Below are 94235 nucleotides of genomic sequence, written 5' to 3'. Positions count from 1 at the left end.
CTCGAAAAAGAAGGACTCTCCACCCACGTTGAAGAATTCACCGTCAACAAAGATGGGAAGACGGCACTGAGAGCTGTCGTCCTCAACAACAAACTCGACGGGCTGTTGAATGGCGAAAAGGCTAAGGTGGAATTGCCTCCACCAACAAATAATTCGCCCGTTAAAAATCCAACTTTGCTTCCGTCGAACGAGGAATTTGCGCTCCAATTTGATGGTCTAAACGACTATGTGAATGCCGATTCCGTGCGTACTGTTCCTGGTCAAGCTTTCAACTTTGAATTGTGGATGCGGTGCGAAGGACAATTCAAAGATATTGCGTCTGATGGACTCATTCATCAGTTCCCGGCATCAGTCGGGAGTGCCTTACTCACGCGACGCTGCGGGAAGGACAATTTAAATCAGCTCTATGTCACTGTTAAAGCGGCTGATCGGCAGGATCGGCAAGATCAATCGCTTTTTGCCACGTATTATTCCCTGCAATCTCCAGTGCACGAATGGATTCATGTCTACATTCAGATCGATGAACAATCTGTTGGCCATCTGTATGTCAACGGAAAACAATCTAACGAGAGCAGAATTTATTACCACGGCGTGAAGAATCAGGATGAACTCACACAAGTACTTCATGATTTATGGCAAGAGGATTTTGGCCTGACCCTCGGAGCGCGAGAGTTTCCGGATCAGGGAAATCAGTTCCGCAATGAATTCCAAGGCAGTATCCGTGAATTCCGTATGTCTTCCGGCGTGCGTTACAGCCAAGACTTCACTCCCGAGCAACACTTCAGCAAAGACGAAAATACACAGGTTCTCTACCACTTCAACGAAGGAGCTGGTGACACCCTTCAAGACTCCTCCGGCAACGGGCACGATGGCAAAATCATCGGAGCAAAGTGGGTGAAGACGACTTCGCCAACGACGAGTTCTCCGCCACCTGCAATTGCCCCGTTTGACGCAGCCGCGGCCAAGGCCCATCAGAAAGCGTGGGCGGATTACCTCGGTTTGCCAGTTGAGAAGGAAGTCGAACTACCGGGGGGCGAAAAGATGGTTTTTATGCTCATTCCACCGGGGGAATTCCTGATGGGGTCCACCAAAGACGATCAAGCGATATTCCAGAAAGAAAGTAAATCGTTAGAACTCAACTCATATTATACGCGAATTTTCGCTGAGAATCCGCAGCACCTCACACGGATTACACAACCGTTCTATCTGGGTAAATTTGAAGTCACGCAGATTCAATGGCAATCGGTGATGGAGAATAACCCTGGACGTTACTGGCAGGACGAGTCAGATCCAGTCCATTCGGTCAGCTGGGATGATGTCCAGGAATTTCTGACCAAGGTGAGTGCAGGAACTGCCAATGAAACGTACCAGTTTGTTTTGCCGACAGAAGCCCAGTGGGAGCTGGCCTGTCGAGCCGGGACGACATCGTATTGGCATAGCGGCAACCGCGAATCGGATCTACATGGTACTGCTTGGAGTCAAGAAAACAGTGAACGCAAAACACATCCAGTAGGCCAGCTCGCGCCCAACCCGTTCGGGCTATACGACATTCATGGTAATGTTTTTGAGTGGTGTTCCGACTGGTATGCAGAAGAGACCTACAGTAACTCTCCAGTAGATGATCCGTCGGGGTCCCATACGGGTGAGGAACGGGTTTGCCGTGGGGGAAGTTGGTTGAATCCCGCCATGGCGATTCGGTCGGCGTATCGCGGGAAAAAACCACCTTCAGAGAGACTGAATTTCATCGGTTTCCGCGCGGCCATGTCGATCGACGTGACGAAATTAGAAACGTCGCAGATACCGCCAGCTGGGTTACACGGCAGCGGAGACACCCTCAAAGACTCCTCCGGCAACGGGCAGGCGACCAGCATGGCCACAGGTCCTGCGATTCCGCTTCAATCTGCTCTTGAATTCAACGGAAAAAGTCGCGTAACGCTCCCGAAGACCACTTGGTATGAAAACGATGAATACACTTTCGAGGCTTTTGTGCGAGCGGACGCGGTTTACAACGAAGGTGACGCATCTCAATACATTGTCAATCAACACTATACATCTGCCCTCTCTCTCGCCCGTGGACTTTGGGTATTCTCAGTGCATCGAGGAGAAGATAACAGCGTTAAGAAGTTATCGCGTACGGATCAGTTGGCAGACATAGGAAGCTGGGTTCATTTGGCTGGAGTTTCTCGAAATGGCACAATTCAACTTTTTGTGGACGGGGAGCCCATGGAAGCAGAGCAATTTCCAGAGAATGTGAAATCTGGAATGGGCGAAGGAATTAGCTTGGGGGACAGTTTTGTTGGCGCGATTCGCCAGGTCAAAATCTCGAAGACGGCCCAGTACGACGAACGCTTTGACCCACCTCAGCAATTTTCGATCGATGCCAACACCGTAGCTCTTTACAAGTTCGACGAAGGGACCGGCAACACTCTCAAAGACTCCTCCGGGAACGGGCATCATGGAAAAATCATCGGGGCGAAGTGGGTCGATATCGCTCCAAAATCGACGACATCAACAACGCCTGCCTCAGAACGGTTCCGCATTATGGCAGATCAAGATGCCGTGCATGGAATTGCAATCAGCCCCGACAATAAATTGATTGCATCGGCAGGCGCGTCAGGGACAGTCAAAATTTGGGATGTGGCGACGCAGAAAAATTTGCACGTACTGACTGGCCATCAAGGACCGGTTCGCAGTGTTGCATTCAGCCCTGATGGATCCACTCTCGCATCGGGAAGCGACGACCTGCATGTGAAAATCTGGGATGTGGCGACAGGCAAGGAATTACTGAGCATCAAAGACGGATGGTGCTTTTCAGTGGAATTCAGTCCGGACGGAGAGACTCTCGTTGCCTCTTATTGTGAAGGGAACACGAAACTATTAAACGCCAAGACCGGAGAGAGGATCTAAACGTTCAATCACGACGGATGCAACGAAGATTTGGCGTTGAGTCAAGACGGGGCGCGACTCGCCACAGGCAGCGGAAACACCATTAAAATCTGGAACGTTCAGTCCGAAACGGTTCTGCAATCGTGGAGTGTTCCTGGGGATCAGATTAACGAATTGTCCTTAAATCCTTCGTCGTCAATGTTAGCTGTTTCAACATGGCATACAGCATTGAACGTCTGGAATGTTCGTACCGGAGAAAAATTGTTCGAACGAAAATGCGTTCCGAGTTCAGTTCAGTTCAGCCCCGACGGAACCATCCTTGCCTGCGGATTGCTGGATCGATTGGAGTTACTCGACACAAAAACTTGGGAGACAATTCAAACAATCCCGTCAGTTGCGAATTCGCCTGCGCTCGATATCGCCTTCAGTAAAGATGGCGAGATCATGGTCATCGGCAAAGATCCAGCGAACACGAAAAGTGAAATTGAACTCTTCGATGTTCAATTACCTGGGCGCGCGTCAGGCTCATCCAGAGCACAACCTCCGACTAGCGAACGGACCTCAACTGAAACCGCCCTCTACTTCTCTCATCTCGAAGATGAAGTCCTCATTCCGACGCTCAAAGACGACACCGATGCGTTGACCATTGAAGTCTGGCTGCAACGAGATTCGACTCACCTGGAAGCACACTCACAGATTCTCGGTTCTGAGGCGTATGCTTCGATTTACAGTAACGCCTACAGTGCTCTCGATTTTCAAATGCCTGATACCGGCGGGGAAGATGGTCCGAGGAAGGGCCAACATGATTTGGTCGGAGTTGGCCAACCTGTTCATATCGCTGGTGTTCGTGATCCTGCTAATGGGGAACTCCGACTCTACTACGACGGGAAATTGATCCAAACCAGCAAGGGACAGATTAAAAGAGGTAAAGGAACATTCCAGATATGCAGCTACGAGTATCAGTGGAAGGGAGGCACTGGAAATAGTAGCTTCTCTGGCTGGATTGACGAGGTCCGCATTTCAAAATCAGTACGTTATCAAAGCGACTTTACTCCGCAGCGACGATTCGAGCAGGACGACCAAACCACTGCGTTGTATCACTTTGACGCGGGCAATGGCGACACCCTCAAAGACTCCTCCGGCAACGGGCACGATGGAAAAATCATCGGGGCGAAGTGGGTGAAAGCGGATGACCAGCCAAAGATCTCTCACGCAGAGTTGTCCAAATTATTCGAACTTGAATTTTCCCAAAATGCCTATGTCGAAGTCCCGACATTGAAGCTGAATCGTGAGGGACCGATCACAATCGAAGCGTTTGTCACCTGGGAAGGCTCACCGAGCGAGTCATTGTTGGTAGGGGTTGATGGCGGCTTTAGTCTCAGAGTGCATAGCAAAGATCACGCGTTTGTTCGTTGGGATGCAGATGCGAAGCACCTCGCCATGCTGAAGGTGCTTCAGTTAGGGGAGCGACACCATTTTACAGGGGTCTATACAGGGGAGAAAATCCTGGTTTTTGTTGATGGGAAACTTGTCAATACGATCAATAACTCAAGCGTCCGAATGAGCGATGCCAGCTTCAAGATGGGAGAGAACTTTATTGGAAAATTGGGACCAGTGCGTGTGTCGTCAGTTGCTCGATACGAAACAGACTTTACTCCAGCGCAACGTATGCAACCGGACAAAGACACACTTGCATTATACCACTTCGACCAAGGCACCGGCGACACCCTCAAAGACTCCTCTGGCAACGGGTACGACGGAAAGATTGTCGGTGCGAAATGGGTGAAGCAAGAAGCTGGACAAAGCTTGCCAAATGAGCCAAAGCTGGAGTTTCCAGGCGGTCTGGAGTTTGACGGGGATGATGTCGTCAATATTGATTCACTGGAGTTTGATCCCACAAAACCATTCACACTCGAAGCAGCTTTTAGCTGGGAATACAAACAGGGGGTTACGAACCAAGCTGTTTTTGCAGGCCGTGATGTCAATCCCCGCGCTTCAAATGCAGGAATAAAGTTTGCCCCCTTCAGCTACAATCATACCGGTCTTCGTATTGGGGAGGTCTCAATTGATGCTGGAAAAATTCCCGAGAAACACGAGCGTGTTCACCTGGCGCTTGTTCACACCGGTCAGGAACTCCTGGCATTTCGAGATGGAAAACTGGTAGGACGAAAACCAACAACAGGAAAAAATCTTGGTCCCGGCACCGGTCGCTTCCTGATCGGCAAGAGCATGATCGGACGTTACGAGATGCTTCGATTCTCAACGAAGGCACGCTACGAAAAAGACTTCGACCCCAAAACTCGCTTCGCCACTGACAAAGATACACTTGCCCTCTACCACTTCGATGAAGGTACCGGCGACATCCTCAAAGACTCTTCCGGCAACGGGCATGATGGCAAGATCATCGGAGCGAAGTGGGTGCCGGTTGGCGGCGTGACGAAGGTCTCGGACCGAAGCGTCACTGAAAGTGACTCTAAGAAGCGAAAATTTGAAAGCGGTGAATGGATCGATGTCATCCCCTTAATTGATCCCGAGCAAGATCGATGGGCTGTCCCGGGGCTGACTGGAGCGAATGGCTGGCGGATCGAGAAGGATGAACTCTTCGTCAAGATTGAAGATGGCAAACCTTGCAAGCTGGTGTTTCCTGTCGATATTGAATCCAAGTCGATTGAGTGGGACGTTGAGTTCACCCGCACCAACGGCAAGCAGGGTTTCAATCTCGACATTCCGCACACAAAAGGTCCATGCCCGGTGATGTTTGATTACGTGTATCCTGGACAAGCAGCGATTACAGCAGTTCCTCCCTTAACAGGTGCTTGTACTTTTCAAACGTCGCAGCGGTCAACGATTCGCTTGCTAGTGCGTCACTCTGATGGAGCTGACGAAATCGAAGCATGGTTCAACAAAAAATCGCTGGGGACATGGTCGGGTAAACGATCGGAGATCGGGAGGGTGGCAGAGGAAGGTTACCCCATCGGCCGTAGGAGTGGGCTTTGGGTTCCAGGCGGAGATTTCGTTTTTCACAGGATCCGTCTCAAAATGCTCAACGGTGGAACAGCAACAGCACTTCGAGCGACTCCCTAAAAATGTCGCATTCGCCGCCACCAGCCGTCGCTCCGTTCGACGCGTCCGAGGCGAAGACCCATCAGAATGCATGGGCGGAATACCTCGGTCTGCCAGTTGAGAAGGAAGTCGAACTACCGGGGGCGGGGAAGATGGTTTTCATGCTCATTCCACCTGGGGAATTCATGATGGGTTCCACCGAAGAGGAGCAGGCGAAATTCCTTAAAGAAAGTGAATCGTTAGATAACGTCACATATCATAAGCGAATTCTCGCTGAGGATCCGCAGCACTTCACACGGATTACACAACCATTCTATCTAGAGCATCTTTCGAATTGGTTTGCAGGTTCTGCCTCGTGGCGAACAGCATTTTTACTGGAGAAATACGTTCTTCACGGGCACACGGTAGAGCAAACTGCTCTAGGCAAATTTGAGGTCACGCAGATTCAATGGCAATCGATGATGGAGAATAACCCTGCGGAGCACTCGAAAGACGAGACAGGTCCAGTCGATTCCGTCAGTTGGAATGATGTCCAGGAATTTCTGACAAAGATGAACACTGGAGTTCCCAATAAAACCTACCAGTTTGTTTTGCCGACAGAAGCCCAATGGGAGCTGGCCTGTCGAGCCGGGACGACATCGTATTGGCATAGCGGCAACCGCGAACCGGAATTACATGATTCTGGTTGGAGTCATGTAAACAGTCGGGGTAAAACACATCCGGTAGGCCAGCTCGCGGCCAATCCGTTTGGGCTATACGACATTCATGGCAATGTTTTCGAGTGGTGTTCCGACTGGTATGTGGAAGAGACCTACAGCACGTCTCCAGTAGATGATCCGACAGGCCCCCCAAACGGGTGAGGAACGAGTTTGCCGTGGGGGAAGTTGGTTTGACCCCGACCTGGCTCATCGGTCGGCATATCGCGGGAAAAAGCCACCTTCAGATCGGATGAAATTTATTGGTTTCCGCGTGGCGATGCCAATCGACACGGCCAGCTTGAAAGTAAGTCAAACATCTGGAGATGAAAGCTGGAATCCCCCCCGCCTTACAGCAATGAGTCGCGACGACACAAAAGCTATCGGCCGACCAGCAGAGCGAAGCAATTAGAGCAGTTTGCTCTACCGTTTGCCCGTGAAGAACGCATTTCTCTAGGAAAAATGCTGTTCGCCACGAGGCAGAACCTGCAAACCAATTCGAAAGATGCTCTAGCAAGAAGCTGAAGGAACTCAACACCGCTTTTAATGGGAAGTTGGCCGGCTGTCGTAGGGATGTTTTTCGGAAAGAAAGTGATCATCTGGGCGCTTCGCTTTTATTCCGGAAATCATCCCCCCGACAGGCGCTACATTTTCTAACCGGTGTCTACAAGCATACCAAGCGACTCAAAATGTGTGCGTCAACAGTGTAGTATCGGGTGGAAACGGTAGAATCAGGGAGTTTGAGAGTGGTGTTCCTGAGAATGCTGGTGAATCGAAAATCAAGGACATTGAATCTCGGGGCATCTCCTGCAAAAATACCGCCCCGCGTTTCAACGAATCAACTCAACCTGATGGAATCAGAAAATGCCCCTTAAAGAAGCAACATTGCAACGTCAACTCGAAGTCGCTCAAAAAGAACGAGCAGCTGTCGAATCTCAGTTCGAAGGGTTAGAGCCCAAAAAGCAACCGATGTGGCGTAAGGCAAACGCTACTGTCAAAAACATTGAGCTGAGACTTTCTAAAGCAAAAAGCCGAAGTTCAAGTACCTCAGAGGATGATTCTGAAGCTGCTGCTGACGAGTCGTAAGTGATTTTTGTCATCAGGAGTTAACGATCCGTTAGGCGGGACAGTTGTCCCGTCTGGATCGCTAGAGGCTGCGGTTTCGAGCGGCGATGATGTCGATCGCTCATTTTCTGGTCCTCCTGTTTCTGCTGTTCGCCTGAATGTTGAGAATTCATTGACCGGTTTTCTCTCGTGGTTGAGAGATTGCCGAAGCAGTGACAAGTTTCATCGTGGAGATGAACAGGCATTCATGAGGCTGCATCAGCGGTTGAAATTTCGGTGAATCATACCGATTCTAGAAGACTGGCCCGCATCTCGAAGAGACTCCAGGGAATTCACGGAGAAGCTTTGATGAAGTTATGTTCCTTCGCCAGTCTCGTTGTATTCTGGAATATTGGGATTACACAAACGTTATCTGCCACATTACCAGATCCCAAAAATGACTGGGCATGGTGGCGCGGGCCAAACTTCAACGGCGTGGCAGCTGAAAACCAGTCGCCGCCGACTCAGTTCGATGAACAGAAGAATGTCGTTTGGCGAACTGCTGTCCCTGGTCGCGGTCATGCGTCACCGGTGGTTGTGGGCGACCAAATTTTTCTCGCAACTGCGGATGAGCAAAGCGAGATGCAAGGCGTGGTTTGCTTTAACCGCACGACCGGTCAGCAGGAGTGGATCACTCCCGTGCACCAAGGGAATCTTCCAGCGGGTGTTCACAAGAAGAATACCCATGCCTCCGGCACAGTCGCCTGTAACGGCAAACATCTTTACGTTGTCTTTTATAACGAAGATCAAATTAAAGTGAGCTGCCTGACTGTTGGCGGAGAGCTTGTCTGGAGCGAATCGGCTGGTCCTTTCGATCCGGAAAAATACAAATTTGGCTATGGTTCATCGCCTCTACTTTATGATGAAAGTGTCATCGTGATTGGAGAAGCTGACAGCGGGAGTTTTCTCGTTGCTTTCTCTCAGCTTGATGGCTCGAAATTGTGGACCACACAGAGAGTCGCACATGCCAGCTACTCATCTCCGATCGTTGGAAACATTGCTGGGAAAGAGCAACTTTTGCTGAGTGGTCACTCCGAAGTCATCAGCTACGATCCGAAATCAGGCGAGGAATTCTGGTCAGCTCCCGGCGCGACAATGGCGACCTGTGGGACGATGGTTTGGGATGGAGATCTTGTCTTTGCAAGTGGAGGTTTTCCAAACTCTGAAACGGTTGCCGTCAAGGCGGACGGCTCAGGCACGGTTGTCTGGAAGAACAAACAAAAATGTTATGAGCAATCAATGCTCGCCTACGATGGTTATCTGTATGCTCATACGGATGCGGGAGTCGGTTTTTGCTGGAGATGTTCTGACGGAAAGGAAATGTGGAAAACCAGGCTGGGAGGTCCAGTCAGTTCTTCCATCACCATGGCTGGAGGACACCTCTATACAGCGACCGAATCGGGGGAAATTATTGTTTACAAACTCAATCCGGAGAAGTACGAAGAAGTTGCTCGTACGAGTTTGGGAACAGAACTCTTCGCGACACCAACCGTTGCAGGCAACCGGATCTTCTATCGTGTCGCTGAGAATGGACCTGAGGGACGTCAAGAATATCTTTACTGCATTGGTGAAAATTAAGCTGTAAAGCATGCCCTGAGCGGAGTGACTGGATATTTGAGCAGTCCGAACTCCGGATGACGCAAGGGATTCTTTTCGGCACCTAAGGTCGCGATAACTTGTCGACGATTGGTATGACAGTTTAGAGCAGTTTGCTCTACCGTGTGCCAGTGTAGAACGCATTTCTCTTGTATAGATACAGTTCGTTACGAGGCAGAACCTGCGAACCAATTCGAAGGATGCTCTAATCAACTGAAAGATATCAATTGTCTCGAGACGAATGAAAAAGCCGCGTTCTCAAATTTTGAGAACGCGGCTCGTTTAGTGGATTCTTCAAGTTGATCGACTCGAAGATTACTTCGGTAAGCGTCCGTGTTCAACCTTCGGGAACGATCCAGTGAGTGCCTCCATGAAGGCAACGAGATCTTTCTTTTCTTGATCTTTCAGGTTGAGTTTTACAATTTTGTCGCTAAGGTTTTTGTTTGGATTTCCACCTTTGTTGTAATGCTCGACAACTTCCATCAATGTTTTTTGGCTGCCATCATGCATGTATGGTGGAGAGAGAGCGACGTTTCGAACGGTGGGGGTTTTGAAGGCTCCCCAATCTTTCTCGTCTTTTGTCACGACGTACCGACCGAGGTCAGGCTCTTCCGCATCGATCCCAACGCCGAGGTTGTGATACTTTTCGTCAGTCAGATTTGCCCCAACGTGACAGGCGGCACAGTTCACACGTTCGCTGAAGAAGAGCTTTTGCCCGCGTAGTGCGCTCTCGCTCATAGGGAGGGCTTCAGTTCCCTTTTTGATTGTCTCGTACTGAGCAGCGATCGTTTCGTCATCTTCAAGCAAATCTTTCAGGTCGTCCTGGTCAATTTTTTGATATTGAGCCATCGCTTCGCTGAAGTCGTATGCAGAAGGGCCGGTGACAATGGCTCGCTCGAATGTCGCGAGTGCTTTAGCAACGTTGTCGATGTTGAGACCGTCCTTGCCGAAGACTGCAGCGAATTGAATCTTGTAGCCAGGAATCTCCTGCAAGGTTGCAACGCAGGCGTCGTGGTTGTTTCCCATTTCAACGGGATTTGCAATCGGGCCGACTGCCTGCTCTTCGAGTGTCAGGGCGCGACCATCCCAGAATTGTAGATCGGAAAGGATACGATTGTAGCTGATCGGAGAGTTTCGGTTTCCTTCTTGCCCCTGAACACCGACCCCAAACCGAGTGGTGTGGGAGTATCCCTGGTCAGGGTGGTGGCAGGAGGCGCAACTAATCGTTGAATCAGAAGAGAGGCGTGGGTCAAAATAGAGTTGTCGACCGAGCTCGATCTTTGCTTGAGTCATTGGGGTTTCATCAATCCCTTTGATCTGCGAAGCACCTGCAGCAAGTCCAAGAGGGAGAATTGGACGAATCACTCGATGTACTTCGGGATTCTTCAGCCAATCCCGGATTTCCTTGGGAGTCAGGTCGCCTTCTCCAGGGATTCCTTTCAGAAGATCTCCTTCGCCAAGCAGGACTTCCTTGGGGCCGAGTTCTTCAGCCTTCTTCTTAGCGTCCCGGATTGTTTCTTGACCAAACGATGGTGTCGCAACCATCGAGCTGATCAGCAATCCATAAAGTGTGGGGATTAAAAATGTTTTCTTCATCAGTGAAAATCCTCAAAGCTTAGAACTGATCCGGAAACCAAGATTTGGTTTCTCAAACACTGAGACACCTTCGTCAGAAAGGTTTCGGAGAGATACTTAAATATGATTCAGACTCTCTACCGCTCCGCATCAGCGGACGGGACACAAACAGAATTTCAGATAAATCTACCAAATTGATTATATCGATGTCAGTCAATCCTTCCACACTACTGCTCTTTCGAGCCTTGAATGTGATTCTGCAAACAGCGAATGTCATTTCGCTGTCGCTGCGCAGGTATTGATTTGGCTGATACTTTGCGATGAGCAAGCATCTGAAGTTCGCGACTCTTTCAGGTGAAAGATGTCCATTTAACAAAAAAGCCGGAGTACAAGACTCCGGCTTTTAAGTTTCAGATTGAACGCACTTTACTATTCTGCTTGCATCTTTTTGCAGATCGCGTCCGCCATTTCTTGAGTTCCAACAGCTGTTGGATCGGTGCGATTAGGCTTCATGTCGTAAGTGACGTCTTTGCCTTCTGCAATGACTGCCGCGATGGCACGATCCAGTTTCGCTGCAGCTTCTCGCTCACCAAGATGATCAAGCAACATTTTTCCGGAGAGGATCAACGCAACCGGGTTCACTTTGTTTTGACCTTTGTACTTCGGAGCACTTCCGTGGGTTGCTTCGAAGATGGCTGCTTCGGTTCCGATGTTTGCTCCGGGAGCAACACCGAGTCCGCCGACGAGCCCGGCACACAGATCGCTGAGGATATCGCCATAGAGATTCTGGGTGACCATGACGTCGTATTGTTCAGGTTTTTGAACGAGTTGCATACACATGTTGTCAATGAGACGTTCCATGTAAGTTATGTTGGAAGCGTCTCCGACTTTGCCAACAAGTTCGGCATCTGGGGAGACCCCTTCGGCGAGATCTTCCCATTCAAACTTCGCTCCGTATGCCAGGGCGACCGCACGTGTTTCGTCGTACCACAGGCCATCAGTATACTTCATGATGTTGGCTTTGCAGATTGACGTCACTGACTTGCGTTCCTGTTTGACAGCATAGTCAAATGCAAAGTCTGCAATCCGTCGAGTTCCTTCATAGGAAATCGGCTTAATACTTACGCCAGTTGTTTGAGGCGTCGTATTGATTTTCCGCCCGGCTGAGAACTCATTGATTGTTTTGATCAGTTCAGCGGTTTGCTCCGCTCCCGCTTGGAATTCCACACCGGCGTAGAGATCTTCGGTGTTTTCTCGGATGAGAACCATGTCGAGATCGACATGTTCGTAGTAAGTTCTGACACCCTTATAGGTTTTGCAGGGGCGGACACAGGCGTACAAACCAAGTTCCTGTCGCAGAAAGACGTTCACACTTCGAAAACCTTTTCCGATTGGTGTCGTGATCGGGGCTTTCAATGCGATTCCATTTTTGCGGATGGAGTCCATCACGTGATCCGGCACGGAGCCTTCTTTTTCAATGACCTCGATCCCGCACTCCTGGAGGTCCCAGTCGATTTTGACTCCGGTGGCGTCGATACACTTTTTTGTGGCTTCGGTGATTTCTGGACCAACGCCATCACCAGGGATTAAGGTCACGTTGTACATGGGTTTGTTCTTCTCTCAGCAAGTTCTGAAAAGGTCGTTGATTCGCAGTTCAATGCGTTCAATCTTCAATTCGCCTGCCGCTTTCAGTACTGCTTTCAAAGAAGAAAGGCTATTGCTGACAGGCTGACAGACTGAATCCAGTGTGGACGGTATCAGAACAAGTTGGGTGATTCAAGCACTGCAAAACCTGTTCATTTTCAGATAGAAGAGTCCCAACTCTGGCAATTTCACTGAGAGCGAATTAAGACGCATCAGTCGATGTTGATGCTGTTGGGTTGTTTCTTAAATCCAACATCTGACATACGACTGAGATGCACTTGAGTCCGGGGCGAATACGCCAAATTGCTTTACGTGAGTGCAGGCATTGAAACTTCGACACGGCTCGGCGTATCCTTCAATCTGGAGAATTCTGAATTTAGAACGCACTGCTGATTGGAAACTGAAATGTCTGACGGGAATGAATCGGAGAAACCGCAAATCGAAGTCGTTGGTGATGACGATTGGAAAGATCGAGTGAAAGCAGAAGATGCCAAGCGTGACGCAGAGATGCAGCAAGAACCTGCAGCATCTGAGGCTGCTGCATCCGATGATGAACCGAAACTGGATCTTAACAATTTGCCTCCGGCGACTTTCTCGATGCTCGTGCAGATGTTTTCAACTCAGGCCATGGTGGCGCTTGGGGTGATTCCAGATCCCACTGGGAATCAAAAACAACAACTTCCCCTGGCGAAGCACTTCATTGATCTGCTTGGCGTGCTGGAAGAGAAGTGCAAAGGCAATTTAACAGACGACGAAGCAGAGTTGCTCAAGCAGTCTGCTCATGAATTGCGAATGGCCTATATGCAGCTGTCGTCGAATATCGCTTAACGCTGATGAACAGTCAGCCGTTTTCGCCAAGGATGATCCGAGTATTGCCATGGATTCTGCTCCGGAACATTGGTCAACATTAGTTGGTCCTTCAAACTGGTTCCATCTTCATCACCCACCTCAGTGGGAAACTGAAGAGCGTCAGGGGACCATTGCGTTGCATCCTCCAGAGACTGAAGCGCTCGTGGCGATTAATACTGTTTGGATCGGCGATGACAAAGAAGGAAAACTCCCTCGCCTGGAAGATATTGTCGAGCAGTTTCCAGAATCCCGAAACGTCACGATTTCCGAAGATGAGCAAATTGGCGCAGACGAGACCGTCAAGGGCGATGCAATCCTTGATCCCTCACGAAAATGGTGGGCCAAACTCCTTGCTCCCGGTGAATGGCGAAGTTGGACGATCTGGTCGTTCCGTCGAGATCGATTGCTGGTAGTCATCACTCTTTTGCACACTTCGGAACGCGACCCGGAACTGGAATCGATCGTTCGAATGATCCTCATGAGCATGGAACTGTGTGAAGAACCGGCAGATCCCCCAGAAGTTTTCGCTCAGAATGCTCTGGAGCTGGCACGCTCTAAATTTCCTTTGTTGACGGTGAATCTGGCAGGGGAGTTTCAGATTCAAATTGAGACTTCCCGGCTCAACCTCGGAAATTTTTACCGCGCGTACATTCGCGAACCGGATCAGTTTGAAAAGATTCTGCTGCCAGCGTTTTCAACAGCTGTTCAGGTTCAGGGCTGGGGAGAAAACGAAACCTCACCGCCACTCGAAATTGTGCGGGACCGGCTAATGCCGATGCTCTATCCAGAGGAACTGTGGAAAGAGAAGTTTCCTAATATCGTTGGGACTCCCTGGGTCGGCGGGTTAGTGATTTTGTATGTAGTCGACGAAGCGAACGCCTACTGGTACATCCGCGATGAACTCCTTGGGCACTGGTCTTTGACGCAAGATGAATTGCACCAAATGGCCATTGAGAACTTGAGAAGTTACTTCGAAAAAGAGCCGATGGAAATGGCTGTGGCGACCTCAGAAGAGGGAGACCCGCGAATGATGATGCCCAATCAGCCAGACACCTATAATTCTGCTCGACTTCTCTGCGATTCCTTTCGAGAACGGATGCGCGAGGCTGTCCAGAGCGATTTGGTCGTCGGAGCACCCGGCCGCGACTTCTTTATTGCAATTTCGATTAAGGCCCCTGAAATGCTTCCTGAGATTCGACAACAGGTCGAGCGAGATTTTGACAACACTGATCACCCACTCACAAAGCGTCTTCTATTGCTGACGGCTGATGGTGTTTCGGAACTGGTGGAGGAGGTCGATTGAGTGCCGATGAATCTCCCCGGATGACGCTTCTCGGAACCGCGACCAGTATGGGGGTTCCGATGATTGGTTGTCACTGTCCGGTTTGCACATCCAATAATCCGAAAGACAAGCGGATGCGCACGAGTGTTGCGGTCCAAAACGGTGATTCCACTTTTCTGATTGATACCGGTCCGGAGCTCAGACTGCAATTGATTCGTGAGTCAATTGAGATGATTGAAGCCGTCGTTTACACGCATGGTCATGCCGACCACATTCTCGGCCTGGACGATCTGCGTATCTTCGGATTCAAGAAAAAACAACCTGTTCCGGTCTATTGCGAAGATGCTGTCGAAGAAACGATTCGCCGCACGTTCTCTTACGCCTTTGATGAGACAGTCAAGAAGTCGTTGCACTCAAGACCGATGCTCACCTTCCGTGAGATCGGGCTGAGGCCGTTCGAACTGTGCGGGTTGACCCTCCAGCCGATTCGATTAATCCACGGCCGTCTTCCAGTGCTGGGGTATCGCATTAACGATGTCGCTTTCTGCACAGACGTTAGCCAGATTCCAGAAGAAAGTTGGCCGCTTCTCGAGGGATTGCGGGTCCTCGTTCTTGGGGCAATCCATTTTGAACCACACCCGACTCATTTCAACATTGAAGGAGCGCTCGAAGTGGTCGAGCGGCTTCAACCTCAGCAAACTTTTTTGACTCACGTTTCCCATCGCTTAGGGTACGAAGAAACGAACCTTCAGCTGCCGGATGGCGTCGAACTCTCTTACGATCAACAAGTGATCATGCTGTAAGCTGGCGCTTCGCGGAGAGTCATTTGCTCGCAGAGATAATACCGGTCTCCGGGCTGGAAGCTGTCGCGTAAAGTTTTCTTGGAATCCGACCGGCATGAGCAGCCATTCGACCGGCTCGGCAAGCGTCTCGCATTGCACTTGCCATCAGTAGTGGGTTTCCAGCTGAGGCGATCCCGGTGTTCAGCAAGACTCCGTCACATCCCAGTTCCATCGCAATGGCGACATCGCTGGCGGTGCCGACACCGGCATCAACGATGACAGGATAGTCCGGATCATTCTCTTTGAGGTATTCGAGACAGATTCGAATGTTGTTCTGATTCAGCAAGCCTTGCCCACTGCCGATAGGACTTCCAGCTGGCATGACCGAAGTCGCTCCCGCTTCCTTCAGGCGTTTAGCGGTGATCGGATCATCGGTTGTGTAGCAAAGAACCTGGAAACCGTCAGCGACTAATTTTTCGGTCGCTTGAAGTGTGGCAACAGGATCGGGAAGCAAAGTTTTCGTGTCTCCCAAGACTTCCAGTTTCACCCAGTCAGCTCCAGGGTTTTCGAGGCCTTCGAGAATCTCTCTGCCTAATCGAGCAACACGAACTGCATCCTCTGCGTTAAAACAGCCAGCTGTGTTCGGAAGGATGGTGTACCGATCCAGGTCGATGAAATCCAGAATGTTACGACCATCAGCGTCGATCAGCCTTTCGCGCCGAACTGCTACGGTAATCACTTCTGCTTCGCTTTCTGCCAGGCACTCCTGCATCAATTCGTATGTCGAATACTTCCCCGTACCTAGGATCAGCCGGGAGCGAAATTCGTGAGAGCCAACAACTAATGTCTGGTTGAGTAATTTCGTGGCGGGAGTTGTCATGGCAGAACTGAATGTTTGAGAAAAGTGGCTTCAAATTATTCGCAAGTAGTTCGCAAGCAGAATGACCTCAGTTTAACGATTCGCCCTGCAGCCCAAAACAGTTAAGTGATCGCAGTAAACGAATTCTCAATGAGAAGGATACATTCACCTCAGTGAATGGGTGACAGGTTTCGAGAATTTCTGAATCGACTTAAGCTCACCACTAGAGCAGTTGCTCTACCGTGTGCCCGTGAAGAACGCATTTCTCTAGAACCAGTCCGAAAACCTCTGGAATAGATGCTTTCCTCAACGTTTGAGAGAGCAATTTCAAGTTTCAGGATCAGTTCTAATGAAAATGCTGTTCGCCACGAGGCAGAACCTGCAAACCAATTCGAAAGATGCTCTAGGCTGGCATAAAAGTCGTTGAAAAAGTGAGTCTTGGAAAACATGGAGAAATGCTATGGTTCCGTTAAAGATGAGCGATTGCAGAACAAACGCAAACGGAAGAATTCAGACATGTCGACGGGAGCATTCTTGACTCTCTCTTTCAGGGTTCTGGGACAGAAGACTTTCTTCGTCGCCAACTCCGTGAAAAAACGCACGACCCGTTCTATCTCTCTTCCTGACAGTTGTCCTTCAATCACAAAAGGAATACACAAATTAGGAATTGCACCCATAAACAGCCTTGAAAGAAAGTTGATCATTGATCAAAGGGATCGAATCGATATATAATGAACTAATGTTTTACTGAGCTGAGACCCTTTCCTGAAATCGCCGTGATGAATGTTTTGGGATCAGTTCTTAGAGCACCCACCATTTTCAGAGCACACATGACGTCGCACGGTTTGAGAACCGTATTTCCATGTACCTTTTTGAAGTGCATATGGTAAGTACGACAATCACTCAGGGTGACCTAATAAGTGTGACAATTAATATGCCTCGCCGGTAACATGCCTCACTGGTGGTCAAGATTTACTACCAAATTTGGTCACAAGCCCCGGCAACCACCCCCCACTGGCTCCCCAATTGTATTGGAAGGTTCCTCACCTTGATGCCTGCAAAAAGAATATTCGAATCTCTACTCCTCCTGCCTGTTGTTTTGTTGGGACTGAGCTTGTCTGTGGAAGCGGACGACCAAACCCGACTTGCGCCCGAAGAAATCGACTTCGATCGGGACATTCAACCGGTGCTGACACGTTTCGGCTGCAATTCCGGAGCCTGTCACGGAAAACAGCGTGGCCAGAACGGTTTCCAGCTCTCTTTGCTTGGTTTCGATTCTGATTTTGATCACAACGCGTTGGCAAAACAAACTCGTGGCCGTCGTATCTCATTAACTCGTCCAGAGTCCAGTTTGTTGCTAAGAAAGCCTCTGGGAGAAGCTCCACATGGAGGAGGGGTCAGGTTGAAGGCTGATAGCGATGGCTATCAGTTGTTGTTGGACTGGATTCGCGCCGGCGCTCCTCGGTCAGTCCCGAATACGCCCACACTGAAAAATGTCACTGTCACACCGACAGAGAAAATTCTTCCTCACCACGGCAAGCAACAACTCACGGTGATTGCACACTATTCCGATGGGACCACTCGAGATGTCACTGACATGTCGATTTACCAATCGAATGAAGCGCCGATTGTCGCTGTCGATGAAGACGGTGTAGTGACTGCCGGAAACATTACAGGAGAGGCGGCCATTATGGCCCGCTATTCCGGCCACTTTGCAATCTTCACTGGTTCGGTCCCATCACCAGGTACAGCACCCCCACCAGTTTCGTTGGCGAGCGATCACCCTATCGACAAAATGGTCGCTAAAACGTTGACTCGCTTAGGTCTCGACTCTTCAGAACCAGCTCCCGAGCATCGGTTCTTACGACGGGCCTACATCGACATTATTGGTCGTCTTCCAACCGCTGAGGAAGCTCGAACATATCTGAGTAACGAGTCCGCCGAAAAACGGACGGCACTTGTTGATGAGTTACTGAACAAGCCGGAATATGCAGAGCACTGGGCGAACAAGTGGGCCGACCTTTTGCGTCCGAACCCTTATCGCGTCGGTATCAAAGCTGTGATGAATTACGACGCCTGGATTCGTGGGGCTTTCCGAAAAAATCAGCCATACGATGAGTTTGTTAAAGAACTCATCACAGCACAGGGGAGTACGTTCCGAGAAGGCAATGTCACCTTGTATCGCGACCGCCGCACCCCTGACGAATTGACGACCATTGTGAGTCAATTGTTTCTTGGCATTCGACTGGAATGTGCGAAGTGTCATCACCATCCATTTGAAGTTTACGGACAAGAAGACTTTTACAGCTTCGCTGCCTATTTCGCGAAGATCGGTCACAAGGGAACTGGGTTATCGCCACCGATTTCTGGATCAGAAGAGTTTGTTTACAACAGAGGTCGAGGTGATGTTCGCCACCCACTTACAGACGAAGTGCTGGCTCCAAAACCTTTGTACGGGGAATCCACCGAAATTCCTGAGGGGACAGATCCGCGGATTGCGCTCGCAGACTGGATGGCCTCTGCCGACAATGATTACTTCTGCCAGACAATTTCAAACCGTGTCTGGACGGACTTGATGACTATGGGGCTCGTGACACCCGTGGACGATTTACGAGCGACGAACCCGGCAGTGAATCCAGAGTTGCTGAAGTATCTGGGTGACTATCTTGCCGAAAATGATTTCGACTTGAAGAAATTGATTCGCCACATCGTGCTGTCCAATACCTACGCGTTAAGTTCGGTTCCGACAGAGCGGAATGCGGTCGATACACGTTATTTCTCTCGACACTTCCGTGAGCGGTTACGAGCTGAAGTGTTGCTTGATTCGGTTGTTCAGATCACGGGGATTCCCGAATCGTTTTCAGGAATGGCACCCAACACAAAAGCGAAGGAACTTTGGACACATCGAATCAGTTCATTGTTTCTGGATGCGTACGGTCGCCCCGATCCAAACCAGGATCCGCCGTGTGAGCGAACATCAGATCCTACAGTCGTACAAACGTTACATCTGATGAATTCGGAAAACCTTTTCAATAAAGTGACTTCCGATAAAGGTTGGGCTGTCGAACTCGCCAAGAGCGAACTTCCGCCTGAAGAAATCGTTAAAAACCTCTACCTTGCGATCTACTCTCGATACCCAAATGAGAAAGAGTTGGACATCGCCGTCAATTTATACGACAATAAAGAGAGTGAGGCTGATGCACTCACACAGCGTCGACAGAGTACTGAAGACTTAATGTGGGCGTTGATGAATACTCCCGAGTTTGTCTTTAAAGACTAACCGGCAAAAAAAGACATCTACGACCATCCCTCCAATTTCCCTCCCATCCCCTTTTGAGGATGACTCCATGCCTACCTTGAAGAAAACGATCAATCGTAACTGCAACGGAATCAGTCGCCGAAACTGCCTTCAGTTCGGCCTCACCGCTGCATTGGGAACTGGCTTTGCCGATCTACTTTCCCTTCGTGCCAACGCCGGCGAACAAGCAGGCCATCCGACAGCTAAAGCCAAGAGCTGTATTCTTGTCTGGCTGGATGGTGGTCCAACCCACTATGAAACATTCGATCCTAAGCCACTTGCTCCGAGTGAGATTCGTGGGGAGTTCTTCCCCATCGAAACCAAAATTCCGGGTGTACATTTTTCCGAGCACATGACGAAGTTAGCGGGGATCGCGGACAAGCTGTCGATTATTCGCTCGATCCGACACAATCAGGGAAACCACGGAGCCGGTAACCACTACATGATGACCGGTGCCCCACCCCGGATTCCAGTTGGTTGCGGAGCTTTCGTAAGTTTCCATCCAAGCCTTGGGTCAGTTACCGCACACGATCGCGGACACCAGAATGGACTTCCGGCGTACTTCTCGATTCCGAGCATGTCCCGCTCTGGGGGACCGAACTTCCTTGGTGCACAATACGCACCATTTGTCGTTCCCGATAACCCTAACAGCAGCAACTTCCGTGTGCGAGACGTTGCTCTCCCACGTGGTCTGAAAGAAGAGCGTTTCGTTAGTCGCAAAGACCTGCGGTCGGTTGTCGATCAGCTTCCTCGATTCGAAAATCGAGCCAGTGGCGATCCGGCAAAAGCACTCGATGAATACTACACGCAAAGCTACGACCTGATGTCTTCTCCAAGTGCACAGAAGGCGTTCGACATTAACCAGGAAGATGCAGAACTTCGGGACCGATACGGTAGAGATCCATTCGGTCAACGAGCGCTTCTTGGTCGACGTCTCGTCGAAGCTGGTGTCCCTTTTGTAACTCTCTATGAGGGTGGCTGGGACCATCATCGTGGTTTATTCCCGAGTTGTCGAAAACGCCTTCCTGGTGTCGACAACACAATTGCAACTCTCATCTCTGATCTGGAAGAACGTGGTCTCCTCGACGAAACTCTCGTCGTTGTACTGGGAGAATTCGGCCGAACGCCTCAGATCAATAAGGATGGTGGACGTGACCACTGGTCAAATGCAATGTCCGTGCTGATGGCCGGAGCGGGAACTCCTGGCGGAACGATCGTTGGAGCAACGGATCGACAAGGGTACTCAGCTGTTGATCGAGTCCTCTCTCCTGAGAACTTCGCGTCGACGGTTTATCGCAAGCTCGGAATTGATCCCGATCAAATGCTGTATACGCCGCTTGGACGTCCAACTCACCTTGTCAGCGACCCGACCCCCATCACCGAACTCATGGGCTAGAAGCAGTCTCAGAACCTCTGGAATCGCGACCTTTCTCTGTACCAGAGAAGTGAACAGAAAGTTTTGAGACCCGTTCTAGAATGTTTTCGTGTGACTTTGTGTTCGCGAAGAGCGTTTTGCTCGATTGTGCATTCATGGCTTGTTAGCGTGGGAGGAGCCTTGATTGGTGACTCCTCACTGCTTCGTTCGCGTCAACTCACAAGGCGTTGAGATGAAATTCTGCTCTCTTCCTGTTCAGCTGCGGTTGAACAGTAAAGTTGTAACGTTCTGCCGTCCGTTGCTCGGTTTACTTGCAATGGCGTTTTTTGCAGCTCCTGAGGTTGCTGCTGAAGCGCCTGCAATAACATCGATCTTTCCTCCCGGTCTGCAGCGAGGTTCAACTGCTGAGTTCAAACTGACTGGGAAACCGGGGACTCAGCCAGTTTCAGTTGTGGCGTCGAGCGATGCACTCGGTGAGTTCAAGCTCTCTGAAAAGGGAGATCAGTTAACACTCACCGCTTCTGCGGATGCTCAACCGGGCTTGCATTGGTTGCGTTTCCATAATGCCGAAGGAGCAACTTCTCAACTTCCTATCCTGGTTGGAGTTCTCCCAGAGATAACTGAGAAAGAACCGAACAACTCAGCGACGGAAGCTGAAAAGATCGAGTCGCTTCCCATCCTGATAAACGGTGTTCTACACAGGGGAGGGGAAGTCGACACTTTCGCCGTGACGTTAGCCGATGGAGAAACTCTGGTTGCTTCTGTTGATGCCCATGCAGCATTTGAATCACCTATGGATTCCGTGTTGCAAATTTTGGACGCAGATGGATATGTCATTGAACAGAACGATGACGATCATGGAAATGATTCGTTGATCGCTTTTCAAGCTCCTCATCAGGGAACGTTTCTGGTTCGGATTTTCTGCTTTCCCGCGACTCCAAACAGTACAATCAATTTTGCTGGTGGTGCCACTTATCACTATCGTCTGACTCTCACCTCCGGACCGTTTATCACAGCGCGGACTGTCACGTCAGGTAAGCCTCTTGGGTGGAATCTGGACAAAGCAGATCCGAAGCAGCTTGAATCTGGAACGGCTTCAGAGTTTCATCAAATTCATCAGCGTATCGCAAAACAGAATCCTTCTACTGAAGCGGATGCAGTCAAAGCTGTGCAAACCATTCCTTTTGCGGTGAGTGGCGTGATCGAGAAACCAGAAGAACTCGATGTCTTTCGTTTCACTGGTAAGAAGGGGGATTCGCTTCAACTTCGAGTTCAGGCTCGCGCGATTGGTTCTCATCTCGACCCAGTATTAAAAATTCGAGACAGCCAAGGCAAAGTGCTCAAAGAATTTGACGATGTCAGCCGGAGTGATCAGGACATTAACGATAATTGGAAAGTTCCAGCCGATGGAGAGTTTCAGCTTGAAGTCAGCGACAGATTCAATCACGCAGGATTTCGCTACGTCTATTTGCTGACGGCCGAACTCAATACTCCAGGAGCCGATTTGACTGTCACTGTCGATCATTTTGAAGCCAAACGTGACAAGCCGATTGAAATTCCAGTGGCGATCAATCGCTTACACGGATTCGACAAGGAGCTCCTTGTTTCGGTCAAGAATCTCCCGGAAGGTGCGACCGCTGAGGCCGTGAAGTCCGAAGCAAAAGGGGATTCAGCCAAGAAAGTGACTTTGAAAATCGATGTGACAAACGCAGCTGGCTTTCAAGGTCCGATTGAAATCGTTGGCAACTTTGGTGATGAAAAAACCGAGGTCATTGCGACGAGCCCACTTCAAGTGACACCGCTCACGACCTCGGATCTCTGGCTGACGATTCCTGCGAAACCGGAAGAGAAACCGGCCGAAAAAGATAAATAATTACTTGAGTATCACCGAATTCAGTAGTCGAATCTCCGCTGACAGACGACGGAAACTTGAGTGGTGAAATCTTCTTGGTGACCCATTTATGCGATTGAGTTCGAAGATCAGCTCGGGGTGGTGACCCCGAGCCTCAGAACTTCTCATTACATGCCTGGATTACTTCTTTGGTAGGAAAGGGAACAGTTCCAGAATCTCTTCATGGCTGGGCTGTCGGCCGTATTCGCAAATTTCGAACGCTTCCGCGTATTTGACTGCCTTGCCGGCCTCTTCACCGTACCATTCAATCAGTGCGTCACGATAAGTATTGGCTTCTCCCCCTGCACGGCGCTGCCAGTGTCCCTTGAGCCATTCTCGACGTAGTTCAGGCTCGGATGCCGGAGGAATATCGCGGACTTTTTCTTCGTTGCCGAGTGCTCCTCCTTCAAAAACCTGCGACTCCAGTGCAGTGAGGGCATCGACTTTCTTTTCAAACACAGGGTCGATTGAAACTGCGATATCTGCTTTGAATGGGTATGGTCTTTTGAATCGATCGCTGGAGTACAAGAAGAGCGGGTTTTTCTTCAGCGGCGGAGTATCAGGACAAAAATATGGGACGGTGACCATGAATGCGGCATCTTGGACCAGAACCCCGGTGTAACGGTGATCGGGATGATAATCCCAAGGTCGATGAGCTATGACGATGTCTGCGTTCCAGTCACGGATCAGGCGAACAATTGTACGACGGTTTTCCAAAGTTGGCATGAGCTCGCCATCGTGGATATCCAACACTTCGGACGCCACACCAAGTCGTTTGGCGACAAGTGCGGACTCTGCAGTGCGTCGCTTTGCGAGTGTCCCGCCTGCCATTTGCCAATGGCCGATATCTCCATTCGTTACCGAGACGAGTTTCACATGATGCCCCAACTCTGCCCATAAAGCTGCGGCTCCGCCACTTTTGTACTCAGCATCATCGGGATGTGCCCCAAAACAAATGATGCGAAGTTTTCCGTCATCTTTGTTTTGGGCGTCTTGTGCCAGTAGTACATTTGAGGTCACAATCAGCAAGAAGGCTGTCGATAAAATCTGACGAACAATCATTGTTTTTCCACTTTTCTTGAGTGATGAATGTTTAAAGCAAATTGAATCTTGAACTTAAAGTGCTGCCTCGTGATGAGCAGTCTATGATTTCGTGAAACCAAATTTTGTGGGCGCATCAGTCAATGGATCAGTCATTGGAAATTCTTGATGACCGGTCAATCAAATTTTGGAGACTGGTGAATCTCTTTCAAATTCTCAGGTGTCCCGAACCAATCGTGCATTTCTTTTACAAATGGATGAACGACTTCTATCGGTTCTAGAATTCTCCCACGATCATTGGTTTCAATCATCCACGTATCGAGGGCAGCTCTCATCCGTTGCAAAATTTCGGACGAAGATGGGTTCCCCGCGATGTCGTTGATTTCATCTGGATCATTGAGCAGGTCAAAGAGCATTTCTTGAGGAAACGGCTCCATGAGTTTAGCAGGCGGTCCCACCAGTTTCCCTGACGCATTGAGCTCTCGCATCAATGGTTTGATGGGAAAGCATTTTTCTTTGTAGCGATTCAACGTCGCAAAGCCTGCTCCGGGAGTGAAGTTTCGAATGTAGTGATAGCGACCATCATGCACGGATCGCTGTCGGATCACTGTCTCATCGATACGATCGCGAGCTGCAAAAACGTACTTACGTGCAGGAGCCCGGTTCGGGCCGATGAAGACTTGGCTTTGCATTCCAATAGGGCGTTCAATTCCTGCCATCGCCAAGGTTGTCGCGGTGATATCAAGAAGGCTGATCGGCTGATCGTTCACGCTGCCCGGCTTGAAATCTTTCGGAGGAGCGAGTGTTTCTGGCCAGTAAATGATCATTGGGACATGTAAGCCGGAATCGAAACACCAGTGTATTCCACGTGGCTCCAAACGTCCGTTGTCTCCAAAGAAAATAACGATTGTGTTCTTATCGACCCCATCCTTTTTGAGCCGGTCTAAAATCCAGCCGACGCGAACATCCATTCCGGAAACGGAGTTCAGGTAGCGAGCCCATTCTTTTCTGACGAGGGGGTGGTCAGGATAGTACGGTGGAGGGGTGACGTTCTTTTCCGTGGCGATCTGGGGATGCCATTCTTCGCCGACCCATTTCACGCGCGGCTTTTCCGCAGACATTCGATCGTAAATATCGTATTCCGCTTCCGGCGTATTGATTTGAGCAAAGAATGGTTGATTGTTTTTGAGTTCTTCCCAGTCTTCCGTCTGATAGATCGGGCCTTCGTTTGCGAAATTCAGATCGAGCTTGCCTGTTCCAACCGTTTTCTCACCGATTGTGGTGATATTCGCAGTTCGATACCCAGCATCCTGCAAACGGTGCGTCAGCGGACGGACTCCTTCCGGGAGTCGGAAGTCATCGTCGCGATGCGAACGCATATTATGGGTATCGGTCGTCGTCTGATACATCCCGACCATGAATGCCGAACGACTTGGAGCGCAAACCGGCGAAGTTGAGAAGACGTTTGTGTATCTCACTCCTCGTTTTGCGAGACCGTCCAGATTCGGAGTTTCGACGTTCTTCTGTCCGTAACACCCCAGGTCGAGGGCAAAATTTTCGCCGACAATCCAAAGAATATTCGGTTTCGGTTCTTCTGCTGAGAGAGTCTCTGCAAAGAGTCCCGCAAAAAGCGAGAGACTTAAAATGATTCGAAGCATTTCAATTTCCTGTAATGAGAACCAGTCCGAACACCATTGGGATAGCCGCTTTTCTCAACGTTTGAGAGAGCAAATTCAAGTTTGAAGACCAGTTCTGAACAAAACAATTCCATTGACATTCACTTCATTCAGGGCGTTGGCCCTGAACGTAGAAAAGAAATGATGTCTGCAATGTCTTGTGGCTTGAGGTCCTTCTCTAAGCCTTCGGGCATGAATGACCGCCCTGTATTGACCATTTCTTCGATTTCTGAACGAAGAATCGTTTCTGATTTGCCATCAGGTCGAATCAACTTCAGACTCGTCGCAGTCTCTTCAAGAATCAGCCCGCTATAAACTTTTCCATTATGGGTCACAATGGAGTATCCACGATACTTGGATTCAGCTGCGGCGTTGGGATCGATGATTGATGTCAGGATATACTCATCAGATTTCTTGAGGAGTGAAGACAACTTGGGACCAAAGTCGTTTCCAATTTCGTTGTGCCGGTGGCAGGTGCTACACGTTTTAGTGAACTGCTTCTTCCCATTCTCAATGTCGCCTTTTAACGAAAGCGCACTGTTATAAGCTGTCACCAGTTCCAACCGCGTCGATGTCATTCCATGAGAAGCGGTCAGCTTGGCGAAGCGGTCTTGCACCTCTTTGTTACGATGGTTTTTCAATGCGTCCGCTGTCGCGGCGTTCATGTCGTTCGTTAAGATGACATTCTGTTCAAGAGCTTCAAGCAGTTGGTTGGTTGTTGTCGGGCTGGTGAGCAAAATGGCCTGGATTTCAGATTGAACGGCTGGTGTTTGCTTTTTCATTTGCTGAAGAAGCTTCAGGCTTTCATTCAAATTCACAATCGATTCGATCACTGCGGTATTTACTTCGGGCGATTGAGTCGCACTGAGGTATGCCAGCAGATCTTCACCCGAGAGTGGACTGTTGGAGTAAGCTGCCAGACGAATGGCCCCCGGAATCTCTTCCTGAGGAAGACTTTGGGACTTCAGCGCAGCGACCGAGTCATTGAGGATTTGCGAAAAAATTCGATTCGTCCGCTCTTCAAAGCTTTTACTCAATTCTTCAAATGAGACTTTGTTTCTCTCAAGATAACTGATTGCAGTCAGTAGTAACTGTCGTCTTAATTGAGGATCTTTGATGGAGGTCATTGACTCGCCCAGTTGCTCCATGCCTTTGATGGATGAGCTTCCCAGTAGTGTCGTCAGTAACCCATTGAGTAGGTCTGGGCTGGTGATTTTGTCTTCAATGGCACCAATCAGCAGGCGGTCTGCAACTCCATTTGCAGAGGACAAGATGGCTGTTCGTATCCAGGGATTGTCGGAACTGCTTTGAATCACTTTTCGCAGGACTATCGCACGGACATCATCCTTGGCGTTTCCTGCAGCGAGTGCTAGCTCAAAGCGAATTCGTTCGTTGGGGTGGTCGGAGAGTGTCGACGGTTGCCACTTTTCATTCGAGTTCGTTTCCACGCCCCAGAGTCGAATCGCGCTGATCACGACGTCGACATCTTCGGACTGGTAATTCTTCAGGATTGCCGGGTTTGTCTTCGAGAGCAGGGCATAAGTGTAAGCTGCCTGAATGAGAGTCCTGCTGTCCTGGCTTTCATTGATGAGTTGCAGCAACGATTTTGTGAGAGTGTCGACTTCGGAGATGTCACGCTCAAGAATAAGTTGCTGGGCTCGATCGCGCATCCAGCCGTTTGAACTTTTTAATAGTCCGACCAATTCCGGTGTTTTCAGTTTGGACAGATCCTCGATTCGAGTGGGGGGAGAGTCTTTGTGATAGACGCGATAAATGCGGCCTCGGTTGTAGCCGGCGTATAAATCGAGTTTGGCTTGCCAGGCTTCCGGAATCCATTCTGGGTGCTCGATCACCTGGCGATACATGTCGCAGACCCACAGCGTATTGTCGGGAGCTGTCATTAGTCGGGTCGGACGAAACCAGTTGTCTGAGGAGGCTAGGAATTCCGATTTCTGTTCAGACTTTGCACGTTGCCCGGAGAACTTGATTGTTGAATGGTCAACGACGACTCGGCTGACGAGATTGTGAACAGGCTCACAGATGAGGACTGTCCCATCGATGTCTGAGCCTAAGCTGTCGTTTCTGAACACTGTTGGGCTACAAGCAGACGTGAAGCGGTCCAGTGCAAACAGATCGTTAAAACGATCGAGTGTTCGACTCGTTGGATAAACTTGCGGAGCGAAGCGAGGATTCGTGAGGTGATGTTTTGGCGATGGTGATGGAAGATGCGGGTTTCGGCTCAAATCTCGGTCTTCAATTACGAACTGGAACAATGGCTCGCTATTCGAATTCCCAAACCAGTTCCCGAAATCATCCCGGCTGCGGCCGTATTGACTGCTCCCACTGATTGCTTCAAGCTTCCCTGAGACAGGATCGAAGCGGCAGTCGCGTCCGGAGACGTTGACCGTCTCACCCGTTCGTAAACATTGAATCTCTTTGTTGTTTGTGCCGGCGGACAGATACAGCCAGCCGTCGAGTCCATATTCGAACCCGCCGATGCGGTGTTGAGGGTTTGCTTTTTCGAATCCTGTGAAGAAGACTTCCTGTTCGTCGCTTTTCAGGTCGCCATCAGTATCTCTAGCAAAAATGATGTTTGGTGCTCCGCTGATGAAGACACCATCTTTCCAGGGAAAGACCCCGGTGGGGAAGGAGAGCCCATCGAGGAAGATTTTTGCTTCGTCGTATTGACCGTCCTGATTGCTGTCGATTAAGACTTTGATTCGACCCGCTGGCGGACCATCCCAAGGTTCATGCCGTTCGATTTTCGAGAGGTCTTCGGCGGGATTACCTCGCGGATAGTCTCCCATTTCAACAACCCATAATCGCCCCCGCGCATCGACCGCAAAATTGATAGGGTCACGAATGAGAGGTTCAGATGCGACCTCTTCAATGACATAACCGTTTGGAAGAGTGAATGTTTTCAACGCATCCGAGACAGGTGTTGGTACGTCAAGGCTTTTCGAGTTGAACAGTTCTTTTACACGCCGCAGGATGACATCCTCTGTTCCCGCCGACCAGCGACCTGGTTGCAGGTAGTAGATCATTGAAAAATCGACTTCGTACCCACCTTCAGAACGCATTCTCTCCGGGGTGACATACCCAAAGACGTCGTTTGCGTAAGCAGTGACCCAAACGTTGTCAGGCGTCAGCCCCTCAACAAGAGTCGGCAGTTCTTTCTTGATGCGTGTCGTATACTCAACGCAAACTTCTCCTCCAAGGAATACCATCGCGAACTCATTTCCGAATCGCCACACTTGAATCGGCATCGGATAAGTTTCGGGAAGACGTCCCATTCGTTTTTTTGTGTCGATCATCACTTCGGCATGCCGCCGAACCTGAGGACGTGAATTTTTGAGATTCTCTTTCAGTTGGGCGTCACTCGGGCGGTCAATCGGAAGACCAGCAAAGCCGAACGATGAAGTTGGCGTCGCGTTGACCTCTGTGAAACCAGTCTTCTCTTTTACCAGTCGGGAAACCTCGTCGGAGATTTCTTCTCCTTGCCGCTGAGCAATTTCGAAAGCATGCTCGGGATTGCGTTCGGGATTCGCATCGGCTCCGCAGCCAATTGTACAAAGTGCGATTGCACCATCGTTCGCTGCTTCCAGAGACTTGGTCGCGTATCCGGCCCAGTCACCATTGACGCGGTTGTAGTCGCCGCCGAATGTGGTGCAATGACAGGCGTAATTGAAGATCAGTCCGCGTGTTTTGTTTCCCTCGATATCTGTGATGCGGAGCACAGGAAGTGAGTGATCAACTGGTCCATTTGGATTTTCGCCAAACCCGGTCCAGGTTCCATCTTTAATGACACGTCGATTTCTTGCGAAAGTGGCAGTGCCGGTGTCGATTGAAATTTTGCCCGGGCTTAAAGCTTGAATCGCCTGGTCAACAGCTTTGACTACTTGATCACGCACGTACGATGTGTACGCTTGTGTCGCTGCCGATTCGAGTTCGGTAAGCGGAGTCGTGAAGAGATTCGTGAGCCCATGCCCGATGTGAGGAGCGGTATGAGAGTGAGTGCAGCAGATCACGAAGCGGCTACGAGGGATGTTGTGCTTCGATTTGACGGCAGCATGAATCTCCTTGGTCAACTCACCAGGAAAGCCGATCGTGTCGACGGAGACCAGAATGTGCAGCCCCTCTTTGCCATTGGCAGTCATCGCCATGCCGCGAGCGAAGAGTGGCTCGTCGATTCCGTCGTACGGCTTGTCTCGATTTCCGTACCCAGAAAGTCGAACCGGTGTTGAAGGTGTCACTTCGACCTTCGAAAACCCAAATACAAAGTCAGCTGCTGAGGATGTCTGTGAGAAAAAAATAGCACAAAGTGATAACGCAGTGATCGTAACAATTCGCATGAATTCAACTCCTTATTAATTCTAACACATCGTGTCGAATCAATATGGAATCGTCCAGTCAGCAACGAAAGTAAATTTCCTCCAAAGACCGGCGACGGGAAAGCGATTTCAACAAACGGAGTACTCTGTCATCAATCCGTTTAGAATTTCGCGCCATGCTGATTTCAGCCGGAGAGTCGGGCTACTGGAGAGTTAAAATGCTTGAAGTGCAATTCTAACGGAGAGGCTAGGAGTTGTTTTAATGGCTGTTGATCAGCAAGCAGTTTTCCGCATGAACTCCGTTAGAGCAGTTTGCTCTACCGTGCGCCCGTGAAGAACGCATTTCCCTGGTAAAAATGCTGTTCGCCACGAGGCAGAACCTGCAAATCAATTCGAAAGATGCTCTAGTATGGCTTCATAGCCTGTCCGCCACGAGGGAGAACATCGAGACCGATATTCGATTTGCGATAGAAGGTTCGTCGTAGTAATGCTTAAGAGCTGTCTCATCGAATGACTTTTTACCGACACTAGGTAGAGCATCTTTCAACCAAGAACGTCAGTGACATTGCCATCGTTGTCTTTGATTTCGGTCGGTTCGATGACAAGCGTGAATCCTGGCGGGTCCTCGAGCTTCCATGTTCCGGAGTTAGACTGCATTTGTTTCGAAATTACTTCGACCTGTGAATTCGTGAACTCAAATTCTGAGACATGGTCCTGCATTGTCAGTTGATACTGATCGGCAGGTCGAAACAGGATGGAATCTTCTTCGCCGACCAGTTGAAACTCTCGTCCAAATGGAAGGCGACCGCGCAACCTTTTTCCCAGAGACGGAGCGACGATGGCTCCTAAAACCAATGTGACATCCGACGTTTCAGGATCACGAAGGACACGAAACTCATTCGCACACATGATCGCCGCTGATGCCCCCTCTTTCGCGGTCAACTCGCTGACAGTCGATTTGAATTTTGGTTGTTCCAAGTAGCTGTCGCGATCCACATCGGTAATCAACAGCGGATTAAATTCCTGAACCAGTTCAGCGAAGCTGAGGGCGTTCCAGCATTGTGTTGCGTCGAGTTCATTTTCAGTCAGCCCTAGAACTTGCAAGAATTGGACTTCTCCATTGGGAGTCTCAATTGTTCCGAGTTCAGGATCTTCGACGAAAATGACAGTGCAAATTTGAGTTTCCGACTCCAGACAGATGGGACTGTTGAGCGGAATCGTATGCCCCGGACCGAACCCATTTCCTGATTGAAAGACATATCGAGCCAGGTTTTGAAGAAAGTTGACGACCCAAACAGGTGGTTCAATTCCTTTGGGGGCTGAGAGCCGAAATGTCAACTCGAAGCCGTATCCACTGACTTCGGACTCTTCATCTTCCTTCTCGTAAAGATCTGAGAATCCGTACGTGATATAATGAAGATGCGGTTGTTGTTTCTGGCTCTCGTAAACACTTACACCGTACAGAGGATCTTCGCCGCCAAGATTGTAAGGGAGAATCGTCCCCCAGTGCATCGGTTCAGCATTATCGTAAAGTTCGTCAAGAACTTCGTCGATGGCTTCCCAGCCGGGAGCACCATTGTCAGCTTCTGGATCAAACTCTTCGGACATTTTGCACCTCTCGTCCCTTCGAACATTCTACTCGACCGTCTCTCCGCGATGGAAGTTTTTTTAGAGCAGATCGTGAAATTTGAAATTGCTCTCTCAAACGTTGAGAAAAGTAGCTATTCCAAATATTTCCTGACTAGTTCTAGAGCAGTTCGCTCTACCGTGTTCCCGTGAAGAGTGCTCTACAAGTGCTGAATCGCCCAGGTCGACGAGTCAGAACGTAAAGGTCAAACCAGGATTTACTCTGGACCGCATCAAACATCCAACTCACAAGACAGAACACGCTACATGCTTTGATGATCGCATCAAGGCGATCATCAAAGTGGTGCCTTCGTTTTGTGAAATAGTCGTTCAGTCAATGATTGTGCGGTCTTCGAGCTTTCCTCTCTTCACTTCACACTTCTAATAGCAGTCGAGTTGGATCTTCGATCGCTTCTTTAATTCGAACAAGAAACGAAACAGCTTCGCGACCATCGACCACACGGTGATCGTAAGTCAGGGCGATATACATCATCGGGCGAATGACAACTTCTCCGTTGAGAGCAACGGGGCGGTCAAAGATACCGTGCATTCCCAAAACCCCGCTCTGAGGCGGATTGACAATGGGTGTTGAAAGTAGAGAACCGTAAACGCCACCATTTGTGATGGTGAAGGTTCCCCCTTCGAGTTCTTCCAGAGTGATTTTGTTGTCCCGAGCTCGTTTGGCGAAGTCAGCGATTGTGAGCTCAACTTCAGCGAAACTAAGGCGTTCGGCATTGCGAATCACTGGAACGATTAAGCCTTTCCCTGCTCCGATGGCGACGCCAACGTCACAATAATTTCGATAGACCAGGTCTGTCCCTTCGACCTGGGCTCCGATGGCTGGGAATTCGTTCAAGGCTCCGATGACGGCTTTGACGAAAAACGACATGAAGCCGAGCTTGATGTCATACTTCTTAACGAACTGATCCTGATACTCAGCACGCAACTCTTTGATTGCGGACATGTCACATTCATTGAATGTGGTCAGTAAAGCTGCGTCTTTTTGTGCACTGACAAGTCTTCGTGCAATGGTCTGCCTCATCGGAGACATTGGAACTCGCCGTTCTTCGCGACCGGAACCACCGTCTGCACCACCGACATGATTCAGGACGTCTTCCTTCAAGACTCGTCCTCCCGGGCCAGTTCCGCTGACACTTTTGGGATCGACGTGACTTTCAGCAGCGACCCGCGCGGCTGAGGGCATCACGTGACCACCAGTTGTGGCGGATTGGGCACTTTGTTGTGAAGCACTCCCCTTTGACGCCGTAGCACTTTCAGCCTTTGAAGTGCTACGTTCTCCGGAAGAATCTCCATTCGGGTTGGGGCCGGGATTCAGTGTGGCGATGACGTCGCCGATTTCCGCAGTCGATCCAGCCTCAATCTTTACGGAACCAATGACTCCCGCTTCGGGGCTGGGAACATCGAAAGTGGCTTTGTCGGTTTCTAGACCGACAAGGTTTTGGTCGACATCGACCCACTCTCCCTCTTTGACGTACCACTCGCCGATAAAGACTTCGCTAATCGATTCCCCGACAGACGGAACTCGAATTTCGATGGCCATTCTAAATTACCTTGAAACATATAGTGCGAGGGTCTCTCGCAACGGTCACATTGATGGTTGATAACGAAATCGCATCACGTGAGCGTCAACGTGATGGCTGAGATCTCCAGTTCCTAAAATCATAACTCCCCGAGCCACACCTCGGCATCCTCGGGGCTGTAAAATTTTGAAACATCTAAGGACTTGTCGCTTTTTTTAAGTCACACCATCTGAACCGGTTGACCTAGCCCATGAGGGACGTTTGAATAGGTCAAATCCTACTGATCTATCCACTTAATAAGAAGAGATCCAACGATCGTGTCTGCATCACTCAGCGAATTTGCAAAATCATTGACTGTTGAAACCGCCTTTACCGTTTTGGCAATCGCCAAAGAGTTGAAAGCGGACGGAAAAGACGTCGTCGAACTGGAAATCGGGGATAGTCCATTTGAGAGCACCTCTTCTGCAAAAAGTGCGGGGATTCAGGCAATTCAGGAAAATCAGACCCATTATTGCCCCTCACCCGGACTGCCTGAGTTTCGCGCGGCAGCTGCGAAGTTCGTCAGTGACGAATTCAAGATTCCCGCAGCGGCCGAGAATGTCGTTGTTGGTCCCGGAGCCAAGGTTTTTGAGCAGTTCTTTTGTGAAGCTTTTTTGAACCCCGGCGATGATGTGCTGGTTTTCAGCCCGTATTTCCCAACCTATCTTCCGAACATCTTGCGTCGTGGCGCAAATCCGGTGTACAGCAACTTGCTTCAGGCAAATGAGTTTCGGCCGGACATCGCAGAAGTCGAAAAATTTCTCAATACAGCGAAAAGTCCTCGTGCAATTTTCCTGAATACTCCGCACAACCCGACCGGTGGAGTTGCCACTGAAGAAGATTTGAAAGCCCTGGCAGATCTGATTCGCGGTAAAGACGTCGCAGTCTTCAGCGATGAACCTTATTGCCACATGGTTTGGAAAGGGCGTCATCATTCATTGCTCGAACAGCCTGGGATGATGGACCAATGTGTTTCTGCTTATACATTCAGTAAGTCTTACAGCATGAGTGGCTGGCGACTCGGGTTTGCGGTCACTGGAGCTAAGATCGCAACATCAATTGCCAAAATGATCAATACGACGCTTTCCTGTACCCCGCCTATTGTGCAAATTGCCGGCACGAAGGCGTTGCAACAGGATCACTCTGAGCGAGATGAGCAGATGAGTCGGTTTCAGGAGAAGGTGCAACTGCTCACTTCCGGGCTGAACGCAATCGATGGAATCCATACACTCGACCCAACCGCAACTTTTTATGTCTTTCCGAACGTCGCACCGATTTGCAACAAGCTCAAAATCACCAGTCACGGCTTAGCGCTCTATCTTCTCAAAGGTGCAGATGAGAACTTTGGAGTAGCTTGTCTGGGCGGTGAGTGCTTCGGCGATGCTGGACATGGGTTCTTGCGATTTAGTTGCGCAGAACCGAATGACCGACTTGAGCAAGCTGTCAAGTTTTTACCGGAAGCGTTCGGGAGAACGGATCGGGTTGAAGCTTTTCTCGAAGCAAATCCAGAGTACAAACTGAAAACCGCCTACCCGGAACCATAGGGCGGTCAGTGTGATCGCACAGAAAGCAGCAAGGTGGTAGCCCAAAGTCTCTCAGTGACAGGCTTTGGGCAAACTTCCCTTTGTTTATTCAAGAAGCCCAAAGGCCAGCTGAAATTCTGAACGATTCAAAACAGACTTAAGATTTGATGTCAATGACGACTCTTGCCAATTCCCGACGAAGTCTTTCGCTGCCAGTTCGACTGGTTTCGCGGTGGGGAATTCGTTTTGTTTGGCTGAGTTACGCCTGCTTCCTGTTTATTATGACACACGCTCCAATTCCGAAGCAGATCGCTTCGGTGACATCTGGTTGGGACAAACCGCTTCACCTGGGAGCTTACTTTGGATTAGCTGTCCTGACCGCCATTGTCTGTCTGAAACCTGATCCGTATCGCCTGTCACACCGATTCATTATCCCGCTGCTAATGGTTTTCGCTGCTCTGGATGAAATCTTGCAGGGGCCAGTAGGCCGACATCCTGATTTCATCGATTGGTGCAGCGATTGTTTAGGGATCGTGCTTGGAATGGGCCTCATGCAGTTGGCGATCTGGAATTTGAACAATCCGAAATGGTTGACAGGGATTCCTATTCTGAATCGTTTCGTTCCGATTTCAATGAATGGCGAATCACGTGGGTTTGCTCGATGAGTGATGTCCCGTACTTGATCCGTTTGGGGAACCGACTGGCGGACCAATTGCATTCTCTCGATGAGAGCCGACGAGAGCGCCATCGGAACTTTCTACTGAGCTTCCAGATGCCTGATGGTGGATTCCGTGGGCGCGATGGTGATTCCGACTTGTATTACACAAGCTTCGCTGTTCGTGGATTAATGATGCTTGGCGGGATGGAGTCGCAAACTGCCGAAGGGATTTCGAAATTTCTAAAAGAGCATGAGACAAGCAAGCTCAATGTCATCGACTTGATGAACTGGCTGGCAACTGCCCTCGCTTTACAGGTCTCGTCTGGGATTGATCTGCTCGCAGAGGCGAGTGCTGGTTTTTCTCAGCAGATCATCGAGCAACTCGAGTCTGTCCGGACGGAAGATGGAGGGTATGCAAAATCACCAGAGGGAGCTTCGGGAAGTACCTACCATTCTTTTCTTGTGATGCTGACCTATCAGCTTGTCGGGATTCCACAACAACGTCCCAATGCACTTGTTCAATTCATTTATGATCGACAGCGCGATGATGGGGGCTTCGTTGAGATCGCCCCGATGCGACGATCCGGCACAAATCCAACGGCTGCAGCTTGTGCGATTCTTCAAGAGTTCGGAGCCGTCGATGACGAAATCCGGGATGATCTTCGAGCTTTTCTCAAAGAGGTGAAAAGTGACGAAGGTGGCTATCAGGCCAACTCACGTGTTCCCTTCGCCGATAGCCTCTCCACTTTCACCGGAATTCTGACAAGTCAGGATCTTAGACTTGGCAGACTTGTCGATGCCCAAAAAATTCATCACTGGTTAACAACGCAATTAGAATTTCCTACCGGCGGATTCCGAGCTGCCACATGGGACGAAGCAGCCGACGTGGAATACACCTTCTACGGTCTCGGCCTTCTCGCACTTCTCAATGAAATCAATTCTTAGAGCAGCTTGCTCTACCGTGTGCCCGTGAAGAACGCATTTCTCTCGTAAAAATGCTGTTCGCCACGAGGCAGAATCTGCAAACTAATTCGAAAGAGGCTCTAACTGATGCCGATTTCCTCTTGAAGACAATCGTAATTCCGATGTTCGCGAAGAGTGTTCTTACGTGATCGATCACTCTTCTCTACGAGACAGGTCAGGACATTTTTTTCAATCGTGCCTAACGATATTCTTTTGCTCTTGGATCTCCACCGGACAGAAGGTAAGCCATCAGGTCTTTGAGTTCTTCCTCGTTCAAAGTATCCAGTAATCCCAAGGGCATTTGAGACGTTTTTGAGACCTGCATCTCTTCGACTTCGTTTTTCTTCAGAACCTTGACCGTTGCATCGGCATCGGTCAAGTAGACGTGGACTTCGTCGTTGATTTCGACAACGCGTCCATTGAGGACAACGCCATCAGTCGTCAGAACAGTATGCGAGCCGTACTGATCGGAAATAACCTTACTTGGAGTGAAGATGTTGTCGAGTAAATCCGGAAGCGGGAATTTCTTGCCAGCCAGGGACAAGTCGGGACCAATCGCTCCTCCTTCTCCGTTGTACCGGTGGCATTTCACACATGATGTCGCGTGAAACAACTCTCGTCCCCGTTTGTAGTTTCTCTTCTTCAAAGGTTCTTTGAGCACTTCAAGTGTTAATTCAGTGGTCCATTTCTTTCCCGGACCCTTGGGGGCTGGAACCTTCGGCAATGGGGCGATGAGTGCTTGACTGGCAACCTCATCCAGAATCAGGCGTTGATCCTGAGGGACGTTCGCGAAAGCATCCTCCCTCGCTTGCATTAAAAATTTCGCGTAACTGTTTCCACCTGGATGCTTCGCTGCACTTAAGAAAAATTCAAAATACCGACGTCGATCAGGGAGTGTCCAACCGGTTGTCGCATTTCTCAAAACGAAAGCAAAATGAATTTTTCGCAAAGGGGGCATGTTATTCAGAAGAGCATTCACGGTTCCTCCGTAACTGGCATGTCGCTTTGCGATTTCGCCCCAGTCGGGAACTTCTTCTGCTTCGAGACTGTCCATCAGATCAAGTGTTTTCTGAACGACAGTCGGGGAATCGAGATAGACGAGTAACTGGACGAGCTCAGCGTTTGTTTCATCGCTTTGGCTTGGATAGATTGCATCAAACGTATTGACGAGTTTGGATTTCCACTTCTCGCTGGGAACGCCAAGGCGGATGAACGCAAGCTGGTAGGTCCGCAAGAGCGCTAGTTGCTCACGATGAGTCACTTTGTCAATTGCTATCGATGAGAGAGACTCGAGGACTGCATCTAATTGCTCAGGTTGCCCCTGGCGACAGAGGGCCAATAATCCATTGATCTGACCCATCGCATTCAGTCCGTCACCGTTCAAAACTTTTGCAGCCCACTGGTCCTGTGGTTGCCATTCCAGTGCAATCCTTGCTGCGTAGCGGATAAATCGGTCTTCGTTTCCGAGGTTTTTGAAGATCAACTCAAGGTCACCATTTGGCTTCCCATGGAATTCCTCTAACTTCCGACGCAGGTTGCGCTGTTCCTGCCCAGCGGAGTTCTTCGCATCGACAGGTTGTGTGGAAGCGTCTCCGATGTAAGTGACACGGTACATGGCTGACTGCGTTCCACGTCCACCGACTGCGAAGTACAGAGCGCCGTCGCTCCCGATGGTTGTGTCGGTGACCTGTAAAGGGGAGGCCGTCGCGAAATCTTCTTTCACCGCTTTGTAGCTTGATCCGTCTGGAGTGAGATGAATCGCATAGATTGTGCTGTAGGTCCAATCCAGAATAAAGAGTGCTTTTTGGTACTTCGCCGGGAACTTTGTCCCGTATCCGAATGTGATTCCGACAGGCGAGCCGGGGCCGATGTCGATGACAGGCGGAAGGGAATCCTCATAGTAGGTCGGCCATTTCCCTGTTCCACTTCGCCAACCAAATTCACTTCCACTTGTGGCATGTGTGACACGTGTCGGACGATACCAGGGTGAGCCAAAATCCCACTCCATGTCTGCGTCGTAGCTGAACAACTCGCCGTCGGCGTTCAAGGCGATATCGTATTGGTTGCGATAGCCCATGCTGATGACTTCCCAGTTCTTTCCGTCAGGATCGATTTTGCAAATCCACCCTCCGGGGGCCAGAATTCCGGCAGCATGACCATTGGCATCCCAGCGACGAGGCAGAAGATGATCTTCGTCCCAGTTGATCGGGATACGGCTTTTGTCGACTCCTTCGGGCAGCTTTGTGTGATTCCCGGCACAAACATAAAGGGACTTCCCATCTGGTGAGAGGATCACTGCGTGAGGACCATGTTCTCCGCCACCGGGAACGAACATGAGATGTTCCACATGATCGAGAGTGCCGTCGTTGTTTGAATCGGTCACGCGATGTAAACCCGACTTCGGACCACCGTTGACCATCACGTAAAGTGAGTCAAACGCCCACAGCATCCCTTGTCCACCGGACAGGTCGACAGGGATTTTCTCAACTTGTGTTGGCCTGTTTTTGTCACCCGGAGTTATGAAAAACAATCCCTTGTCACCCTGGTCAGATGCAATCAGTTTCCCATTCGGTCCAGTCGTCAGTGAGACCCATGACCCCATTGATCGAGGGACAGCGAAGATTCTCTCGACTTGAAAACCTTCAGGGACTGTGACATCTGCAACTTTGGGTTGATACTGAGATGCGTCGCCATCAGACAGAGCCGATTCAAGAGAATCGGCATTCACGGCTCGACTCCACGGCAGCCCTTGTTTACCAGCGGGACCAAATGTTGTTGGCTGCGCCCAGTTAGAGTCATCGAACCCGGTCGAATTCCAATTGTCGCTCTTCTCTGTTGTGACTTTCCATGAAGTGTCGGTTGAAATTGTTTTCGTTTTGCCAGCGTCATTGATTCGCAGTTGGCTCAGAAATGCTGCGATCCCTCCTTCGTTCCAGGCTTCAACGGCCAATGTGTTTTTGCCCGGCTTCAGCAGCTTAGAGAGATCTGCGACAGGAAGTTCCGCCCACTCATCTCCTGCCAGAATGCGCTTGCCGTTCAAGTACATGATGAAGTGATTGTCACACGTCGCAGTCAGCTTCGCGGATTTAACAGCATCAGGCGATTCGAAGGTTTTTCGCAACCAGATGTGTTGGCCATCTTGTGTCTTGTCCGCCCAGATCCATTCTGGTGTTGCAGCGTTGATCGAGGAGGTCATCAGGCAGCAACTTAGTAACAATGTGCAAAACGCCCAGCGCATTCTATTTCCTTCGAGTCGAGTTCGGTGTGATGTTTCAAGTTGTGTTTCGGTGAGAACCTTAAAGTTGAGTCGAAACCCCGAATTTAAAATCAGTTCGAAACCTCTGGAAAAAGTGGCTATTCCACAAGTTCCAGTCTGGTTCTAATTTGAATTGGAATAATCTTTTCCATTTAAGCTGTCGATGACAGAGTCTCGCCATTCAGACAATTCTTCGGACATTCTTTTTACAAGGTCTTTGTGTTCTTTGGAAACGTCAGTCGTTTCGGCCTCGTCATCGTTGAGATTGTAGAGTTCGTACTTCCAATCATTGTTCTTTGTCGGAATTGCGTGCAACTTCCACTCTTCGTCGACCAGAGCTGAATGACCACCGGGGTCTCCCTGTCTGTATTTCTTCTTGACGAGCGCTGTCTCAGAGAGCGGAGGAGCGGGGGTTGCTTCAGCTTTTCCAGCCTGCTCAGCTTGCAGTTCCTGCATCCACTCTTCGCTGGGAGTTCGCACTCCTTTGCTGGTGTAGATCCAAAACGCCATCGGTTTTTCGCGTTTTGTTTGTTTGCCATCAATTACATCGACCAGACTGATGCCATCGAGCGGATGCTGATGTGGCGACTCAATACCCGCCAGTTCGAGAACGGTCGGATAGATGTCGCTGGTGTTTCCCGGAGTTTTCACGACTCGATGCTTCTTGATTCGATTGGGCCATTCGATCATGGCTGGAACGCGCGTTCCTCCTTCCCAAAGTGATCCTTTGGCACCTCGCAATCCGCCGGACGACCCAACTGTGCGGCCTTGCGGTCCATTGTCGCTGGTGTAGAGCAGGAAGGTGTTTTCTCGGATTTTGAGTCGATCAAGTTCTTGGCGAAGGTGGCCCATTGCCTGATCAATGCCGGTGATTTCGCCGTAGTAGTTTTGCTCTTTTTCACTTAATCCAGGGTAGAGTTTTTTCAATTCATCGGTGGCCTGATGTGGCGTATGCGGGTTGCCGAACCAAATCACTGCGAGAAACGGCTTTTGTTTTTTGATCGCTTGCTCCATGAACGGAATGGCGGCTTCGACGGTCACCATGGAACTCTCGCCGTCCGTTTCAACCACTTTTCCTCGCTGTGACATGAGCGGGCTGTTCTCATAGAAATTTGGACTTGAGAGCCATTCTTCAAAGCCACTTTGCCCCGGACTGACTGGGCTGTCGGCTCGCACAGAGCCTAAATGCCATTTCCCGAAATGCCCCGTGCTGTAACCACCCTGTGCGAGAGCCTCCGCAATGGTCACTTCCTGTGGGCGTAACGAATGCCCCCAAGAGAAGACACCCATCCGGTTTGGATGGCGACCAGTCAGAAAGCTGGCTCTTGTGGGGGAACAGACAGGAGCGGCAGCATGAAAGCGGTCAAACCGAAGCCCTTTCGCTGCCATCTCATCCATGACCGGAGTGATTAAATGAGGATGCCCATTGAAACCGACATCTCCCCAACCTTGATCGTCTGACATGCATAGAACAAAATTCGGCGGAGCTTCTGCAAAGCCAAGTTGCTGAATTGTGAGTAGCAGTGCGAGTAGATTTAAGAACATCTTCATCTGTCGTCTCCATCATGAATGAACAGATGTTCTCGTGGATTCGAATCGGAGAATCAAGCGTCTCGCAGAGAAAGTCGCAAATCACCAATGTATGCTTGTGATATTCTCATCAATTCCGCTGCGCCAGTTCCACCGCATCAACCCTTATTGCATATCGCGAATTTGAGTTCGGAAAATGCTCTCTCTTATTCAGGCGACTTCCTCGTTAAGTTTATGTTTCAGATAAAATTTTCACGTAGACCGATTTCATCAGAAGCCCGGACCTTATGATGACTGATCGCAGAAGTCAGCAAGTCTTCCGTCGTATCCTGCTATGGACCACGGTGCCGCTCCTGAGTTGGCTCTTGATGCAAGCCCTCCACGAACTTGGTCATATTCTTGGTGCTCTGTGTACTGGCGGTCGAATCGTGGAACTCAATCTGCATCCACTAAGTATTTCCCACACAATCGTGCATCCGAATCCTGCTCCGCTCATTGTTATTTGGGCAGGCCCCATCGTTGGAGTTCTATTACCAATCCTGCTTTGGGGGCTTTGTAAAAAGCTGAGCCCAAAGCGGTCGCACTTGTTCAGATTCCTTGTCGGGTTCTGCCTGATCGCAAATGGATTGTACCTCGGAAGTGCGGTCTTCGAAGCCGTTGGAGATGCCAGGGACCTGTTGCAGCGTCAGGTTCCTTTGTGGGGGTTGGCCTTGTTTGGAGCAGTGACCATCCCTGGAGGGTTTCTCTTCTGGAATGGACTCGGCAAAGAGTTCGGCATGGGAGAGTCAGGGAAAGAACTCTCTCCCAGTGAGCCGCTCGAAGTCTTCACTTTGCTGGTTGTGCTTGTCGTGCTGGAGTGTATCTACTTTTGAATTCCTCGCACCAAATCAATTCGCCTCGCTGTTGGATTTTCTCAAGCTGAGTCTCTCAATGTCCGAGAGGAGCAATTCAGGTTGATGTTGGACATGCCTTGTTTAACGAACATTAACTGGAGGTTTTGTTAATGCAGGCAACTCGCCAGTGGAAATCTTCCGTTTCTTTTCTGAATCATGAAAGTTTAAACCCAATGAGGAGAGCTTGGGCAGATCATGAAAGGAGAGGGAGTCGGCCTCTCCTTGAAAATATAGAACTGCCAGTGCAGGAAGGCTGCTGACCTCAAAAATTCTTGTCTCTGATTCTCGAATATCGAGACGACTTAAGGTCGGGAGATCGGTGAACCGAACCGAATCGAACTTACACTGTCGAAGTAATACCGTCTGAAGTTTTGGCATTTGTTGAAGCGACTCAAAACCCTGACCTGCCCCTTGAGATCCGAATATCGTGAGGATTTTCAGGTCTGGAAGGTTCCCTAGATGCGAGAGTTCCTGCACGACGTCGTTCCCGCGAAGTTCGAGTGATCGCAGCAATTTTAAATCCTGAAGCTCTTGGAGACATCCCGGTTCGAGGTTGATACGCAGTGCAAGATCTTCCAGTTGATGAAGCCCCGAGATGTGCTGAACCTCTTCTCGAGTGAATGTTTGTTCCTGACGGCTGCCGAGGTACAGGACGCGCAGATTTGTGAAGTCTCCGAGTTGATCGAAGGGGAGCCTGTCAAAGTCACCGGAAAGATCGAGCTGTTTCAATGCTGGAAGCTTCGCGATACTGAAACGTTCATCCAAAGGATTACGAATATAGATCATGCCCACTTCCAGCTTTGGCATGCCAAGCAAACGGAAGGTCTTGGGGTGATTTGTACTGTCACTTAAGTGAACGGTGAGTTCCTTCAAGTTTGGAAGGTCTTCAACTTCAAAGTCTCCTTCTATGGCAACCCAGAGATCAGTGAGGGATTTAATCTGACTGAGTGAACTGACATTCACACTTGATTCATCTGTGAAGTTCAACTTTTTCAGATTTTGGCACTTTGAGAGTTGCCCTAACCCAGGACCTTCAATATCGGTTTTCTCGAGCTTCAATTCAGTCAGGCTTGGCAGTTCCGCCACGAATCGCAATCCCGTGTCTGTGATGCGAGTGTTGCTGAGGTTCAGGTATTCGAGGTTCCGCAACTTCAGAAGATTCTTCAAACCTGAATCACGAATTTGCGACTGTTCAAGATTCAGGAATTGTAGTTCAGTCAAGTCTTCGAGAACTTTCAGATCGTCATTGCTCACGTCAGTCGGCTCAGCCCCCAAGTCATAAGGATCGCAAGCGAAGCTCAAACCGATCACCTCGCGCACTTGGCTCCCGGTCTGTTTGTGTAACCAGAGGAATTTTTTGTCTGAAAAGCGAACGCCGCCAGCAACAGAGATCTCTACTGAATGTTGTTCGGCGAGCCGCTCCCGCACGCGTTGAATAGATTCGAGCGCCGCTGCTTGTCGTTGGACTGGATAAAGTGCGAGCTGGAAGGAATCGGTGGCGCCAAGTGCTTCAAGTCGCGTCCCGAGTGCATCCGCATCGGAGAGTGTCAGCTGACGAAGTTTGACTGCAATCTCAGCAAGATGTTCGTTGATCGGTTCCGAAACTGACGTCTCATCGAGAAGTTCACGCAGATTCTTCAGGTCTGCAGTCGACAATTCTGAAAGTTGTGTTGCGAGATCTCGATCCGTTTTCTGATCCGAAGAAGTCGCGACTTCCGTCTCTCGAGTTGTGTTAGAGACAGGCTTCTGACAGCCAACATTGAACATGGAAGTCATCAGGACAATGTAGAAAAGTTTGCGGCTCATCATTTCTTTTTCCATCATCCGAAATTGTCCATAAGGTGGCTCAGCATATGGCTTCAGTCGGTTGAACTCAGTCGTAAGCCTTTCGGGACGACGATTCTTTCTGCATATTCAAAGAACCATTTTACGATCAGGGCAAGTCCCGCCGCAGGGATTGCACCTTCGAGCATGAGTGATTCACTGTTAAGGCGTAAGCCTGTCATGATTGGTTGACCGTATCCGCCTGCTCCGATCAAACCGCCTAAGGCAGCGTAGCCAACATTAATCACAGCTGTCGTTTTGATTCCAGTTAAAATGAGTGGGGCAGCCAGAGGGAGTTCGACAAGTCGCAAACGGGCGAACCAGTTCAGGCCGAGTGCCGTCGCAGATTCTTGCAGGGATGCCGGGATCTCGTTGAGACCAGCGAGTGTGTTTCGAATGATGGGGAGAAGGCTGTAAAGAAACAACGCGACAATCACTGGGAACGGACCGATCGAAGGGAGATCGAGGCGAACAAAAAGGACTCCCATGAAAACAAGTAAGGCGAGACCCGGAATCGTTTGCACGATCTCGGCGAAGCCTAAGATGATCTGACCCGGTAGCTTTGTTTTTGCACAAATGATTCCAGCCGGGACGCCGACCAAAATCGCTCCGGACAAGGAGATTAGAACCAAAAAGAGGTGGTCAATCGTCGTGACCCAGATACGTTGAGCGAGCGTTTTCTTGTCGGCAGTGACATCAAGCTGAAACGATTCTCGAACAAACCTTGCAGCGACTTCTGCCTCTGAATCATGGTCGAGTTCCACTTGCTCATTCAATGAGAGCATCGATTGGTCACTCAGCCTTCCGGCCATTGATCTGAGTTGAGAGATAAATTTTGGATGCGTTTTTTCCAATTCTGTTCGATACAGGTAAACCGCTTCGTATTTGGGAAAGTGAAATTTATCGTCTTTCAAGACGCGTAAATTGTACTTGTGGATGTTCGGGTCCGTTGCGTAAACATCGGTGACTTGAATCTCATTTGAATCGACTCCCCGGTAAGTCAACGCATGTTCCATCCCCTGTGTATCTTGTGCATTAAGATTGTATTTCGCTTTCAGGCTTGGCCAGCCATCTGCGCGATCCATAAATTCATTTCCAAATCCATACTTGAGAGATGGATGGTCGTTGAGGTCAGAGATTGTCTTGATCTTCAATTCCTGAGCAAGCGACTCCTTCATGCCCAGTGCGTAAGTATTATTGAAACCGAGCGGAGAAGTCATACTGATTCCCTCGCGAGCAAGTCGTTTTCGAATCGCTGCTTCATCAGGCAAAGATTCACCGCGAAAGAGTTCTTCTCGAATCGTCCCCGTGTATTCTGGGTAGACTGAGATTTCTCCAGATTTTAATGCCGACCAAAGTACGCGTGTTCCCCCAAGCTCTGAAACAGGATTGAATGGGGCACCAACTTCTTCTCCAAGGATTTTGGCGATCTCCGCGAGCGTTACGGATTCGGTGAACGCTTTTGCTCCGACCGTCAACGTTTGGGGAGGCTCTGCGAACGTTGAATTCGTCAGAAAAATAAAGAGGATCAGGTAGCGTTTCATTACTGCTCCTTATCCGAATCGATCAATGGGTGATTGTTCGCGTGGATGAACTCTGTTACGAACGGTGTCGCTGGATTCTGGACCAGCTCATCAAAGGAGCCAGACTGGAGGATCTTTCCCGCACTCAGGACGCTGATGACATCTCCGAGATAGGCTGCCTCGCCGATATCATGTGTGACGAGGATGACCGTCTTCTTGAGCGAACGGAAAATATCGCGGAGTTCTTCTTGCAGGTTCGTGCGAATAATTGGGTCGAGTGCTCCCATCGGTTCGTCGAGCAAAAGAACATCCGGATCAAGAAAAAGGGCCCGCATTAACGCGACACGCTGTTGTTGTCCGCCAGAGATTTGTCCGGGAAACTTTCCGAGAATTTTCGGGTCCAAATGGACAAGGCCCAGCAACTCTTCAAACCTTTTTTCCCGACGGGAAGGTTCCCATCCCAAATGCTTCGCCAGCAATTCAACGTTCCCTCGAACACTAAGGTGAGGGAACAGTCCGCCATCCTGAATCATGTAGCCGATGCGGTGGCGGATCTGCACAATATTCTTGCGTGACAGTTGCGTTCCGGCGAATTCAATCGTTCCCTCGGTTGGCTCGATCAGTCCGATGATCAAGCGCAGCAGAGTCGACTTGCCGCAGCCACTTGTCCCAATGAGGACATTCGATTTTCCGGTCTCAAACTCCAGAGTCGTTGGCTGAAGAACCAGCTTCTCGTCGTAGGACTTTGAGACTCCGTCCAGCTTGATCATGAATCTCTCCGACTGTTATGCGAATTCGATTCATTGAATCGAATTGCTTATCCTGTCCCGAGTTTCTGGTCATATGCATCCAGATCCTTCATGAATACGGCGAGAGTTGATTGCATTGTCTCACGCTGAATTTTCCATTCCGGAGAGGTTTCGGTATATTTCGAGCAGTGATCGACCAGGAGTCGATACAGATATTTAAACAAATGTCGCGGCGCTCTGAGCCTGTCAAAGACTGAAATGAGTTCCTGCTCAGTGACGGAATCGTCAAACAGATCTCGAATGGTTGGTTTCGTCTCAGACAATTTGGCACAGGCTTTGAGACGATCATTTGCAACGTCGTAAAGCCCTTGACCGGTCCAGTTCAGGGATGGAATTAAGTTCTGCTTGTCGAGTCGCGACTTTTCATAAAATTCTTTTTCCTGGCGATTCAAGTAACCAGCAACGGCAGAAGGCAAAAGGAGTTTGAACGCGATCCCCGGATGTTTGAGGAATTTGTTATCAAACAATGGCCAGATCAAATCTCGCATCCGCTCGGGCGATCCGTTGATTAAGTGCGGTTCATCAACTCGATCGACCAGTACTACAATGCTGGTGAAACCCAAATCGTTAAGGACACCTTGAAGCTTCGAGAACAATTCATAGCGATCATCGCCACGAGGCCGCGACGGAATCGGTTGCCCTGCGAGGTCGCCGGTCTCGAAGCGTGTCAACAGTTTGCGAAGTGTCGAGCGATTGTGATCGACAATTCGAATTTGCTTAACGACGCTCCAGCCAGTCCAGAATCCTTTCAATTGCTTCCATAAAAACGGAACCCAACCAGCGAAGATCGCTCCCAGAATCCATAGAGACGTCATCGAAGACCACGGAGTTTCCGAGATCGAGAAGACGGCGATAATGACCGTCAACGTTACCCCAACTCCCAAGAGCCGATCCCAAAGGGATTTGAACGTGGTGTATCTCAACTTTCGTTTGAGCAAACTCCATCGACGCGCAGGAGGATCGTCGCGGTTTTGGTCATAAAATGTTGCGAGTAACATGAGGTCGCGTTTCTGTGCACGCGAGAGAGCATCAATTTTCTCTTGTGGAATAGAATGCGACTGGTCAAGGGAGTCAGTTCCATTATTGCGAAGAATGTCTGCCAGGCGTGTCGTTGCCAGGATCAGAATTGCATCCATATGGTCCCACAATTGCCAGCTTTGCATCGCCTTCTCTGGCTTGCGTCGACGTCCGGAAAGACGTTCTCGAAAGCAGTCTAGAAACGGATTGAAATCTTCGTACTGGATGATGAACGCCCGCTCGTTGGGGTGCTCCTGATTGTGCTTGCGGAGATTCCCGACAATCTGTAAACGGAGTGCGGTTTTCCCGCTTCCCTGTTCACCAAATACGACAGAGGTCGCAGGTGCTTTGGGGTTTCCATAGATTTTGTCCCATGCCGAGTGATACGTTCCCGACAGGCAGTGCTCCATGAAGATATGATCTGCCGATGCATCTTCCTGAGCGTAAGGGTTTTCAGTGACGCCGTAATGGTCAAGAAATTGATGGATTTTCATCGTGAATTTGATGTAATTGTTAGTTGATAAAAGTGAGAGGTCTTGGAAGTGTTCACCGTACTGGTAAGCAAATTTGCCCACTGCACTCACGGTCAGTGGACTTACGGCAAGGGCACCGAACGGCGATGCAGTTGCAATCGCTAATCGATTTCAGATTCAGAAGGGACTGCCACGAGATCGTACTCCCGTGATTCCACAATCGTGACCGGAATCATCTGCCCGGCTTCCAGGTTCTCTGCCTGAATGTAGACAACTCCGTCGATTTCCGGGGCATCCGCATAGGTTCTGCCAATCCAGACATTCGGATCATCAGTCGGAGAGTCAATGATGCAATCGAGTTCATAGTCGACCATCGATTGTCCCCAGTCGAATGCCAGTTGTTGCTGTGCGGTCATCAGGGCTTCTTGACGTTGGAGTTTCACGTCCTCTGCGAGATGCTCGTCGAGTTTGACAGCAGGAGTCCCCGGTTCGACGGAGTAAGGGAAGACGCCCATCCGTTCGAAGTGAGTTTCTTTAACAAACTCGCGTAGTTCTTCGAACTGCTCTTCTGTTTCGCCGGGAAAACCGACAATGAATGTCGTTCGCAAAATGAGATTGGGAACACGATCTCGCAACTTCTGAACAAGCTCAATCGTTTTCTCGCGATTCACGCGACGCTGCATCCGCTTCAGAACACGGCTATTGATGTGCTGTAACGGCATATCAAGATACGGGAGAATTTTCGTGGAGCCGGCGATCTTGTCGATCAGTTCATCTGTAAAGTTCACCGGATACAGATACATCAATCGAATCCAGTCAACCCCTTCGACTTTTTCCAACTCATCGAGAAGCTGAACCAGTCGAACTTCTCCGTAATAATCCATCCCGTAGTAAGTTGTATCTTGTGCAACCAAAATTAGTTCCCGGACACCGTCTGCTGCGAGTTCTTTCGCTTCTTCGATGACCATCTCGATTGGTTTCGTGACATGCTTCCCACGCATGCTGGGGATCGAACAGAATGTGCAGGTCCGATCACAACCTTCTGAGATTTTGAGGTAAGCGTAGTGTCTCGGTGTGATGCGAAGTCGAGCACGGTCGTCGAGCGCGCGAATCGCTGCCGGGCGGAAGAGTTCTCGCTGTTCTTTAAGACCGCCAACAAGTCGGTCTGCAACACGTGTGATTTCGTCACGACCAAAGACACCGACGATGTGGTCGATTTCCGGCATCTCCTCGAGCAGACTTCCGCCGACACGCTCGGGAAGGCAGCCAGCGACAATCACGCCTTTGGTTTTGCCGTTTGTTTTCAGGTCCAGCATCTCCTGAATGACCGCCTTCGATTCCTTGCGTGATTCATCGATAAAACCGCAGGTGTTAACGATCACAAAGTCTGCACCATCAGGATTATTGACGAGAGAATAACCATCCAGTGCCAGCGAGCCGAGCATCTTCTCGCTGTCCACCAGATTTTTCGGACAGCCAAGACTCACAAAAGCGTAAGTCCCTTTTGTGTTTCCGACTGATTCACCTTCAATCGAAGGTTCTGTTGGTGGTTCGCCAATAATAGGGAGGTCTAGCATCGTTGTGATAAGTTTATAGTTGAGATCGCGGGAAAGTGCTGGTTGTACAATATAATTCTGACAACCTTTGAGCACATGTTAACGATTCCCAAACGCGAATTCGATGAGATAATGGTCGGTTGGTGCGAATCTTCCGGAGCTTTCTGGAAGAAATCAGTGATCCTGCATGTTTTTTTGAAATGTACAATGTGCGAAAACCGACTCAGTTGGTAGAATAGTATCAGCGTAGACCTACCTGTAGATGCTGTCATATGACCGTCCTACCTTGCCTGTCGTCCACGGCAATGTTTAGTAAAAAATTGAAGCACGTCATTTGACAGATTCCCAAGAAGGCGAATCCTGTGAAATTTCCAGCCGCTTATCTGCTCCCTGCCTCCTTCCTGATCATCGTTTCGATCTTTGCGACGAATGCTCACGCCGAGAAACCGGACGTCCAGCAGGCAAACGTCCAGCAGGCAAACGTCCAGCAGGCAAACGTCCAGCAGGCAAACGTCCAGCAGGCAAACGTCCAGAAAGCAAATAGTGCAGGGATCGAATTCTTTGAGTCGAAAATTCGTCCTCTCCTCATCGATCGCTGTGCTGACTGTCATGGAGCGGATTTACAAGAAGCAGAATTACGTCTTGATACGCCCGGACATCTCCTCGCCGGTGGACAATCTGGACCAATTGTCGTAGCTGGCAAACCAGATCAGAGCCTTCTCATCACCGCTGTCGGTTTCAAAGATGAAGCCTTGCAAATGCCTCCCGACGACAAACTCACGGATGCAGAGATTGCTTTGCTGACAAAATGGGTTGAGATGGGGGCTCCAGCACCGGATGCAGAACTGATTGCTTCAAAACAACGCATCCCTTTCGACGTCAACGAAGCTCGCAAACATTGGTCGTTTCAAGATTTAAAGCGTCCAGCTGTTCCAGAAATCGCCGGGTTGACTAACCCCATTGACCAATTTATCTACGCCAAGCTGGAAGAAAAGCAACTCTTCCCCGCACCGTCAGCCACGAAACGTGTGCTGATCCGTCGGGCCTACTTTGATCTCATTGGGCTGCCACCAACACCGGAGCAAGTTCAAGCATTTCTCGATGACGACACTCCCGAAGCCTTCGACAAAATCGTTGAAGAACTCCTTGCATCACCACATTACGGCGAACGCTGGGGAAGACATTGGTTGGATGTGGCCCGATATGCGGATTCAAATGGACTTGATGAAAATATTGCTCACGGAAATGCGTGGCGTTATCGAGATTATGTCATCGAGTCTTTCAACTCTGATAAACCGTACGATCAATTTGTGAAGGAACAACTCGCTGGTGATCTTCTGGAAGGACCGGAAGAAACAAGATACGAGCGCCTCATCGCGACTGGATTCCTTTCTCTCGGCCCAAAGGTCTTGGCTGAAGCTGATCAAACCAAAATGCTGATGGACATCATCGACGAACAGGTCGACACCACCGGTCGAGCCTTTCTCGGTCTCACTTTGGGCTGTGCCCGGTGTCACGATCACAAGTTCGATCCCATCCGGGCAGATGATTACTACGCCCTCGCCGGGATCTTCAAAAGCACCTACACCATGGAATCGCTCAAGACCATTGCCAAATGGAATGAGCACATCATTGCTACCCCGGAAGAGCTTGAAGAAAAGAAGAAGCATGATGCTCAGGTCGCTTCCATTCAGTCACAAATTGATGAGCTGAAAAAGAAACAAACCGCCAACTCCACCGCCTCAACCGCAAAACCGGTTGTACAAGTCGACGCGACAGGTGAGAAGGTCGCCGAGCAACCAGCTGCCGAAAAGCCTCAAGCAGCGACAGAAAAGCCTCAAACAGAACCGACCTTGGCTGAGCAACTCAAGGCGCTCGACAAGGAATTGAAAGCACTTAAGGCGAAGGAGCCACCTCTTTCAACAACAATGGGTGTGAAAGAAGCTGAACCTGAAGACATCCCGATTCATGTCCGAGGAAGCCACCGCTCACTGGGACGCGTCGTCAATAGAGGTGTTCCACTCGTTTTGGCGAAACATGACCCCGGTCTCAAAAATCCCAAGCAAAGCGGGCGATTAGAACTCGCGAACTGGATGGCCTCTTCTGAGAACCCATTGACTTCACGAGTTTGGGTCAACCGAGTCTGGCGTTGGCACTTCGGCGAAGGACTATCGACCTCTGTGGACAATTTTGGTTTCCTCGGCCAAGAACCTTCGCACCCGGAGCTTCTTGACTGGCTCGCAACGGAATTCATAGCCAAGGGGTGGTCCACAAAAGAGCTGCACCGTTTGATCATGTCTTCAAAAACTTACCAGATGGCAGCTCAGCACAACGCCCAAAACAGTGCGATTGACCCGGCGAACACATATCACTCGAGGGCAAATATACAACGTATGGAAGCTGAAATCTTTCGCGATTCACTCCTCTTTGTCAGTGCACAACTCGATACCACGATGGGTGGGTCCTTGTTGAATGTCAAAAATCGCGAATTCATTTTTAATCACACGTCCAAAGACAATACAAACTACGACACGACTCGTCGTTCGATTTACTTGCCTGTGATTCGGAACAATTTATATGCCCCGTTTTCACTTTTCGATTACACTGATGCTTCCGTCCTGAACGGAGATCGCGAAACGTCCACCGTCGCTCCTCAAGCGCTTTACGCATTGAATAGTGACTTGGTGATCACAGCTTCTGAAAAACTTGCTGAGAGACTTCTTCAGCAGGAATCTGACAGCCCAGAGCAACGAGTCAACGTTCTGTTCGAAACGACCTATGGTCGAACTCCAACGGATTCTGAAGTCTCGTCGGTTCTCGAGTATGTGCAGCAGTTGCAAACTCAGAAAAAACAAAGTGAGCAGTTGTCCTGGACTGCACTTTGTCAAATATTCCTGATTTCAAACGAGTTCATTTATGTTGAATAACTCCTCTGAAACCCTGTCCCCAGCTATGGGTTTATCACGACGTTGTCTTCTTCAGTCGACAGCAGTCGGGTTCGGACAATTGGCGATGGCTGCGCTACTGAATCAAGGACAGTCTGCAAACGCAGCGACTCCAGGTTTAGCTCCGCCACAACATTTTACGCCGCGAGCCAAGCGAGTCATCTTTCTGTTTATGAAAGGTGGCCCGTCAGGGATCGACACGTTTGATTACAAGCCGAAACTTCAGGAAGACGACGGGAAAGAGCTTCCTTACGATAAACCTCGCGTTCAATTTGCAGCGACGGGAGCTTTGCTTGGTTCTCCCTGGAAGTTCAAGCAATACGGTGAAAGCGGGATTCACGTCAGCGAACTGTTTCCTAACGTCGCCCAGCGAATCGACGACTTGTGTATTTTGAATTCCGTCCATGGAACCAACGCGGCACATGGCGGAGCTTTGCTCAAATTACACACAGGAAGCGATACTTTTGTTCGTCCAAGCATGGGAGCCTGGATTAACTACGGTCTCGGTTCAGAGAACGAAAATCTGCCCGGTTTTTTGACCATTTGCCCAACGTTGGCACATGGCGGAGTGAAGAACTGGGGTTCAGCCTTTCTGCCGGCAGCATGTCAGGGTGTTCCGCTCGGTGTTGCCAGTAAGCCGTCTCTTGAAGCCAACGTGAAGTATATTGAGAACTCAAAATGGTCGACCGATTTACAGCGCTCTCAAATTGATTTGCTCAACCGGATGAATCAGCAGCATTTGGACCGCTCAGGACCTGAGTCGGCACTGGAAGCTCGAATCCAATCGTTTGAGTTGGCATTCAAAATGCAAACGGAGATGCCGACCGCTCAAGACCTTTCTCAGGAATCGGCCGCGACGCAATCGCTCTACGGGCTGGACGATCCAGTCACAGCGGACTTTGGACGTCAATGTCTTCTCGCCAGACGTTTTGCCGAACGAGGTGTTCGATTCATTCAGGTCACTCACAGCGACACGAATGTTCAATGGGATCAGCACTCGAACCTGAAAACCGGCCACGATAAAAATGCCCGGGAAGTCGATCTCCCCATTGCAGGCTTGCTCACCGACTTGAAACAGCGTGGTCTGCTTGAAGAGACTCTTGTTCTTTGGGGGGGAGAGTTTGGACGGACTCCTGTTGCTCAAGGGAAAAATGGTCGAGACCACAATCCAGAAGGGTTCACAATGTGGATGGCTGGTGGTGGTGTGAAAACCGGTATTCGATATGGGGCAACTGACGAGTACGGATACTACGCTCAAGAAAAGAAAATGCACATTCACGACCTCCACGCCACTTTGCTCGCATTGCTGGGACTCGAACACGAGCGACTCACCTTCCGCTACGCCGGTCGAGATTTCCGTCTGACCGATGTCGAGGGTGTGGTTCACGACGAAATTTTCGCATGATTTTTCTTCGCTGAGCATCTACATCAGAGCAGGGCGACGTCAGAGCATTTGGGGCCTCTCCCGGTGCAACTGACGTTCATGAACGTCAGTTGGTGAAGGTAAGATTCTTTCTGAAAGAACCGTGCTTCACGGGGGCTGATGGTGTGATTGTGCCCTCAGTTTTTTATGTCGCACGCGAGATTCCCGTAGTCAGGATGATCGGACGGATCTTTTGCAATGTGTCGAGCGAGAATCTTTTCGTTGTGGATCAGGAACGTCCCCGGCATTCGGAAGACGTTACTGCGGACCTTCGAAAATCCGTGACCTTTTACAATCGCTGAAAGAAACCCTTTCCAGAAAACGTTGAAGTTCATTAACTGGCTGAAACGCCCCAAGCCAATTTCAAAGGCGCGGTAGAGCACCTGCTTTGGATCGCTAATACGAGGAAGGTCTGCGACATCGTACCTCTCGAACAACTTCTTCCCATGCTCTTCGTCCTCCATGTGCACGAATGCGATTTGCACTCCTTCTGATTCGATTTTAGGACGCTGCATTTGAATCTCGCTAAGTGCTTCGCGGCAGAATGTGCAGCCGGAATGCCTCAAAAACAACACGAGGAAAGGTTGCCTGTTTGATAACTCGGCAAGGGATGTTCCGTCTTGAGAGCGGAAGTTTTGAATCGCTTCGCTGAAAGGAAGACCGGTTTCACTGGTCGCATTTCGAGTTTGTGCAAACCTCAATGCATTCCAGAGAATGACAGCGAATGGGCCCCACCAGATCAGGTCGTTGAAAATGTTGACAAGACCTGCCGATAGAGGAAGGTTGCCCTGCGAATAGGCAATGAGAAATCCAATGGGGCCGAAAATCTTCCCGAGCAGTCCCACGAAGACAATCGGCCAATGTCGAAATGGATCACTCGCTGCGATCCAGTACCCAATTCCGTAGACCCCGACGATCATTCCGATGCACTGCCAAAGTTCCGGGTAAGTGGGAGGCGCGGGATAGCCACAAACTTTGAGAGATGCAATCGGAAACAGCATCACCCAGAGTCCCCATGTGAGGTTATAAATTCCAGCGAGCCGTAAAGCTGGCTTCATCCAGGGACTGACCGGTTGTTCTGCTTCAGAGGTGACCATTGAACGTTCTTCAAAGTGCTAGAGCAAATCTAAAATTCGTCTTATCAGTTCTGTCTCGTGGCATCCGCGTATGGACTTGAGAAAACGTACTTCGCAGACAAGAGAAGCATTGGATAAGTGCTGCAGCCGAATAATCAAGCTTCTCACTGGTTCTATTATGGAAAGATCGGGGGCATCATGGAAAGACCGGCCGATTTTCGCCATCCTGTAGGGATCTCAATTTGCATCCCGGAGCGACCAATGAAACGACTGATACTGATAGCATTCGCACTGTTTGGGTTGATCAATCATTCTGATGGCTTATCGGCAGATGACTCCAAGTTTCCGGGTGATGCGAAACGGGTCCTTTTTCTGGGGGATTCGATCACTCACGCGGGAGAGTTCATTTCAATAATTGAAAAAGAACTGCTGCTTCAATCGAATGGAAATGTTCCAGAATTGATCAATCTGGGTCTCCCGAGCGAAACATGTACTGGTCTTTCTGAGCCGGATCATCCTTTTCCTCGTCCGAATGTTCACGAAAGGATTGACAGGGCACTCGCCATGGTCAATCCGGATCTTGTCATTGCCTGCTATGGCATGAACGACGGAATTTACTATCCGTTTTCGGAAGAGCGATTTCACAAATACCAGCAGGGAATTCGAGAGATTATTCGAAAGGTGAACGCATCCGGAGCAAAGCTGATCCTGATGACTCCTCCAGCTTTTGATCCGCTTCCTCTGAAAGAAAAAGGGAAACTTCTACCTGCTGGGGCAGAAAAGTACGCCTGGCATTCAATATATGAAGATTACGATACTGTTCTCAAAAAATACTCAGCTTGGCTGGTCACTCTCGATGGTGAAGTCGAGATGGTTATCGACTTGCATACACCGGTCAGCGACTATGTTGCGCGTCAGAGAAAAGAGAATCCAACATTTACGATGTCTCCTGATGGTGTGCATGTTAACAACGAAGGGCACGCGGTTCTGGCATCTGCAATCTTGAGTGCCTGGGGAATTCCGGAGAGTGGTATTTCGGATCAGCGACTTGATGAGTTGATTGGGAAACGGCAAGCAATCTTACACGCAGCGTGGGTCACGCATGTCGGACATCTCCGTCCCGGTGTGAAGGAAGGTCTATCGCTTGAGAAAGCGAATGCAGTCGCCACTGAACTTCAACAACAAATTGACGATCGATTGATTCGTCTTCGGCCACTGCTGGATCGGAATCAGGGGAAGATTCACCACCTCTTCTATCCTGCTTCGAAAGAGAAAGGCGAACTTTCATTGACGGCGGATTTCTATTTGTGGATTCCTCCCGAAACAACACACGTTCGAGGAATCATCGTTCACCAACATGGTTGCGGAGATGGAGCATCAAAGGGGGGAGCAACGGCAGCGAATGACTTGCATTGGAGAGAGCTCGCAAAGAAGTGGGATTGTGCTTTGTTGGGGACGTCGATTGAAGGTCGTCAAGGAACAAATTGCCGCGACTGGTGTGATGCTCGGAACGGATCGGCGGATCGATTCGTGCAAGCTCTGGGTGATTTCTCAAAGACGACCGGGCATCCTGAAATCGCTGAGGTTCCGTGGTGTTTGTGGGGGCATTCCGGTGGCGGATTCTGGGCCAGTATTATGCAAGCACTGTATCCCGAACGGATTGTTGCGATCTGGTTGCAATCAGGACAGGCTCATTCACGCTGGACGAGCGGTGAGATCCCCTCGCTGGAAGTCCCCGGTGCAGCCTATGGAATTCCGGTTGTGGCCTGTCCGGGATTCAAGGAGAAAGGAGACAAGCGGTTCCGCGTTGCGTGGGATGGTTGTCTGGCGATGTTCAAAGCTTTTCGTCAGCAAAACGCCCCATTCATCTTCGCACCTGATCCATTGACAGGACATGAATGCGGCGATTCCCGCTATCTGGCAATTCCATTTTTTGACACATGCCTGAGTTTGCGGCTTCCTGATCCAGATGCAAAGAGCCAAAAGTTGAAAGCGATCGACATGAATAAAGGACTGTTCGCAACTATTGATGGAAAGATGCTCGCTTCAAATCCAACTGAAAGTCAAAGAGAAGAAACCGTTTGGCTTCCAAATGCTGAATTCGCTGAGGCCTGGAGAGAATTTATTGATAAAGGATCGGTAAGTGACAAGACTCCGCCACCCGTTCCGACGAATGCCAGGTTGGAGAAAAGTGAAGCTGGAATCACAAGAATAGAGTGGGACGCAATTGCTGATTTCGAAAGTGGCATCGCTGGCTTTAAAGTGATGCAAGGGGATCGCGTTATTGCCGAGAAACCAGAAAATCCAAAAAAACGATTTGGTCGCCCCCTGTTCCAAAGCATGTCCTATCACGACACCCCGGAGCAACCTCTTCCAGAAATGCATTTGGAATTGGACTCGGATGAATTGTCCGATGAGCCGATCACTGTCATCACAGTAAATAGCGTTGGGCTGGAATCGAAACCGGTTCGAGTCAAAGAAAGCGATGTGAGATAAAATCCCGATCCCTTCGGCCTCGTTCATTTCAAGCGAGGCCGAAGGGTGTTGGGTAATTACGAACTACGATTTTGCAGCAGCGAGAGCGGCATCGTAATCAGGATGTTCGGTGATTTCTGAGCAGTACTCGACATGCTTGATCTGATCGTTGCTGTCGATGACGAAGATTGCTCGGGTGAGGCAGCGATCGAGTGGTCCACCAGAGATGAGTACGCCGTAGGATTTTCCGAATTCAACAGTTCGGTGATCACTCAGGCAACTGACTTTGTCGACACCTTCGGCGCCGCACCAACGCTTTTGACCGAATGGTAAGTCTGTGCTCACAACAAGAATCTCAACGCCGTCCAGATTGGCTGCTTCGTCGTTGAACCGCTTGGTTTCAGCGTGACAAACACCAGTGTCTAATGAGGGAACCGTTGCAATGATGCGAGTCTTTCCGGCGGATGAAGCGAGAGTCACTTCTTCCATTGCGTTGTTCTGAAGTTGAAAATCGGGAGCTGGCCCACCAGCCTTAAGTTCGTCTCCAACAAGCGTAACCGCATTTCCTTTGAGTGTGACGTTTGGCATTCTTTTCCTCGAGATTATTCTGAAATTGTGTTCGCACTCGCAATTTTGCGAACATCGTTTTGAATTGATGAGCCCCTGATTCCGGGCACACGGTAGAACTGGCTACTCTCATCTGGATCAATTTCATGGCAGCGAGTCAACATTCTGAGCGACTCACTTCTGGCGAGTATGATGGAAATGGTTCGAACTTGAAAGTGGCCAGACCGAGGCGGCGAAAATCCCTCATTTCAGAGATTTTTGAAGGCCAGTCAGTAACGCTCGGGAGCAAACTCCCGGTTCTTAGAGCAGTTTGCTCTACCGTGTGCCCGTGAAGAACGCGTTTCATCAATAAAAGTGCTATTCGCCACGAGGCAGAACCTGCAAACCAATTTGAAAGGTGCTCTCAACTGTCAGACATTCAACATTACTCACTCAAAATCGTATCTGTCGAGTACGAAACGTTCTCTGAGAGTTTTGCTTGAAGTTCCCGTGAGTCGAGGGCGAAAAGTGGGCTGATTTCAAGAGACGCATTTTCCTGGATGATCCCGCCCGCTTGTTGTACCCATTCCGCCGCGATTCGTTGCAGAGCTGCTCGCGAGGTCGCTGGAGAATCTTTCCCTTCTGCATTTTTTACCGGATTGAATTCTCGATTTCGATCTCCTTCCACGACCAAGGCAACTCGTGCATGGGGAAGGGCGTCAAAGATAAACTGTTCGAATTTGTTTCCGTTCGGTGAATCCGGAATGATTTGGCGACCAGAGGAGATATCAACGTGGGGGACAATCTTGTGTGCGATATGGAAGGGAAGTGACAACTCACCACCGATCAGTGACTCAATGAATTCTCGGCGAAAGACATGAATCGCGGTGTTCCCCGCCCAGAAAATGTGGTTTCCGGATTCATCTTTTCGATACGCCTCTTCAGCTGGCAGGTCGCTGTATTCGATGATTTCAGTTTTTCCGTTGATGGTGACCAGCACTCCCATTCTCTCTTCAGGAGATTCTTTCGCAACGACTTTTGTGGTCAAGTCTGACTCTTGCTCGATGTGCAATCCTAACAGGATCGGATCACAGACAATCGTGGTCGGATTATCAACTTGATGATAAAAGAGATGTTCAACTCCGCGTGCTTGCATCACTTCGATCATTCCGTGTGCCGCAAGTGCTCGTAGCATCCCTCCATGACCGTCTGGACTCGTGGCGACCTCACCTTTATCAGCGAGAAAGATCCGATGAGAATTGTCTTCAATTGCTGGCAGTGAAGCCTGCTGGAAGAAATAGACATTCTCTTTACCCAGCCCGAAGTAATTCTGGCTTTCGAAGAAATTCATTGTCGGGACGTGCGTTGCTTCGCTCGTCATGATGAAGTACGGGATCGAGACGCCTGCATGCCGGGACCGGGCGAGAAGCTGTTCAGATAAAACCTGAAACAATGTGCGGTCGCTGATCGGCCCGATTGGATACATCCCTTTCGGTGCATCAAACCCCAATCGCGATCCTTGTCCACCTGCGACGAGTATTGCTCCAACCTTCCCCGATTGAAGAAGCTGCTTTCCAAGTTCCTCAGCACGCTGCTGAATCTTACGTTCCTCAGCCGCCTGGGGAAGCCGAATAAGTTGTTCCGGGGAAGTCGCTAATTGCGCCTTGTTCTCTTGAGAGTCGTCGCTCTCCTGCCGATCACGTTTTTGTATCAGGGTCTGTAAGAGTGGAAAATCAATCGCGCCAACTTGCTCTTGCAACTGACCTTGTTGAGGCTCTGAAAGCTCTTCCCAGAACTGAACAAGGTGTGTCTGACGATTTTTTTCGAGTACAGATGAGACCTGCTTGTCCAACTGCATTCGTGAGCTCCTTCCAAATCCATCGCGGCGTATCATGTGTGGGTGTTTCGATTCTGGGATGAGAACTCAAATCGAGGTGACTTGCAACACCAGAACCCATCAAATCCCCGGTGGGACGGTTTCGTTACAGACGATTTGAAAGCATCCTTCCTGCGAAATCCTTCGTCGTGGCGGAAACCAAATTGATTCCCTTCGTTCATGGAATTGACTGCTGTTTTTACTGGCGATGACCTGAATGTCAACAAATCGCTAGTCACTGATGGAAGGCGCACCTAGAATATGGGCTGCCCCCTATTTCATTCTCGCTTGAGTTTCGATGCCCATGCCGATCCCTGCAAATTTCTTTATTGCACTGTTTACATCTGTCGCAGTGAGCAGTTTCATTATGGCGGATGATTCCGTTTCGTTCACTCGGGATATTCGACCAATTCTCTCGGACAACTGTTTCGCCTGTCATGGCCCGGATGAGAAAAAGCGTGAAGCAGATTTGCGACTGGACATCTTCGAAGATGCCATAAAAAGTGGTGCGATCACCCCCGGAAAAGTTGCAGAGAGTGAGATCTGGAACCGAATCAACAGTTCCGATCCAGAGACAGTCATGCCTCCCGCTGAGGCGCACAAAGAATTGACTGCAGAACAGAAACAACTCATCCGAAAGTGGATTGAATCGGGCGCTGAGTATGAAGAGCATTGGGCGTTCGTCGCTCCAGTTCGCCCAACTGTCCCAGTCAATTCTGCCAAGTCTGCTCAAAATCCGATCGATGCGTTTCTACAGAAGCGGCTGAGTTCGGAAGGGCTGACAGCTTCTCCACTTGCCGACAAGCGGACGTTGATTCGCCGAGTCACGCTTGACTTAACCGGGCTTCCGCCGACTCCAGAGGAGGTGGAAGCTTTCGTGAACGATGAAACTGAAGATGCGTACGAGAAACGAATCGATGAATTGATGAGTCGTGTGACGTATGCCGAGCACATGGCTCGCTATTGGCTCGACCTGGCGCGATACGCAGACACACATGGTTTGCACCTCGACAACGAACGCTCCATGTGGCCTTACCGTGACTGGGTGGTCCGGGCGTTTCAACAAAACATTTCGTTCGATGATTTCACAAGGTGGCAGCTTGCCGGAGATCTTCTTGAAAATCCGACTCGCGATCAACTCATCGCTTCCGGTTTCAATCGATGTAATGTCTCAACCAGCGAAGGGGGCAGCATCCAGGAAGAGTGGATTTTCCGGTATGCCGTCGACCGGACAACGACGACCGCAGAAGTTTGGATGGGGCTCACCGCAGGATGTGCGGTCTGTCACGATCATAAATTTGATCCGATCACCGCGAATGATTACTACTCGATGTACGCCTTCTTCCATAGTGCTGCGGACCCAGCCATGGACGGTAATAAGATCGATACACCACCGATCTTGAAGCTCTATTCCGATGAAGAGAATGAGAAGATTGATCAACTGAACCAGAAAATCACCGAGGTCGACCAGCAGATTAAGTCGCTGTTGGCTGCATATGAATATGTTGATCCTGCAACAATCGATCCTCCTCCTGCTCCGCTCGTTACGGAATCGATCTGGTTTGAAGATCACTTCCCTGGTGGAGCCAATGTCAAAGCGTCCGGCGATCCGCTCACACTCGTCAGTAAAGCTGAGGGAGAAGTTTTCAGCGGAAAACAGGCATTGAGACGGACAGCGAATGGACTTGCTCAAGACTTTTACAGCGACGGGGCTGCTGACCTCGTTGTGCCAGCCAATGGGAAAATCTTCGTTCACTGCTACCTCGATCCGGAGCAAACACCGGAGACCATCATGATTCAGTTCCATTCCAATGCCTGGAAACACCGGGCGGTTTGGGGTGCGGAGGAGAAAATTCCATTTGGGAAACCGAAGACAGCTGAGAAAGTCTTGATGGGCGATCTCCCCAAACCGGGTGAGTGGGTTCGGCTTGAAGTGGACGCCAGGAAGATGGGGCTGAATGCCGGAGCAAAGGTGACTGGTTATGCCTTCACACAATTCGGCGGCACAGTCACTTGGGACCACCTGGGAGTCAGCTCAGTGGTTGATTCCGCAAAGGATCAGATGTGGTCTTTTGAGACCTGGAAGCTTAAGAACGCTGGTAAAAGAAACAACGCACTCCCCGAAGGATTACGTCAACTGGTTCGAGGCAAACAGTCGAAGGACTGGAGCTCAGATGAAGAAAAGCGAATCTTTGACTTCTGGCTGGAAAACTTTTACGTCGGCATGAATGACATCATCGGAGAGTTCAAGACCGAGAAAACCGCACTGAATGCTGAGAAAGAGAAAGTCGAAAAAGAAGTCCCGTTGACGTTCATCATGGCTGACCTCAAGGAGCAGCGTGAAAGTTTCGTCATGCTCCGCGGGGCGTACGACAAACCGGGTGAAAAGGTGACGCGTCGTGTTCCGGAATTTTTACCACCGTTGCCTGAATTGACCGAGAAGCGCGATTACAATCGTCTCGATTTTGCCAACTGGCTCGTTAATGGAAATCATCCTTTGACGGCGCGCGTAACTGTGAACCGGTTCTGGCAACAGTTCTTCGGAACCGGACTCGTGCGAACCAGTGGTGATTTTGGATCACAAGGTGAACCGCCAAGCCATCCGGAATTGCTTGACTGGCTTGCAGTCGAGTTTGTTGAACAGGGATGGGATGTGCAAAAACTGGTCAAGTTGATTCTGACCAGCCACGCGTATCGACAAAGTTCACGCATCACACCAGAACTCCTCGAACGTGATCCTGGGAACCGACTCCTTGCACGCGGGCCACGATTGCGTCTTGATGCCGAAGTGCTACGAGATCAAGCGTTGTTTGTCAGCGGATTACTCGTTGATGACGTCGGTGGCAAAGCTGTCAAACCGTATCAACCTCCAAACATTTGGGAACCGGTTGGGTTCGGCAGTAGCAACACGCGATACTACAAACAGGATTCCGGAGAGGCATTGTATCGCCGCAGCATGTACACATTTCTGAAACGAACTGCACCGCCCCCATTCATGTCGACATTCGATGCACCAAACCGGGAGCAAAGTTGTTCTCGTCGCGAACGAAGCAACACTCCGATGCAGGCGCTACAATTGATGAACGACATTCAACATGTCGAAGCAGCTCGAAATTTTTCTCAACGAATCCTCAAGGAAGGAGGCGAGACGACCGAAAGCCGAATTCGCTGGGCTTGGCAAGTCGCGACGAGTCGAGATCCCAAACCAGTTGAATTGAAGATCGCTCAATCGGCATTCGAGCAGCATCTCCAACGTTACCGCGACGATCCGGAGTCCGCAGCGCAATTGATTTCATATGGTGAGAGTCCACCGGATGATTCGTTACAGCCTGATGAACTGGCTGCCTACACGATGTTGGCGAATTTAATTTTGAATCTTGATGAAGTCGTGACCAAGAATTGAGAGCCGCGAAAAGATCACACAGCTTGAATAATCTTCTTTCGGACACTTAAGACGTCCAACTCACTGAATGCGAACATACTCATGCAACCTGCACTTGATTACCATCGTCTTGCTAATCGTCGACAGTTCCTGAACTCTGCCGGACTCGGAATTGGTGGGCTGGCACTCTCGAGTTTACTTCAGAACAGCGTACATGCTTCCTCCGAGCAACAGCAGGTTCATCCTGCGCTGCCCGGTTTGCCTCACTTTGCTCCACGAGCAAAACATCTCATCTACCTGCATACAAACGGAGCCCCATCTCAGCTGGACTTGTTTGATTATAAACCGGGTCTTCATAAATACTTTGATCAGGAACTCCCTGATTCGGTTCGCAATGGTCAGCGCATCACCACGATGACCAGCGGTCAGGCAAGATTCCCTGTCGCGCCAAGTCGGTTCAACTTCAAGCCCTGCGGAAAAAGCGGCATGATGATGAGTGAACTGGTTCCGTACATGCAGGAGATTGCGGACGACATCACTATGATCAAGTCTGTCACGACAGAAGCGATTAATCATGATCCGGCCTGTACGTTCGTGATGACGGGCAGTGAAATTCCCGGCAAGCCGAGTCTCGGCTCCTGGCTCAGCTATGGTCTCGGCAGTGAAAGTAATGACCTGCCAGCATTTGTGGTTTTCACTCCAACATTTCCTGCGGGGAGTCAGGCACAGGCTCTCTTTACCCGGATGTGGAGCAGCGGATTTCTTTCGAGCAAGTACGACGGTGTCGCGTTACGTGGTGCGGGCGATCCGGTGTTGTACATCAAGAATCCTCCGGGAGTAAACAGTTCCGACCGCAGGACCATGCTCGATGCTCTCAACAAGTTGAACGAGCAAACCTTGCAAAGATTTGGAGACCCTGAAACGCAAACACGCATCTCTCAATACGAGATGGCGTTTCGAATGCAATCCAGCGTACCGGAGCTTGTTGACCTTTCTGGAGAGACGAAACAGACATTGGAAATGTATGGACCGAACGTGGAGAAAAAAGGGACTTTTGCCTCCAGTGCGATTCTTGCAAGACGAATGATCGAACGTGGTGTTCGCTGCGTACAAGTGCTCCATCGTGGGTGGGATCAACATAATAACTTGCCGAAACTCATCAAAAATCAGTGCATGGATGTCGATCAACCGACGGCAGCCTTGATCAAAGATTTAAAACAGCGCGGGCTTCTGGATGATACTCTCGTCGTCTTCGGCGGAGAATTCGGACGTACGGTTTACTCTCAAGGGACACTCACAAAAGAAAACTACGGGCGTGATCATCATCCGCGCAACTTCTGCATGTGGATGGCTGGAGGTGGCGTGAAAGCGGGCCTGACTTATGGTGAAACAGACGACTTCAGCTACAACGTTGTTGAAAATCCGGTTCATCTGAATGACCTCAACGCGACGATCCTCCACTGTATGGGGATCGACGATCGCCGCCTGAGCTTCAAATTTCAGGGACTCGATCAGCGACTCACCGGAGTGGAACCTCCGCGAGTCGTAAATGAAATCCTCACTTGAGCGAAGAATTGATCGCGAACGCCAATTCAAAAACGCAATAAAATTCTTTCGGCTGCTCAGCTTGCAGCGTCAAGAGTTCTTCAGACTGCGTATGCTTCAGACTGCGAATGCAGAGGCGTCGATGGTGGTTGTTCGGTCGAGAATGATGTCGCCCACAAATTTGGCGGTTCCAGTTGATTGCGCGAGACCGTCTCGAAAGTGGCCGGTGGCGATAAAGAGATTGTCAATTTTATTTGACCATCCGAGGTAGGGGACTCCGCGAAGTGTTGCTGGACGAAAACCGGACCACGTTTTGACGAGTTCGGCTTCGTTTAGATTCGGAACTACCTGTGTGGCGAATTCCAGCAGCCCTTTGACACCTTCGGTTGTGTTGGCCTTTTCAAAACCGACTCGCTCCACGGTCGCGCCGACGAGAACATGCCCATCATCTCGTGGGACAAGATATTTGGGACCATCTTCAATAATGTGAGTGAATTTTGGTCTATCGAGTTTGAGTAACACGATCTGGCCCCGAACCGGTTCCATCTCCAGGTGAACTCCAAGTTGTTGCACAATTTCTGGAGACCATGCTCCAGCACAGAGAATGTACTTGTCAGCTGTGAAATGTTCGTGGTTTGAAGTCGCTGCAGAAACTTTTCCTTGGCTCAGTTCAAACTTAGTGATGTGCTCCCCCTCAACCAGTTGAACGTCCAGTTGCTCGCACGCTTTCTGAAGTGCAACGATGTGATGCGGATTTCGAACCTGAGCCATTGTTGGAAGTCGAAAACCGGTGTAAAGCCTGTCGCTGAGGAGAGGTTCATACTGCTGCAGCTGATATGCATCCAGTAGTTCCGCCTGAACATCTTCTTTGCCCCAGGCTTCTATTTCATCAGGGATCGTTTTGCGGTTTTCGATTGAAATTTGCAGCGCGCTACACTCGCGAAATCCGTTATCGACTCCGGTGAGTGAGAAGAGTTCTTCGCTGACTGTTTTCCATCGCGCACGGCTCAGTTTGGCGAGTTCACGAAGTGCTGGGGGGCCTGAACATTGAGCAGGGGGGAGCATTCCGGCACCTGCCCAGGATGCCTCCTGACCAAACTTCTGACGATCAACAACCGTGACAGTGGCTCCTGAGCCAGCCAATTCGTATGCGATGGAGAGTCCGATGACTCCACCGCCAATGACAAGAAAATCTGTTGACTTCACGTTATCGACTTAAACTTGCAGCATAACTTCGAGCGACTTGTTGAGAATTGGCGCCATAAACTTGCGTGAGTGACTGTTCGACGTTTTGTCCACGCTGAAGTTGCGTGACAAACTGGGCGAATTTCGGTGCGCCTTGAGAATCGATCAGGTGGCGAACGAGAGTATATCCAACCGGTCCGACTGTTCCGGGTGAGAAAGTTCCCTCTTCAAAAACGTCTTCGGGCCGTTGGAGCGTTGGCACGATGGAAGCAGCAGCCTGCTTCATCTCTGCGACACGTTTGACATCCTTTCGGGCATCGGTCGCCATGATCAATCCTGTTCCGCTGATCAACCAGCTTGGTAAAACGGAGCCATTCTGTTTCAGGAATGCACCGGTCAGGTGTTCTGTTAAATTCTTTTGCGTTGTAAGTTCTGAAGACTCCGCATCGCCAAGATCCTGGAGTACAGCGTAAGCGTCCTCGTGATTCGCAGTCACTTTCGAGTGTCCGTGCATTTTTGCATCAGCTCGGCGCTGTTCAATGACTTCATTGAATTCGTCGTAGCTGAACCGATCTTTCAGTACGAAGATCGCTAATTGACCTCGCCAGGGAAGCCCGGTCCCTCCAAAGAGTTTTTGAAGTTCCACGAGTTTCTCTTCGGCCCAACCGCCAACTTCCTGAAGACGAGCTTCATCGACATTTCCTGCCATCAGGAAATGCTCGGTCTTATGTGTGTTTTGAGGATCGTTGGGGACGGCACGTTTCAGTTGGGATGTTGTCCGCTCCATTCGATGAGCGAGCATTTCCTCATCGGTCTTTTTGCGGAACTCATCAGCTGCCATCTCGGCAGCTGACCGAACATAAGTCCGAATGTTGGTTCGAGCGTCAGCTCCGTCGAAGGTGTTTCCTTCTTCGAACCATTTAATCATGTCTTCATAGTTTTTACGTGTGATACGTGCTTGCCCTTGTGGCATACGAGGAAGTTCAAGTCCCCCAACCAAGCGGAAGAAGCGGCTGTTCTCTTTGTCTCCCGGAAGAATTACTAGCCCTGTGTCTCCACCTTTCATTAAGTCATAGAAAGTTTCCACTGACAATCCACCCGATTTGTTTCTCGAGTTATGACATCCGAGGCAAAGGTTCGTCATCCAGGGAGCCATGTCACGCGTGAATGAAACAGTTTCCGTACCTTTAGGTTTTGGGATTTCAATCGACATCGTCTTCTTCTCATATTCGTAAATGAGATCGGACAACGATGTATTTGGGTTTGCCCGTTGAACATCTGCTCCCTGATTGATCCATTTGCCGACTGTCTCAATTTCTTCCATGGAGAGTGGTTCGCCACGTTGTGGCATCCGTCCTTGTCCTGCTGGAGCAGTCAATCGTGCGATCAGCAAACTCCGTCCGGCGTTCCCCGGAGCCAGGAGTGGACCACTTTGTCCCCCACGGCGCCAACCGGTGAGAGTATCCAGGCGTAGCCCCGCCCGGGGATTTGTCGCCCCGTGACAGCCCAGACATTTACTATCGATCAGAGGTGCAACGTCCTCCAGAAAATGAACTTTTCCCGAGTCAGCAGGGGTTTCGCCTTTTGCTTTTGCGAGGAGCACTTCATAACGCTCCATGCTTGAACTCAGAGACCTCAGGCTTCGATCATCCTTCTCAATTTCGGCAGCTTTGACAATCTCGTCAATCTTTGCTTCAGCTTCTTCGAGAATCTTTTCCGCTTCCTCAACCCGTTTGGCACGGATGAGTCCCCCTACTCGGGAAACGGTTTTCTTTAAAGATGCCAGCTCACGGCGATGCTCGGGAGTCAATTCGGCTCGGACGGAAGATGAGATGCTGCCTAGCAGAATGATCGCTACGAGAATGATCGGGATCCAGAAGCGTTGCATCGGGAAACCTTTATTTTGAGAAGTTGAAGGATGTTGGGGAGGGTGATGCCCTTGACTCAAACAACGTCTGGGAGCAACCTGTTCGCCGCAACCTGACGATTTCCTGCCAGATTCATCAGATTGGAGTGGCAGAAACATAATAAATGAGTCAAAAACAGTATAACAAAACAGAGTCGATGCGAAAGATACAACATTCAGAATTGATGAGAGGATCGATGTCGCCTTCATCGTTCGATCTCCTCACTCACGCAGATGTTATGACATTTTGAAACGGGTGAACTCTGCCTTCACCGCCTGAGCCCCGGATCTATGGTTCATCACACTCGAAAATTATTGCGAAGCAAACAGGTCTCGAAACATCCACATGCGCACCTCATTGGAGCAACCGGTGCGGGAATGAAGGGACTTGCAGAAGTGCTGCTGGATGGTGGCTGGAAGCTCACAGGCTCAGATCAAAATCCTGATCCAGAGCGTCTGCGCCTCTTAATAAATCGCGGGATTGCTCTTGCGGCAAAACACTGCAGTGAGGCTGTTTCTAAAGAAATGGATTTAGTCATCTTTAGCGCCGCAATTCCTGAGTCGAACATTGAACGGCAACTAGCAGCAGCGTTAGACATCCCGCAAATTTCCTACAGCGAAGCGGTCGCACGATTGGCAAACGAGCAGCAACTCGTGGCGATCGCTGGAACTCATGGAAAAAGTTCAACAACCGCGTTGGTTGCCTCGCTTTTCGAACAGACTGGGACCGATGTCACATTCTTTTGTGGCGCTCAACGCTGCGAGGATCAGCGGAATGGAAAGCTGGGCAATTCAGAGATTGTGGTTGTTGAAGCGTGCGAATATCAACGTCATTTCTTGAACTTCCGGCCGAAAGTGATCACTCTGCTTGGGATCGAGGCGGACCATTTTGATTGTTTTCCTTCGCTTGATGATGCGGTCACAGCTTATGCTGAATTTATTCGTTTACTTCCTGAAAATGGCACTCTCGTGTACCGCAGAGATTGCGAAATTTCATGCAAGCTGGCACAAACGGTGAATTGTCGAAGTGTCTCGTTTTCGATCACTTCCAGAGAGGCCGACTGGTTTGCAGAAACCCGCGATGGCACTGTTCAACTCTTCAAGTCGGGGGGGCTCAAACAGACGTTTCCATCTGAATTGCCCGGAAAACATTCACTACTGAACCTGCTAGCTGCTACGACGACTGCTGCCCAGTTTGGTGTTGATTTAACAAGTGCAGGTGCTCAAAAGTTTTTCGCGTCCCCCACTCGTTTGAAGCAACGCTTCGAGATCCTGACCTCCACGGACTCTCGTCTCTTCGTCGATGACTATGCACACCATCCGACGGAAATTGAGGCGACTCTCCAAGCTGCACGTGAGCACTCTCCTCAATCGCGAATTGTTTGTATCTTTCAGCCACATCAACTGTCGAGGACGCAAAAGTTGCATGCCGAGTTCGTTGATTCACTCGCTTTGGCAGATGTTGTTTATTTGTTACCTGTATTCAGAGCTCGTGAGCCTGAAAGTGTCCTCTTCGACGAAGAGAGTCAAAAAATAGTTAAAAAACTGATCAGCCGACAAATTCCGGCGACATTCATTCCTTCGCTTGACCAAGTTTGGTCAACTATAGAGACTGATTCGCAACGAAATGATGTTGTCCTGACTATAGGGGCGGGAGATTTAACCCGCATTCACAATGAGCGCACTCGATAAATTTTCCGACATTACAAAAATTGATGAACCATTGGCTCCATATACCTGGTTAAGGGTGGGAGGACCGGCTCAATTATTCATAGAACCCAGGAATACCGAGGAACTGGTTGAGGTCGTCGAAGCGGTCTCGGCTGAGGAACTTCCGATCAAAATCCTTGGTGGAGGTTCGAATATCCTCGTGAACGATAACGGTTTTTCCGGCGTCGTGATCAAACTTTCCGGAGACGAATTCTCTAAGGTTTCTGTGAATGGAAACACCGTCAGTGCCGGTGGCGCAGCGATGCTTTCGAATACAATTTCCTCAGCTGTCGGAGCCGGATTGGCAGGATTAGAAAATCTGATAGGCATTCCGGGAACCATCGGAGGAGCCGTGAAAGGGAACTCAGGCGGGAGGCATGGGGATATTGGACAGTTTGTGAAGTCTGTCGATGTTCTCACTGCGTCTGGCGAGCGATTCACTCGCTCGGGAGACGAGCTCAGCTTTGATTACCGGACCAGCAGTATCAACGAACTTGTCGTCTTAAGTGCAGAACTTGAATTGACCCCCGATGATCCTGATGAGATCTCGAAAAGAATGCGGCAAATCTGGATCGTTAAAAAAGCCGCGCAGCCGTTTTCCTTCCAGTCTGCCGGCTGCATCTTCAAGAATCCACGTGGACTCAGCGCGGGAGCACTTATCGAACAAGCAGGATTGAAAAACACGAAAATCGGAACAGCCGAAGTCAGTGATCGCCACGCAAATTTCATAGTTACGCATGAAAATGCGAAGGCGGAGGATGTGATCAACCTGATCGATGTCATTAAATCGAGAGTCCATGAAGTACACGGAGTGAACCTGGAAACCGAAATTCAGATTTGGTGATCATTCCGGGATTCAGAGCATTTTCAACGCTTGCTGTACCTGTAATGCTCAGTTCCATAGCTTCACAGACTGCTCACTAAGAGATGTTACATACTCTTAAACAGGACGACTTTCCTATGGTATTTCTTCGCGTGACGACTTTGCTCGCAATGCTGAGTCTCGCTACATCTTCCGGGATCGCTGCAGAGATGAAAGCCCTGATTATTGATGGGCAAAATAATCATGCCGCTTGGCCGAAAACGACAGTGATGATGAAGCAATATCTGGAAGAAACCGTACTCTTCGATGTTGACATCGCCCGGTCGAAGTTTACCTGGAAAGGTGAGGACCTCCTTAAGGAATATCCCTTGAAAGGTGTGGAAACCATTGCAGTAAAACAACCGAAAACGGACCCGGATTTCAAACCGGATTTCAGCAAGTACGACGTCGTCATTTCTAACTTTGGTTACGGTGCTGCTCCCTGGCCGGAAGAGACTCAACAAGCGTTCGTCAAGTTTGTCCGCAATGGCGGGGGACTTGTCATCGTTCATGCTGCGAACAATTCTTTCGGTGACTGGCAAGAATACAACCAGATGATCGGCATCGGAGGCTGGGGCAATCGCGATGAGAAAACCGGACCTTACATTTATCTTGATGAGGACGGCAAAAAAGTGATCGACAAGTCTCCCGGAAAGGGGGGACACCACGGATCACAGCACGAATTCTCCGTTGTCGTTCGCGATCCTTCGCATCCAATCACCAAAGGCATGCCCGCAGAGTGGATGCACGCGAAAGATGAGCTATACGACATGCTTCGTGGTCCCGGACAGAACATGCAGATTCTGGCAACAGCTTTTGCCAGCCCGGAGTATGGCGGATCAGGACGTCACGAACCAATGCTGATGACCATTGAGTTCGGCAAAGGAAAAATCTTTCATACTCCTTTGGGGCACGCCGATTACTCTCAAGAATGTGTCGGTTTCAAAGTGTCACTGCAACGAGGGACAGAATGGGCAGCATCCGGAAAAGTGACTCAGAAGATTCCAGACAACTTTCCCACAGCAGAAAACGTATCCAGCGAGACATTCAAGAAATAGCCTACCTGGAGCATCCGTGAGGAAGGTTCTGTCGAGTCACAAGCAAGCTGAAGTCGCAACAGCGATCGAGAGTGTCGGTGCGAACGTGATATTTCTCCCACCTTACCCACCAAAGCTGAACCCGATCGAGAAGCTGTTTGCAAAGTTCAAAGGGCTTCTCCGCACGCCTGCTGAGTGAGCAATCGACGACCTCTGGAAACGAGTTGGCGAGTTGATTGAAGTGTTGAGTCCCCCAGAATGTTTGAATTACTTTCACTCCCGCGGATACACTGCAAAGCAATTCGAAACTGCTCTAGTCAGGCTTAAGAGCTCGGGTTCAGTGGGGGGAGTGAGTTTTTTGTGGATCGGTGTTGCTTTTGATGAGTAGGCAATTCATCTCGGAAGGCTTCCTCTAATAAGGTTCCATCCCAGAGGCTGGTCTTGTTTCCATAAGTGTGTGAATGAAGTTCAGTAAGAGCTGCCTGGAGTGGAGGAGGCGTTTGGAAAGAGGCAGGCTGAAATTGCACCCACTTGAACCATGCCCGCTCAGCTGCCTTTACGTCATGACCTCGACAAGCGCGTAATAATTCTCGAGCAGCTATTTTGGGGGGCGGGTTGATGTAATTGCGAAGCTGGATCGCTGTATGGACGACTTGCTGTCGCTGCCAGACAAGAAGACTCCCACAAACAATGATTCCTGATAACCAAAAGATAGTGAAAGACTGCTGTTCTGTTGACTCGTCCGCTATCACTGGCTGAGAGACTTTTGCCACTTCGAACGTCACACTTGGGAGAGTTTTGGAGTCGAAGGATTCTTTATCAGGATTCCACCAGACGTACTGAATTGCGGGCAAGGTCATTTTGCCTGATTTCTGAAGCACGTAGGTCAGTGAATCCTCTCGTTTACCGCTGAAGTCTCCCCGTTCGGTCTGATCAGTCGCTGTGGGTGGCCTGGTATAAACACGAATCCCTTCGGGAGCTTTCTGTGGCGGCGGCGGGAGTGCCATTCCGGAAACTTGCTCTGCGGTTTGAGTGATCGTTCTCTTGAAGACATCTCCTTCCTTCGCCGACTTCGGAACAGGTTGCCAAGATTCCTGAACGTCGAATGTAGTCGTCGTGACAACAAATTGTCCTGGTTGGTGATCGGGAGGAGACTTGATTTTGACAGCAAGAGATGGAACCTGCTCGACATGATCATCTGCCGGGCCGGTAAAACCTTGACGACTGGAGTAACGGACTTGAAACTCAGGGATTGTGACCGTTCCGGCGACCTGCGAAAACAGGGCGAACTCGTGAGTTTGCACTGTCCATGTGTCACCTCCGATTTCTTCCGATGAAACAACCGGATTGCCGATCTTGATGATCAAGACCTTGGGTAACTCTGGAAGTGAAAAGCTGGTCGCTCCTGAAAAAGGTCCACTCGCTTTGACCTTAACGTAGAATGAAAGTTTTTGCCCCAGCCATGCTTCTGGTTTGGTCGCTTCAATTTGAACAGTTTTGACTGCCTCTTTAGATTTTTCCTGTGCGAAGATCGATTCGAAAGAACTTCTGAAACAAAGACTCAGCATGATCAATGCAAGAAGGAGAGATTTCATTTTTGACTCTCCTTCTGTTGTTCCGCTCGCTGATATGCAAATTTCGATTTAAGAAAATCTGCTGGTTTTGTCTGGACCTGTCTCAACCAAACCGCTTGAACTGCTGCATCAGAGTTCGCCTGTTCTGCAGTGACTTCGGTGGTCTGGCCATCTTTCGATGCATCTCGATCAAAAACAACCTGGTCTGCTCCGATGCGTTGGTCGCCAAAGTCTCCACCTTTAGTATCAACAAGCTTGCCGCGAGCAACTGCCAAGTCACGATTTTCGTGAGCTTCAGTCCAGTCGGGGCGTTTCTTTAATGCACTGTCAAAACTTTTGACTGCTTGATCATACTTACCGAGAAGCATCCAGGCGTTCCCCTGATTGAAACTCGCTTCTGGTGTATTAATCCGTCCGAATGCTTGAACAGCCTTTTCAAATTCGCCTGCCCGATACCAGGCGGTCCCTTGTCGCATCGGATCCTGATAGGTTTGAGCTGCCTGTTTGAATTTTTCTTGACTCATTAAGCGATCACCCCGTTGTGCCGGTGTCAGCCACAATCCGATCCAGGAAAATGCAACAATTGCGAGGATTCGTGTCATCTCGATGTGTCCTCCAGAACTGTCTGTCGTCTACGAAATGACAATGCCACAACACATGCCAGGATTGGTGACAACCAGTAGCCCGCTTCCTGCCAGCGTTCGCTTTCGCCGCCAACTCCGGTTGCAGATCGACGTTCAGCAAATTCTGTGATTGCTTTGATATCGCTGTCGTTAATTGAAAGGTGCTGGACCTTTCCGTGAACTGCTTTCGCGATGCTCTGAATGGAATTCGCTTCAGGTGAATCTTCTGGAGCCAGTTCGAGAAATTGAATGGGAGTTTTTCCAATTGATTGATATGCAGACTCGATCACCGATGGTGAGGGATCGACGCGATCAGCCATGACAACGATTGATCCTCCCCGGTTCTGGCTTTTCAGTAGCCTTCCCGCCGTTTTGAGGGCTAAATCGAGTTGGTCACCCGGGGTCGGCATAATTTCGGGGCTGATCTCGGCAGCCATGCTTGCAACAACTGAGGTATCTTCAGTTGGCGGGAGAACGATATGAGCCGAACCGGCGTAGACAATCAATCCGAGCGGGTCTCCTTCTCGCGCTTTTGCGAGATCCTGAATTTTCAATTGAGCCCTTTGCAGAAATGATGTTCCCTCAATCTGAACAAGCATGCTGTCATCAGCTTTAAGTAAAATGAGGAGGGGCAGTGCGTCTTCCGCGAAAGGATTTGCTTCTAACTGCCAAGTCGGTCCCGCTATTGCCACCACGGCAATCATCCATCCTGCGAGGACAACATGGCTGAAGCGATCTTTTTCGGAGCTTTCATTGACAGTCAGTGCTTTCAGAAGTTCGGGAGCGATCTGCTTTCGCCAACCTCGAAGTGGATCGACACTCTTTTGCCAAATCCACCAGACTGCCACGGCGACCGGAACTAATATCAACCAGTAAGGTCGAATGAAATGAAACTGTCTGAGAATTTCGATCATGTGACGACCTCCAGTTCTCCAGTCAGAGGATTCACTTCGATTTCAGGAGTTGGCTTCGCTGCGTCTGAGTCACGCCTTACGCGAACCGCCGGGATCGTGCACTGAAGCATTGAGAGTAAGAGGCCAATGAGCATTGGGATATAGAAAACCTCAACTCTCGGTCGGTAGCTTAATGTCTTCACCTGGTGAGTTTCGATTTTGTCGATCTCGGTGTACACCTCGGAAAGATGCTCGCGATCAGCCGCGAAGAAATAGGAGCCACCGGTCGCGTCGGCGACATCTTTTAACGCCTGCTCATCGAGTTTGTCTTCACCGACCGTCGTTGGATCACCTATGGCGACTGTGTGGATCGTAATATTTCGAGAGGCTGCTACGCGGGCGGCCTCGACTGGTGGGACACCACTCTTGGTATCATTTCCGTCGGTGAGTGCAATGATCGTTTTTGCAGGAGCTTGACTTTCGTCAAAAAGGCTGACTCCTAGACCAATCGCATCCCCAAACGCTGTCTTCGGTCCTGCCATGCCGACTTCACATTCTTCCAGCAACTCGCGCGAGAGAGCGATGTCGGTTGAAAAAGGAGCTTGTAGATACGCCGCGTCTCCGAACACCACCAGTCCGACACGGTCCCCTTTTCGATGTTCCAGAAAATCGCTCAAGACCTCTTTCAATGCAGTCAGTCGTGTGACTTGTTTTCCGGCCTGGTTGGTAAAATCTTTTCGATCCATTGATGCTGAGAGATCGACCAGAAGCAACAAATCGCGAGTCGGCTGTTCTTTGGTCAATGGTGGAAGTATCCATTGTGGGCGAGCAGTTGCAGTCAATACGCACAACCAAACCAGACTTGGGACCACAAGTCGCATCTTCCAAAGAGATTGTTCTTCCAGGCGATCTTCTTTCAGAACCTGATTGAGACGATCACCGAACGGGACACGTATCGAGGGAGCCTGCTTCCGACTGGGCGGCAGACCAATTCGGATCAGCCAGGGGATTGGCAGCAGAAGAAAAACCCAGAGGGCTGCAAAGCTCAGCATTCAGGATTCCCTCGGTTCGGCTTCGAATCTTGTGAAGATGTAGAAATGGCCTCCGCCCGATGATGTTCAATCCAGGCAGCTGCAAAAGTTCTCAGCTCATCAGAAGCTCGTTCCATCTGCTGGCTGCTGTAGATCGCGTTCCCCAACTCTTCTCGTACATTTTCTGGCATCGCAGCTGGCGAGCTCTTCTCCAGCCAGAGAGTCCATTGTTGACCTGTGAGCGATGCCAATTCTTCTCGCGACGTCAGGTGCAATGCGGTTCTTCGCAGGAGTTCAGAAATCGCTGCTGAAGACTGATTCTCTTCTAGTTGGCTCAACGCTTCCCGTACATATTTGTTGTTCTGCCAACGTCGATACAAGGTGTAAAATAACCAAAGTGCAGCGACAACACTGATTAGGATCACGAGGTACCATCCCGGTGCTGGCGGCCACCACTCGGCTGGTGGTGGCTCCACAATGTCGTGCATCAGGTCAAGAGAAGTGGCATCTTTCATGCTGGTCTCGATGGCTCCCCTAGTCGGGATCGAATCTGATCAATCGCAGGTCTGGCGGTAGTGATTGGAAACAGTGGAATCTTCAACGATTGAAAAATCCGTTGCCAATGAACGAATTGCTCTTCAAAGACAGACTTGAAATCCTCCGAGAATCGTCCCCCTTTCGGAATTTTCCACGTTTTCCCCTGTTGCTCCGCCACCATGTCGGAGTCGCCAGATAACGTAATTCCCAGTGGATCGTAAACCACAGCGATGAGAACATCGTTGTGAGCTGCAAGTTGCGAGGCAAGCTGCTGGGTCTCATTATCAATGCCGATGAGGTCACTGATCAAGATGATCAGGTGGTCATGTTTTGCGACAGTCGCTGCTCGTTTTAGAACGGAATTGATACCGATCGTTCCCACAGGCAATTTGGGTTTCGTAAGTTCTTGGTTGAAGCTGACGAGTTGATGAAAGACTTGCAGTAATCGAGACTGGCTGCGATGTGGCCGTGTCTCTTCGATTCTTTGCTCATTAAAGACGATTGATCCAACTCGATCACCACCCTCCAATGCCTTCCAGCCGCTCAAGGCAGCGACTTCTGCTGCAACAACTGATTTCATAGCAACCTGACTGCCGAAAAACATGGTTGATCGCTGATCGACAAGCAGCAACAACGGACGATCTCGCTCTTCATTGTAGACGCGAATTTGTGGAGATCGGAGACGAGCTGTTGCTTTCCAGTCCATCAAGCGAATGTCGTCACCCGGATGGTATGCCCGAAGTTCTTCGAATGATAAACCGCGTCCGCGCAGCCGCGACGCATGTCTGCCTGACAGAAGCGAACCAGCAGGTTGTTTCGAGCGAAAGGAAAAACCGCGGGCTTTTGCTTTCAGCATCAATAGTTTGTCAAGGGAAATGGTGACACGAGATGTCATTGCATTCTCATACTGGAATAACGTTTTTCAGCAAGGCTTCAACGACTTGTGGGCGAGTCACGCCTGCTGCTTCAGCCTCGTATGTCAGGTGAAGGCGATGCGCCAGGCACGCCGGTGCAACAGCTCGAATATTGTCTGGCGAAACAAAATCTTGCCCTTGTAGCCAAGCATGGGCACGAGCAGCAGCATCAAGAGCGATCGTTCCTCGAGGACTTGCCCCGAGGCGAATCCAATGTGGAAGGTCACCTTCGTAACGATCTGGGTTTCTCGTAGCAGAGATCAAATCAACAATGTACTTCTCAGCTGACTCAGCAACATGGATTGCATTAACCTCTTGCCTCGCCTGAAAAACGACATCCTGCGATAGCGGTGCAAGCTCGTCTTTGCTTTTTCCAGATTTTTCCGCCCGGACGAGTCGAAGTATTTCCGCTTCGTGTTGGCTGTCGGGGTAGTCAACTCGCACGTAGAGAAGGAAACGATCCATCTGAGCCTCTGGAAGCGGGTAGGTTCCTTCTTGCTCAATAGGGTTCTGAGTTGCGAGAACAAGGAAAAGTTCCGGCAACGGATGCGTTTCTCCCGCAACGGTGACTTGTCGCTCTTCCATTGCTTCAAGAAGTGCTGCTTGAACTTTTGCTGGCGCGCGGTTGATTTCATCGGCGAGGACAAGATTTCCGAAAATCGGTCCCGATTGAAACTCGAACGTCCCGTTTTGTTCTCGGTAGATTTCTGAGCCTGTGACATCAGAAGGTAAGAGGTCAGGGGTGAACTGAATTCGACTGAAGTCGCTCTCTACTAGCTTGGAGAGAGTCTTTACAGAGCGAGTTTTCGCGGTTCCCGGAAATCCCTCCATAATCACGTGACCGTTTGCCAAGAGTGCGATGAGTATTCGCTCGACAACTTCCTCCTGTCCGATGACGGAGGAGTTCATGGCAGCGGAAACCTTCAGTATTGATTCGCGTGTATCCATGTGCTTTCTGCGTTGAGTGGTACTGAATTAAACGTGTGGAAATTAATAGAACTGACCCTGAAGTTCCTCGATCAAACATTGCGAAAAGCGACGATTCCAGAGGTTTTCAGACTGGTTCTAGTAAAAATGCTGTTCGCCACGAGGCCAACAGCACTTTTAATGATGAAACACGTTCTTCACGGGCAAACGGTAGAGCAAACTGCTCTAAAACGTTCTCTTTAGAAAATCAGTGAGTGTTGGGGTGAACTTCCGTGAAAGCAGAAACTCCGTGAAAGCAGAGACATTGTCACCTGCTACGAGACACGTCTCCAATAAGATCTTGCTAGGGAATCTTTCAAATTGGTGTGCAGGTTCTGCCTCGTGGCCAACAGCACTTTTAATGATGAAACACATTCTTCACGGGCACACGGTAGAGCAAACTGCTCTCAGGATGCCCATGAGCTTTCCTCAGACTGTGAAATCGAATCTTTCTTCCTGATTTTTGACCGGAATGCTTTAGCAATCCAGTTCGAGCATTTCATCAAAACAATAACGACTGCGATTCTGTCGCAGTCGTTATTGAAGCCAATGAATTAGTAGCCTCTACTTCGTGCTCTCCGATAGCTTCTTCATAACGTCATCGAGGTTAAAGCTATCCGCTTTTTGACGAGGGGGAAATTCCTTGAAAGTTGCTAAGAATTCTCCAACGTACTGCTGCGCGGGCACAAGTAAAAAGACGTGGTCAATGAGCCAGTCGTAATAGGTGTTTGAGGTGATGTCGGCTTGTTCGTATGGATCTGCCCGGAGGTCAAAAATCTTTGGCACTCGCAATTGAGTGAAGGGTTCTGCCCAGACCAGGAGTGTTCCCACCGCACGTTGTTCAAGAAAGACAAGCTTCCAATTCGCGAATCGCATCGCAACCAACTGACCGTCATCATTGAAGTAGAAGAAAGATTTCCGTGGTGATTTTTCGACTTTGCCTGTGAGATAAGGCAATTGGTTGTATCCATCGAGATGGACTTTGTAAGTCTTCCCGCCAGCTTCATAACCTTCGAGTAACTTCTCTTTGATGTCATCCTGACCAACCGCTGCCAAAAGGGTTGGAAGCCAGTCTTGCCCACTCACAATCTCATTGGAGATACTTCCAGCCTTAATTTTGCCCGGCCAACGAATCAGACAGGGAACTCGAAACGCTCCTTCCCAGTTCGAATTCTTTTCGTTACGGAATGGGCTTAAAGCAGCATCTGGCCAGGTATTCTTGTGTGGACCGTTGTCGGTTGTGTAAATCACAATCGTATTTTCAGTGATTCCCAAATCGTCAATTTTATCAAGCAGTTGACCGACCAAGGCATCATGCTCAATCATCCCGTCTGCATACTCTGTTCGAGATTCCAGACCTGGTTTGTCACGATTTTCTTCTTTGACATGAGTCCGAAAGTGCATGCGGGTTGCGTTGTACCAGCAGAAGAATGGTTTTTTGGCAGCAACTTGTCGCTCCATGAAGTCGATAGCTGCAGTAGATGTTTCTTCGTCGACTGTTTCCATTCTCTTCTTGGTGAGAGGACCAGTATCTTCGATTCGACCATCGGCAAAACTACGAATCACTCCACGCGGACCATACTTCTTTCGAAATTCAGGGCTTTGTGGATAGTTGCGATTTTCAGGTTCTTCTTCTGCGTTCAGGTGGTAAAGGTTTCCCAAAAACTCGTCGAAGCCATGGTTGGTCGGGAGGAATTCATCACGATCCCCCAAGTGATTCTTACCAAATTGACCGGTCGCGTAGCCATGTGGTTTGAGTAGCTCTGCAATGGTTGGGTCTTCAGCTTGGAGACCGACCTTAGCCCCCGGCAAGCCAACCTTTGACAACCCTGTCCGGTAGGTGCATTGCCCAGTAATAAACGTCGAACGCCCCGCAGTACAACTTTGTTCTGCATAATAGTCCGTGAAGATCATGCCTTCTTTGGCAAGACGATCGATATTTGGAGTCGTGTACCCGACAAGCCCTAGCGTGTAGGCGGATACGTTTGTTTGCCCAATGTCATCTCCGAATATCACAACAATATTGGGTTTGTCCTGAGCAAGCGAAGGGGACGCACCCCACGCTATCATGCATATCAACAACAAAATTTTCGATCGCTCGATCAACATCAGTGTCATCTCCCTGGAGGATTCTCTCTTGTTTTTGGTGACGTGCAGTGACTGCGACAAGGGGCCGTCTTGTTAAGACGACTAGAAGTCCCAAGCGAAAGTCAATTAGTTTGGCCGCAAAGATTCGCTGTGTCACTGTAGGGAAATTCGTAGAGGAAATTCAAGATCCTTGCAGAGGATATCATTCGATTTTACATCAGAATGAGGTCTCAAAATCTGATCTCAGAGATCATCTTTACTGGTCAAAACAAGTGATTTGTCAGCTTTGAGTTTTCAGTAAACGAACAAGAATTAAAGTAGGCGTCATCGATTCCGATTTGTCAATCGACACTCCTCACCGAAGTTCAATCCCCGAAGGAAAGTCCGAACAAGACATCCTCGCAAACACAATTGCTGCCAATGAAATCGATGTTCCAGATTCAGGAGAAGAGAATCTGTTTTTGAAGGTCCGTGAATACCGGTCCGCTGCACTCTTCAACAAAATTCACGCTGCTGGACATGATTACATTTGCCGCTTGAACAGAAAAGCTGGACGCGTCATCACAAAGAAAGTTGAAGACGAGAACGGAGCAGCCATTGAAGTTCCAGCGGACCCTCTTGAGGCAACTGCGATGGGCGTTCCGTCAACGCCATGGCATCAGGTCAGCGACCATCGTTTCAATCTGCCCACGATTGATTGCCGTTCCCAACGTTTCAGCTGACCTTTGTCGCAATGACCATCGATTGATTAAACAAAGTCGATAAAAAGATACCAGTGACTACTCTTGCTGCTCCAAATTCGGTGGCGACTTGCCATGTCCAGTTGGCCCAATAATCAAGTCCAAACTGTTAGAGCATCTTTCGAATTGGTTTGCAGGTTCTGCCTCGTGGCGAACAGCATTTTTACTGGAGAAATGCGTTCTTCACGGGCAAACGGTAGAGCAAACTGCTCTAGCACAGTGTTTCATAGAGACTGTGGATCGTGGCCAGTCGACGCTTCGCTTCGGAGTTGGAAGTTTCTCCGTCAGCAATCTGAAACCGAGCATTTTTGCCGCTGCCTGATTTACCTTTGACTTGGCGAATCCTACATCGCGAATCGAACCTTGCCAGCTATGTTTCTCGAACCTCCATATGAAAGAAACCGCTCAAGGAACCAGTCGTTAGTCACCCCAAGATACCCCACGCGGCGCCCCGCTAATGCCCAAAGCTGTTTTATAGAAATTTGCCAACACGCAAGAAACGATTGGATACATTTCGTTTGGTGGAGAAGTTGAAAATTTGAACACAAAAAAAGCCTGCTGGGTAGCAGGCTAAAGTACACCCGGAGGGATTCGAACCCCCAACCCCCGGTTCCGAAGGCGAACTTTAAGCTTCGTCCGAGCGGTCTCAAGGCCCGGGACACCAACATTTTACGAAGATTGATTATTTTTGCAAAGCGTTGCAAGACCACGCAAAACATGGCGTGAATAAGCGGTATTAGGGACGTATCTCAGTAGTTTCCGTATGCCATTAGGTAATCCGCTCTCCCCACCGGTGCCGCTTGTCGATCCACGGCTCCACACGGTCAATCCAACTGTCAGATTGCGAAGTTCCAACACACTCGCATAGCATACACACGCCTTGTACGGCAGCATCTACCAGCCTGCCGCTCGTTAAGATTTTGAAGGACACAGTTGTTGTTGCTTCGAACGTCAGGACTCTCAAGTCTATCCCAGTGAATGTCGTACTCACAGCACGCGGCTCGTTGACTGATCTCGCAGTTCAGGACACGACGGTGAATCTCCGCCCACTCTTTCATGATCGTAAACACCCGTCCTTCGCCGCCTAAAGGTCAAACAGTTGGTCAAAGACCAACAGGCCTGAACACCTGACAATAAGCGATCATCTGGGCGCTACACTTTCATTCCGAAAAACATCCACCCCCGACAGGTGCTACATTTTCTGACCGGTGTCTACAGTCCGTGACCTCATGCAAAACGAGCATCGGCACCGAAATCTTTTCTCTGTGAGAGTCGCGCATTTAAGCTGTGACACCTCAAGAGCTCCTATTTCGTCTGAAGGCGCATTGTGTGGTGGCCCGGGAAATCAGCGGTGGAATCATGGCCGGTCCACGGTAGTCGGATTGGCTACCTGCAATATCAATGGATGCAATCGAAAGCAGATCAAAAACTATTCCAAATTCCACGACCGTACTCTGAACTCTCTATATTGAATGCAAAAGCGACACAGGCCAACTCAGTGCGGGGGAACTGATGAGGATGAGGATGAGGTTTTCCAGTAATGGTGTCAGTTTATATTGGGATTTGGGACCTCAGGGATGTCTTGTCGGTGGCTCCGGGGCAAATAGAGGAGCTGACATGAAATATCAATGTTTCACATCACAATCTGGAATCGCATGACGAAGTGACTCGACTCCTTGGGTGGTCACAGATGTCTGTTCCAGGTTGAGTTCTTTGAGCTGTTTTAAGTTTGTTAGATGCAGCAGTCCATCATCAGTAATTTTTGTAAATTGCAACTGCAAATACTTGATTTTCGGTGCAGACTCAACGAGTTGGAACAGTCCTGCGTCTGTTACGTTTGTAGATGATAGATTCAGTCTGATCAGGTTGGGGAAATTCTTTAAATGGCTTAGTCCAGCATCTGATACTGCGGTGCCATTCAATTGAATTTCTCGTAAACCATTCAGCTTTGTCAGAACCTCTAGCCCGGCACCAGATATTGATGTTTTCCCAAGCCCCAATGTCTCCAAGTTTGACAGATCATTGTAGCTGACCAAAGCCTGATTGGTGATTTGTGTCCCGCCGACATAAAGCCATTTCAGAGTTTTGATTTTGGAAAGGCCGATCAAGCCATGATCAGTGAGTGCAGAATTATTCGCCAGAGTCAAACCGTCGATCACGGAAAGTCGCTGAAATGGGAGGATGTCAACATTAGAAACTCCCCGGTCAATCAGTGTAATGAATCGAACCCGAAAAGGCCCTTCCTCAGGGATCTCCTTCACACTCTGAATTTTCCCATGTGGATGTCGAACAACTTCCCCTCCTTTTTTTAGAACCCACTCTGCAATCTGGCGTTCCTGCAATTGTTCGATTGGTGGCTGAGACACTTTTGATACCGGGGAAACTTGCTTCAACGCATTCTTACTTTGTGGTTGAGTTTCAGATGAATTGACACTCGATGCTTGATTTCTCTCAATGTTCGAGAATCCAAACCACATCGATACAGCAACCAACGCAGTAAAGAATATTCCCCACAAGAGACGTTGTTGAGATCGAACTCTCGGTTGCGCGGACTGACGTGGTTTTCCATTTATTGAATCAATTTCTCCGGCGACGAATTCATTCGAATTCTTCGCTCTTTGCACGAGTGTCGAAAGTTGACAACCAGCACAGAAAGGCTGTATTGCTTCGATCAATTCTCTTGCGGAAGTCGGTCGATCACTCGGCCTGCGTGCGGTGAACCGGCGGAGGATCTCGATGAGTTCCTCCGGGAGATCATCGCGCTTCGATAACGTTCTACTCACTGTCGATTTTCGATCTTTATTCGTCCCCTGCTCTGGGGCATTTGACTCTTCGAGTAAAGGAAGACCACCAGTCAGCAAGCTTTCCAGTGAGGCAGCAAGACTGTACAAGTCAGCTCGGGCATCAACCTGACTTGTCTCGAACTGCTCGGGAGCCATGTATCTTCTCGTTCCCAAAATCTGCCCTGTGGCGGTCAAGTCTTCCTCGTCTATCGAGACTGTCGAAAATCTTGACAGGCCTAAATCGAGAACTTTCACGATGCCATCATTTGAGAGTATAAGATTTGAGGGTTTGATATCGCGATGAACCATCTCTTGACGATGGATCGCTTCGACTCCCAATGCAGCCTGTCGGATTAGCTCAGCAGCATCTGCAATCGGAAGTGGTCCCAGAGCTCGAGTCAGATCCGTGAAATTTCGTCCTTCAACGAACTCCATGACCAGATAGAATCTTCCTAAGTCTTCGCCACCATCTGTGGCCATTACCACATGGGGATGGCTGAATTGACCGAGAGCTTTCATTTCGCGACGGAAGCGGTCAATTGCGTGTGCATTCTCTTCCCTGTGCTCCGGCAGGAGCTTCATTGCGACAGTTTTATGAAGTTCAATATGCTCCGCCCGATAAATCTGCCCCATCCCTCCTTGGGCTATGAACTCCAAAATCTTGTAATGCCCGATTTGGTATCCAGCTTCAAGGATGGTTGAATTTGCAGCGAGAGTCGCAGCTTCTTCACCCTGCATCTGCTGAATTTTCGTCACAGCCTCAAGGTAGGCTGGCTCGCTCAGCAATTCGACAAGTACCGACTGTGATAAGATGTTCTGCAAAGTTGATGAGAAATTACGCCCGGCATCACTTGTCACTTCGCGACATGCTGCACACGTTTCAACATGCTCCTGGAAATAGTCGTCGAGTGCATCAGAGGCCAACTCTGGTCCCGGGGGATCAAGCTTGTTGTGAGCAGGTTTGTTGTGATCAGGAAGCGGCATGGATGTCGAGTTCCGTTCTTTTCTTGCCCGCCGGTGTGGGTCACATTCGCTGCTTGCCACTTCTTCATGTCTGAATGATTCAGGCAGGAGGAATTGAGTTCGTGCAGGATAAGACAACACTACCAAGAACGTTCAAGCATAACGCCAATTGTTCTGGGCCTGAAGGATATATGTCATTCCTCTAGAAACCTTTCGAGTTCCTCTCGTAGTCGCTTGCGAATCCGGAAAATAGCCATATTGACTGCATCGATTGACATCCCCAACTCGTTTGCTATTTCCTGCCGAGGGCGCCCCGCCAGTTCAGACTGCCAGAACGCCTTCCAGCTTTCCTCCTTATATCGTGGCCGTAATTCATCCAGAAGACGGTTAATTAAAATGGACTGCTCACAAATCTCTTCGCCCGACGCAGGTGACTCGGAATCAGAGGTCCCCGGAAACAAATCTGGTACCTGGCTGAGCCTTTGAATTGCATCTGAGCCACCGGTCGCTTGCGTTTGGTGTGCATTGCGCCGATGAAAATCGTGAATCTTGTTGGACGTCAACACACGCAGCCAACCGCGAAACGTCCCTGGTTGACCGTTCTCGTTACTCGTTTTTCTTCTCTCAAACTCCCCGATCGAGCGAGCTACAGATGCGAACACTTCCTGTAATACATCGGCAGCGTCCTCAGCGGAGAGTTCCGCCCGATGCCGACACCAGTGATAGACCAGCGGGCTGTATATCCGCACCAGCCTCCCCCAGGCCAACGGGTCATGCCGGCGAACACCATCGATTAATTCAGAGGAAGTCGAGACCATCGCTGAAATTCTCAACACAAAAAGAAACCCTACGCAAGCTAAAAGAATTCAATGACAATTCTCTGCTTTACGCGACAACCCGAAAAAGACGCAACGTCAAAGATAGTGGGAGCATAAGTTGAATTCCAGTCACAAGCTTGATTGCCCCGGGGGTTGACCGAGGAAAATCGTGGCAGCGAATGCACACACGCTTACCTAAAGGAAAAATTTCCCAATCGTCTGAGATTAGCGGGAGTTTGAAGTTTTCGCGTTATCTGAAAGCGTTCTTGTTTTTGAGTCTAAGCGAACACTTTGTTGGCTTCTGAGCTGAGCATTGTCTCTGACAGTGAGTGATTCGAATCTTGTTGAGTGTTGATGAGGATTCGTTTGAGTAGTGAGCATTAGACTGAATTTGAGTTGGGCTGAGCCAGCTTCGAGTGAATGCGAGGTATGTGGTGAGGGATGATCACGAGACTTCAACGTGGAAAACGACGATGAATTCCCGATTTGTTCTCAATGCGATTTGTGTTGCAATATCAGTTGTCTCGATGACAACCCCAGTCTTGGCTGCTGTGATCTCCGCTGATCATCCAGGCTTTGGGGTCGGGTCGATCACTCGAGATACGGACCAAAACTTAGACTTTCTCGACCTGACATTCTCATTTGGTCGTTCCTCAGATGATATCTCAACTCAATTTGGTCCCGGAGGAGATTTTCAAGGATTTCGATACGCCACAGAGATTGAAGTGATCAACCTGATCAATAATTTCGGGTTCATCCCCAATGCACTTCCCGGGCAACAGACGAATGGGACGACAGGAACTGATCAGCTTGCAGGATTGATTGAATTGCTGGGAGGAGTTCCTGAATTCACCTCTAAAAAGGCCTCCGGCATCACAGGCACGGCAACCACTTCGACCTTGGGTGGTTACCCAGGGCTACGACTGACGACCATTCTGACGTTCGCCACCTTGAGTGATGACAGGGTCTTGGCTGGTTTCATTGGAACCAATGGACTGAATGCTTCAATTGGTTCGTATTTGGTCGTGGATGAAAATGCAGCTCTTCCCGAGCCATCCAGCTTCGTCATTTTGATGATCGGTTTGCTGAGCCTGGCTGCTATTCGCCTGAGGAAACTCAGGCAAGTTGTGATGACATGACTGCAAACTCAACGTGAATCACCCTGGAGAACACCCCCAATACAAAACGACTCATCTCAGGAGAAAATTTGTGAATCGAATGGCGTTCCTTCTTGTTAGTTCTGTTTGTTTCACCCTTTCGGTAGAGAGCATTGACGCGGGTATTGTCTCTTATTCCTGGACTGGACGAATTGAAAACAGAACGTCCATCGATCCGTTCGGGATTGGTGGTGATGGCGTCTTCAGCACAGTCGACGGAATGAATTATGAACTCACAGTTCGCCTCGATGACTCAGTCATCGGGACTCCCGCTTCACCGGAAGGTCGACAATTCGCTGTTTCCAGCTCTGAGTTGAAAATCGGCGGAATCGATGCAGAAATTCTTGGTTCTTCAGTTTTAGTTTTCATTCAAAGAGATGATTCGAATCGGAACGATGTGGTTTACGGGGGGGCATTCCCATTTCACTTTGGTGGCGATCCCGTGTCAGTCAAATTCAATGGGGCGACAGAAGGGCTTTATTTTGCAATGCGGTTACCTGGGGGGACGTTTACTCAGGCTGATAACCCACCGATCTTTCCAAGTACATTGAGTAAGTCAGCGCTTCAGTCGCTCTCCACGAACTACGTGGTCTATTCCCTTCAAGATTCACTATTAGAAGTCAGTTCCGTCCCGGAACCATCGAGTCTCATTCTACTCGTGACCGGAGTTCTCTGCCTGCTGGGCTACTCTCGTTGGCGAAAACGAGACGTGATTCCAGCTGCTTGATACTCCTGGTTTTTTATTTCTTTTCACTGAGGCACACTCACATGGGATTGCTCGACAAACTCTTTGGCAGCAAGCCGGCTCAACCGAGACGGATTGATTTGCGACCGGCACACGAACGTGAGTCGGAACGTGCCGTTCAGTCGGACTTGGGCGGGGAAGACGAACAGCTTGCACAGCAATTGTGCCGACTCATGCGTAGCGGAGATCACACCGCAGCCAGGCAAATTGGAGAGCAGATCAATGCCAATGGCGGAAAACCTCGCATGGTACGCATCTGCCTGCGCGTCAAAGTGCTCGGCGGTGATGCTCGCACATTGGAGCGAACAGTCTGGAACGGAGTGGGAGACTGGAGAGGCTAAACGGGGCACTACTTTAAATCTGGGCTTATTCCGTTCTGTTGTGCTGAATGTTTAACGGAACAAAAAAGCTGCGGGAAGAGAAACGGCTCGATGGCGAAATACTGGGTGAAGATTGGTGAAAAGGTGGGCGGTCCTTACTCGCCTGAAAAACTCAGGCAACTCGCAAGCATTGGCAAGTTAAAGCCGACACACCTTGTCAGCCCTGATGAAGAGAAGTGGTTGCGAGCCGACAAAATTCCTGGACTCTCATTCTCTTCGAAGAGTGTTTCACCCAGAGCAAAAATCGCTGCACAAGGTGGCCAGAATTCAGATGGTCTTCCAATATCGAAAACGCTGAATACGCGGTTGAAGAGAACCTCAGAATCAATCGCGGTAGCTCGCCTCTCCGTGAAAGAAGACAAAACACCATCGGTGACCACAGAGAAAGAATCTTACCTTCAACTCTTAACAACCAATGGAGAACCGGAAAAGACGGAGGTCAGGGATGTTCGCGCCAAACTCATTAATGGCGAACTGACTCGACATCATCAAACTCGATGGATTGAGCCAAAACCACTGAAAAGCGACTACAAAGACGAAGACGATCCGGATAATGAACTCGCGAAGGAAGAGTATCTCGCAGCGATCAAGGAATGGAAGGTGCGACGAAAATGGCGCCCCATAGGCGAAGGATTAGTGAAAGATTCCTACCGCATCCAATTGCTCTACAGCCCAGCGAAGGTGCTGATGCAAGCGGGCATTTTTTCCGTCGGAGGACTTCTATTTGTGGCTGTGCTCATCATGTCAGTTGTGATGTTGTTTCAGGCACTCACGCAACCGGGAGCCATGGAAAAACTTGACGAATCTGCTTCAATGTTTAATACGGCCATGATGCTGCTCGTCGTCACAGCAGTCGTTCCAGCACTGCGACCAGCCTTTTTCACTGCGGCTGGATCGATTTTCATTCTTCCCACACTGGTTGGCTTTATCGGAGGTTTTCTGATCGGTGCTCCGATTGGATGGTTGATTGGAGTTTGCATTGGGCCATTTCTCCCCAAGCCCCCGTCTGATGGATACGTCGAACAAACGAAAGATCAAGCGTAATTGAGATCACATTCCCACTGGATCTATTCATGGCGACTCACAATCCTCAGCAATCCAATAAGAAATGGCTTTGCCGGATTGAAGGCGATGAAGTAGGCCCTCTCACCAGCGCGCAAATGAAAAAGCTGGCTAGTACTGGAGTGTTAAAACGCGATTGTCTGGTTCAGCGTGTTGGAGATTCAACATGGACTCCTGCACACAAGTTGAAAGGATTATTCAAAGACTCTCCAAGTCCCAAATCTAGAAAACCAATAAAGGGAAGCCCGTTCTCACTAGTTGAGCTATTAATCACGATCTGCATAACAGGCGGTCTTCTTATCGCTGCTGTATTTGTTGTGAACATTGCCAAGCAAGCTCAAGTCGCGACGGAGCCGGCTGCGTCCGTCGAACTGACAGATTGGAAAACTGGCAAGTGGTCGCGATACACAGATCCGAAAGGACGATTCAGTTGTGAGGTTCCCCCAGACTGGAGCGTAAAAACGCTCGAGAAGAGGCCTCAATCTGAATTGCGAGTTTCTTATGGGGGACACGACATTCGAATTACAGTGCGTGAAACAAAAGTACATGAAATGTACGACGGTATCCGCCAGGAAATGACTGATGGAATGTCTCGTTCAGCGCGCAACCTCGGACCTGACGGAAAACTTGGAAATGTTGTGTGGACAACACTAGCTGGAAGCCGTGCCTTGCAAATCGACTTGGAATCTCAAACCCGCGAGCGGTTTGCCAGAACCATTAAAGCCAAGCATGACAGCTACGATCATTTCGTTGGAATGTATGTCGAACCTAGTAGTCAAAAAGAGGAGCTGTGCGATCTGTTTGAGGAATTCCGGAGTCGTTATGGAGAGACTGATTGATCGATTCTTAAACTGACAATCCTTCCTCAACATAACTCATCAAGAGGAACAGAATCCAAAATGGAAGAACTTTCAGAATCGGTCGTTGTCCTGATCGGCACTTTGGTGGGACTCGCCATCATTTTTGGGCTCATCATTCTCATTCCGCAAATTCTGACAGAGGGAATCAGAGCACTCAATAAACATCTCTGGTTGAAGCTGAACTACCCCAACTCAAAGGATTGGCCGAAATCTGCTTACGAAGAAGTCTACCTACCCGAGCTTGTTGAGAACTTTGGACACCCACTCAATACAGGTCTTGCGGGTGTCGGTGCGATCGGTTTACTCGTTCTGTGGTGCGGACAGGGACTTGAAATCGATATGATTGTCTTGTTGGGCAGAATGATTCTTACCATCCCCGTAATCGTGATTGGCACGTTTGTCATCGGAGTGATGTGGGAAGGTTACAACGGAAGAAACCCTATCGTAATCCGAGAACTTCGAGCCGAGGAAGCGTTTCAGGCGTTAAAGAAAAGGTCCAAAGAAGACAATCCGGAAGATATGAAGTCGTTATATCGCTTGTGGCACTCACTCTACACACATGATAGGTGGGCCAAGCGCCTGAATACGGACTATCTGAAATACCACAAAATGTTTGAGGGGCTGATTCTTCCACCCGCCGTTGCTCAGAAACTCGAAAACGCAGTCAGCAGACTACGTACAGCGTACAACTCCGCTCTTGAAAACGACTCCATCTCGACGCCGATTAAAAAATTGGTCCATCAACGTATGCAAAAGCTGGATGCGCTCCTGAAATTCAAAACGGCAGAAGAAAGAATATCTGACTGAAACGATGTTGGCGAAGCAGTCCTTCCGTTCAACTTGGATGTCAACACGATCGGTCTGCTCTTTGAGCTTAAGTTCACGACGACGGAGATTCAGTTCAGCCAATTCGCTATCCTTGACTCGCTTTTTGAGTGTCGACAGCTCTGCGTTCCGATCAGTCAGCTCCACCTGAACGGTCTCACGGGCTTTGGCCAGCATTTCCACCGACAATTTACTGCGTTCGGATTTGATCACTTCGCTGACTCGCTGCTACAACTTTCCATTCGACGATTTCAATTCTTCCTGAGCTGATTGCAATGCAGCTTCATGGGCCGACCGCTGTTTTCGTTGAGTGGCTTCGGACCTGTGAAGTTTGTTGACGGCCGTCAACATTGTTGACTTCATCTCACCGAGCAGCACAACCAGGACAGCTCGACCGGTCCTGAGCCTTAATCAATCTTTAGATCTCCCCCTGATCCCATCAGGAACTCGCCAAGTGGAATGAGCATGAAGACCATCTTCGCGCCGCCGGGAAGTTCAACATCCTTCTCAACTGGCAGTCTAAGGTGATCTGCCCACGTTTTCTGATGTGCCTTCGCCTGTGCTTCGTCGAACGGGGCGACTGCGGGGGGTCGAGCATCGCCACGAGCGGCTGCTTTGGTAACTGGTGTTGCTCCTCCAAGTTTCACCCACTTCGCCCCGATGATCTTGCCATCGTGCCCGTTGCCGGAAGAGTCTTTGAGGATGTCGCCTTCGCGCTCGTCAAATTTATAGAGTGCGAGCGTATTGTCGTCAGCCAAAAGGTTGTCTTTGGGTTCGAAGGCTTTGCCCTGATATCGATCGCCTTTGGTCACCCGAAGCTGATGGATGACGCCCTCAAACGAGTTCCAGTTGGCTTGCACTCCCTCCGTGCTTTCACCGTCGGTGGGCGCTCCACCGATAAAGAATTCTCCCGTCTTGGACCGAATCGTTGGTTTGCTGTTGACAAGCTTGTCGGAAGACCTTTTCAGTTGTCCATCCACGTAGATTTGGGACTGTTTTTCATTCCAGACGCCGACAATATGTGTCGGCTTGCCATGGACGGTGTCCTGTGTGACGACGTTGCATTCGGTACCGTTGGAATAATGGTTGAGATAAAGATAATTTTGATTGTCCCGTTCTCGGAATGCAACTCCTAGCGATAAGCGATTGTCGTTAAACCAGTCGACAATCTTGCCGTTCGCTCCATGATGTAATGTTACCCAAGCCTCCAACGTGACTGGTTCATCCTCACGCAGTGGCCATGGCTTTGAAACTTCCACACGCGCGTTCGGCGGGGCAAAGGAGAGACCGCTATCAGGAGGAGCGATGGCTGGGGGGAGAGTTCCCCGGTCAACCGCTACCCACTTCGCATCCTCTAGTTGAACATGGTGTCCGTTACCCGAAGAGTCTTTGAGGCGATCTCCGCTCCCTTCGTCGCAGTGGTAGAGCGCGACTGTCTGTTCGTCGGCAGTCAATCTCTCTGTGGTAATATAATCAGCGTCGTAACGGGCGACTTTGGAAAAACGCATTTCGTCAATCGTGCCGTCAAAAGGACCATATCCCACTCCTGGGGCATGCCTTTGGCATAGAATCAATTGGTTCAACTTGAAAGATGGCGAAATCTCCAAGTCGTGAGAATCGATCAGTTTCCCTTTCACGAATAATCGCAATTGATTGCCAGTTGAAATAACTGCGATCTGCAGCGGTTTACCCAGAGGAAGATCATCCATCTTAACGGATTCGGTTTCGGGGACTTCGCCTGGATTCATCCGAACCCAAATCAACCGGTGGTGATATTGCTTGAGTACTAAACGACCGGAAAAGGAAAGGATGGATCGACTCTCCAGTTCACCAGCATGAGTTCGGGGCAGGATCGTCATTTCGATTGTCATCTCGTCGTCAACTTCAAGCAGATCCTTGAAGACCGCCATATTCCCTGCGGCTTCGAAGTCACCGGCGGGTGAGAGAGCGAGGTTGGGCGAAACGGGTTCTCCTTCGGGATCCATCCATTTCGCCTCGAGGAGTTCCGCATCGTGTCCGTTGCCGGAGGAGTCTATCAGCGTATCTCCACTGCCTTCATCGCAGTGGTAAAGTGCAACTGTATTCTTGTCGGTGGTCAGTGTTTTTGTTGGGGTATATTCAGCGTTGTAGCGGGCAAAATTTGAAAAGCGTATCTCGTCGATCGTACCGTCGAATGGTTTATAACCACCCGTGTCGCCTGCCCACGCAACCAGATTGATCAAGTCTGACGGGCTCGATGGCAATACTGCCAGATCATGAGTCCCGATCAGCTTCCCTTCGACGAACAATCGCAACTGTTTGCCTGTGGAAACTGCAGCCAATCGGAGTGGCTTGTGCAGCGGAAGTTTGACTAATGGAGTGTATTCTGCTGGTAGGGCTGCACCAGGATTGTTGCGCTGCCAGACCAATTGTTCATTGTACTGTTTAAGCTCCAACCGCCCAGCGAATGACAAAAGTGATCTGCTTTCGTCGCTTGTTCCATGTGAAAAAGGCGTGATGGTCATCTCGATGGTCATTGGATCATCTATCTTGATGAATTTCGGTAATTTCGCGATTCGGCCTTTCTGCGTCGGATCGCCACCAGGTGATAAAGAGTAGTTCGGCGGAACGGGTTGACTGTCCACATTCACCCACCTCGCTGCGATGAACCCCGCATCATGCCCGTTTCCGGAGGAGTCGTTGAGGAGCTTTCCGGCGCCTTCGTCGCAATGGTACAAAGCAATCGTTTGCTCATCGGTGCCCAATCTGACTGTGGGGGTATAATCGGAGTCGTAGCGGGCAAAGTTCGAGAATCTCAGCTCGTCAATCGTGCCATCAAAATGTCTGTAACTTTCCGCATCGACACCCCAATGAGCAAACTGGATGTTATTCGCAGGGCTCGCAGGCAATGTCTTTAAGTCATGCGAATCAACCAGCTTGCCTTCTACAAACAATCGCAACTGTTTGCCCGTCGATACGGCAGCGACTCGGAGCGGCTTGCCTAACGGAAGATTCATTAAGTAAGTTGACTCCGAGACAGGGTTTGCTTCTGTATTGAGTACCGTCCAGGTCAGGCGGTCACCGTATTGTTTCAGTTCCAGCCGCCCCGCAATCGAAATGATCGGTCTGCTTTCTCTGTCTGCTCCGTGAGAGAAAGGAGTGATGGTCGCTTCAATCGTCATCTCATCATCGATCTTGAGGAACTTCGGCAATTCCGCGACTTGTCCTTTCTTTTTCAAGTCTCCGACTGGTGAGAGAGCATAATTGGTCGGAACTGATTTGCTTTCGATGTGGGCAGTTTCGTTGTCCGAATTCACCCATTTCGCCCCCTTGATTATTCCATCGTGGCCGTTGCCGGAGGAGTCTTTGAGGGTGGCGCCGGACCCTTCTTCAAAACGATAGAGAGCGAATGTTTTTTCGTCTTTCGTTAGGTCGACCGGTGGTGTGAATTCAGCGGAATAGCGGACTCCTTTGGAGTAACGGACCCCTTCGATGAATCCGCGAAACGGACCAACGTTTTTTGCTTTGCCATTACCAATGGTCATCTTGGTGACAATCATTGATTTCGCGGACTGTGGCTGATCCTGAACAGGAAAGCGATTTGTCGTGAGTGACTGCTTTCCATCCACATACTGTCGAACTTCACCTTTCTCAAAGACAGTTGCAATGTGACTTCTTTGACCGCGATCAACCGATTTTTGATCACGACTGTTCTGAGTGATTGAGAACTGATAAGCCGGATCGAGTCTCGAGATCGTCGCGTAATCCCGACGCTCTCCCGGCCCATGCCACAATGTCATTCCGAACTGAGAATCGAAATCAATGATACCTTGATTATAGTAAAGTTGCTCAGTGCTTGAGACATCCCCAACAGTCACCCAAGCCTCAATTGTAAAGTCCTCAACAAGATTGAAGTTTGACGTGACCTCGACGCGACTTGTCTCCTCCGGGAAGGTTAATGCATAGCGTGGTTGGTGGCCTGCTGCGATGGGCGGACTTTTACTGTTGTGAGGTGCTGCGTTACCAGCTGGCTTTTCGCCATTCAACAGCCCGTCGAGTTTGTTGTTGAGGACAACAGCTCTCAGTGCCGTCTTCCCATCTTTGTTGACGGTGAATTCTTCAACGTGGGTGGAGAGTCCTTCTTTTTCGAG

62 protein-coding genes and 1 pseudogene are annotated in these 94235 nt (G+C 49.7%); 32 read left to right on the top strand and 31 right to left on the bottom strand.

The features are described 5' to 3' along the window. The 6 genes from ACN0YR_RS19470 to ACN0YR_RS19445 all read left to right on the top strand — a co-directional run. On the top strand, positions 1-2907 hold a 2907-nt coding region (locus ACN0YR_RS19470; protein ID WP_417850880.1), incomplete at its 5' end, for an SUMF1/EgtB/PvdO family nonheme iron enzyme. Positions 2908-2937: 30 nt separating this feature from the next. Next, positions 2938-5970 carry a LamG-like jellyroll fold domain-containing protein gene (locus ACN0YR_RS19465; RefSeq protein ID WP_417850879.1) on the top strand — a complete coding sequence of 1011 codons (3033 nt, stop codon included), beginning with the start codon at positions 2938-2940 and terminating at the stop codon, positions 5968-5970. Positions 5971-5972: 2 nt separating this feature from the next. Beyond that, complete coding sequence (locus ACN0YR_RS19460; protein ID WP_417850878.1) at positions 5973-6809, top strand: formylglycine-generating enzyme family protein; 837 nt, start codon at positions 5973-5975, stop codon at positions 6807-6809. Further along, positions 6781-7056: an SUMF1/EgtB/PvdO family nonheme iron enzyme gene (locus ACN0YR_RS19455; protein WP_417850877.1), complete on the top strand. Its 276-nt coding sequence runs from the start codon at positions 6781-6783 to the stop codon at positions 7054-7056. Before ACN0YR_RS19460 ends, ACN0YR_RS19455 begins: the two co-directional genes overlap by 29 nt. Positions 7057-7508: 452 nt before the next feature. Further along, on the top strand, positions 7509-7730 hold the full coding sequence (locus ACN0YR_RS19450) for a hypothetical protein (protein ID WP_417850876.1): 222 nt from the start codon (positions 7509-7511) through the stop codon (positions 7728-7730). Between the two features lie 327 nt (positions 7731-8057). Next, positions 8058-9326: a PQQ-binding-like beta-propeller repeat protein gene (locus tag ACN0YR_RS19445; protein ID WP_417850875.1), complete on the top strand. Its 1269-nt coding sequence runs from the start codon at positions 8058-8060 to the stop codon at positions 9324-9326. A gap of 333 nt (positions 9327-9659) precedes the next feature. Here the strand turns inward: ACN0YR_RS19445 and ACN0YR_RS19440 are convergent, their stop codons facing one another. After that, positions 9660-10940 (bottom strand): cytochrome-c peroxidase, encoded by a 1281-nt coding sequence (locus ACN0YR_RS19440; protein ID WP_417850874.1) that lies wholly within the window; start codon positions 10938-10940, stop codon positions 9660-9662. A 408-nt stretch (positions 10941-11348) separates the two neighbouring features. Next, entirely contained in the window at positions 11349-12524 is a 1176-nt protein-coding gene (locus ACN0YR_RS19435; protein ID WP_417850873.1) for an isocitrate/isopropylmalate dehydrogenase family protein, read from the bottom strand. 444 nt (positions 12525-12968) lie between these two features. On the opposite strand from ACN0YR_RS19435, the gene ACN0YR_RS19430 reads away from it, so the two are divergent. The 3 genes from ACN0YR_RS19430 to ACN0YR_RS19420 are packed head-to-tail and all read left to right on the top strand — an operon-like array spanning position 12969 to position 15497. Then, positions 12969-13391: a DUF1844 domain-containing protein gene (locus ACN0YR_RS19430; protein ID WP_417850872.1), complete on the top strand. Its 423-nt coding sequence runs from the start codon at positions 12969-12971 to the stop codon at positions 13389-13391. Between the two features lie 49 nt (positions 13392-13440). Then, positions 13441-14715, top strand: coding sequence for a DUF1444 family protein (locus tag ACN0YR_RS19425; protein ID WP_417850871.1), 1275 nt, complete (start codon positions 13441-13443; stop codon positions 14713-14715). Beyond that, on the top strand, positions 14712-15497 hold the full coding sequence (locus ACN0YR_RS19420; RefSeq protein ID WP_417850870.1) for an MBL fold metallo-hydrolase: 786 nt from the start codon (positions 14712-14714) through the stop codon (positions 15495-15497). Before ACN0YR_RS19425 ends, ACN0YR_RS19420 begins: the two co-directional genes overlap by 4 nt. 19 nt (positions 15498-15516) lie before the next feature. Here the strand turns inward: ACN0YR_RS19420 and ACN0YR_RS19415 are convergent, their stop codons facing one another. After that, positions 15517-16356 (bottom strand): thiazole synthase, encoded by an 840-nt coding sequence (locus tag ACN0YR_RS19415; protein WP_417850869.1) that lies wholly within the window; start codon positions 16354-16356, stop codon positions 15517-15519. Between the two features lie 1030 nt (positions 16357-17386). Here ACN0YR_RS19415 and ACN0YR_RS19410 point away from each other — a divergent pair. From ACN0YR_RS19410 to ACN0YR_RS19400, 3 genes are all read left to right on the top strand, one after another. After that, positions 17387-19615 (top strand): DUF1549 domain-containing protein, encoded by a 2229-nt coding sequence (locus ACN0YR_RS19410; RefSeq protein ID WP_417850868.1) that lies wholly within the window; start codon positions 17387-17389, stop codon positions 19613-19615. Positions 19616-19682: 67 nt separating this feature from the next. Then, positions 19683-21029: a DUF1501 domain-containing protein gene (locus ACN0YR_RS19405; protein ID WP_417850867.1), complete on the top strand. Its 1347-nt coding sequence runs from the start codon at positions 19683-19685 to the stop codon at positions 21027-21029. Between the two features lie 211 nt (positions 21030-21240). Further along, positions 21241-22881 (top strand): PPC domain-containing protein, encoded by a 1641-nt coding sequence (locus ACN0YR_RS19400; RefSeq protein ID WP_417850866.1) that lies wholly within the window; start codon positions 21241-21243, stop codon positions 22879-22881. A gap of 159 nt (positions 22882-23040) precedes the next feature. On the opposite strand, the gene ACN0YR_RS19395 is transcribed toward ACN0YR_RS19400, so the two are convergent. The 5 genes from ACN0YR_RS19395 to odhB form a co-directional block, all read right to left on the bottom strand. After that, the gene (locus ACN0YR_RS19395) at positions 23041-23961 is read right to left on the bottom strand and encodes a PIG-L deacetylase family protein (protein WP_417850865.1); all 921 of its coding nucleotides are present in this window, start codon (positions 23959-23961) and stop codon (positions 23041-23043) included. Positions 23962-24116: 155 nt separating this feature from the next. After that, on the bottom strand, positions 24117-25598 hold the full coding sequence (locus tag ACN0YR_RS19390) for a sulfatase (RefSeq protein ID WP_417850864.1): 1482 nt from the start codon (positions 25596-25598) through the stop codon (positions 24117-24119). A 128-nt stretch (positions 25599-25726) separates the two neighbouring features. Next, positions 25727-29968 (bottom strand): neutral/alkaline non-lysosomal ceramidase N-terminal domain-containing protein, encoded by a 4242-nt coding sequence (locus ACN0YR_RS19385; RefSeq protein WP_417850863.1) that lies wholly within the window; start codon positions 29966-29968, stop codon positions 25727-25729. 522 nt (positions 29969-30490) lie between these two features. After that, complete coding sequence (locus tag ACN0YR_RS19380) at positions 30491-31555, bottom strand: suppressor of fused domain protein (protein WP_417850862.1); 1065 nt, start codon at positions 31553-31555, stop codon at positions 30491-30493. A gap of 391 nt (positions 31556-31946) precedes the next feature. Then, entirely contained in the window at positions 31947-33134 is a 1188-nt protein-coding gene (gene odhB / locus ACN0YR_RS19375; protein ID WP_417850861.1) for a 2-oxoglutarate dehydrogenase complex dihydrolipoyllysine-residue succinyltransferase, read from the bottom strand. 297 nt (positions 33135-33431) lie between these two features. Between odhB and ACN0YR_RS19370 the strand changes: the two genes are divergently transcribed. The 3 genes from ACN0YR_RS19370 to ACN0YR_RS19360 all read left to right on the top strand — a co-directional run bounded on the left by ACN0YR_RS19370 (position 33432) and on the right by ACN0YR_RS19360 (position 36279). Further along, positions 33432-34697, top strand: coding sequence for a pyridoxal phosphate-dependent aminotransferase (locus ACN0YR_RS19370; protein ID WP_417850860.1), 1266 nt, complete (start codon positions 33432-33434; stop codon positions 34695-34697). Positions 34698-34849: 152 nt separating this feature from the next. Continuing rightward, positions 34850-35341 carry a VanZ family protein gene (locus ACN0YR_RS19365; RefSeq protein WP_417850859.1) on the top strand — a complete coding sequence of 164 codons (492 nt, stop codon included), beginning with the start codon at positions 34850-34852 and terminating at the stop codon, positions 35339-35341. Continuing rightward, on the top strand, positions 35338-36279 hold the full coding sequence (locus tag ACN0YR_RS19360) for a prenyltransferase/squalene oxidase repeat-containing protein (RefSeq protein WP_417850858.1): 942 nt from the start codon (positions 35338-35340) through the stop codon (positions 36277-36279). The genes ACN0YR_RS19365 and ACN0YR_RS19360 overlap by 4 nt, the downstream gene beginning before the upstream one ends. Positions 36280-36496: 217 nt before the next feature. Here the strand turns inward: ACN0YR_RS19360 and ACN0YR_RS19355 are convergent, their stop codons facing one another. Then, the gene (locus tag ACN0YR_RS19355) at positions 36497-39493 is read right to left on the bottom strand and encodes a c-type cytochrome (RefSeq protein ID WP_417850857.1); all 2997 of its coding nucleotides are present in this window, start codon (positions 39491-39493) and stop codon (positions 36497-36499) included. Between the two features lie 183 nt (positions 39494-39676). Beyond that, positions 39677-41104 (bottom strand): sulfatase-like hydrolase/transferase, encoded by a 1428-nt coding sequence (locus ACN0YR_RS19350; protein ID WP_417850856.1) that lies wholly within the window; start codon positions 41102-41104, stop codon positions 39677-39679. 266 nt (positions 41105-41370) lie between these two features. On the opposite strand from ACN0YR_RS19350, the gene ACN0YR_RS19345 reads away from it, so the two are divergent. After that, the gene (locus ACN0YR_RS19345) at positions 41371-41955 is read left to right on the top strand and encodes a M50 family metallopeptidase (protein ID WP_417850855.1); all 585 of its coding nucleotides are present in this window, start codon (positions 41371-41373) and stop codon (positions 41953-41955) included. Between the two features lie 102 nt (positions 41956-42057). Here the strand turns inward: ACN0YR_RS19345 and ACN0YR_RS19340 are convergent, their stop codons facing one another. The 5 genes from ACN0YR_RS19340 to rimO form a co-directional block, all read right to left on the bottom strand. After that, a complete protein-coding gene (locus ACN0YR_RS19340) occupies positions 42058-43785 on the bottom strand; it encodes a hypothetical protein (RefSeq protein WP_417850854.1) in 1728 nt (575 codons plus the stop codon). 50 nt (positions 43786-43835) lie between these two features. Further along, the gene (locus tag ACN0YR_RS19335; protein ID WP_417850853.1) at positions 43836-45344 is read right to left on the bottom strand and encodes a glycine betaine ABC transporter substrate-binding protein; all 1509 of its coding nucleotides are present in this window, start codon (positions 45342-45344) and stop codon (positions 43836-43838) included. Then, complete coding sequence (locus ACN0YR_RS19330; RefSeq protein ID WP_417850852.1) at positions 45344-46093, bottom strand: ATP-binding cassette domain-containing protein; 750 nt, start codon at positions 46091-46093, stop codon at positions 45344-45346. The genes ACN0YR_RS19335 and ACN0YR_RS19330 overlap by 1 nt, the downstream gene beginning before the upstream one ends. A 47-nt stretch (positions 46094-46140) precedes the next feature. Next, complete coding sequence (locus tag ACN0YR_RS19325; protein WP_417850851.1) at positions 46141-47643, bottom strand: hypothetical protein; 1503 nt, start codon at positions 47641-47643, stop codon at positions 46141-46143. A 140-nt stretch (positions 47644-47783) separates the two neighbouring features. After that, positions 47784-49199, bottom strand: a complete 1416-nt coding sequence (rimO, locus tag ACN0YR_RS19320; RefSeq protein ID WP_417850850.1) for a 30S ribosomal protein S12 methylthiotransferase RimO — start codon at positions 49197-49199, stop codon at positions 47784-47786. A gap of 341 nt (positions 49200-49540) precedes the next feature. On the opposite strand from rimO, the gene ACN0YR_RS19315 reads away from it, so the two are divergent. Further along, complete coding sequence (locus tag ACN0YR_RS19315) at positions 49541-52105, top strand: DUF1549 domain-containing protein (protein ID WP_417850849.1); 2565 nt, start codon at positions 49541-49543, stop codon at positions 52103-52105. Between the two features lie 25 nt (positions 52106-52130). Beyond that, positions 52131-53528: a DUF1501 domain-containing protein gene (locus tag ACN0YR_RS19310; RefSeq protein ID WP_417850883.1), complete on the top strand. Its 1398-nt coding sequence runs from the start codon at positions 52131-52133 to the stop codon at positions 53526-53528. Between the two features lie 155 nt (positions 53529-53683). On the opposite strand, the gene ACN0YR_RS19305 is transcribed toward ACN0YR_RS19310, so the two are convergent. Further along, positions 53684-54643, bottom strand: coding sequence for a SelL-related redox protein (locus tag ACN0YR_RS19305; RefSeq protein ID WP_417850848.1), 960 nt, complete (start codon positions 54641-54643; stop codon positions 53684-53686). A gap of 240 nt (positions 54644-54883) precedes the next feature. On the opposite strand from ACN0YR_RS19305, the gene ACN0YR_RS19300 reads away from it, so the two are divergent. Continuing rightward, positions 54884-57118, top strand: a complete 2235-nt coding sequence (locus ACN0YR_RS19300) for a GDSL-type esterase/lipase family protein (protein ID WP_417850847.1) — start codon at positions 54884-54886, stop codon at positions 57116-57118. Between the two features lie 63 nt (positions 57119-57181). Here ACN0YR_RS19300 and tpx read toward each other — a convergent pair whose 3' ends face one another. Both tpx and ACN0YR_RS19290 read right to left on the bottom strand, forming a co-directional pair. Beyond that, entirely contained in the window at positions 57182-57685 is a 504-nt protein-coding gene (gene tpx, locus ACN0YR_RS19295; protein WP_417850846.1) for a thiol peroxidase, read from the bottom strand. A gap of 403 nt (positions 57686-58088) precedes the next feature. Continuing rightward, positions 58089-59501 carry a UTP--glucose-1-phosphate uridylyltransferase gene (locus tag ACN0YR_RS19290; RefSeq protein WP_417850845.1) on the bottom strand — a complete coding sequence of 471 codons (1413 nt, stop codon included), beginning with the start codon at positions 59499-59501 and terminating at the stop codon, positions 58089-58091. A 316-nt stretch (positions 59502-59817) separates the two neighbouring features. Here ACN0YR_RS19290 and ACN0YR_RS19285 point away from each other — a divergent pair, with 316 nt between their 5' ends. Together ACN0YR_RS19285 and ACN0YR_RS19280 are read left to right on the top strand one after the other, a co-directional pair. Beyond that, positions 59818-62922 (top strand): PSD1 and planctomycete cytochrome C domain-containing protein, encoded by a 3105-nt coding sequence (locus ACN0YR_RS19285; protein ID WP_417850844.1) that lies wholly within the window; start codon positions 59818-59820, stop codon positions 62920-62922. Between the two features lie 81 nt (positions 62923-63003). Continuing rightward, positions 63004-64467 carry a DUF1501 domain-containing protein gene (locus ACN0YR_RS19280; RefSeq protein ID WP_417850843.1) on the top strand — a complete coding sequence of 488 codons (1464 nt, stop codon included), beginning with the start codon at positions 63004-63006 and terminating at the stop codon, positions 64465-64467. Positions 64468-64563: 96 nt separating this feature from the next. On the opposite strand, the gene thiO is transcribed toward ACN0YR_RS19280, so the two are convergent. Together thiO and ACN0YR_RS19270 are read right to left on the bottom strand one after the other, a co-directional pair. After that, positions 64564-65652: a glycine oxidase ThiO gene (gene thiO, locus ACN0YR_RS19275; RefSeq protein ID WP_417850842.1), complete on the bottom strand. Its 1089-nt coding sequence runs from the start codon at positions 65650-65652 to the stop codon at positions 64564-64566. Position 65653: 1 nt separating this feature from the next. After that, positions 65654-67519 carry a c-type cytochrome domain-containing protein gene (locus ACN0YR_RS19270; protein ID WP_417850841.1) on the bottom strand — a complete coding sequence of 622 codons (1866 nt, stop codon included), beginning with the start codon at positions 67517-67519 and terminating at the stop codon, positions 65654-65656. 309 nt (positions 67520-67828) lie between these two features. Between ACN0YR_RS19270 and murC the strand changes: the two genes are divergently transcribed. The 4 genes from murC to ACN0YR_RS19250 all read left to right on the top strand — a co-directional run bounded on the left by murC (position 67829) and on the right by ACN0YR_RS19250 (position 71345). Beyond that, positions 67829-69229, top strand: a complete 1401-nt coding sequence (gene murC, locus ACN0YR_RS19265; RefSeq protein ID WP_417850840.1) for a UDP-N-acetylmuramate--L-alanine ligase — start codon at positions 67829-67831, stop codon at positions 69227-69229. Further along, positions 69213-70091 (top strand): UDP-N-acetylmuramate dehydrogenase, encoded by an 879-nt coding sequence (gene murB, locus ACN0YR_RS19260; protein WP_417850839.1) that lies wholly within the window; start codon positions 69213-69215, stop codon positions 70089-70091. Before murC ends, murB begins: the two co-directional genes overlap by 17 nt. Positions 70092-70207: 116 nt before the next feature. Next, complete coding sequence (locus ACN0YR_RS19255) at positions 70208-71167, top strand: ThuA domain-containing protein (protein ID WP_417850838.1); 960 nt, start codon at positions 70208-70210, stop codon at positions 71165-71167. A 16-nt stretch (positions 71168-71183) separates the two neighbouring features. Next, positions 71184-71345: a transposase gene (locus tag ACN0YR_RS19250; RefSeq protein ID WP_417850837.1), complete on the top strand. Its 162-nt coding sequence runs from the start codon at positions 71184-71186 to the stop codon at positions 71343-71345. A gap of 124 nt (positions 71346-71469) precedes the next feature. On the opposite strand, the gene ACN0YR_RS19245 is transcribed toward ACN0YR_RS19250, so the two are convergent. The 8 genes from ACN0YR_RS19245 to ACN0YR_RS19210 all read right to left on the bottom strand — a co-directional run bounded on the left by ACN0YR_RS19245 (position 71470) and on the right by ACN0YR_RS19210 (position 79754). Then, positions 71470-72741, bottom strand: a complete 1272-nt coding sequence (locus tag ACN0YR_RS19245) for a hypothetical protein (protein WP_417850836.1) — start codon at positions 72739-72741, stop codon at positions 71470-71472. Then, positions 72738-73322 (bottom strand): tetratricopeptide repeat protein, encoded by a 585-nt coding sequence (locus ACN0YR_RS19240; RefSeq protein WP_417850835.1) that lies wholly within the window; start codon positions 73320-73322, stop codon positions 72738-72740. Before ACN0YR_RS19240 ends, ACN0YR_RS19245 begins: the two co-directional genes overlap by 4 nt. Continuing rightward, the gene (locus tag ACN0YR_RS19235; protein ID WP_417850834.1) at positions 73319-74257 is read right to left on the bottom strand and encodes a VWA domain-containing protein; all 939 of its coding nucleotides are present in this window, start codon (positions 74255-74257) and stop codon (positions 73319-73321) included. The genes ACN0YR_RS19240 and ACN0YR_RS19235 overlap by 4 nt, the downstream gene beginning before the upstream one ends. Continuing rightward, entirely contained in the window at positions 74254-75288 is a 1035-nt protein-coding gene (locus ACN0YR_RS19230; RefSeq protein ID WP_417850833.1) for a vWA domain-containing protein, read from the bottom strand. Before ACN0YR_RS19230 ends, ACN0YR_RS19235 begins: the two co-directional genes overlap by 4 nt. Then, positions 75282-75782 carry a DUF4381 domain-containing protein gene (locus tag ACN0YR_RS19225; RefSeq protein ID WP_417850832.1) on the bottom strand — a complete coding sequence of 167 codons (501 nt, stop codon included), beginning with the start codon at positions 75780-75782 and terminating at the stop codon, positions 75282-75284. The genes ACN0YR_RS19230 and ACN0YR_RS19225 overlap by 7 nt, the downstream gene beginning before the upstream one ends. Further along, positions 75779-76699, bottom strand: a complete 921-nt coding sequence (locus ACN0YR_RS19220; protein ID WP_417850831.1) for a DUF58 domain-containing protein — start codon at positions 76697-76699, stop codon at positions 75779-75781. Before ACN0YR_RS19220 ends, ACN0YR_RS19225 begins: the two co-directional genes overlap by 4 nt. Before the next feature lie 7 nt (positions 76700-76706). Then, entirely contained in the window at positions 76707-77666 is a 960-nt protein-coding gene (locus ACN0YR_RS19215) for an AAA family ATPase (protein ID WP_417850830.1), read from the bottom strand. 582 nt (positions 77667-78248) lie between these two features. Then, positions 78249-79754 carry an arylsulfatase gene (locus ACN0YR_RS19210; protein WP_417850882.1) on the bottom strand — a complete coding sequence of 502 codons (1506 nt, stop codon included), beginning with the start codon at positions 79752-79754 and terminating at the stop codon, positions 78249-78251. Between the two features lie 392 nt (positions 79755-80146). On the opposite strand from ACN0YR_RS19210, the pseudogene ACN0YR_RS19205 reads away from it, so the two are divergent. Continuing rightward, positions 80147-80327: pseudogene (locus tag ACN0YR_RS19205) on the top strand (IS4 family transposase); the annotation flags it as partial. A gap of 1810 nt (positions 80328-82137) precedes the next feature. Here ACN0YR_RS19205 and ACN0YR_RS19200 read toward each other — a convergent pair. Continuing rightward, complete coding sequence (locus tag ACN0YR_RS19200) at positions 82138-84279, bottom strand: protein kinase domain-containing protein (protein WP_417850829.1); 2142 nt, start codon at positions 84277-84279, stop codon at positions 82138-82140. Positions 84280-84452: 173 nt separating this feature from the next. Next, on the bottom strand, positions 84453-85076 hold the full coding sequence (locus tag ACN0YR_RS19195) for an RNA polymerase sigma factor (protein WP_417850828.1): 624 nt from the start codon (positions 85074-85076) through the stop codon (positions 84453-84455). A 473-nt stretch (positions 85077-85549) separates the two neighbouring features. On the opposite strand from ACN0YR_RS19195, the gene ACN0YR_RS19190 reads away from it, so the two are divergent. The 6 genes from ACN0YR_RS19190 (at position 85550) to ACN0YR_RS19165 (ending at position 90087) form a co-directional block, all read left to right on the top strand. Further along, complete coding sequence (locus tag ACN0YR_RS19190; protein WP_417850827.1) at positions 85550-86215, top strand: hypothetical protein; 666 nt, start codon at positions 85550-85552, stop codon at positions 86213-86215. A gap of 79 nt (positions 86216-86294) precedes the next feature. Further along, positions 86295-86960 carry a PEP-CTERM sorting domain-containing protein gene (locus tag ACN0YR_RS19185; RefSeq protein ID WP_417850881.1) on the top strand — a complete coding sequence of 222 codons (666 nt, stop codon included), beginning with the start codon at positions 86295-86297 and terminating at the stop codon, positions 86958-86960. 41 nt (positions 86961-87001) lie between these two features. Next, positions 87002-87319 (top strand): hypothetical protein, encoded by a 318-nt coding sequence (locus ACN0YR_RS19180; RefSeq protein ID WP_417850826.1) that lies wholly within the window; start codon positions 87002-87004, stop codon positions 87317-87319. A gap of 90 nt (positions 87320-87409) precedes the next feature. Continuing rightward, positions 87410-88402: a GYF domain-containing protein gene (locus ACN0YR_RS19175; protein WP_417850825.1), complete on the top strand. Its 993-nt coding sequence runs from the start codon at positions 87410-87412 to the stop codon at positions 88400-88402. A 29-nt stretch (positions 88403-88431) separates the two neighbouring features. Beyond that, the gene (locus ACN0YR_RS19170; RefSeq protein ID WP_417850824.1) at positions 88432-89259 is read left to right on the top strand and encodes a GYF domain-containing protein; all 828 of its coding nucleotides are present in this window, start codon (positions 88432-88434) and stop codon (positions 89257-89259) included. A 60-nt stretch (positions 89260-89319) separates the two neighbouring features. Beyond that, positions 89320-90087: a hypothetical protein gene (locus ACN0YR_RS19165; RefSeq protein WP_417850823.1), complete on the top strand. Its 768-nt coding sequence runs from the start codon at positions 89320-89322 to the stop codon at positions 90085-90087. 425 nt (positions 90088-90512) lie between these two features. On the opposite strand, the gene ACN0YR_RS19160 is transcribed toward ACN0YR_RS19165, so the two are convergent. Continuing rightward, positions 90513-94235: LamG-like jellyroll fold domain-containing protein (locus ACN0YR_RS19160; RefSeq protein WP_417850822.1), on the bottom strand; the 3723-nt coding region annotated here is incomplete at its 5' end.

This window comes from Thalassoglobus sp. (genome assembly GCF_048270125.1).
In the GTDB taxonomy this organism is placed as follows: domain Bacteria; phylum Planctomycetota; class Planctomycetia; order Planctomycetales; family Planctomycetaceae; genus Thalassoglobus.
This window is presented reverse-complemented; position numbering and strand designations above follow the sequence as displayed.

Bases quoted from the DNA above. Each gene is read 5' to 3' on its own strand.
- ACN0YR_RS19325 (WP_417850851.1), bottom strand. From the start codon at position 47,643: ATGAAAATCCATCAATTTCTTGACCATTACGGCGTCACTGAAAACCCT.
- ACN0YR_RS19200 (WP_417850829.1), bottom strand. From the start codon at position 84,279: ATGCCGCTTCCTGATCACAACAAACCTGCTCACAACAAGCTTGATCCC.
- odhB (WP_417850861.1), bottom strand. From the start codon at position 33,134: ATGGCCATCGAAATTCGAGTTCCGTCTGTCGGGGAATCGATTAGCGAA.
- ACN0YR_RS19345 (WP_417850855.1), top strand. From the start codon at position 41,371: ATGATGACTGATCGCAGAAGTCAGCAAGTCTTCCGTCGTATCCTGCTA.
- ACN0YR_RS19300 (WP_417850847.1), top strand. From the start codon at position 54,884: ATGAAACGACTGATACTGATAGCATTCGCACTGTTTGGGTTGATCAAT.
- ACN0YR_RS19210 (WP_417850882.1), bottom strand. From the start codon at position 79,754: ATGATAGCGTGGGGTGCGTCCCCTTCGCTTGCTCAGGACAAACCCAAT.
- murB (WP_417850839.1), top strand. From the start codon at position 69,213: ATGAGCGCACTCGATAAATTTTCCGACATTACAAAAATTGATGAACCA.
- ACN0YR_RS19165 (WP_417850823.1), top strand. From the start codon at position 89,320: ATGGAAGAACTTTCAGAATCGGTCGTTGTCCTGATCGGCACTTTGGTG.
- ACN0YR_RS19355 (WP_417850857.1), bottom strand. From the start codon at position 39,493: ATGACCTCCTCGATCAACGCTGCAACACCAGAATGGATCTGGGCGGAC.
- ACN0YR_RS19455 (WP_417850877.1), top strand. From the start codon at position 6,781: ATGATCCGACAGGCCCCCCAAACGGGTGAGGAACGAGTTTGCCGTGGG.
- ACN0YR_RS19330 (WP_417850852.1), bottom strand. From the start codon at position 46,093: ATGATCAAGCTGGACGGAGTCTCAAAGTCCTACGACGAGAAGCTGGTT.
- ACN0YR_RS19400 (WP_417850866.1), top strand. From the start codon at position 21,241: ATGAAATTCTGCTCTCTTCCTGTTCAGCTGCGGTTGAACAGTAAAGTT.
- ACN0YR_RS19440 (WP_417850874.1), bottom strand. From the start codon at position 10,940: ATGAAGAAAACATTTTTAATCCCCACACTTTATGGATTGCTGATCAGC.
- ACN0YR_RS19435 (WP_417850873.1), bottom strand. From the start codon at position 12,524: ATGTACAACGTGACCTTAATCCCTGGTGATGGCGTTGGTCCAGAAATC.
- ACN0YR_RS19445 (WP_417850875.1), top strand. From the start codon at position 8,058: ATGAAGTTATGTTCCTTCGCCAGTCTCGTTGTATTCTGGAATATTGGG.
- ACN0YR_RS19215 (WP_417850830.1), bottom strand. From the start codon at position 77,666: ATGGATACACGCGAATCAATACTGAAGGTTTCCGCTGCCATGAACTCC.
- ACN0YR_RS19425 (WP_417850871.1), top strand. From the start codon at position 13,441: ATGGATTCTGCTCCGGAACATTGGTCAACATTAGTTGGTCCTTCAAAC.
- ACN0YR_RS19405 (WP_417850867.1), top strand. From the start codon at position 19,683: ATGCCTACCTTGAAGAAAACGATCAATCGTAACTGCAACGGAATCAGT.
- ACN0YR_RS19180 (WP_417850826.1), top strand. From the start codon at position 87,002: ATGGGATTGCTCGACAAACTCTTTGGCAGCAAGCCGGCTCAACCGAGA.
- ACN0YR_RS19410 (WP_417850868.1), top strand. From the start codon at position 17,387: ATGCCTGCAAAAAGAATATTCGAATCTCTACTCCTCCTGCCTGTTGTT.
- ACN0YR_RS19255 (WP_417850838.1), top strand. From the start codon at position 70,208: ATGGTATTTCTTCGCGTGACGACTTTGCTCGCAATGCTGAGTCTCGCT.
- ACN0YR_RS19220 (WP_417850831.1), bottom strand. From the start codon at position 76,699: ATGACATCTCGTGTCACCATTTCCCTTGACAAACTATTGATGCTGAAA.
- ACN0YR_RS19350 (WP_417850856.1), bottom strand. From the start codon at position 41,104: ATGAAGATGTTCTTAAATCTACTCGCACTGCTACTCACAATTCAGCAA.
- ACN0YR_RS19335 (WP_417850853.1), bottom strand. From the start codon at position 45,344: ATGAAACGCTACCTGATCCTCTTTATTTTTCTGACGAATTCAACGTTC.
- murC (WP_417850840.1), top strand. From the start codon at position 67,829: ATGGTTCATCACACTCGAAAATTATTGCGAAGCAAACAGGTCTCGAAA.
- ACN0YR_RS19240 (WP_417850835.1), bottom strand. From the start codon at position 73,322: ATGACACGAATCCTCGCAATTGTTGCATTTTCCTGGATCGGATTGTGG.
- ACN0YR_RS19185 (WP_417850881.1), top strand. From the start codon at position 86,295: ATGGCGTTCCTTCTTGTTAGTTCTGTTTGTTTCACCCTTTCGGTAGAG.
- ACN0YR_RS19225 (WP_417850832.1), bottom strand. From the start codon at position 75,782: ATGAAAGATGCCACTTCTCTTGACCTGATGCACGACATTGTGGAGCCA.
- tpx (WP_417850846.1), bottom strand. From the start codon at position 57,685: ATGCCAAACGTCACACTCAAAGGAAATGCGGTTACGCTTGTTGGAGAC.
- ACN0YR_RS19190 (WP_417850827.1), top strand. From the start codon at position 85,550: ATGAATTCCCGATTTGTTCTCAATGCGATTTGTGTTGCAATATCAGTT.
- ACN0YR_RS19280 (WP_417850843.1), top strand. From the start codon at position 63,004: ATGCAACCTGCACTTGATTACCATCGTCTTGCTAATCGTCGACAGTTC.
- ACN0YR_RS19365 (WP_417850859.1), top strand. From the start codon at position 34,850: ATGACGACTCTTGCCAATTCCCGACGAAGTCTTTCGCTGCCAGTTCGA.
- ACN0YR_RS19415 (WP_417850869.1), bottom strand. From the start codon at position 16,356: ATGACAACTCCCGCCACGAAATTACTCAACCAGACATTAGTTGTTGGC.
- ACN0YR_RS19195 (WP_417850828.1), bottom strand. From the start codon at position 85,076: ATGGTCTCGACTTCCTCTGAATTAATCGATGGTGTTCGCCGGCATGAC.
- ACN0YR_RS19175 (WP_417850825.1), top strand. From the start codon at position 87,410: ATGGCGAAATACTGGGTGAAGATTGGTGAAAAGGTGGGCGGTCCTTAC.
- ACN0YR_RS19395 (WP_417850865.1), bottom strand. From the start codon at position 23,961: ATGATTGTTCGTCAGATTTTATCGACAGCCTTCTTGCTGATTGTGACC.
- ACN0YR_RS19235 (WP_417850834.1), bottom strand. From the start codon at position 74,257: ATGATCGAAATTCTCAGACAGTTTCATTTCATTCGACCTTACTGGTTG.
- ACN0YR_RS19245 (WP_417850836.1), bottom strand. From the start codon at position 72,741: ATGAAATCTCTCCTTCTTGCATTGATCATGCTGAGTCTTTGTTTCAGA.
- ACN0YR_RS19390 (WP_417850864.1), bottom strand. From the start codon at position 25,598: ATGCTTCGAATCATTTTAAGTCTCTCGCTTTTTGCGGGACTCTTTGCA.
- ACN0YR_RS19305 (WP_417850848.1), bottom strand. From the start codon at position 54,643: ATGGTCACCTCTGAAGCAGAACAACCGGTCAGTCCCTGGATGAAGCCA.
- ACN0YR_RS19290 (WP_417850845.1), bottom strand. From the start codon at position 59,501: ATGCAGTTGGACAAGCAGGTCTCATCTGTACTCGAAAAAAATCGTCAG.
- ACN0YR_RS19450 (WP_417850876.1), top strand. From the start codon at position 7,509: ATGCCCCTTAAAGAAGCAACATTGCAACGTCAACTCGAAGTCGCTCAA.
- ACN0YR_RS19340 (WP_417850854.1), bottom strand. From the start codon at position 43,785: ATGATGAGCCGCAAACTTTTCTACATTGTCCTGATGACTTCCATGTTC.
- ACN0YR_RS19430 (WP_417850872.1), top strand. From the start codon at position 12,969: ATGTCTGACGGGAATGAATCGGAGAAACCGCAAATCGAAGTCGTTGGT.
- ACN0YR_RS19385 (WP_417850863.1), bottom strand. From the start codon at position 29,968: ATGCGAATTGTTACGATCACTGCGTTATCACTTTGTGCTATTTTTTTC.
- ACN0YR_RS19380 (WP_417850862.1), bottom strand. From the start codon at position 31,555: ATGTCCGAAGAGTTTGATCCAGAAGCTGACAATGGTGCTCCCGGCTGG.
- ACN0YR_RS19460 (WP_417850878.1), top strand. From the start codon at position 5,973: ATGTCGCATTCGCCGCCACCAGCCGTCGCTCCGTTCGACGCGTCCGAG.
- ACN0YR_RS19270 (WP_417850841.1), bottom strand. From the start codon at position 67,519: ATGCAACGCTTCTGGATCCCGATCATTCTCGTAGCGATCATTCTGCTA.
- ACN0YR_RS19170 (WP_417850824.1), top strand. From the start codon at position 88,432: ATGGCGACTCACAATCCTCAGCAATCCAATAAGAAATGGCTTTGCCGG.
- rimO (WP_417850850.1), bottom strand. From the start codon at position 49,199: ATGCTAGACCTCCCTATTATTGGCGAACCACCAACAGAACCTTCGATT.
- ACN0YR_RS19230 (WP_417850833.1), bottom strand. From the start codon at position 75,288: ATGCTGAGCTTTGCAGCCCTCTGGGTTTTTCTTCTGCTGCCAATCCCC.
- ACN0YR_RS19360 (WP_417850858.1), top strand. From the start codon at position 35,338: ATGAGTGATGTCCCGTACTTGATCCGTTTGGGGAACCGACTGGCGGAC.
- ACN0YR_RS19310 (WP_417850883.1), top strand. From the start codon at position 52,131: ATGGGTTTATCACGACGTTGTCTTCTTCAGTCGACAGCAGTCGGGTTC.
- ACN0YR_RS19285 (WP_417850844.1), top strand. From the start codon at position 59,818: ATGCCCATGCCGATCCCTGCAAATTTCTTTATTGCACTGTTTACATCT.